This window comes from Rhizobium sp. SG741 (genome assembly GCF_012275435.1).
GTDB classification, from domain to species: domain Bacteria; phylum Pseudomonadota; class Alphaproteobacteria; order Rhizobiales; family Rhizobiaceae; genus Rhizobium; species Rhizobium lusitanum.
Map to the genome: position 1 here is coordinate 1 of NZ_JAAZQP010000019.1, position 88,461 is coordinate 88,461.

At 58.7% G+C, this 88,461-nt stretch carries 72 protein-coding genes and 2 pseudogenes; 31 read left to right on the top strand and 43 right to left on the bottom strand.

Annotated features, from left to right (window positions below; genetic code table 11):
* From FHT29_RS34805 to FHT29_RS31440, 6 genes are all read left to right on the top strand, one after another.
* A partial coding sequence (locus FHT29_RS34805) for an NAD-dependent epimerase/dehydratase family protein (RefSeq protein ID WP_246703191.1) occupies nt 1-297 on the top strand: 297 nt, incomplete at its 5' end.
* Nucleotides 298-564: 267 nt separating this feature from the next.
* A complete protein-coding gene (locus tag FHT29_RS31420; protein ID WP_168600917.1) occupies nt 565-1,380 on the top strand; it encodes a hypothetical protein in 816 nt (271 codons plus the stop codon).
* A gap of 37 nt (nt 1,381-1,417) precedes the next feature.
* Nucleotides 1,418-2,182: a hypothetical protein gene (locus FHT29_RS31425; protein ID WP_168600918.1), complete on the top strand. Its 765-nt coding sequence runs from the start codon at nt 1,418-1,420 to the stop codon at nt 2,180-2,182.
* A 43-nt stretch (nt 2,183-2,225) separates the two neighbouring features.
* Entirely contained in the window at nt 2,226-2,441 is a 216-nt protein-coding gene (locus FHT29_RS31430; RefSeq protein WP_113134393.1) for a hypothetical protein, read from the top strand.
* 241 nt (nt 2,442-2,682) lie between these two features.
* Nucleotides 2,683-3,300: a type IV toxin-antitoxin system AbiEi family antitoxin domain-containing protein gene (locus FHT29_RS31435; RefSeq protein WP_113134394.1), complete on the top strand. Its 618-nt coding sequence runs from the start codon at nt 2,683-2,685 to the stop codon at nt 3,298-3,300.
* Nucleotides 3,293-4,162, top strand: coding sequence for a nucleotidyl transferase AbiEii/AbiGii toxin family protein (locus FHT29_RS31440; protein ID WP_113134395.1), 870 nt, complete (start codon nt 3,293-3,295; stop codon nt 4,160-4,162). Before FHT29_RS31435 ends, FHT29_RS31440 begins: the two co-directional genes overlap by 8 nt.
* Before the next feature lie 213 nt (nt 4,163-4,375).
* On the opposite strand, the gene FHT29_RS31445 is transcribed toward FHT29_RS31440, so the two are convergent.
* Nucleotides 4,376-4,786 carry a hypothetical protein gene (locus FHT29_RS31445; protein ID WP_052212659.1) on the bottom strand — a complete coding sequence of 137 codons (411 nt, stop codon included), beginning with the start codon at nt 4,784-4,786 and terminating at the stop codon, nt 4,376-4,378.
* Nucleotides 4,787-5,246: 460 nt separating this feature from the next.
* Between FHT29_RS31445 and FHT29_RS31450 the strand changes: the two genes are divergently transcribed.
* The gene (locus FHT29_RS31450; RefSeq protein WP_113134396.1) at nt 5,247-6,389 is read left to right on the top strand and encodes a polysaccharide biosynthesis/export family protein; all 1,143 of its coding nucleotides are present in this window, start codon (nt 5,247-5,249) and stop codon (nt 6,387-6,389) included.
* Between the two features lie 11 nt (nt 6,390-6,400).
* On the opposite strand, the gene FHT29_RS31455 is transcribed toward FHT29_RS31450, so the two are convergent.
* The 14 genes from FHT29_RS31455 to tssA all read right to left on the bottom strand — a co-directional run bounded on the left by FHT29_RS31455 (nt 6,401) and on the right by tssA (nt 25,069).
* Complete coding sequence (locus FHT29_RS31455) at nt 6,401-7,285, bottom strand: serine/threonine-protein kinase (protein ID WP_168600919.1); 885 nt, start codon at nt 7,283-7,285, stop codon at nt 6,401-6,403.
* A gap of 23 nt (nt 7,286-7,308) precedes the next feature.
* Nucleotides 7,309-8,694: a type VI secretion system-associated protein TagF gene (tagF, locus tag FHT29_RS31460; protein WP_168600920.1), complete on the bottom strand. Its 1,386-nt coding sequence runs from the start codon at nt 8,692-8,694 to the stop codon at nt 7,309-7,311.
* 11 nt (nt 8,695-8,705) lie between these two features.
* On the bottom strand, nt 8,706-12,197 hold the full coding sequence (gene tssM / locus FHT29_RS31465; RefSeq protein WP_168600921.1) for a type VI secretion system membrane subunit TssM: 3,492 nt from the start codon (nt 12,195-12,197) through the stop codon (nt 8,706-8,708).
* Entirely contained in the window at nt 12,194-13,714 is a 1,521-nt protein-coding gene (gene tssL / locus FHT29_RS31470; RefSeq protein WP_168600922.1) for a type VI secretion system protein TssL, long form, read from the bottom strand. The genes tssM and tssL overlap by 4 nt, the downstream gene beginning before the upstream one ends.
* Nucleotides 13,711-15,051: a type VI secretion system baseplate subunit TssK gene (gene tssK, locus FHT29_RS31475; RefSeq protein ID WP_168600923.1), complete on the bottom strand. Its 1,341-nt coding sequence runs from the start codon at nt 15,049-15,051 to the stop codon at nt 13,711-13,713. The genes tssL and tssK overlap by 4 nt, the downstream gene beginning before the upstream one ends.
* On the bottom strand, nt 15,048-16,241 hold the full coding sequence (locus tag FHT29_RS31480; RefSeq protein ID WP_168600924.1) for an FHA domain-containing protein: 1,194 nt from the start codon (nt 16,239-16,241) through the stop codon (nt 15,048-15,050). The genes tssK and FHT29_RS31480 overlap by 4 nt, the downstream gene beginning before the upstream one ends.
* Nucleotides 16,231-17,256 carry a type VI secretion system baseplate subunit TssG gene (gene tssG / locus FHT29_RS31485; RefSeq protein ID WP_168600925.1) on the bottom strand — a complete coding sequence of 342 codons (1,026 nt, stop codon included), beginning with the start codon at nt 17,254-17,256 and terminating at the stop codon, nt 16,231-16,233. Before tssG ends, FHT29_RS31480 begins: the two co-directional genes overlap by 11 nt.
* A 21-nt stretch (nt 17,257-17,277) precedes the next feature.
* On the bottom strand, nt 17,278-19,059 hold the full coding sequence (gene tssF / locus FHT29_RS31490) for a type VI secretion system baseplate subunit TssF (RefSeq protein ID WP_168600926.1): 1,782 nt from the start codon (nt 19,057-19,059) through the stop codon (nt 17,278-17,280).
* Nucleotides 19,052-19,561: a type VI secretion system baseplate subunit TssE gene (tssE, locus tag FHT29_RS31495; protein WP_168600927.1), complete on the bottom strand. Its 510-nt coding sequence runs from the start codon at nt 19,559-19,561 to the stop codon at nt 19,052-19,054. The genes tssF and tssE overlap by 8 nt, the downstream gene beginning before the upstream one ends.
* Nucleotides 19,554-20,381 (bottom strand): type VI secretion system accessory protein TagJ, encoded by an 828-nt coding sequence (locus FHT29_RS31500; protein WP_168597812.1) that lies wholly within the window; start codon nt 20,379-20,381, stop codon nt 19,554-19,556. Before FHT29_RS31500 ends, tssE begins: the two co-directional genes overlap by 8 nt.
* Entirely contained in the window at nt 20,378-21,766 is a 1,389-nt protein-coding gene (gene tssC, locus FHT29_RS31505; RefSeq protein ID WP_168597813.1) for a type VI secretion system contractile sheath large subunit, read from the bottom strand. The genes FHT29_RS31500 and tssC (FHT29_RS31505) overlap by 4 nt, the downstream gene beginning before the upstream one ends.
* Before the next feature lie 64 nt (nt 21,767-21,830).
* Nucleotides 21,831-23,309 carry a type VI secretion system contractile sheath large subunit gene (tssC, locus tag FHT29_RS31510; protein WP_037199572.1) on the bottom strand — a complete coding sequence of 493 codons (1,479 nt, stop codon included), beginning with the start codon at nt 23,307-23,309 and terminating at the stop codon, nt 21,831-21,833.
* 110 nt (nt 23,310-23,419) lie between these two features.
* Complete coding sequence (tssB, locus tag FHT29_RS31515) at nt 23,420-23,932, bottom strand: type VI secretion system contractile sheath small subunit (protein ID WP_034511320.1); 513 nt, start codon at nt 23,930-23,932, stop codon at nt 23,420-23,422.
* 105 nt (nt 23,933-24,037) lie between these two features.
* On the bottom strand, nt 24,038-25,069 hold the full coding sequence (gene tssA, locus FHT29_RS31520; protein WP_168600964.1) for a type VI secretion system protein TssA: 1,032 nt from the start codon (nt 25,067-25,069) through the stop codon (nt 24,038-24,040).
* 245 nt (nt 25,070-25,314) lie between these two features.
* On the opposite strand from tssA, the gene tssH reads away from it, so the two are divergent.
* The 11 genes from tssH to FHT29_RS31575 all read left to right on the top strand — a co-directional run bounded on the left by tssH (nt 25,315) and on the right by FHT29_RS31575 (nt 39,030).
* Nucleotides 25,315-28,062: a type VI secretion system ATPase TssH gene (gene tssH / locus FHT29_RS31525; protein ID WP_168600928.1), complete on the top strand. Its 2,748-nt coding sequence runs from the start codon at nt 25,315-25,317 to the stop codon at nt 28,060-28,062.
* 63 nt (nt 28,063-28,125) lie between these two features.
* Nucleotides 28,126-28,602 carry a type VI secretion system tube protein Hcp gene (locus FHT29_RS31530; RefSeq protein ID WP_034511314.1) on the top strand — a complete coding sequence of 159 codons (477 nt, stop codon included), beginning with the start codon at nt 28,126-28,128 and terminating at the stop codon, nt 28,600-28,602.
* Nucleotides 28,603-28,719: 117 nt separating this feature from the next.
* Nucleotides 28,720-29,268 carry a hypothetical protein gene (locus FHT29_RS31535; RefSeq protein ID WP_168600929.1) on the top strand — a complete coding sequence of 183 codons (549 nt, stop codon included), beginning with the start codon at nt 28,720-28,722 and terminating at the stop codon, nt 29,266-29,268.
* A 7-nt stretch (nt 29,269-29,275) separates the two neighbouring features.
* A complete protein-coding gene (gene tssI / locus FHT29_RS31540; RefSeq protein ID WP_168600930.1) occupies nt 29,276-31,600 on the top strand; it encodes a type VI secretion system tip protein TssI/VgrG in 2,325 nt (774 codons plus the stop codon).
* Nucleotides 31,601-31,607: 7 nt separating this feature from the next.
* Nucleotides 31,608-32,669, top strand: coding sequence for a DUF2169 domain-containing protein (locus tag FHT29_RS31545; protein ID WP_168600931.1), 1,062 nt, complete (start codon nt 31,608-31,610; stop codon nt 32,667-32,669).
* Entirely contained in the window at nt 32,669-34,366 is a 1,698-nt protein-coding gene (locus FHT29_RS31550) for a PAAR-like domain-containing protein (RefSeq protein WP_168600932.1), read from the top strand. The genes FHT29_RS31545 and FHT29_RS31550 overlap by 1 nt, the downstream gene beginning before the upstream one ends.
* A gap of 12 nt (nt 34,367-34,378) precedes the next feature.
* On the top strand, nt 34,379-35,050 hold the full coding sequence (locus FHT29_RS31555) for a T6SS immunity protein Tdi1 domain-containing protein (protein ID WP_168600933.1): 672 nt from the start codon (nt 34,379-34,381) through the stop codon (nt 35,048-35,050).
* 248 nt (nt 35,051-35,298) lie between these two features.
* On the top strand, nt 35,299-36,006 hold the full coding sequence (locus tag FHT29_RS31560) for a GAD-like domain-containing protein (protein ID WP_168600934.1): 708 nt from the start codon (nt 35,299-35,301) through the stop codon (nt 36,004-36,006).
* A 773-nt stretch (nt 36,007-36,779) separates the two neighbouring features.
* Nucleotides 36,780-37,313, top strand: coding sequence for a GAD-like domain-containing protein (locus FHT29_RS31565; protein WP_168600935.1), 534 nt, complete (start codon nt 36,780-36,782; stop codon nt 37,311-37,313).
* Between the two features lie 370 nt (nt 37,314-37,683).
* On the top strand, nt 37,684-38,346 hold the full coding sequence (locus tag FHT29_RS31570; protein ID WP_168600936.1) for a GAD-like domain-containing protein: 663 nt from the start codon (nt 37,684-37,686) through the stop codon (nt 38,344-38,346).
* A gap of 12 nt (nt 38,347-38,358) precedes the next feature.
* Nucleotides 38,359-39,030, top strand: coding sequence for a T6SS immunity protein Tdi1 domain-containing protein (locus tag FHT29_RS31575; protein ID WP_168600937.1), 672 nt, complete (start codon nt 38,359-38,361; stop codon nt 39,028-39,030).
* Between the two features lie 748 nt (nt 39,031-39,778).
* On the opposite strand, the gene dhaL (FHT29_RS31580) is transcribed toward FHT29_RS31575, so the two are convergent.
* From dhaL (FHT29_RS31580) to FHT29_RS31615, 8 genes are all read right to left on the bottom strand, one after another.
* The gene (gene dhaL, locus FHT29_RS31580; RefSeq protein WP_168600938.1) at nt 39,779-40,438 is read right to left on the bottom strand and encodes a dihydroxyacetone kinase subunit DhaL; all 660 of its coding nucleotides are present in this window, start codon (nt 40,436-40,438) and stop codon (nt 39,779-39,781) included.
* Nucleotides 40,439-40,495: 57 nt separating this feature from the next.
* On the bottom strand, nt 40,496-42,592 hold the full coding sequence (locus tag FHT29_RS31585) for a bifunctional sugar-binding transcriptional regulator/dihydroxyacetone kinase subunit DhaK (RefSeq protein WP_168600939.1): 2,097 nt from the start codon (nt 42,590-42,592) through the stop codon (nt 40,496-40,498).
* A gap of 139 nt (nt 42,593-42,731) precedes the next feature.
* A complete protein-coding gene (dhaL, locus tag FHT29_RS31590) occupies nt 42,732-43,373 on the bottom strand; it encodes a dihydroxyacetone kinase subunit DhaL (protein WP_168597823.1) in 642 nt (213 codons plus the stop codon).
* A 13-nt stretch (nt 43,374-43,386) separates the two neighbouring features.
* Nucleotides 43,387-44,379, bottom strand: coding sequence for a dihydroxyacetone kinase subunit DhaK (locus FHT29_RS31595; RefSeq protein WP_168600940.1), 993 nt, complete (start codon nt 44,377-44,379; stop codon nt 43,387-43,389).
* 33 nt (nt 44,380-44,412) lie between these two features.
* Complete coding sequence (locus FHT29_RS31600) at nt 44,413-45,186, bottom strand: SDR family oxidoreductase (protein WP_168600941.1); 774 nt, start codon at nt 45,184-45,186, stop codon at nt 44,413-44,415.
* A 62-nt stretch (nt 45,187-45,248) separates the two neighbouring features.
* The gene (locus FHT29_RS31605; RefSeq protein ID WP_037199164.1) at nt 45,249-46,238 is read right to left on the bottom strand and encodes a substrate-binding domain-containing protein; all 990 of its coding nucleotides are present in this window, start codon (nt 46,236-46,238) and stop codon (nt 45,249-45,251) included.
* A gap of 85 nt (nt 46,239-46,323) precedes the next feature.
* Nucleotides 46,324-47,328, bottom strand: coding sequence for a sugar ABC transporter permease (locus tag FHT29_RS31610; protein WP_047561810.1), 1,005 nt, complete (start codon nt 47,326-47,328; stop codon nt 46,324-46,326).
* Nucleotides 47,329-47,382: 54 nt separating this feature from the next.
* Nucleotides 47,383-48,861, bottom strand: coding sequence for a sugar ABC transporter ATP-binding protein (locus FHT29_RS31615; protein WP_168600942.1), 1,479 nt, complete (start codon nt 48,859-48,861; stop codon nt 47,383-47,385).
* A 247-nt stretch (nt 48,862-49,108) separates the two neighbouring features.
* Between FHT29_RS31615 and FHT29_RS31620 the strand changes: the two genes are divergently transcribed.
* The 4 genes from FHT29_RS31620 to FHT29_RS31635 all read left to right on the top strand — a co-directional run bounded on the left by FHT29_RS31620 (nt 49,109) and on the right by FHT29_RS31635 (nt 52,993).
* Nucleotides 49,109-49,825, top strand: coding sequence for a FadR/GntR family transcriptional regulator (locus FHT29_RS31620; RefSeq protein WP_145677177.1), 717 nt, complete (start codon nt 49,109-49,111; stop codon nt 49,823-49,825).
* Nucleotides 49,826-49,889: 64 nt separating this feature from the next.
* Nucleotides 49,890-50,864, top strand: coding sequence for a mannonate dehydratase (locus FHT29_RS31625; protein ID WP_168600943.1), 975 nt, complete (start codon nt 49,890-49,892; stop codon nt 50,862-50,864).
* 38 nt (nt 50,865-50,902) lie between these two features.
* Nucleotides 50,903-51,805: a 5-dehydro-4-deoxyglucarate dehydratase gene (gene kdgD, locus FHT29_RS31630; protein WP_168600944.1), complete on the top strand. Its 903-nt coding sequence runs from the start codon at nt 50,903-50,905 to the stop codon at nt 51,803-51,805.
* Between the two features lie 66 nt (nt 51,806-51,871).
* A complete protein-coding gene (locus FHT29_RS31635; protein ID WP_168600945.1) occupies nt 51,872-52,993 on the top strand; it encodes a lactonase family protein in 1,122 nt (373 codons plus the stop codon).
* A gap of 55 nt (nt 52,994-53,048) precedes the next feature.
* Here the strand turns inward: FHT29_RS31635 and FHT29_RS31640 are convergent, their stop codons facing one another.
* On the bottom strand, nt 53,049-55,007 hold the full coding sequence (locus FHT29_RS31640) for a GGDEF and EAL domain-containing protein (RefSeq protein ID WP_246703192.1): 1,959 nt from the start codon (nt 55,005-55,007) through the stop codon (nt 53,049-53,051).
* Between the two features lie 532 nt (nt 55,008-55,539).
* Between FHT29_RS31640 and FHT29_RS31645 the strand changes: the two genes are divergently transcribed.
* On the top strand, nt 55,540-56,454 hold the full coding sequence (locus FHT29_RS31645; RefSeq protein ID WP_113084564.1) for a DMT family transporter: 915 nt from the start codon (nt 55,540-55,542) through the stop codon (nt 56,452-56,454).
* Between the two features lie 87 nt (nt 56,455-56,541).
* Here FHT29_RS31645 and FHT29_RS31650 read toward each other — a convergent pair whose 3' ends face one another.
* On the bottom strand, nt 56,542-58,125 hold the full coding sequence (locus FHT29_RS31650; RefSeq protein WP_348644913.1) for a DHA2 family efflux MFS transporter permease subunit: 1,584 nt from the start codon (nt 58,123-58,125) through the stop codon (nt 56,542-56,544).
* The gene (locus tag FHT29_RS31655) at nt 58,122-59,381 is read right to left on the bottom strand and encodes an HlyD family secretion protein (protein WP_168600947.1); all 1,260 of its coding nucleotides are present in this window, start codon (nt 59,379-59,381) and stop codon (nt 58,122-58,124) included. The genes FHT29_RS31650 and FHT29_RS31655 overlap by 4 nt, the downstream gene beginning before the upstream one ends.
* Before the next feature lie 220 nt (nt 59,382-59,601).
* Here FHT29_RS31655 and FHT29_RS31660 point away from each other — a divergent pair, with 220 nt between their 5' ends.
* On the top strand, nt 59,602-60,222 hold the full coding sequence (locus tag FHT29_RS31660; RefSeq protein WP_168600948.1) for a TetR/AcrR family transcriptional regulator: 621 nt from the start codon (nt 59,602-59,604) through the stop codon (nt 60,220-60,222).
* A gap of 154 nt (nt 60,223-60,376) precedes the next feature.
* Here FHT29_RS31660 and FHT29_RS31665 read toward each other — a convergent pair.
* The 5 genes and pseudogenes from FHT29_RS31665 to FHT29_RS31685 form a co-directional block, all read right to left on the bottom strand.
* A pseudogene (locus FHT29_RS31665) lies at nt 60,377-61,088 on the bottom strand (IS6 family transposase).
* Between the two features lie 185 nt (nt 61,089-61,273).
* A complete protein-coding gene (locus FHT29_RS31670; RefSeq protein ID WP_168600949.1) occupies nt 61,274-62,695 on the bottom strand; it encodes a diguanylate cyclase in 1,422 nt (473 codons plus the stop codon).
* A gap of 415 nt (nt 62,696-63,110) precedes the next feature.
* Nucleotides 63,111-63,827: pseudogene (locus FHT29_RS31675) on the bottom strand (IS6 family transposase).
* An 89-nt stretch (nt 63,828-63,916) separates the two neighbouring features.
* Nucleotides 63,917-66,331, bottom strand: coding sequence for a phosphoketolase family protein (locus FHT29_RS31680; RefSeq protein WP_168600950.1), 2,415 nt, complete (start codon nt 66,329-66,331; stop codon nt 63,917-63,919).
* A 70-nt stretch (nt 66,332-66,401) separates the two neighbouring features.
* On the bottom strand, nt 66,402-67,586 hold the full coding sequence (locus FHT29_RS31685; RefSeq protein WP_168600951.1) for an acetate/propionate family kinase: 1,185 nt from the start codon (nt 67,584-67,586) through the stop codon (nt 66,402-66,404).
* A 273-nt stretch (nt 67,587-67,859) separates the two neighbouring features.
* Between FHT29_RS31685 and FHT29_RS31690 the strand changes: the two genes are divergently transcribed.
* Together FHT29_RS31690 and FHT29_RS31695 are read left to right on the top strand one after the other, a co-directional pair.
* Nucleotides 67,860-68,693, top strand: coding sequence for a universal stress protein (locus FHT29_RS31690; RefSeq protein WP_112439946.1), 834 nt, complete (start codon nt 67,860-67,862; stop codon nt 68,691-68,693).
* A gap of 81 nt (nt 68,694-68,774) precedes the next feature.
* Nucleotides 68,775-69,215, top strand: a complete 441-nt coding sequence (locus tag FHT29_RS31695) for a hypothetical protein (RefSeq protein WP_168600952.1) — start codon at nt 68,775-68,777, stop codon at nt 69,213-69,215.
* A 27-nt stretch (nt 69,216-69,242) separates the two neighbouring features.
* On the opposite strand, the gene FHT29_RS31700 is transcribed toward FHT29_RS31695, so the two are convergent.
* The gene (locus tag FHT29_RS31700; RefSeq protein WP_168600953.1) at nt 69,243-69,968 is read right to left on the bottom strand and encodes a response regulator; all 726 of its coding nucleotides are present in this window, start codon (nt 69,966-69,968) and stop codon (nt 69,243-69,245) included.
* 247 nt (nt 69,969-70,215) lie between these two features.
* Here FHT29_RS31700 and FHT29_RS31705 point away from each other — a divergent pair, with 247 nt between their 5' ends.
* A complete protein-coding gene (locus FHT29_RS31705) occupies nt 70,216-70,869 on the top strand; it encodes a helix-turn-helix domain-containing protein (protein ID WP_244655222.1) in 654 nt (217 codons plus the stop codon).
* 21 nt (nt 70,870-70,890) lie between these two features.
* Nucleotides 70,891-72,810, top strand: coding sequence for a PAS domain-containing sensor histidine kinase (locus tag FHT29_RS31710; RefSeq protein ID WP_168600954.1), 1,920 nt, complete (start codon nt 70,891-70,893; stop codon nt 72,808-72,810).
* A 19-nt stretch (nt 72,811-72,829) separates the two neighbouring features.
* On the opposite strand, the gene hemN is transcribed toward FHT29_RS31710, so the two are convergent.
* The 10 genes from hemN to FHT29_RS31760 all read right to left on the bottom strand — a co-directional run bounded on the left by hemN (nt 72,830) and on the right by FHT29_RS31760 (nt 84,117).
* A complete protein-coding gene (gene hemN / locus FHT29_RS31715; RefSeq protein ID WP_168600955.1) occupies nt 72,830-74,176 on the bottom strand; it encodes an oxygen-independent coproporphyrinogen III oxidase in 1,347 nt (448 codons plus the stop codon).
* A 77-nt stretch (nt 74,177-74,253) separates the two neighbouring features.
* Nucleotides 74,254-74,367: a cytochrome bd-I oxidase subunit CydX gene (gene cydX, locus FHT29_RS31720; protein WP_037201400.1), complete on the bottom strand. Its 114-nt coding sequence runs from the start codon at nt 74,365-74,367 to the stop codon at nt 74,254-74,256.
* A gap of 18 nt (nt 74,368-74,385) precedes the next feature.
* Complete coding sequence (gene cydB / locus FHT29_RS31725) at nt 74,386-75,540, bottom strand: cytochrome d ubiquinol oxidase subunit II (RefSeq protein WP_168600956.1); 1,155 nt, start codon at nt 75,538-75,540, stop codon at nt 74,386-74,388.
* Nucleotides 75,541-75,546: 6 nt separating this feature from the next.
* Nucleotides 75,547-77,148 (bottom strand): cytochrome ubiquinol oxidase subunit I, encoded by a 1,602-nt coding sequence (locus FHT29_RS31730; RefSeq protein WP_168600957.1) that lies wholly within the window; start codon nt 77,146-77,148, stop codon nt 75,547-75,549.
* Between the two features lie 81 nt (nt 77,149-77,229).
* Nucleotides 77,230-78,918 carry a thiol reductant ABC exporter subunit CydC gene (gene cydC, locus FHT29_RS31735; protein ID WP_168600958.1) on the bottom strand — a complete coding sequence of 563 codons (1,689 nt, stop codon included), beginning with the start codon at nt 78,916-78,918 and terminating at the stop codon, nt 77,230-77,232.
* Nucleotides 78,915-80,681 (bottom strand): thiol reductant ABC exporter subunit CydD, encoded by a 1,767-nt coding sequence (cydD, locus tag FHT29_RS31740; protein ID WP_168600959.1) that lies wholly within the window; start codon nt 80,679-80,681, stop codon nt 78,915-78,917. The genes cydC and cydD overlap by 4 nt, the downstream gene beginning before the upstream one ends.
* Nucleotides 80,682-80,685: 4 nt before the next feature.
* Nucleotides 80,686-80,895, bottom strand: a complete 210-nt coding sequence (locus FHT29_RS31745; protein ID WP_047640904.1) for a hypothetical protein — start codon at nt 80,893-80,895, stop codon at nt 80,686-80,688.
* 271 nt (nt 80,896-81,166) lie between these two features.
* The gene (locus FHT29_RS31750) at nt 81,167-81,880 is read right to left on the bottom strand and encodes a CBS domain-containing protein (protein ID WP_112442906.1); all 714 of its coding nucleotides are present in this window, start codon (nt 81,878-81,880) and stop codon (nt 81,167-81,169) included.
* Between the two features lie 222 nt (nt 81,881-82,102).
* Entirely contained in the window at nt 82,103-83,416 is a 1,314-nt protein-coding gene (locus FHT29_RS31755; RefSeq protein ID WP_210255606.1) for a divalent metal cation transporter, read from the bottom strand.
* The gene (locus FHT29_RS31760; protein WP_168600960.1) at nt 83,413-84,117 is read right to left on the bottom strand and encodes a CBS domain-containing protein; all 705 of its coding nucleotides are present in this window, start codon (nt 84,115-84,117) and stop codon (nt 83,413-83,415) included. The genes FHT29_RS31755 and FHT29_RS31760 overlap by 4 nt, the downstream gene beginning before the upstream one ends.
* A gap of 121 nt (nt 84,118-84,238) precedes the next feature.
* Here FHT29_RS31760 and FHT29_RS31765 point away from each other — a divergent pair, with 121 nt between their 5' ends.
* Nucleotides 84,239-84,622, top strand: coding sequence for a hypothetical protein (locus FHT29_RS31765; RefSeq protein WP_168600961.1), 384 nt, complete (start codon nt 84,239-84,241; stop codon nt 84,620-84,622).
* Between the two features lie 50 nt (nt 84,623-84,672).
* Here the strand turns inward: FHT29_RS31765 and FHT29_RS31770 are convergent, their stop codons facing one another.
* A complete protein-coding gene (locus tag FHT29_RS31770; protein ID WP_168600962.1) occupies nt 84,673-86,610 on the bottom strand; it encodes a heavy metal translocating P-type ATPase in 1,938 nt (645 codons plus the stop codon).
* A gap of 283 nt (nt 86,611-86,893) precedes the next feature.
* Here FHT29_RS31770 and FHT29_RS31775 point away from each other — a divergent pair, with 283 nt between their 5' ends.
* Both FHT29_RS31775 and FHT29_RS31780 read left to right on the top strand, forming a co-directional pair.
* Nucleotides 86,894-87,541 (top strand): BON domain-containing protein, encoded by a 648-nt coding sequence (locus FHT29_RS31775; protein ID WP_047562087.1) that lies wholly within the window; start codon nt 86,894-86,896, stop codon nt 87,539-87,541.
* Between the two features lie 344 nt (nt 87,542-87,885).
* Nucleotides 87,886-88,314: a universal stress protein gene (locus tag FHT29_RS31780; protein ID WP_168600963.1), complete on the top strand. Its 429-nt coding sequence runs from the start codon at nt 87,886-87,888 to the stop codon at nt 88,312-88,314.
* Nucleotides 88,315-88,461 lie beyond the last annotated feature (147 nt).

Genomic DNA, 88,461 nt, shown 5'->3' on the forward strand with positions numbered 1-88,461 from the left:
GCCATCATCCATCTCGCTGCCATCGCCGCCCCGGGGGATGCGCGAAAGATGCCACAGCGGGCCTGGGATGTGAATTTCCAGGGTACGATGAATCTTGCCTATGCCGTGATGGAATATGCGCCGGAGGCCCGGTTTGTCTTCGTCGGCAGCTCTGAAGCGCTTTTGATCTATCGTCAAGCGTGTGCGCAGAGAACACTTTGTCGAGCCATAACAGGTTACATCCGGTATGCTCACCCTATTCCCATCGTCGCTGCGGAGCGTGCTATGCACGCATTACTTCAATACCTAGTTGAATGATGTCGAAAGCGAGGACCGCAACGACGCGCGAGAAGCTATTATAGCAGCAGCGAAACTCAATGGGGCCGCTTCCAAGGGCGGTCTTGCAAGCCGATGGCATCAACTTCCTAGATCTGTTGCTATCGGGTAGGGCCCATTATCGAGTAGTAATTCCAATCAGACAGAGTTTACTACGATCACTTGTGTTGCAGCTTATCCACTTGGCGATGAAAATTCGTGTCGTGCGCAACTTGGTGCTCCGCTCGCTTGACTTGCAATGAAATGTCATTGTACGAATTTCATGGTTGTGCTGTGGAGGCGCAGTTTATTCTGCAAGAGGTGGCGTTGGCCCCTTGGAATGAAGGCTTGCCGGCTGACGGGCGTTTAAGTTGGTGGGCAATATGTGGGGCGCAGTTGGAAAACAGTTCTATCTTTGGGGCGGGGCACGTCGCTGACGCACGTGCCCGCGATGGTGGTGTTTTACATTCTGATAACAACGACGAGCGCCTCGGTGATGTGGCGTCTAACGTCGAACGGACTATCACAACTAGATTTGCGCAAGACGACGATTGGGATGCGCTTGACGCCTTTGGGCGTGCGCATCATGCGAAAACCACGCTTACTGGTATTCCGTTTTCCCACCGGGAGTGCAAACTTGTGGACGCCGCAGTTAGAAATTCTCTGCCGCATCGGTGCCTTCTCATTGCCAAATGTGACGGACACGCGGCAGGTGAATATCTGCTCGGTGAACCTGAAGTTTTGACTGCGGCTCATGTGATAGAGGTCAATACAGTTTGCAGCGGCCGTTTCCGATTTGCAAAATCTTCATTAAATTGTTGCGTGGTCAAAGACGCGCAATTTTCGCGAGATCCTGATCCACCTCAGCACCGGCTAAGCTCTCAAACAAACCTATCGGCTCATCCGTGCACGATGAGGGAAGCGCGTTGGTTGGAAAGCTATATGGTGAGCATTCAACGACAGTGCCGACACGAACTGCGTACGCTGCCATTAGGGATGGAGAGATCGCCCGAAGCTCGATGGGCAGGCCTCCAGAGCGCGTTTGCCAATGCAGCACTTGCCTATCAATTCACAACACATGATTAAGTTGTATTTAATGAAGATAAGATGCAGCCTTCTGAACGTGACTGCCGTCCTGTGCTGGCTGCTTTTCTGCACCACGTCAGTGCTCGCAGAAACCGAATTCGATCGCCAATGCCACCGACTATTGCCACTTGCCGATGATTTTGCCAAGAAATGCCTGAAAGATGCTGTGCCGTTTTCTCGGATGTTTTACCCGAGCGGAGGACCAAGCGGCGAGCCGGAAGCATTTCGCGTCCTGTTCAGCGATGCCTATTCGGATTCACATTTCATATTGGGCTGCCATATCGGTGCCCGCGGAAATCTCACCTACGTCGGCCTGTACTACAAGACGTCGACAGATCCGCTGCCAGCGTTCCAATCGGATCAGATCGGTTTCGTGGACTTCGACGCCAATGCCGGCATCAGGGTCAATGGCCGCAAGCAAATCCTAATCGCCGTTCGCCAGTTCGTCACTGACTTCATTCCGCAACGATATGAAGCTCGCGTGCGCAATTGCGAAGACGGTGATTTGGAGGGAGTTCAGCCAAGCGCGGACAGCACCACCTTGGTCCGCAACCCGGACAACGACAAGGAATGGGTTTATCGATTCCGACCAGATGCAAAGGCGGAAGTCAAGCCATATGACGTTTTCTTCGGTCCCGGCGATGGTCCCAGGATCTGGCAGGTCACGGGTGATGTCGTGATCGACGCTAATGGAGCGCTGCTTATTCCGAGCGATTGGCGCCAGACGGCCTGTACAAAATGGCAGGACGTGTTTGGCGAAGAGGGAATCGTCCAGGAAACCTGCAATTTGAAGCCCAATTAAACCGCCAACTGGCTAACAAAATCCTCACGTGAAGGATAATACTATGTCGCAATCAAATTATTCTTTTATGTCGGTTACTTTGCCGGATTACAACATTGGCTTTTTAGACGGGACGGAAGTTCCTGGGCTTGGTCACGCCGCGTTCGTGGCGGTCGATAAAGATGGAAATGCCACCTATTACGAGTTTGGTCGCTACGATCCTAACAAGAATTCTCATACAATCACGACGGACCCGCTTGGCACAGCCGAGGGCAATTAGGCGATACGTCACGATATTCGAACGGCTCGCGGGTCCGAGTCCTATCAAGAGCGCTATTCGTGGTTTTTATTGGAAAGCTCGTCGGTTCAGCGAAATGACGGGACGGAGGTCAGATTTCCCTTAAGGCCAATGGGCATACCGCAAAATGGCGAGAGTGCTCGCAAACATGGGCTTTCTCGAGCCTAGCAGTTGTGATACAAAACCTTGGATAATAGATCCCAATATCCGAGTTTTTATATCAATGCCCGGCTCCGTCACTCAACGTCAAATCGCGCTAGCCGTGCTCGCTGAACGCGGCATAGCACGTCTGGCCGAACTGCGGAGGGCAGGCGTGACGGCGGCCACCATGAGCCGAATGGAACGGGATCGAGAGGTGATACGGCTTGCTCGAGGTCTCTATCAACTTCCCGATGCGGAGCTTGATGTCAACCACAGTCTGGCAGAGGCTGCTAAGCGCTCTCCAAAAGCTGTCATCTGCCTTGTTTCGGCCCTGGCCTTCCATGGGCTGACGGACCAGCTTCCAAGACAAGTATGGCTTGCCATAGGCAGCAAGGATTGGGCTCCAAAACCGGATGGGATGCCCATTCGCGTCGTGCGCTTCACGCAACCACTGCTCAGCGAAGGTGTCGAGATTCACACCATCGAGGGGGTTCCTGTAAAGATTTTCGGAGTTGCCAAGACAATTGCCGATTGCTTCCGCTATCGCAACAAGATCGGCCTATCCGTGGCAATCGAGGGGCTTCAGGAGGCTCTAAGAAAACGAAGCGCTACTCCTGGTGAGATAGCCAACCAGGCGGTGCGCGGTGGTGTTGGCACCGTGATCCGCCCATACATCGAGGCGCTGACTGTCAATGGCTAAACAAGTCAGAAACGTCGCAGCCTCGGTGCGAGCTCGCCTGTTGCAACTCGCTAAGACAAGCGGACAAAGCTTCGATTTGGTTCTGACACGCTTCGCGCTTGAACGGCTGTTGTTTAGGCTCAGCCAGTCGCCCCACGCTGATCGCTTCATTCTGAAGGGGGCAATGCTGATGATGAGTTGGTTTGACGATCCGCACCGCGGCACCCGTGATCTCGATCTCTTGGGCTTTGGAGACCCGGAACCTGATCCGATGCTGAAAACCTTTCGGGATATTCTGGCGCAACAAGCTGATGACGGCGTCTCGTTCGATGCCGAAACTCTTCGTGTGGATCGTATCCGTGAGGGAGTGGAATATGGTGGTCTTAGACTGCGGTTGGCCGCTTCGATCAGCGGCGCCCGCATCAACCTTACGGTTGACATCGGTTTCGGCGATGCACTTGTGCCCGGTGCGGAGGTGTTGAACTATCCGTCGATGCTGGATTTCCCCGCGCCTAGGCTCCGCGCCTATGCGCGAGAAACGGTTATTGCTGAGAAGTTCCAGGCGATGGTGATGCTTGGACTTGCGAACAGCCGCATGAAGGATTTCTACGACATTTGGATCCTAAGCAGGTCCTTCAATTTCAGTGATGATCGGCTAGCGCGCGCAATTGCCGCCACCTTCGAACGACGTGAGACACCGATCCCCACCGACCTACCTGATGGCCTCACAAACGCCTTTGCCAAGGACGAGCAAAAGCAGCGGCAATGGCGCGCTTTCGTTGAAGGCGTTGCACACGATCCTGGCGATCTGACGAAAATCATCCCGGAGATAGCCGCATTCCTGATGCCGCACGCTCTCGCCGCTGCGGCACTCGGCAAATGACAGGTTTGGTTAAACAATAGCAATGGCCTGGGCAGTCGAGCGAGAGGGTCGTCGGTTCTGATCCCTTCAAGCCGCTCGATTTGCGATTTCCACCGATGGCTTGTCAAGCGAACTGAAGAATTGACCCCTTCGTTAGATGATGCTCGAGTTTCAGCATGCATTCGCAAATCAAAGGTCGAGGGGTTCGACAGTCGTGTTATTTTCGAACCGGAGCTATTCGCCGACCGCGTTTACGATACGGCAAAGGTTTTTACCGACGCCGGGAGCTACTTGCCCTGGCTGCACGATAAACACCGCATCGACCCGGCTACCCTTGCCATTCTTGCGGACGACGACGCGCAAGGTCTGCGGCCGGCCGGATCCGCTCGTTTCCTGTTGCGCAGTCAGGGTGCCGAGCTTTTTTTCCACGTTCACATCGACAAAGCCTTCCGCCAGAACGGCCTGGGAAACCTTGTCGAAGGCAACGTTGGAATTGATAGAAGGGAAAACCATCCAGGTCTTGTAGGTGATGCCGGTTACCAGCGGAACGCCGCTGCTCTCGTAATGTCCTGCACAGGCATCGGCCAGCACAGGAGTTGCTGGGAGGATGGCAAGCGCAAAGGCGCAGGTAATTCTTCGGAGCATGGTTTACAGCCTCGTTGATTGTATCGAAAGACAGCCGGGTCGTTGCGTGAACAAAAATGCCATCTAACCGCGAATATGTATATCAAACGCAGCGCGTACAGATAGCGAAATCCGCATATCTGATTGTCATTTGCCGATATGAAAATGGCGTTCGCTGAATGAAACGACCTCCAAAGGGAGATCCGCACAGGTGCAATATCAGTTCGCGCGCTCGGTCACCGGCAACGCCCATGCTGGCGCTCACCGATTCGTTTTTTGCAAGCGTTTCAAGCTCAAAACCTGATCCGGCAGCTGCCACGAAGAGTGCGCTCGGAGGGCAAAAATGGCGATCGGTGGCGAATTGGACACATTGGTAAACAACCAGACTGTCATAATTCATTATTTATTAGGCTCGCATATTGCCTCCCGCCTTATGGTTGATATTTCTGCCGTGCCTATAACATCCGAAGGAGGTTCGGGAATGCGGAAATTGGCGGCGATTTTACCATTGGTTGTCCTCAGCGCCTGTGCAAGGCCGTCCGATGGACCAAGCGCCGGCAACATACGCAATGCGACGATGCCGCATACGAACGAGAGGATTCCGGTCGTTCCGCTGGCCAACGCCCCCATGGACGGACAGGTCGTTTCCCCGTCTTATGCGCCTTCTGATCAAGGGCTTGCACGGCTTCGCTCGGGCGGCTTCTCAGACGCTCGCCTTCGTCCCGGTGACGTTATCGACGTGACCGTGCTTGATACCGGCGAGGACGGATTGCTGTCCACCACCCAGAGCAAGTCACTCAATCTCGGTCGCTTCACAGTCGATTCGCGTGGTTTCGTTACCATGCCCTATGTTGGCAAGCAGCGGGTGAGCGACTCGACACCCGAGGGCCTGCAATCGCAGATCGTGACCGCACTCAAGGGCTCATCCGTCAATCCGCAGGCCGTGGTGACGGTGGTCGACAAGCCCTCCAGCGCCGTCACCGTCGACGGCAAGGTTCGCACTGCCGGACGCTTCCCGCTGACGGCGCGCAAGGAACGCGTGCTCGACGTTCTCGCCCTTGCGGGTGGAGCTTCTTCTGCGCCGAGCGACACGAATGTCACGCTTACACGCGGATCACAGCGCGCGACCGCGCCGCTGGATCGGGTTCTGCAGGACGACAAGCAGAATGTCCGTCTGCTGCCCGGCGATCGGATCTTCGTCGACGGCACATCGCAGAGCTTCACGGCGCTGGGCGCCTTCAAGAGTGTCGGCGAGTTTCCGCTGGAACCGGGCAAGACGACGCTGGCCCAGGCGCTAGCCCGCGCCGGCGGATTGCTCGATGACCGCGCCGACTCGCGGAACTTCTACCTCTTCCGCAATCAGAAGATCTACACGCAGGCCGCGGCCCCGCTGGCAAAGGGCGCCAGCGTGCCGACGGTCGTTTCGATCAAGCCTGTCATTTACGGCGTCAATCTGAAGGACGTTTCGAATTTCGTCCTGATGCAACAGTTCAAGATGCAGGACGGCGATACGCTCTACGCCAGCAATGCCGGGCTAGTCGACGCCGCCAAGCTGCTGACCGTCTACCAGAAGAGCGTGCCGACGGCCGCTGCCCCGCAACCGGGAAGCTCGTCTGCTAACTGACGGGTTCCGGGCTAGTTTTCAGTTATGAGTTGAAGAGCCGCCATGGCACTTGGCGGCCTCTTGGGCGGAGAGTGATCCATCAGATTTCTGGCGGTGCTCTTCAGCTCGACCACGGCGTCTTCCGTGTCGCTGCAATGTTCAAGAAGCATATTCATGACACAGCCGGCCGAATAAAGATCGGCACGAGGGTCGGCGGCTTCGCCTCGATAGAGTTCCGGCGCGGTGAAACCCGGCGTTGCCACCTTGGCGATATCGAGATCGCCATAGCGCGCGCCGTGTTCCAGGGCGGTGCCGAAATCGGCAATCTTCAATCGCTCGAAATCATCGTCACATAAGAGCAGATTGGCGGGAGAGATATCGCCGTGGACATAGCCGGCCGCATGTATCGCATCCAGCCCGAGAAGCAGCGACTTCATTGATTGCCTGACGTCAGCCGAAGACATGGACCCCGCCGCCAATCGTTGCGACAGTGCCGGCCCCGCCCATTCCATGATGATCGCGGGTCGTCCATCGGCCAATCGTATGGCAAGTTGAACCGCGACGAGATTGGGATGGTGGAGCGTCATGCCGATACGCGCCTCCCGCAACAGCATGGCTCTGGTTACAGCCTCGTTGACTCGATCGGCGCTGATGGTCTTCAGCGCGTGCGATGTCCCGAGATCACGGTGGCGCAGACGGCTGATCTCCGTGCGCTCATGAGAATGGATGATTGCCTCAACCAGAAATGTGCCTGCAACGAAGTTCGCTTCGCAGTTGGGTATGGATGGCATGCGCCGGTCGAGCGCATCGCGCAGGCGATCGACTAGAAGATTGCGAATGTCTGCCGGTCGCTCGACTTCGTCGTCATGGGTCAGGAGACGCAGCAACCCGGCAAAGCTCGCCGCGATTTCTCTCATATGCTTGGAATCTGGTTCCCGCGTCATGTCGCGCCGACGACGATGGCGCTAACATTCTCGCGGCAGTAGGCGATGAGCGCCTCCTGAATCAGGGCATCGGCAGCGTGGTCCACAGGAGCGTCGATCAATATCTCGGCGATGACCCGATCCGTGAGCGCGCGTGAAAGCGGGCCGCTGGCAAGCAGCAGCCGATCACCGCGTTGAAGATCGTCGATGACGATGTCCGAGGCGAACTGTTCCTTCAAGCCCAGACCTCGACCGAGCATGCGCCGCATCCCGATGTCGAGGTGATCGCGGGTGAGGAGCCGCATCATGCCGTCACGCAGCAAATAGCAGCGCGTGTCTCCTGCCCATATGGCTGCAAATCTGCCGTCGAACAATGCCGCGACGACAATGCTGGCAACGGGTGCCTCCCGCTCTCCGTTCGTCCCCTTCGCGCGCAGGATGGCGTGCGCGTGGCTGAGCTTGCTTCTCACATCCTGGACCAACGTCTGCAACGCCTCGCGCTCGGGAATGCCGGCGAGTATCTGGGTCGCGGTGCGTGCCGCCTCGATGGCACCGATGCCGTCGCCGACACCGTCGGCAATCGCGAAAATGCGCGGCTTGTCGCAAACGAGGAGGGCGTCGGCATTAAGCGACAGCCGCGTTCCCGGATGGCTGGCGTGGCTGCTTTCCATCGTCCATTCGGATTGGGGTGTCGCTACGGATTCTACCGCCTCGATCGCAACAGCCACGACCGGGCGTGCCGCCAGTTCCGAAGGCTGCGACGTCTTGAGATTTTCCGCTGTGACGAGTTTGACAAAATCCTCAACCGTCGGCGCCGCCATAGTGCGAAATCCCTTGCCGTGACGCGTCCCGGGATTGATGCGCCACCAGAGCGAAGCAGGCAGGGGCGCATCACTCGCTGTGGCGGATTGATGCGTGGTTGAGCGGTTATCGGCAAGCGGCAGGCGCAGCCGCTTTATCCCTTCGACAAAGCGCTGCATCTGGAAGTCCGACTTTGCGGAGGTTTCCGCCAGCGCTTCGGCGGCGGTGAACCAGCTGTCGTCTTCGCAGAGATCGCGGAGTTGTCCGGAAAATCTCTGCAATTGCGCTGCGATAACAAGCGGAAAGCTCCGCCCCACACGGTCGCGGCTCGGCAGAAGCACGCCGGCAACAACCCCGGGTGCCCAAATGCCGCTACCGACGACGAAGCGCCAGGCCACTGTCGCATGAAACAGCCGTCGCCATTCTGTTGCCAACGCAGCCTCGAGCGCGATCAGACCACCCCGGATCCATTGGTCGAGCTCGCCTTGCAAGCGCAAGCCAAGCGCGGAAGAGACGAAATCGCCATGCGTCGGCAATTTGCCGAAGAAGCCGATCGCGTCGGCTTGGGTCGACGATTGGGTGCGGGCGAGATGTTCGTTCATCGACCGGACCGTCAAAATTGCGCCGGGCAGCTGAAATCGGACAATGCCTGCAGCCGGAACGGGTTGAGGACGGAACCGAACTGCACATCGAATTCAGCTGTTCGGCCGCTGTCTTCGAAGCGGGCCCGGAAAAGATCCGGCCCTTCGATCGTGACTTTCGCGGCGTCGAAGAGGCGGAAGGGCGACCAGTCGCCGCCTTGCGTCATGGCCTCCTGCCAGCCTCCGGGCAGAAATGCGATCCGGGATTGGTTGTCCGCGCCCGCAGCCGGCCAGCCGATGGATTTCGATTGTATCGGCCCATGGAAATAAACGACGCGCTCGCCCTCGATCTCCATCATGACGGCATTAGCCGAATCCGACAGCGATACCGGCTTCACGTTGATGGAGATCGCAGGTTTTTCGCTGCCGGCAGGGAAGAAGGCGCGTTCGATCTTGCTGGCATTTTCGAATTGCGCGATCGCCTGGCTCGGGATGCTGTCGCCGCCGAAGGTGCCTCGCCAGCCCCAAGGCTGTGCGCTGGTATCCACGAAGGCGTCCAGCCGGTTCTTGAAGAAGGTCTGGAAGAGGCCCTGCGGTCCGAAGAGGCGAACGAAATCCGCCATGGCGATATCCTGTACGGATGTCCGGTCGAAAGGATAGCGGCCGGTGACGATGCGGGCGCAGAGATCCGCACCTTCGGTGGCCCAAAGATCGTTGATCCGTGCGCGCGCCGTCTTGACCGCAAGCGATCCGATATCGGCGGCGACCGCGACCATCCACGCGTCCGCCGGCGCCGGCAGGCCGCGCGCCTGCTGAAGCAGGTCCTGATTGGCGTTGGCAAGCTGGCCGCCGGCGTCGAAGACGCGCGAGACCTCCGCAGTCGATGTGGCGGCACGCGACAGCTGGCTATAGATATTCTGCAAAATGGGTTGAAGATTCTGGATCTGGGAGCGAGGCTTGTCGCTGCTCCCTGCCGTTCTTTCGTCCGATAAGGCGGCCTGCCTATTGTTGCTGTTCACTTCGAGGGCCGCACGTAGCGGGCCATAGGGATCAGGCGTATTGGCGACGCTGGTTGCGACCGAGGCGAGGGCGGCATCCGGAACATCGTCGAGCGAAGCGACCTCGGTTCCTGCCGTTGGGCGCAGATCCGTTGCTGTCGCGATAGATTTCAGCACCATCTCGACAGGGCTGGGATTGGCCGCCAGGATCCTCGCCGTTTCGGTTGCGTCGGCGAGACTGTTTGCCGGCCGCACCTGCAGATCGGCAAGAAGCGTCGACCATCGCTGCTGGAACGTATCGAAATAAAGCTGAAATGCCGCCTGCGCGATGGTATCCGCGGTCATTCCGGTGGGGTTGCTGTTGTCGCCGCGAACCCATTGTTCTTTAAGCGCTTCGGACGCCGCTGTTTCGACTGTTGGCAGCACGACTGTGCGATAGCCCTTGCCGGTGAAAATTCCCGGCATGCCATCGCGCAGCGCCGCTTTTGACTTTCGCTGGAAGACTTGTGCGCCGAGCGGTCCCAAAGCGTCCCCGGGGATCCATGGATCGAGCTGACGTGCCTGACGGGAATGGGTGAGAATGTCATAGGCGCGCGAGGCAAGGCTCTGTGGCCGGATGGTGTCGCGTGCCTTGGCAATCAGCGTGTTGTCGAGTTCGATCGCCGGCAGGCTGCCGGCGGCCAAGGCCTCGACATGCGTGACCAGAGCCTTCCGGGTGGCGGCGCGTCCTTCGCCTGGATAGAGCGCGGCAAACATGTCTTCCGCCTGTTGCGAGACGAAATCCTTGTCGACAGGGCCCAGCCCACCGAGCATCCCGTAGAGTTTCAAGCTGTCGAAGGTCTTCTGGACGTCGGGAGACTGCTTGAGCTCCGTTTGAAGCTCCACCAGCATGCGCGGCAGCAAGAGGGAATTCAGCGCCCGCTGATAGGCGCCGCGTTGGCGGCTGGCGATCTTGCTTTCCTGGTCGAGACCGAAACTCGTAGGCCAGATCCTTGCCTCGTCAAAGCCGCCAGTCACGGCGCGCAGATTGTCCAGAGCCGGCAGGACCCGCAGGAAATCCGCGTCGTTAACATCGCGCACCGGAATGCCGTTCGCCAGCTTCTCGTAATTGTCGATGCGCCGCTCGGCGGCGGCAATGGCGCGCGAGTTCTGGAAATAGGTTGCGGTCCAGCCGGTGAAGACGATTGCGAGCGCCAGCGCTGCCGCGCCATAGGCGATGCGCCGGATCATCGTTTGACGGCCAGACAAGCGCCTGTCACGCGCGACCAACGACGCCTCGCTGAAGATGACATCCTTGAAGAGGCGCGACAGGAAATAGCTGCGGCGCATGCGGGGCGCTTCCGCCACCGCCGTCTCCCGGCCTTGCGTGCCGGATGCGAAATAGACGCCGCGCATCAGCGGCGCTTCGATAAGGCTTGACGAGGAGCAAAGCTCGCTCAGCACTTCCTCCAACCGCTCGCCCAGAGCGGCGAGCTCAGCAGGGAAACGGAATATCCGGCCGCGAACTTCGATGTTCGGCTCCTGCTGCAGTCGTTCGATCAGCATCGCGTCGACCCGCTGCTGCAGCAGCGCGAATTCCTCCATGAAGCGTTCGGGCAGCTTTTCGCCCTTGTAGCTCTCGTCGAGACCGAAGGTCGTGCCCCAGACCTGTTCGCGGTCGGTCTTGGCAAGCCCATCGAAAAATTCGACGAAGCCGGTCAACAGATCGGCCTTGGTCAGAATGACATAGACAGGCACCCGCGCCTGCAGATATTCGTCAAGTTCGGACAGCCGCTTGCGGATGGAACGCACTTCGTCGAGCTGCGCCTCATGATCGCGGCCGAGCAAGTCGCCGATCGAGAGCGTGACGAGGGCGCCGTTGATCGGCTGCGACCGGCGGTATTTTCTCAAGAGACCGAGAAAGCCCTCCCACCCTGCCTTCGATGCGCCGTTCAGATCATCCTGGGTCGTATATCGGCCGGCCGTATCGATGAGGATCGCCTCGTCGGCGAACCACCAATTGCAGTTGCGGGTACCGCCGACGCCCTGCACGGAATTGCTTCCAAGGGCATCACCGAGCCGAAACTTCAGTCCCGAATTGCTGAGCGCCGTAGTCTTTCCGGAGCCAGGGGCGCCGAAGATGACGTACCAGGGAAGCTCGTAGATGTAGCCGAAGCGCTTCTTGCTGATGCGACGCAGCAGCAGCAGTGCTTCCTTGAGGCGGCTATGGATCTCTCCGACTTCGGCCTGCTGGCTCGCTGCATCGTCGCTGATACCATCCACGAGTGCCTTGTCGCGCTTGCGGGCGCGCAGCCTCGAGAGCAGCAGATAGGCGAGCCAAACCGCAATGACCGCGCCGATTGCGATCAGGCGGGCACTGACGGTGGCGAACGGTTTGAAGGTGCCGTAGCCGATCGTATAGCCGTAGAACCAGATGAGGACGCAGATGGCTGCGACCCAGATGAGCGATATGAAACGCTGGCCAAGAAGGCCGGCATAGACCGAGACGTAGGAGCGAAGCGTGTAAAATATGCCGAGTGGGTTCATCGGGCAGCCCCCGTCGTTGCTGCCGGCGTGGGGGACGCGTTGCCGCTCACGGGCCCGGTCGTCGACTGCGGATTGAGGGCGGCGTCACCAAGCCGTTGCGTCGGATCGGTCAGCACCAGGATTTCCGTGCGTCGATTTATTTCGCGGCCCTCCGGCGTGTCGTTGCCGGCCAGCGGATCGCTGTCGGCCCGTCCCTCCGTCAGGATCGCATCCTTACCGGTATAGGCAGCGAGGATATCGCCGACGGCGCGGGCACGGGCTTCGGAGAGATGCCAGTTCGACGGAAATTGGGTCGTGCGGATCGGAACATTGTCGGTATAGCCGACGACGACGGCGCGGAACTTCTCCGAGGCAAGCGCACCGCCGATGCGCTGGAGAAGGTCGCGGAACCGATTGCTGACTTCGGCGCTGCCGGTATCGAACAGGCCGGAATTGTTGATGCGGACCAGCAGCCGCCCGTTGGAGTTGGAAAGGGTGACGAGCTTGCGGTCGACTTCCGGCTGGAGGAAAGCCAGAAGATTGTCGAGCGGGCTCGGAGCCTGCTTGACCGCCGGCGCGGCCGTTTCGGGTTGCTTCTTTGGCGGCGGTGGAACTTCGGCGACCGTCTCCTTGGGTTTCGGCGTGTCGATCAGAACGCTCGGCGTATCGTGCGGCGGCAAGTTTGCCAGACGCTCGAAGGTCGCATCCGAAGCCCTATTGAGCGAGAGCGTGAAGAACATGTAGCCGAGCGCAAACAGCAGGGCGAGAACGGAAAGAACCGTCCATAGCGCGACTACGGTGCGCAACGGCTTGTGTCGGGCGGAAACGCCGCGCCAGTGCGGCGACAGTTCGCGCTCGAAGACGCCATATTGTCCGAGCAAAGTCTTATAGAGGCTATCGCGGATGCGTCCGAGTTCCAGCGAACCGCGCGGCGAAACGCGCGTGCGGCCTTCGAAGGCGAGCGACAGGCAGAGATATATAAGGAGCAACAAGTCCTTGTTGGTGCCCGGGCTTTGCTGGAAGTGGTCGAGGAGATCGAACACCCGGTCGCCGCCGGTGACGTCCATGTGGAAGGTGGAGACGAGACCCGAGCGCGCCCAGCCGGCGCGCACGCCCCAGCGCTTGCTCAGCACAACGTCGTCGATGGTTGCGCAGACTACATAATGGGCTGCCCGCGCCCGCTCCGGACTGATACGGGCGCTGGCGAGATCGCGCTCATAGCGCCCGACGGCCTCGATCGTCACACGCCGCAACTCGGCGATATCAGGCTGTTCGTCGGTGTTGCGGAGATTATGGGCAAGGTTCAGCAGGGGAGCGGCCGAGCGCACAATGGTCGGAACGTCCTCGCCGCCAAAACGGAAGTTGCGGATCAAGGTATCGACGGACCAGCCGCCGGGCGCCACTGCCGCCTGCTGATCGAGTTCGTCATCCAGGATATCGGCCATCTTGCGGGCGGCGTCGTTCTTCTTGGCGCCGCTTTCCGTCAGCTCGATGATGGTTGGCAACTCGTGCCATGGTGTCGATCGTGGTGTGTTCATTCTCTGAGAGCCCACAGTTCCATCTCCAGGCCAGGGAAGTCGCCGGCAAGATGCAGGGCGATCGCGCCGGAGGTATCAAGCTGTTTCCAAAGCGGATTCTTCGTATCGAGTTCGAAATAGATCGTTCCGGACCGGTAGGGCAGCTGCCGCGGCAGAACCGGCAGCGGACGGACGGGGATGCCGGGCAGTGCTACATTGACGAGTTCGGCGATCCGCTCGACAGGGCCGATCTTGATCTGCGCCGGCAGCTTGCGCCGCACGTCCTCCGCCGACATCTCGGCGCGCACGGCAAGCACGAAGCCCGCATCCTTGAGCAGCGAGCGGTCGTTGATGGTGCCGACGCGCACGTCATGCCGCCGCTCGATGAGCTCGATTGCGACCGCAGCCTGTTCCAGCACGGAGGAAAGAGAAGCGCGCAGGTCATTGAAAACAGCTGCAAATGTCGCCTTCAAATCATCGTGCCGGTAAGGCGGGAACTCGCTCGCCCGCTTGCTGTCGGTCGTGAATGTGGCGAGCTCGCCGGCAAGCTCGATGCACTGCTCGTAGAAGGCCATCGGATGCATCCTCGATGCATTCGCCGCAATGTGGCGCAACATCGGATCGGCGCGATTGAGGATGTGCAGCAGGAAATAATCGCCCACCTCGGCGGTACCACGCACCGTTGGATCGCCGATGCGCTCGGCGATCGCTTCGGCGCGGTGACGCACGATGCCGAGCAATTCGGTGATCAACTCGTTCAACCGCGCTTCGGCCGCGCAGTTGAGGCAGGGGGCGATATAATCGGGATCAAGAATGACCGCCCTGTCCGAGCGCACCTCGATTACGCGGGCAAGGCCGATCAGTTCGTAGCCGGCAAGCTCGTCACCGGTCTTCAGGTAGCGCAGGCTCAGGCGGCCGACATCGATCGGCGCCATGAAGTCGGTTTCGATATTCGAATCCGGCGCCTCGTATAGCGAGGCAGTGACGCGCACGCTGTTGCGCATCGTGCCGCCGTTCAATGCGACGTCCGCCTTGCCGGGCTGGCGCGCCGGCAGGGCGAGATAAACGATGGCATTCTTCGTGGAATCGTCCAGATCGAGCGGAGGCGGCAAGTCCGCGTCGATGGGCGCTTCGAACGGCGTTCCATCGGGCAGGATTCCGCGCAGGTTCGACAGCGCGAACTGGCCGATGGCAAGCGCGCTGCGGTCGACGCCGATTTCCGCAACGCCCCAGGGATAGGGCGACAATCCGCGCGCGGTGGTACGGACCAGCCGCTCCGTCCAGCGATCGGCCTGCTGGAAATGCTGTACGCGAAGGAACATGCCCTCGCTCCACGCCACTCGATTTTCGTTCTTCATCGGGTGTTACCCGTCCTCTCTGCAATGGTGCTGATTTCCTGTTCGTCGCGGCTATCCGCTGAGGCGCGTACTGCCTCCGCAAACAGATCGCGGACGGAAATGCTCCGGCCGTCCCGTTCGAACTGGGCGCGATAGGTCTTCCAATAGTCCCGGCTGCCATGCCACAGCACCTTGCGGGTGGTGGCATCGACATGGGCTTCGATCATACGGGGCTCGAACATGCGGCTCGCCTCACGAACGAGATTTTCTAGGCCGGCATTGAGGGCGGACTGCCTCGCGATGAGCGCTCGAAGCCGATCTGTCAGCTGCTCGGCTCGCTCGCGACTGAAGAGCGAAGTGGGCGAATGAACACGATCATCTTCGATGCCAAGGATCGACGCCTCATCGGTGAGCGTCTGCTCCAACATATCGACAAGAGCCTCAAACTGCTGGAGCTGATCGTCCGACAGCAGCAGGGCTTCGTCTTGCACCCCATAACTTGGGTCTTCCGCTCCCCGGGTATCGTTTGCCGGAACGATCGCTTTCGTCGTATCCGCGGCATCGCGACCGGAGCTGCGCGCGACCGCCACGGAGACATGCATCGCCGCGCTATGCTCCAACTGGCTGCCTAGATCGAAGTCCGCGTTCCAATCGTCAGGCAAGATCGGCTTGATGCCGTCGATATCGGGCGGACCGCTCCAGCCGACATCGACGTTGCGGCTCGACTGCTTGTCCTTTCGCGTCGATTGTGGAATTGCGGCGATCCAGTCTTCTCCGCCGCGCTGGCCGAGTATGCCGTTCGCTGTGCCGCCGCCGGGCGCGATGTCGGCGAGGATCGAGGAAATGGTCATCGTCTCGTCGCTCAGCCGCAGATCGGCGGCGGGATCGTCGATATCGCGATCGGCTTCGCCGCTGATGACGACATTGAAGGCGATGTCGCCGAAAGCGATCTTCGACTTGTCCGTCAGCCTTGCAGTTTCACCTTCCAGGATCGTGACGCCGTCGACCTGGGTGCCGTTAGCGCTCTGGTCGCGCAGCAGGAAACCGCCACGATCGCGCTCGATCACGCAATGGATCTTCGAAACCAACCGCCGCGGGTCCGATACCTGCCAGTCACTGTCCGGTGACCGGCCGAGCGTGCGTTTGCCGCGCTCGAAGAACCAGCCCTTGCTCGCACCCTCACCAGCGATCTGACGCAACTCAAGTCGCATGGGCGCCTCCTTCGGTGGGTTGCGCGTGCTTCGAGCGTGGCTCGATGATGATAGCGTCCCCGCTGTCACGATCCGCGCTGCCGACGCGTGCCCAACTGTTCCAGCCGAGTCTGGGCGGGTCACCGTCTTCGCCCAGCCGGCAGAAAGGGATGTGCTCCTTTTTGAGGACGACCTGAATATCGAAATCAAGCGCTGGGCCGACATAAAGGCGTGTCAATGCAAAGAGCGCGTCGATGTTACGGCTATCAGGGGAAAGGGAGCAGTAGTCCTTGTAGTCGACGGGTCCGATGACGACGCGAAAACTACCGCCGAAGTCATGGATCGCCGCTCCCGCCGTCGCGTTTACCCCCAGCTGCACACCGTGGGGCTTGCCCATGCGGCTGCGCTCCTCGATGGGGATGGAAAGCCAACGCCCTTTGAACAGCTCGATTGCCACGGGCAGCCCACTGAACTCATGCAGCATGGCCTGCAGATTGACCGCATTACGGGTCCGGGCCGCAAAGAAACCTGAAAATCTGAGGATGAGCTCGTCGTCGGGTCGAACCTGCTCCTTCAGTCGAGCCGTGCCGAAGCCCGCAAGCGAAAAAAGCGTCGTAACGAAGGAGTTTCCGTTTCTGTCCGGGTTCCATCGCAGCCTGCGGGCAAGGCGATACTTCTCGCTGGCATCGACGAAAAGCTCCGTCAGACGGCTGGTGAAAAGATCGAAGAAGCTTGCAAGCCCGCGGGCGCGATTGCGCTCCTCGCGCATCACAAGTTCATTGTAGCTTGGCGGCATTGCCCCGAGCGGGCCGAGCAAGCCGCCCATGCTGGCACTCAGCGACGCACCATTGCTTTTCCGCTTAAAGTCGTTGACGGCGAGCGGGGCCGGCGAAACGCCGACTGGCGAGGACACCGACAGATGATCGCCAGCCGAATGTTGGGCAACGCGGAATGCCGTCGTCGGCTCGAAACGACCGGGGTCGCGTTCGAGCAGCGATGCGAGCATGTCGCTGTCACTCGGCCGGAATTGCTCCATCGTCTTCAACCCATCCTTTCGTCAGAGCAGGGGCCGCTCGGCGGCGCGTGCCGGCCAGACGGCAATCGGTTTTGATTGTCCCTTCAATGAGATGGAGAGACGGGTGAAACTATTGATCGAGGTGTAAAGACCGAAAAACCGATCGAGAACGCTGCCAAAGAGATAGGCCGAAGGCCGGTCGATCGCCGCGGGATCGAATTCCAGCCGGATATCGGTGCCGGGAACCATGCCGCCACTGCCTAGACGGGTCATCGAGCTCTTCGCCTCGATCCGCACCAGGGCATCGGCAAGCTGTCTGGTCTCGCGGCTGTCGCGGAAAGCATAGAGCGAAAAGATGTCCTTCAGCGCGGCCCCGTCATTGTCGAAAATGGAGAGATGGTTGAGCTGCAGATGCGACATGAGCCGCCAGTTGCGGCCTTGCTGCTCGTTCATCCGCACGGAAGGGGTGGGGGCCATCAGGGCCTCGACGGCGCCCACCGCTTCGCTACCGGAGGCAAGCTGCAGATAGGGATGGCCGCCGCCGAACGGCAGTTGTTCCGGCAGTTCGCGATTGAGGCAGAGCGCGTCAATGCTGGCGATCTTGTCTACAGGCCCACTGGGGCGGTGTGCGCGATCCACGAAGGCAATTTCCATGTCCAAGGTGCCGTCATCGGCATCGAAACGGCGAGCGCATTGCCAGAACAGCGACGAGGCTCCACCCTTCAGGCTGCGGCCGAAGAAGGGCTGACAATGCTCCTCCTCGCCGGCGCGTCCGGACACGAGCACTCTGTCGATCGCATAGATCTCGCGCGTCTTCTGCCGTCTGGCGTCCGGCAGGACACGGTATTCGGTGCGCGTGCCGTCAAGCGCGATCGGCTCGCAGGTCTGGAGGAACAGATTGACCACCGGCGTCGCGTTGAGAACGAAATCGCGTGCCGAGATCGTCCGCTCCAGCTTTGCGCTGGTTTCGTCGAGATAAATGAAGATCTCCAGCGTTTCTCCTTGCCAGGCTTTCAGGCCGACAATGTCGATGAAGAGGAACTTCTGCGGCAGCGCGAAAAATTCGGTCAGCAACCGGTAGCCGGCAAAGCTTGAGGCGGGATAGGGCAGTATGGCTTCGTCCGGTTCGAATCCGACCGGCCGCAGCGCCCTGGCCGGCAGCATCACGGGGGCCCGATCATCCGCATGATGCGCAAGTGCGATGCCGAGGGTGTGGTTGACGAGAAGCTCTTGGATGGCGACCGCCTGCTGCCAGGACGAGCCGATGTGCAGCCGGAGCCGATCAAGGCCGATTTCGCTCAACGGCTTGTTGGTGTCGCGCGCGCGGATCGACAAACGCAGGCAACCGGCAGCACCGGCATGCGGCGAGGGCGGCGCGCTGATCGGATGGCCCGCCAGCGAAGCTGAGACGATCTCGATCGGCGCAACCTCGGTATCCTGGGTGGTGCGAAAGCGGCAGCTCTCGCCGCCGATCGGCTCGGCGAAGATTTCCGTGTGACGCGGAACAGTCTGAACCGAGGCAAGCGTGTTGCTCGGCGCAAAGCGCACGATGCTCATCGAGGGTAGTGGCGCCAGATAATGCGGGTAGAGCGTTTCGAGCAGGCCGTCGGTCAGTTCCGGAAACTCGTCGTCGAGTTTCTGACGCACGCGAGCGGCCGAATAGGCAAAACTCTGGATCAGCCGCTCGACATGGGGATCATCGGCGACTTCGCCCGTCAGGCGCAGACGGCCGGCGATTTTCGGAAAGGCGTCTGCGAAACGCGCAGCGCGGCGGCGGATGGCGGCGAGTTCGTCATTGTATCGCTGCAGGAAGCCGTCAGCCATTGCCGGCCTCCACAAGGAAACGCTGCGTCGACGGATCGATCGTCGATTCAAAGCTGATCGGCGGCATGCCCTCATGCACCCGGAATGTCGCCTGGATGCGCATGCGCAAGGCGCGTTCGCCGTTGCCGCGGCTCTTCAGGATGCTCACGCGCACGTCGGAAAGGCGCGTCTCGAAAAGGGCGATCCGCCGCTCGATCAGGCGGGCAAGACGGCTCTTGGCTTCATCCGTGACGAGGTTTGCCGACACCATGCCATCGACGCCGAAGGATACCAGCGCATCGCCGAGTTCCTCATAGATCGGAGGCGGTGCGGTCGGGCAGCGTCGGGTGTTGAGCAGCGCTTCCAGATCGCGGCGGATGCATTCGCGCAGCTCGCGCAATTGTTCGGCTGCCGTCAGCGGCGAGTCCTGCAATCGATCCGGGTCCTCGTCGATCAGCCGATCGATGATCGATCTGGCGACGATCCTCTCCCGGGGCCTGTAGCGTTCGAGGGGGTCAACCATGGGCGGCTCGCCTTGTCTCGTCGGCGTTGCGGGACACGGCTTCCAGCATCTCAAGGTCATGGAAGGAGACGAGGTCGTCGCCGGCCAGAAAGCACTTCTGGCCGCGGCCGGTGGTGATGCCCGTGGGCTCCTCGATCCATTCTGTTTCGCGGCCGAGCAGCAGCTTTGCCCCTGTCGTTCCGTGATAGATCGCGGGCAGGAGAACCGTCGCGATGGCGCCATCGGCAAGCTCCAGTTCGGCCACACGGAAGGCGAGATCGCGCGGGCGCGATATGGGCTCGAGGCGAACAGCGGCGATCCTGGAAAAATCGATCCAGAGATAGGCTCCCCCGGTCATGATCGCTTCGAGCGCATGCGGAATTCGGTCGTCGAGATCGCGGAAATCCGAAACCGGCTGGCCGTTCCAGCTCATCGGCCGTTCACCCCTGAGTTCCTCGAAGGATTGAAGTGCTGCTGCCGTTTCCGGAGAGCCGTCGCGATGTGCAACCGCCACCTTCAATGCCGCCTGGTCGAGCACGGTCGGGCCATTCGGGAAATCCGGAGCGGCCGCCTTATCGAACCAGGCAGACCGCGCTGCCATCGCCCGCAACTGATTGCGCAGCAAGGCAAAGCCCATCGTGTCTTCCGGAGCGAAGGTGGCAGCGAGATTGCACTGAGCATCCGCGCGCGCATAGTCGCCGGCAAGGATCAGCAGGTCGATGAAGAGATGTCTGGCGTCCTTATCGCCCGGCGCCACCTTCAAATGCGCCTTCGCCTGCTCGATCGCATTCTCGAGCGCATTTTCGCGGAGTGCTTCGGCGATCTTTGCGGAGAGAGTCATGCAGACATCCTTTGCGGCGCGTTTGCGGGACGGGAGAGCGCTTGCGTCGAGTTCGCTGCCTCCGCAATGAGATGGAAACTTGTCGACACGTCGTCGAGCTGGAAATGCGGCTGCAGCCGCACCGTGCAGGCAAACATGCCCGGCTTGCCGGGAATCTCGTCGACCGTGATGCCAGCCGAGCGCAATGGGAAGCGGATGCGCAACGGCACATCGGCATCGTCGTTGCCAAGGGTGTAGCTGGAGAGCCAGTCGTTGAGCTTGCGCTCGATCGAGACTGTGTCGGCAAGTCGGCCGATCTCGTCGCGCATGATGACCTTGAGGTAGTGCGAGAAGCGGGAGGCGCAGAGCACATATTGCAGCATGGCGGCGATGCGCGCGTTCTGCCGCGCCTGCTCGCTCGAATAATGCGGCGGCGCATGCAGCGACTGGTTGGAATTGAAGATCACCGAGGAGGAAAGATAGGTGGTTGCGACCGGCACGAGGCCGAGCTCGCAGAGTTGCTGCTCCTGAGTATTGGTCAGGCGTATTTCGACCGGCGCCTGTTGCGAAAGCCCATGACTTTCGGTCCCGAGATCATAGGGTGCCAGCTCCTGCGTGCTAAGCAAGCCGCCATCGACCGCATCCTGGGTCACACCGCGAATATCGGCGAACCATCCGGATTCGATGAAGTTGCGAATGACGATCATTGCAAAGGCAAAGGCGCCATTGCCCCACAGCAGGGTGCTGCCGTCGGCGGCAATGCTTTCGCGGAACGGAAATTGATCGTCGCGTTCACGTGCGAACGCTTCATAGGGCGAGCGCATCAGGATTCGCGGCGCGACAAGTCCCAGAAAACGCGAGTCTTCCCGCGCACGAAGCCCGTTCCAGCGAATGCGGGTGGGATCATAGGCGAGCCAGGAGAAATCCTGGACCCGGTTCAATTCGTTGAAGTGCTGCAGGCCGATCGCCTGCGGCGAAGCGGCCGCGACGAAGGGGCAAAAGGCGGAGGCGGCGGCCATGCCGATCTGGGTCAGAGCGCCGATCGTATCGCCGCCGCTTGGATCCTGGGGCGACAGTTCGTAGTCGCCGATCAACAGGCCGAAGGGCTCGCCGCCGGGCATGCCGAATTCGCGGCTGTAAACCAGCTCGAAAAGATGGCTCTGATCGAAATCGGTCGTGCGCTCAAGATGGCGCGACAGCTGTGCCCAGCTGACGCTCAGGAGCTTGATTTTCACGTCATCCGATTGCCCGGTGTGGTGCACCAGCATGGCAAGCCCGCGCCACCGCGCTTCCATCGCCTGGAACTCGGGATGGTGCAGGATAGCGTTGACCTGCCGGTTAAGGGCATCGTCGATCATGGCGATCACGCGATGCACCTGACGGGGCCAGGCGGCTCTCGATTCCATCGTCGTCGCGATCATCTTGGTTGACTGAAGGCGCGCGGCGGGATGACCGCCGCGCGGTCTCCCCCTAGTTCTTGCTCGGAATACGGGCGACCATTCGCAGCGAGGTGGTCAATTCCTCCATCTGAAGCCAGGGTCGCATCCAGGCAACGGCGTTGTAGGAGCCGGGCTTGCCCGGAACCTCCTGGACCGTCACCTTCGCATCGCGCAACGGATACTTGGCGCGCGATTCCTCGCCTGCGTCGTCGTTGGCGTTGACGTAGTTGGAGATCCAGCGATTGAGCCAGTTTTCGCAGTCCTCGGCTTCCATGAAGGAACCGATCTTGTCGCGGCCCATCACCTTGAGATAATGCGCGAAACGCGACGTCGCCATCATGTAGGGCAGGCGAGCGGAAACCGCCGCGTTGGCTGTCGCTTCCGGCTTGTCGTAGAGCTTCGGCTTATGCGTGGTCTGCGCACCGAAGAACACGGCATAGTCGGTGTTTTTGTAGTGGCAGAGCGGCAGGAAACCGAGCTTGCCGAGCTCCGCGTCACGGCGGTCGGTGATGCCGACTTCGGTCGGGCACTTGAGATCGAGGTCGCCGTCGTCGCTCGAGAAGATATGCATGGGCAGGTTCTCGACCTTGCCGCCGTTTTCGGCGCCGCGGATGGCCGTGCACCAGCCGCTCTGCGCGAAAGCGTCCGTCAGCCGCGTGCCCATCACGTAGGACGCGTTCATCCAGCAATAGGAATTGTGCTCGAGTTCGCCGGTCGTGGAATGCTCTGTCTCGTCGAAGCCGAATTCGTCGATCGGGTTGGTCTTCGGCCCGTAGGGCATGCGGGCAAGGACACGGGGAAGCGCGAGCGTGACGAAGCGCGAATCCTCGCTGTCGCGCAGGCTGCGCCACTTCGCATATTCCACCGTCTCGAAGATCTTTTCGAGATCGCGCGGACGGGCAAGCTCACGATAGTCGTCGAAGCCGAACATGCGGGGGCTTGCCGCTGAAATGAAAGGGGCAAAAGCGGCTGCGGCGATCGATGAGATGGCCTGCAGCGTCTGCACGTCGTCGAAGGAATTGTCGAATTCGTAGTCGCCGATGATCGCACCCATGGGCTCGCCGCCCGGTGTGCCGAATTCGTCTTCGTAGATCGACTTGAAGAGCCGCGACTGATCGAATTCCACGGCCTTTGCCAGATCCTTCGAGACGTCGCGTTTCGATGCGTTGAGCACGCGGATCTTCAGATTGACGCTGGTTTCGCTATTCTTGACCAGATAGTGCAGCCCGCGCCAGCTGCCCTCCAGCTTGGCGAACTCAGGCGATTGCATGATGGCCGCGAGCTGCCGGGAGATCTTGCGATCGAGTTCGGCAATGGCGTTGTTGAGGGTGACCGTCAGGTTGCGGTCGTAGGTGACAGTGCCCTTCAAGGCCTGGTCGGTCAGCGTCCTCAGGAGGTCCTGGGCGCGATCGGGTTCGGTTTGCCGGGTTGCTGAAACGATCTGCGTCAGCAGATCTTCCTCGGGCGCAAACTCGGCCTCTTTGGTCTTCAACTGGCTTTCAGCGCTCATTTTTCGATCCTTACGGAAAATGCTGCGATATCGGTGAAGCTTGTGCGCCCGCCGCTATCGGCTGCTTGAAACAGGATTGGCCGATCCGCTTCGCGGACCGCCGATTGCTATCAGCTTGCCGCCGGCTTTTCGTGGGCGCCGAGTTCGGACATCAGCTTCGAAAGATCTGCCTTGTTTTGCAGGACCTCTTCGAGCAGCCGCTCCAGCTCTTCCGAACGGTCCGCCTTGCTCATCAGGTCGCGAAGCTGGTTGCGGGCGTCGAGCAGGGCCTTCAGCGCGGGGACCTGATTGACGACGGAACCGGGTTCGAAATCCGTCATGCTCTCGAACTTCAGCGAGACGGCAATATCCGAGCCGTTGCCTTCGAGCGTGTTTTCGACCGTGATGTTCAGACCGGGGGTCATGCGGCGCATCACGTCGTCGAAATTGTCCCGGTCGATCTGAACGAACTTGCGCTCGCCGAACGGCTTCAGAGGCTGGGTCGGATTGCCTGAGAAATCGCCGAGCACGCCGACGACAAAGGGCAGTTCCTTCACGACCATGGCGCCTTCGGTCTCCACCTCGTACTTGATGTGGACCCTCGGCTTGCGCACTCGCTCTAGTTTTTCATGAACACTCGCCATAAGCTTCTCCTTCAATCCCAAGCGGCAAAATTCGCTTTTCACATGTGGCGCAACTCGATTTTGGAAAGGGCGGGTTGCAAAAAGTTGCGTGGCAGGTTGTACCGGTCACCCGCTCTTGTTGGATTTCGGCTGAATTCCGGCGGCCGTCAGCACGGCGTTTCGAGCCTGCTGCTCCGGCAGCAATTCGGCCAATAGTTCCGAGAAATCCATACGCCCACGCCGCACCATCGTCTCGATCGCCATCGAGATCGGCGAATGCGGCTCGGTGCGACGGAAGTAGCGCGCAACGGCGAACAACAGCTCGAAAGCCTCTTCGCGTGAGCCAATCGATTCGGCGCTCAAGGGCCGTGCACGCGGCTGAGCCGGTTCGTTCGTCCCTTCCGGCGGTCGCGGCACGACCTCGGCTTCGACTGGCTGTGCTTCGATGCCGGCAAGCGTGCGAAGCGCTGATGCGGCCTCAAGCAGGACATTGTGCGTGTTGGAGCTTGGTGGCGCCTTCGCTCCGCAGCGCTCGTTCAGGATGGAGACGAGCCGCTCGAAGGCGGCGATGCAGCCGTTGACATGTTCGAGATGGGCACTCATCGCCGAAGTGCCGGCTTCTATTACCGCCTGGTTCAGTTCCTCGCGTCGCCTGGTCTCGTTGGGTCGTTGCGAAAGCTGGAAATCCCAGAGCGAAAACTGGCCGAATTTCATGCCGGGCACGAGCGCTGTCAGCCTGATCGCCTGGATGATCGTGCCCTCGCCGCCGACCCCATTCAGCCCCGCCAAGGGCGCAAGACGCTCTTCTATGTCGTCCTCGCCGACCGAATGAAATTTCTCCCAATGCTTGTCTAAAAGCGACGCTATCGCCTGGTAGACATCCTTCAATCCCTCGAAACCGCGAAGACGTAGTTCTGCTTCCGCCAGCCACGCTAATACTTCGAGGTCCTTACTTTTTGAAGAAACAATCTGCAATCCAAGATTGCTGACGTCTGACCAAGCAGGTGAAAGGCTAATATTCTCACCAGGTGATATACCTCGTTCAGTAGCTCGAGCCTGGTTCCTTGCGTCTTTTATTCTATAGTATATTTCGCGTGTAGAAGTATTGATGCGTATGTTTTCTCCACATGGCGCATCTTTGTCAAATTGAGTCTCTATGTCACGAACATTGAGCAGGGGCTTAACTCCACATTTCCAACTACATCGCCTAAGCGCAAGATAGTTATGTCGATATATTTCGTTGTCAACTGTGTATATTCTGTAACGGATTTGTGACGATGCCAAATCGGAGGGCTTCGCAAAAATTAATGTTTGCGGGCTGGACACAATTGGATAACCGCCCTAGTTGTTCTCGCGGCATGGAGGATGCACTTAGTTTAGAAACCTAAGGAGGAAATTTCCACGTGTTCAACATCGATCTCAATCGTCTGATCAGAACGCTTGAGCCCGAATTGCGTGTGGGTCTTGAGGCTGCAGCGTCTCTCGCTGCGCGCGATCGGCACGCCAACGTGGATGTCGCACATTGGATACGTGCGTTGCTCGACGTATCTAAAGTTTGCTCGTTTTTTGAAGGGCTTAACGTATCTTCACACGCTCTGCGAGCCGAGCTTGATACCGCCATCGCGGAGCTGCCGCGGGACGGCGGGACAGCACTGGTGCTATCCCAACAGCTGCTTGCGCTGATGCGAGAAGCTTGGCTTGTTGCCTCGCTTCAATGTGGCCGGAACAGCATCGCCCTGGCCGACCTCCTCACCGCGCTGACCGACGATCAATCGCTGCGAATCATGGCCCGCGGCATGGCGCCTTCGCTGCGAAATCTCGACCGCAACGCGCTCGAAAAGCGGTTGAGTGCTGTATCGTCGACCGCTGGTGCAGCTTCATCGACGCAACATTCCGAGCCGGTTCCTAGTGCCGGCGAGAACGAATTTCTGCGCCTTTACACCCGTGACATGACGGCCGATGCCAAGCTTGGCCGCATAGATCCCGTCATCGGACGCGACCGCGAACTCCGTCAGGTCATCGACATCCTGATGCGACGCAGACAGAACAATCCGATCCTGGTCGGCGAGGCCGGCGTCGGCAAGACGGCGGTCGCCGAGGCGCTGGCACTTGAGATTGCCGCCGGAAGCGTGCCGGATATGCTGAAGCCGGTTCGAATTCTGCTGCTGGATCTTAGCCTGCTCCAGGCCGGCGCGGGCGTGAAGGGGGAGTTCGAACGTCGCCTGCACGGTGTCGTTGCCGCGGTGCGGGCTTCAGCGGAGCCGATCATTCTGTTCATCGACGAAGCCCATGGCCTGATCGGCGCCGGCGGTCAGGCCGGGCAGGGCGACGCCGCCAACATCCTGAAGCCGGCACTGGCGCGCGGGGAGCTGAGAACGATCGCGGCAACGACCTGGAGCGAATACAAGCGCCACATCGAGAAGGATGCGGCGCTGACTCGACGTTTCCAGGTTGTTCAGGTGCTCGAGCCCGATGAGGAGACGGCTATCCGCATGCTGCGAGGCGTCGTCGACAGCTTCAAGGCTCATCACAAGGTTCGCATTCGCGACGAGGCGCTGGCCGCCGCCGTTCGCCTTTCGGCGCGCTACATCCCTGCGCGACAATTGCCCGATAAGGCGATCAGCCTCATCGATACGGCTGCTGCTGCCGTATCCCTGGCTCGACAAACTGTCCCCGAGGCATTGAAAGGCCTGCGCTACGAGCAGGAGATGCTGGAAGCCGAGGTCGATGCGCTTTCTGCTGAGCCGCCCGCGCCCGAGCTCAACGCCCGCCTGGCCATCATCGAGAACGAGAAACGTGAAGTGATCGCCGAGATCGAGCGGCTGCAGACCAAGCTTGACGAGGAGATCCGGCTATCGAAGGAAGCCGACCGAATTGAAGCCTTGCTGAAAGATGCCGACGCGCAGCCGAGCGAAGACGGGACGCCCGTGCGTGGCGACAATGTCGCGCTTTTCCCGCCCCATGGCTCGTCCCCGGAAACCATTCGTGCGGCGCTGGCGCAGGCGGAACGCAATCTCGCCGACTTTGCCGGAGAGATGCCCCTGGTTCCCCGGATTGTCGACAAGGAAGTCATCGCCGGCATCGTCGCGCGCTGGACCGGTATTCCGGTCGGCAAGCTGCTGTCGGATCAGGTCGAGACGGTCAAGACGCTGGATGCCAGGCTCAAGGAGCGCGTCCTCGGCCAGGATGCCGCGATCGAGCGGATTTCGGCCGCCATGCGCTCCGCCCGCGCCGGACTTTCCGATCCGCGCCGCCCGCCCGCCGTCTTCCTGCTCGTCGGCATGTCGGGAACCGGAAAGACCGAAACGGCGCTTTCGCTGGCCGATCTTCTTTATGGCGGCAGCCAATATCTGACGACCATCAACATGTCGGAGTTCAAGGAAGAGCATAAGGTTTCGCTGCTGCTCGGATCGCCGCCCGGCTATGTCGGCTATGGCGAGGGCGGGGTGCTTACCGAAGCCGTGCGCCGCCGCCCCTATGGCGTCTTGCTTCTGGACGAGATCGACAAGGCCCATCCTGGCGTCCAGGAAGTGTTCTACCAGGTGTTCGACAAGGGAACGCTCCGCGACGGCGAAGGCCGCGATATCGATTTCAAGAATACCACCATCGTCATGACTGCCAATACCGGCTCGGAATTGCTGGCGGCGTTTGCCTCCGATCCGGAGACGATGCCCGAGGGCGAAGCGTTGGAAGCCCTGCTGCTTCCAGAACTGCAGAAACATTTCAAGCCCGCTTTCGTCGGCCGTACCACTGTTCTGCCCTTCCTGCCGCTGAATGGCGCGACGCTGAGCGGCATCGTCGACATCCAGATCGGTCGCATTCGCGATCGCGTCGCGGCATCGTACGGCACATCGGTTTCATTGTCGGCAGAGGCCCGAGAGGCGCTGGTCGCCCGCGCCAAGGCGAGCGAAATGGGCGCCCGCGCCATCGAGACCATGATCGGACGCGATCTTCTGCCCGAACTGTCGACCTTCTTTCTCGATGCCGTTGCGGTGGGACGCAAGGTCGCCGGCATCACCATCAGTTTTGGCGATCACCGGTTCCTCATCGAGGAAAACCCGGTGGACGACAATGAATTCGCTGGCCGCGAAACAAGCTGCACGGCGAATGAGGCAGCCCCGGACGAGAACCATGTCCGGATGCGGCATTAGACGGAAAGGTAACCCGCCTTGCAGCGACAAGGCGAATTCAATCCCAACAGGAGAGCTGAGAGCATGCCGATTTATCTGCAAATCGACGGAATTCAGGGCGATGCCACCCACGAACAGCACAAGAAGTGGATGGATATCGAAGTCATCCACTGGAACGTTTCACGCAACATGAAAACGTCGGCCGGTTCGGCAGCGAACCGCGAAGCTTCCGAGCCCACCGTTTCGGAAGTGATCCTGACCAAGGTCAGCGATTCCTCGTCGACCAAGCTGTTCCAGGAAGCATGCTCGGGCCGCACCGGCAAGCAGGCCGTGATCCATCTGGTAACGACCGGCAACCCGGGCGATACCTATATCGAATACACGCTCACCAATACGCTGATCGCCAGCTATTCGGTCGATTCCAATGGCGATCGCCCGGTCGAAACGATCAAGCTCAACTTCACCAAGATGGAAGTGAAGTACACGCCTTACGACGACTCGCAGTCGCCGCAGTCGCCGATGATCGCTTCCTACGACCTGGCAACGACCAAGGCTGCCTAACGATAGCACCGTTTTCCGGCGCGTTGCGATTAGACGCGCCGGAACCGTGTTCGATGCTAAATCGCCGCTGCGGCTGCGATTTGCACGTTTTTGACAACGTTTTTCATCGAGGTCGCCATGGTAGATTTTTCCGTTTCATCACCGGCGCTGCAAATGGAGCCGGTGAGGCAGACCGACCTTCCGCCAATGAGGCGTGCAGGCCGCGGTCCTTCCTATGATTACTTCTCCTATCCCAGTGGTACGCGCGAATTCGCCGCCCGGAACCAGGCCATGGGTGCCGCTGCATCTCTCTTTCGGATGTTTTCCGAAAAAGCCAATGAAATGTCGCTGACGCACTGGTTGCAGCGATGGCTGCGCAACAACGAAGCCAACATCATCCGGGAGATGGACACCAACCATCATTCCGTGTTCGTTGCCCAGTTCAACTATTCCGTCACCGACGGCGAGACCCGGGCCTATATGGCGCGAGGCGCCTATCTGCTCGGCACGGTCGCTTCACGCGCCGAGATCGGCAAGATCCTGACGCCGGAAGTGCTTTACGGCCCCGGCATGCACGAGACCTTGCCGAACGGCACGCTGTTTCAGATGGCCTATCTCGTCGGCGGCCGTAAGCAAGTGCTCGGTAGCGCCGGCAAGGCGGGTGCAGCGAGCTCACGGGTAGGATGACGCACAGATGAACGACCAGCCTTCGGCCAATGATTTCGTCCAGGCGACCCGAAATCTAAGGGTCGTCTCGCCGCTTGGTACGGACCAGCTCCTGCCGGAGCGGGTGACGATAACGGAAGGCGTATCCTCGCTTTTCGATATCCGGCTTTCCGTGCGCGCCAAGCGGGAAGTCATCCAGCCGGAGGATTTGATCGGCCGCCTGGTGGATATCTCCATCGAAGTCCAACAGTCCGAAGATGGCGGCGACGGCGTTCGCCGTCCCTTCAACGGTCTGGTTACCTCTCTTCAGGAGGGGCCCCCAATCACGCGCGGACTGCGCTCCTATTCAATGATCTTGAAGCCGCAAATGTGGCTGCTGTCGCAGCGCTCGGACTGCCGCATATGGATGGACAAGACCAGCATCGACATCGTCGAAACGCTGTTTTCCGAGCATGGCATTCCGGCACCAGACCTCTCCGGCGTGGTCACGACACCGCCGCCACAGCATTATTCGGTGCAATGGAGCGAGACCGATCTGGACTATCTGACCCGCCGTTTTGAAGAGGACGGCCTGTTCTACTGGTTTTCCCATGAGAATGGCAGCCACCGGCTGCATGTCGCGGATGGCGCGAACTCATGGGCCGGACCATCGCCATCAGCGCAGGGTGAGAGCAGGGTGCGTCTCGCTCAGGGGTCGACCGACCGCAACCATATCAATGAATGGATGAAGCATTACGCTTATATCCCCGGTCAACGGGCTGGCGCCGACTGGAACTTCGAAACCCCGCAGATCGTGCCGGGCACCACCACGCCTTCGCTGGTGCAGATGCCGGGGGCGATGAAGCGCGAGCTCTACGAATATCCCGCCCGCATCGCTTCTGTCTCGGAGGCCGAGCGGGCGCAGAAGCTTCGCATGCAGGCGAGCGAGGCCGACCACAATCGCGTCGTCGGGCGTTCGACATCGCGGATACTGGAGGCGGGCCGGCGGTTTACACCCTATGAGGTTGCCCATCCCGAACATGTCTACGAGGAGCACGTGATCATCCGCGCGACCCATGTCGCCGTCGATCCCTCCTACGAAACCAACATGGATCAGCCGGAATATACCAACGAGTTCGAGGCGGTGCCGTCACGCGTGCCGATGACGCCGCATCGCAAGACCGAGCGGCCGCGCATCCGAGGTACACAGGTGGCCATCGTCGCCGGTCCCGCCGGCGAAGAGATCCATCCGGACCAATATGGCCGCATCAAGCTCTGGTATCCTTGGGACAGAAAGGCAAAGAAGGATGGTTCGGACACCTGTTGGGTGCGTGTCGCCCAGACCTGGGCGGGCGGCACCTGGGGCGGCCAGGTTATTCCGCGCATCGGCATGGAAGTCATGGTCGCCTTCATCGACGGCGATCCGGACAGGCCGCTGGTGACGGGCGTGGTGCCGAACCCGAGCAATGGCGTGCCCTACGACCTGCCGGGCAACAAGACCCGCATGGTCATGCGCTCCAACACGCACAAGGGCACAGGCTTCAACGAAATGACCTTCGAGGATGATGCCGGCCGCGAGAACATGTTCTTCCATGCGCAGAAAGACCAGACGACACGCATCCGCAACGACCGCACCAAACGCGTCGACCGCCACGAAGTCGCCTCCATCGGCGGCAACCGCGCCGTCGAGGTCAGCGGCAACCAGAAGCATGAGATCGGCGGATCGGTTAATACGGTGGTCGGTGGTACAGGCCCGATGGCGGTGGCCTTGATGGGAGCGGTGCAAGGGCTTTCGGGACAGACGGCCGGGCTACTTTCCCAGGCAGGTCAGATCGCCGGCGGAGGCGGAGCCGGCCTTGCCGCATTTGCCGGTACGCTGGCATCCTCTGCCCTTGGCTTCTTAAGTGCCGGCGGCCTTGGCAGCCGTGAAGGTGTCGTCTCTGGCCCCAGTCCGCGTGCCGATGCAGGTACGGCGCTGGCGGGATCGGGAAGTGGTGTTGGAAGCGCCGCGTCGGATCTTTTCCCGTTACCGGGGATCATGAATACCATTGTCGGCTCTTTCAAGTCGGATACTGTCGGTGTCGCCCGGGTTGAACAGATCGGTGTGAGCAAGGTCACGAATGTCGGTCAGACATCGCTCGAAAAGGTCGGTAAATTCAAGAAGGTGATCGTCGGCGAAGAGTTCGTCATCGAATGCGGTGCTTCGAAGTTCATCATGCGTCAGGACGGCACGGTCATCATCCTGGGGACGCATTTCAACTTCACGGCGTCCGGACCGACACAGATCAACGGCAAGGTCGTTGATCTCAATAAGCCAGGTGGCGGCTTCACCGAAGCATCGCCGACCTCGTCGGATACGACGGCGCAGGGCTGAGGCGCTGATGTCGGTCGATAATAGTACGCCTTTTCCGGCACTCGCTTTTCGCCAGTACAACCTGGCGGGCGATCTGCTTGGCGTCGTTGTCGCCAGAGGCACGTTCAAGCTGGCGACTGGCGGTCCGCTGGTCATGGATAATGTCCAACGGCCATTGGTCATGTCGGATGCCTATGACGGCGATCCGCACCAGACGCCGCAAATGGCCTGCACGGATCTGGCACCGTTCAAGCCGGGCACGGACGTAACCTTCATCGGTTCCGCCTTTGCTCCGGACGGTGTGGCAGCTTCTTCGTGGATATGCGGCCTCAAAGTCGGTCCCGTTCAGAAACGACTGCGCGTCCACGGACCACGTTTCTGGCGTGCGAAGACCCGCAAGACCTGGCGCGGGCTGGTCGACAAGAAGAAAGAGGATGCCCTTGACGGCTGGGAGTTGACCGCGGGCGACGCCGTGACCCATGTCCCAATCGATTGGCGGTTTGCATTCGGTGGGCGGCTCGAGGACGGCGAGGCATTCGAACGGAATCCGGTGGGGGTTGGGCTTGTCAACGAGGATCAATTCCTCGAAAGACCAGAATGGCCGGCGCCGCAGATCGAGGACGCGGATGCGCCCATTCGCTCTGTGAGTGATAGGCCAGCGCCGGCGGGCCTTGGTCCGCTTTCGCCATTCTGGGAGGATCGGATCCAGAAAGCCGGTACCTATGACGACGCCTGGCTGAACGATCGGCATCCGCTGCTTCCGCGCGACTTCGATTTTTCCTTCTGGCAGGCGGCGCATCCCGACCTAGTGGCGGATCCCTGGCTACGGGGTGACGAGCCTTTCGAACTAGATCACCTTTTGCCGGGACTGGGGATGTTTCGCGGTCGTCTCCCCAACATCCGGCTTGAGGCTACGATCGATCGAGGCATGGGGCCGGCGCGGGGTCCCATGGTGCTCGACGGTGTCCACTTCGACATGCGGCCCGGTGTCGGGCGTGTTTTCCTGACGTGGCGAATTGGTTTCCCCTGGCCGGAGCGCCGCGGCCTGCCGCGTCTTGCCTTCGCAAGTTCCGTCCAAGGAGTGGCGTGATGGGCGAGAGGCAATTTCCAGACTCAATTTATGATGGGGACTTTGCCGCTCTTTATGGCCTCCCTCCCGATACCAAAATCATCGGCCCCCCGATGTCTGGCACGTTGCTTACAAAGACGCCGGACGGCAGCAGCCCCATGCTCAAATATGACGGGCCTTGGCCACCTCCCAAGAAGGAGGCGGCCAAGCCTGTGGAGCAGACACGCCCCACCGCCGCTGTTCCGCCGCCACCGGAGCTTATTCCAGATGACAGCAGTGCAATTGCGGTTTGCTTGTCGCCGGATGTCTGCAAATCGCCAACTGCACCCGTGCCATACATGGTATGGGGCAAGGCTGATGATAAACAGAACTATTCTCCGGACGTGAGATCCAATGGCGATGTCATCAAGCGTTCCGATTCACGTTTCACGGCTACATACGGGGACCAACCTGGTACGGGCCTAGGCGTGAAATCAGGCACGGTGGGAAATGTCGTAACGCCAGTCACATCGTCCAACATCGTTCGAGCAAATGGCGTTCCGGTGCAACGTCACACCGATCGTTGCACATTGAATAACGGCAACTGCCCTGGGGAGTATGTCAATGTGAAATCCACGGCGATGGATATGCCACCCGACGGTAACGATGCCCAGGACAGGAGTTGGTGGGATGCCGCGAAAGACACGGGTGGCGATTTCTGGAAGGGGATGACGGCAACATCGGGCACGGCGTCCACCGGCGAGGGAATATTCAACAAGGTTGGCGAATGGTGGAACGACCCATCTCAGATCGGCCGGGACGCTCAATCCGCCTATGATAGCATTCCGACCGGCTCGGAGATCTGGCAGGGCACGAAGAATATTGCCGGCGGCGCAGCGCATGTGGCTGGTGAGGTGTGGAACGATCCGGTTGGCAGCGCAAAGGCGACGGGCGGCTGGGCGAAGGATCAAGCCGTCGGGGCTTGGCATGGCGTTGAGGCGGGCTACGAGAAGCACGGCGTTGCCGGTGCGGTCGGTGCGGTCGCCGGCATCGCGGTTGAGATCGTCAACCCATTGAAAAAGCTGAAGATGCTCGAGAGAGCCGCCGAGGTTGCGGAAGAACTTGGCGATCTGAAAAAGGCCGAGAAACTTAGGAAAGAAGCAGGGGAAATCAGGGAAAAGGAAAAGCAGGCGGAGCGCGCGCTCGAGGCGAGGGAAGAGGGGAAGGACGGCGCGCGGAGTACGCGCGCAATTCCGGAAAAAAATGTCGAATGCTTCAAGAAGCCGGCGCATCTATCGGACGAAGAATTTGACAAGCAGCTTCAAGAACAAATGGATGCCCTCAGAAATATTGACGCTGATACGTTGCTCCAACGGCGGAAAGCTATTCGCGACGCCGGAGGGACATCACCCCTCAGAGATCTCAACGCGCAAACACAAGCGCGACGCGACTACGAAAGCGGCCGGTTGGAAGAACTGGCCCAAGACGGAATTGTCGGTCAGAAGGCAGCTGATAAGGTTGCGGAGGAGATGTCGGACCTTGCCGCAACACACCGACTCGATATTATCGCTGGGGGTGATCCGAGCGACATTTCTGGATTGGGAGATAAGGGCGTCAATTCTTCCCTCGGCTCGCAATGGAAAGGACGTCGATCACAATCTCTTGAGGATTATGCTAGTGAGATGAAAAAAAATGGCCTTGGAAAAGAGAAATTAAAGGTAAACTTGAAAAAATGCTAGGGTGACTTTGGTATGAATAAGATTCATGAAGAGATAATAGACAAATACGGTCAGGCAACTTCAAAAGTCTCGTTTACAAGTCAAGAGCATTCAGCGCTTCAGAAATTTCTCCCGGACCAAGTCGCCGATTTTTGCTTCGACATTGGCCGATCGATCTTGCGTAACGGCCTGATACAATCATGCCATCCCGACGACATGAGGGGAGTTCTTGCACTTATCTTCGGCGCTGACAAAGATTTTTCGCACAAGAATTGCCATGCTTTCGCGTACTCCGCTTTTGGCGTTATTTTCTTTTGGATGAAAGACTATGGGTACGGCAATATCAGTATTTATGAAGGGCGTTTGACACACAAGAACTTTGTCAAGGGTCAGCATGCAGGACCGATGGCAGTCAATGCGGTCTCGGTACCATTTTGGCTATCGGATCAGGCGCTGGATTTTGAAGACGACGCCGGTAAGCCCCTATTCAAGCGGGCAGCCAAGAAGCTAGGGTCTCTCGAAATTGGCGAATGTTATGGTTTCGTGCCCGCTTTAGCCCTTGGAGGAATTGCGGATATTGCTCACCTCAAGCGCCTGAAGGCGCCTGAGCATTTTGCTATCGTCGCGCAGGCCATGGAATATAATCTGATCGACGTGCAAGGATATGGACAGTCGGTCGTGGTGCGCCCGATAGGCCCGCGGTAGCCTTTTGCAGTCCTTCGGCGAAGCTAAGCAGCGACTTCGCAAGTTCTTGCGAAACGGTGTGGTGAGTAACTCGTTCTGAGTCGCGGTCGCCGGTTCGAAAGGAAATAATCCACTGCCGTACTGATTGGGGTGATAGCAAGCGATTGTCGTTTGGTTGTCGCGGGACGTCTGCAGGGCGAAAAGCTGGAAGCCTTACGAAGGTCGAACTAAAGATACGCGGCGAAAAATAACGATGGCATGGGTGTTAAATGCTTGATTCTTTTTTTGCGGACACGATTGACGAAATAGGGTCGCCACAGAGATGTATTCCACTGACGGTGGAGCAGGATGCGCGCCTTTCTAAATGCCTGCCGAGCAGCTTTATGGATTTTTTGCGCGCATATGGGCTGGGAGACTATTTCGATCGAAAGGTACAATATTGTGATCCGGCGGAATTTTCGTCCGTCCTCGCTTTGGTTTTCGGCGCGGATTCTGATTTTAGCCACAAAGATTGCTTCGTGATCGCACAGTCCGCGTTTGGTCGGCTCGTTTGCTGGTCTGAGCGACATGATCACTTCGAGATCGATCTTGTTGATCTGCGATTGACATCCAGCACGCTCGCACCAACGGAATTCATCCTGCCCCCCGGCTTTGAAAAGCGGGAACGCAGTTCGGATCCAAACATTCTCGCTCGCTCGCTACTCGTCTCAGACCGTAGAGATTACGAAGAATTCGACGCTCAAGGCGAGCCTATGTTCGATCGCTGTGTATCGTCTTACGGCTTATTGGAACGAGACGAATGCTACGGCTACTTTCCAGCGGTTGCGATAGTCGGTCTGGATAGTCCCATGCGGCGGATCGAGAACATCCGGCGTGTAAAGGCGCTTGAGCATTTCACAATCCTGGCCCAGTTGGGCACCTTCCATCTGATGAAATTAGAAAGGGGGCAATATACGGCAATACGTCCGATTGGATGATTGACGTTTGGCGCCTCGTGCCTTCCAGAAAATTCGTCATAGATGCGAGCCAATGCCTTGATATGGCGCGTTTATCTCTGGCATTTGTCGAGACGGATGAAATGGCGCTGAAGCTTCTCGGCGCCATCGGTTGGAATTGCCGAACGGCAAGAGGTCGCATAGATGTCAAACTGCTCTTGGAGACCAAGTCTTGAGCTTTTGCTCACCTCAAGCGACTGAAGGCGCCTGAGCATTTTGCTATCGTCGCGCAGATCATGGAATACAATCTGATCGACGTGCAAGGATACGGACAGTCGGTCTTCGTGCGCCCGATAGGGCCGCGGTAGCTTTCTGCAGCACCTCCATTGACGTCGAGCGAGTTCGGAAGCTCTTCCGAAGCGACGTGGCGAGCCGGTCATTCTGAGTTATGGATCAAGGACCCGAGAGGAACGGACACACCCTGGGGCTGGAGTGATTGGCAATAGGGATTTACCGGCACTGTCGAGTTTAACGGTTTTTTGGCAGCCTCAACTACCACTCGGTCACCAGCTTAGCCTTCCGTAAACGTATCCCGTTATCACGCAATATGATCACGGTCGACGTCGGCCTCCAGGGCGCTATGTCCAAGAGACACCAAACGATCTGGTGCGCGAAGTGGTGACTTAAATTTTCACGTGGGCAGTAGGTAGCTCAGAAAGGACACCCTGAACCATTCGGAGAGGCGGCGGAACGTACGCGTCGCAGCGTCAAACTGCCGAAAGATGCATGTAGAGTTGAAGAGGTGTAAATAGATCATGCCGGCAATTCATGAAAATTTTCAATATGCCTTGGATGAGTATGGTCCAGTCAGACAAATCCGGCGCGCATCGAACGCGGAATTTTCGGAGTTGCATCGAATGCTGCCGCAGGTAGTGGTCGATTTTATCAAGGAAAAGGGCTTCTGCTCTTTTCACAATGGTCTATTTACCATGTGCAATCCGGAGGAGATGCGGGCGGTCACTGCGCTGGTATTCGGTGCTGACGACGATTTTCACCATCGGGATTGCCACGTCTTCGGCTACACTGCTTTCGGTGTTCTTTATTGTTGGTCAGACAAGCTCTACAATTTTCGGATAGAGTTGCCCCTGAATGTCATTTATTGCAGAGCTCTTACAACATCGGAAAACTGGCCGCCCCAAGCGAGTGCGGAGCATATTGCGTCGGGCATGATTCCGGATGAAGAAGAGGCAGATTTCCTGGATGTTGCCGGTACTCCGATGTTTGCAGCATGCCAACACGCCTACGGCGCAAACGAGACAAGCGAATACTATGTTTCTTCCCTGCTTTAGCGATTGCTGGCGCTTTCGGCCCAGCGCAAAGCGTAGAGCACATTAGGCGAGTGAAGGCACTTGAGCATTTCACCTTCCTTGCCCAGTTACAGCGCTTCTATCTTACCAAACCTGTTTCAGGCGGGCTGCAGGCGGTGCGGCCGATTGGCTAGTTGAGCGTCGGCAGCTTACCTTTCGCCAGTGCTGCTTGATAGGTATCAGAGCTCAATATGAGATTGCTAAATCTGGTCATCCGTTGTGATTCTTCTGAAGTTTCCTTGGACCCCTCGATTCGCAGCGGAGAGATCGCGGATCACAATCGCTGGAAGACTACTTGAAATGACGCCAAGAATTTAGGCAAAAAAGAATTTCGAACTGAGGAAGTGTTGAGATGAAGCTATCGAGGGAGGCTGCAGAGTATATAGAGGATTTCGGTGCCCCCCAATTACATGTAGCTTTCTCTAAAGAGGAAATGCACCAATTAGCTGGGAAATTTCCGGAGGAGCTAATCGCATTTATGAGCGCCTTTGGTCGCGCAGTTTTTCAAGATGGACAAATCCAGATCTGCCACCCTGATGATCAGAAGTCAGTATTGACTTTGATTTTTGGTGGCGATGAGACTTTCTCCCATCAAAATTGCCATGCATACGCCTACAGCGCTTTTGGCGAGATTTTTTGTTGGCACGAGGATTACGGGCTGACGATAGTTGACATCATCGCGGGGAGCGTGACGTGTCGCTTGCTTACGAAAAACCTGTCGAGAGATGCCAATACCGATCGTACCTTCATAACGCCATTCGGTGCGGATGCAGACTTTTACGATGTGAACGATAAACCGCTTTTCAAGCGCGCCGTTAAGAAACTAGGGTCGCTCCAGATAGGGGAGTGCTATGGCTTCGTGCCCGCCTTGGCACTTGGCGGGTCTCCAGAGCTTCAATATCTGAAGCGTCTTAGGTCACCCGAGCACTTTGCCATCGTAGCGCAGACAAATGATTTTAATCTTGTCGATGTTGAGGGCTACGGTGTATCGAAAGTTGTGAGGAAAATCGGCTGAAGCAGCGTTTGTATGAATAAGATTTATGAAGATATACTGCATAAATATGGGAATCCGGTTTTGAAGATCCCGTTTACGGACCAGGAGCATTTAGCGCTCCGGAGATTTTTTCCAAACCAAGTTGCCGATTTTTGCTTCAATATTGGTCGGTCGGTTTTGCGTGACGGCCTCATTCAATCATGCCATCCCGACGATATGAGGGGAGTTCTTGCTCTTATCTTGGGCGCTGACAGAGATTTTTCGCACGACAATTGCCATGCTTTCGCATACTCCGCTTTTGGTGTCATCTTCTTCTGGATGGAAGAGTACGGGTATGGCAATATCAGTATTTATGAAGGGCGTTTGACACACAAGAACTTTGTCAAGGGTCAGCATGCAGGACCGATGGCAGTCAATGCGGTCTCGGTACCATTTTGGCTATCGGATCAGGCGCTGGATTTTGAAGACGACGCCGGTAAGCCCCTATTCAAGCGGGCAGCCAAGAAGCTAGGGTCTCTCGAAATTGGCGAATGTTATGGTTTCGTGCCCGCTTTAGCCCTTGGAGGAATTGCGGATATTGCTTACCTCAAGCGCCTGAAGGCGCCTGAGCATTTTGCTATCGTCGCGCAGGCCATGGAATATAATCTGATCGACGTGCAAGGATATGGACAGTCGGTCGCGGTGCGCCCGATAGGGCCGCGGTAGCTTTCTGCAGCACCTCTAGTGACGTCGAGCGAATTCGGAAGCTCTTCGGAAGCGACGTGGCGACTTAGTCATCTTGAGTTGCAATCACCGCCGCGAAGCGGAGCAGAAAGAATGGTGGATCTTTTCGCTGAACTGTGAACAGACCCGAATTTTGATCCCAATGTGATCCAGGATGTAACTCAGATCAGCCCACGGCAAGAATGCCGGCGGCAGGTGCTTGTAAATTTGTCCAGATGACTTTGGAGAAAACTCTTGTCGGAGCCCAATCCTCGTACAATCGCGACGTTAGATAAGCTGGATTCTGTTGAATGGTTTGTGAACGTTGGCAGTAAAGATCAGAATCACGTCGGATATGTAAACTCATGGAACGAGGCCATAAAATCTTGTTCGACGTCTGACTGGGGAAATCTTACTTTGGAAGCTGCCAATCAATTGCGGGAGCGAATCGGAGAGAAAAGTAGGGAGCGGCTAAATCAATGGAATGCAATTTTAAAAACCGTGAAGCCTTTTTCTGATGCCCTAGTGAAAGACAAGTCGGAATATATTTCGATATCACATAGGCTTCCTGATGCATTTTTGAGGTGTGTCAGATGGGATATATTCCATTTGTGTATGGAGGCTGAATATTCCGATCTGGTGGAGCCAGCATTTTTTTCCTCTCTTTCGTTATATTATTTCCGTGGGCACTTTCCGTGTGGGTTCGCCGGCGTTTTTCCACAAGGCCAGTTCATTGTATACTAAGCAAACATTAGCTGTTGTTCAGTCGCGCTTCCACAAACGCATCCCGCATTGCCTGCAAGATGATCACGGCCGAAGCCGCACCTGGATCGATATGTCCCAAAGATCGCTCGCCTAGCCGCGCCGCCCGCCCGCGGGCCGCGACCATGGAGCTTGTCGAGTTCGCGCCGGCTTCGGCGGCTTCCAGGATGGTGTTCCACATGCCGGCAACGTCGAGTTCGCGCGCCCTCGCGTTGATGGCGGCTTCGGCGGCGGGGATCCAGGCGTCGAGCATCGTCTTATCGCCACGTTGTCCCTTGCCGCGCTGCTGAATACCGGCCCTCATTTCGTCGACGATCATCGCTTGGCAGGCCGGCGAGAGCGATTCATCCGATTTCAGCGCTTGCGAAGCCCTGCGGAAACCTGTCGCGTAAAGCGGTCCGGTTGAAGCGCCGACGGCATCCAGAAAGGCCGAGGCGGCGACGGCGAAGATCTCGGAGGGTAACGCCTGCGCGAGGTCGAGCTTCGTCAGTTCGGCGTTCACGGCCATAAAGCCGAGGGACATGGTGATTCCGTGGTCGGCGTCTCCTATCGCTCCGTCCAATTCCGAGAGGTGATCCTTCCCGGCATTGATCGCGATGGATATGCGCTGAAACATGCCGCTCAGGCATCGCGCGGCTTTTTCTGACATCGTCTTCCTCCCGATCCCAGCAGTCCCTAGGGCTTGCTGGGCAACATTCTTATTCGATCATCCGACCCTCAGAGCGAAGGTATCGCATGGGTGGTACAGCAATTCCGTCAGCTCCTGATCGAGATGCAAAATGGATATGGATGCGCCGACCATGTCGAGCGACGTGCAGTAGTGTCCCACCCAGTTCGCCTCGATCTTGATGTCCTTGGCGCTCAGCCGCTGCGCGACGCGCCGGAACAGGATGTAGAGTTCCATCAGCGGCGTCGCGCCGAAGGAGTTAATCAGCACAGCGACCCGGTCGCCGGCGGCAGGCTTCATCTCGGAGAAAATACGGTCCATGACCCGGTCCGTGATCTCGTCCGCACTCATCATTCTTTCGCGGGTGACGCCGCGCTCTCCATGAATGCCCATGCCGAACTCGATATCGTCTGGCCCAATCTCGAAATTGTGGCGTCGCGTCTGCGGCAGCGAGCAGGGCTCCAGCGCAACACCCATGGTGAAGGTCCGGTCATTGGCCTTGCGCGTTATGGCCTCGCAGGCGTCGAGCGAGAGGCCCCTGTCGCAGGCCGCACCTGCAATTTTAAAGATGAAGAAATTGCCCGCAACGCCGCGGCGACCCTCCCTGTCTTCGATAGGGGACGACGCGATGTCGTCCGTCGTCAATACGGTCCGAACGTCGATCTGCTGTTCCTGCGCCATTTCCGCAGCCATCTCGAAGTTCATGACGTCGCCGGCATAATTGCCGTAGACGAAGAGCACGCCTTTTCCGCCGGAAGCCGCCTTGGCGCATTCGAGGATAGGCGTCGGCGGGGGCGACGAGAAGATATTGCCGATGGCGACGGCGTCGGCGAGACCCTTGCCGACATAGCCGAGAAAACCAGGTTCATGGCCCGTGCCGCCGCCGATGACCAGGCCGACCTTTTGCGGCCGAGGGCCGTTGCGCGCGACCAATGCCCGGTGCGATCCCTTGATCGGCGCGAGATAGGACGCATGCGCCTTGACGACACCATCCAGCATCTCGTCGACGACATCATCGGGATTGTTCAGGAACTTCTTGATATGCGTGCGATAGCTGCTGGGCAGCGCAACGCTGTTATCCACTTTCGGGCGCTGGGTTGCCTTCGGGTCGAACTCCGTCACCCCATCCGCATTCAGAATGCCGCGACCGGTGGCCGCATCGGTGATGAGCACATTGATATAGCCGCCGCGCAATGCGGCAAGAATGGCTGGCACCTTATCGAAGCCGCCAGCGACCGCGATGCGCAGCCCGATCGATTTGAGCATGTCGAGGGATATGCCGATGGTTCTGTCATCGAGCGGACCAGCGACCGGCTGGCCTTTCGGATCGATGAAGCGGCCAGCGACGACGCCGACGGCATTCTTGGCCAGATAATCCTGAAGCGAGACCGATTCGAAGAAGCCGCTCGTGTGGATCGTCGAATTCGGCCGCAACGACGATATGCCGAAGAGGGCCTTGTTGGCTTTGGAAAGGATCGAAAACTGATCTTCGATCAACGGCTCGCGCAGCAGGATATCGCGGACCTCCGTCGTCGAGACAATCGCCGGAGCCGTAATATTGATCAGCTTGCCGCCAACGGCATTCGCGAAGGCCGCGGCACAGAGCTCCGGCGTATAGGCGAAACGCGCCCGCGTGCCGCCGGTCGCCTGAACGATCGTGACATCCTGCAGGTTTGGAACATTGGACTGTTCGGCGATTGCCAGAACCGTGCGGCCCCAGGCAAGGGCGAGCGTGTCGCCGGATTTCAGCAGTCTGGCGATGGCCTGGGCGCCTGCTGTCCCGAGGCGATCGATCAACGGGCGTGTTCCATCGTCGCTCGGCACCACGAGACAGTCATGCAGCCCGAAATGGCGTTTGAGCTCCTGTGCGATGGAGAGCGAACTCAGGCGCGAGGGTTCGAGCGAGATATTGACGATGCCGCGGCTGCGTGCGTCGGCCAGGTAGCTGTTCACGGTTGCCCGCGAAATGCCCATGATCTCGGCGATATCGCCCTGGGTCTTGCCGTCTTCATAATAGAGCCAGCAGGCCCATACATAAGGATCATCGCCATAGCGCAGCGGCATAGCGTCGAGCGCGTCCGGCACGCCCGCTTTGCTTCCACCCGTTTTGCTGACCGAAGATGCCTTGCCTGTCATGATGATTCACAATTCCCTTTTTCCGCCCGAACATGAAAGCAATGACGTATGTTTGCAAATGCTTCTTCGGACGGGGGCGGCGCGCGGCCCCATGCAGGGTCATGGGATCGCGCAGCCTTGGGAGATCAAATGTCCCTATCTATTGCAGTCTCGAACGAGCGCCCAAGGAAAGCGCCTTCAGGATGATGGCGCAGGATGTTGCTCCGGCATCAAGCACGCCGAGCGAGCGCTCGCCCAACCGGCTGGCCCGGCCGATCTTGGCGACCAAGTTGAGCGTGGAGTCGCGCCCGGCCTCGGCCGCCGCTACCAAAGCATCGAGCGATTCAGCAAAGGATTTGCCGGCGGCATCCGCAGCGTCAAAGGCTTCGATTGCCGGAATTAGCGTATCCAGCAGCGTTTTGTCGCCAAGCTTTGCCGAGCCGATCGCCTGGATGCCTTCCAGGCCGGCATGCAGCATCCGGCTATAGGTGGCGCTGTCGATCGCTTCGACACCTTCCAGTTTCTCGGCGAACTCGGTGAACATGACGCCATAGAGCGGACCCATCGATCCGCCGATCTCCGTCATTAGGATCGTGCCCAGCGTGTCGAGCGAAGCGGCGAGCGAGAGGTTTTTGCCTTTCAGGCGCTCCGACGCCATGCCGAAACCCTTGGCCATGTTCACGCCGTGATCGCCATCGCCTATCTTGCCGTCGATCTCGCTCAGATAGGCGCGGTTTTCGACGATGCGGTCAGCCATCGCGAGCACGATGTCGCCCGCCGTTGCGTTGTTGAATGTCTGCATGATTGCGTTCCCCTCAGAGCAGCGTCGTGCATTGAATTTCGACATCCAGAAGCTTTTTCAGCTCCGGGTCGAGCGCCATGATGGTCAGTGTCGCGCCGACCATTTCAAGCGAGGTGAAATAGTTGCCGACATAAGTCTTGTAGATCTTCAGACCGCGCTCGGAGATCTTCGCCTCGATCGTGTCGTTCAGGATGTAGAGCTCGTTGACCGGTGTAGCCCCGAGGCCGGATACGAGGACGGCGACTTCCGTGCCAGCGGCCAGGTCGTGATCGTCGAGAACGATCTGGCACATCGTCTCGGCAATTTCAGCGGCGGTCTTCAGGGGCTCAACGCGAACGCCTGGCTCGCCATGATGGCCGATGCCCACTTCCATCGTGCCGGGCTCGATCTGGAAATTCGGATGACCGACAGCGGGCAGGGTGCAGGGACCAAGTCCGATGCCGACGGAGCGGCAGCTATCGATCGCCTTCTGAGCGGCGACGCGTACCTCTTCGAGGCTTGCGCCAGTCGCCGCCTTGGCGCCGCCGATCTTCCACATGAAGATCTCGCCGGCCACACCGCGGCGCTTCTCGCGTTCCTCCGGTGGAGCGGAGCAGACGTCATCATTTGCGACCACCGTTGCGACCTCGATACCGTCCTTGGCGGCGAGCTTGATTGCCATCTTGACGTTCATGTTGTCGCCCGCGTAGTTGCCGTAGAGGCAGATCACGCCGCTGCCCCCATTGGCTTCGCGAATGGCATCATGGAAGCTCTTGGCCGTCGGCGAAGAGAAGAGTTCGCCGACCGCGACCGCATCCAGCATGTTCTTGCCCGTGTAGCCGATAAAGGCCGGTTCATGCCCCGAGCCGCCGCCGGTGATCACCCCGACTTTTCCGGCGTGGGGAGCATTCTTGGCGATGACGACGCGTGGGTTTTCGGCCAGACGAACGATATCCGAATGCGCCTTGATGAAGCCTTTTACAGTGTCTTCAACGACTTCATCGGGGTTGTTGATGAACCGCTGCATGGTCTCTCCTGTCGAATTGTCGAGCGCTTGCGCTCAAAGAATTGTGTAGCCGCCATCGATCAGAAGATCGGCGCCGTTGATCATGTCCGCACCAGCCGAGGAGAGGAAAACAGCCGCGGCTGCAATCTCCTGCGGGTAGGCGAAACGACCGGTGGGAATGCGCTTCTTTGCGGCCTCGCCCTTCTCGCCGGCCCAGGCCTTCTTGCCGAGTTCGGTCAGGACGATGGTCGGGGAAATGGTGTTGACGCAGATGCCGTGCTTGCCCCATTCGGCCGCAAAGGTCTTGGACATGCCGATGACGCCGAACTTGGAGGCGCAGTAAGCGACGTGTTCCTCGATGGCGACCGTGCCCGCCTGCGAAGCGAGGTTGACGATCTTGCCGCCCTTACCGGCGGCAATCATGGCGCGGCCGACGGCCTGCGTTACTAGGAATGTCCCCTTGAGGTTGATGTTTATCGTTTTATCCCAATAGTCTAGCGGCAAATCCTCAGCTGGTGCGAGAAACACGACGCCGGCACTGTTGACAGCGACATCGATGCCGCCGAAATGCGAGATCACATCGCTGATGGCCTTGTTGACCGAAGCGGGATCGGAGACATCGCAGGCAAATGGTGCCGCACCGCCACCGATTTCGGCAGCCTTTGCCTTCGCTATGTCGACATTGATATCGAGAACGGCGACCTTTGCGCCCTTGGATACAAACGCTGCCGCGACTGCGGCGCCGATGCCGGAGCCGCCGCCCGTGACAAGGGCAATTTTGCCTGACAATGGGAAGTTCAAATCAATGTCGGGAGGTGTCTCGGTCATCTTGTTCAAGCCTCTAGCTGGGGATTGGGTGGGGCGAAATCTTCGCCCCACCTGCATTGATCTTACTTGCGGGTTTCAAGCAGCTTGTCGACGTTGTCAGCCGTCACCGGGGTCCAGGGGACATTGTAGTTCTTGTCCTTGCCATCGTTGAACGGCATGGCGGGATACTGCGACCAGATCTTCGATTCCGGCTTATAGTTGCCCTTCTTGGCGGCGAAGATCGCAAGATCGAGTGCGCCCTGCGCCTGTGCACTGGCATCCTGCAGGATAGAAGTCATCGTACCCTGTTTGACGGCATGGAGTGCATCGGTGATGCCGTCGATACCGGCAATGGCGAAGTCCTTGACGTTGAGCTTCGCAGCCTTGATCGCCTCGATCGCGCCGAGCGCCATCTCATCGTTCTGGCCGATGACGCCGTTGATCTGGCCGGGATGTGATGTCAGCCAGTTTTCCATCAGCGTCTGGGCTTCGGCACGCGACCAGTTGGCGGTCTGGTCTTCCAGCACCTTGACGTTCGGGCACTCGGCAAGCGCCTTCTTGTTGCCCTGGAGGCGCGAGATCTGCGCGGACTGGCCGACCGGACCTTCAAGAATGACGACATTGCCCTTGCAGCCGATCTTGTCGAGCACTGTTTTCGCTTCCATGTAGCCGGAAACGGTGTCGTCAGAGCCGACATAGGCGGTCAGCAGATCGGAGTCCACGCGGGTGTTGGAGCCAACGACCGGAATTCCGGCGTCGTGCGCGGCCTGAACGGCGGTTGCGGCGGCTTCGATATCGATCGGCGCGAAGATGATCGCGTCAAACTTCTGCGTGATCATCGTGTTCACCTGCTCCTGCTGGACGAGAGCATCATAGCGGCCATCGAAGATGGTAAGATCAACATCGCCGTTCTTGACGGCGGGATGTTCCTTGAGTGCTGCCGACCAGATCTGCATGAATTCCGCATTCAGGCCATAGGGCGCCGCGCCGATCTTCAGCTTCTTGTCCTGGGCGAGGGCCGGCGAAGCCAGAAGTGCAGTGGCCGCTGCAAGAGCAATCAGTAATTTCTTCATTATAATTCTCCTCCGTTGAAAGTCCGGCGGCCGTCGTGGCGCGCCGTTTGGTTTCCGAGTGCGCAGCACCTGGATGTCTTGGGGCTCAGCCGCCCAGATTTCGCTTTTGGTCGAGCATCACGGCGCCGACGATGAGGGCGCCCTTGAGGACCTGCTGGTAGTAGGATTGGATCCCCATCAGATCGAGGCCGTTGTTCATCACACCGATGATCAACGCGCCAATCAGAGTGCCGGTGATGCGCCCGACGCCGCCGGAAAGGCTGGTTCCGCCGATGACGACGGCGGCGATCGCATCGAGTTCGTAAGCGATACCGGCCTGGGGCAAAGCCGAGCCGGTACGTGCGGCAAGCAGCATGCCCGCCAGTCCGGAAAGGCCGCCGGAAATGACGTAGACGAGGAAGCGCAGCTTGCTGACATTGATGCCTGACGTGGTGGCGGCGTGCGGATTACCGCCAACGGCATAAATATAGCGGCCAAAGCGCGTGCGATTGAGAACCCACCATGCGACGGCAAAGACGATGGCAAGCAGGATGACGGGCATCGGAACGGACAAAACGCTGCCGGTGCCGATCCAGCGGAAATCAGGCGTTAGCGCCGGAACCGGTTTGCCGCCGCCATAGATCAGCGTCAGACCACGTGCTGCGGAGAGCATACCGAGCGTTGCGACGAAGGCGGGAACGGCGAAGCGCGAAACGATGACCCCGACCAAGGCGCCGCACGCCAGGCCGACCAGCACTCCGACGGTAAGGGCCACATAAGGCGGATAGGGCGCACCGAGAATGCCGGCCGTTGCCGAGGTCGTTGCGAAGCTCGCGCTAACGATACCGGTCAGCGCAACGACGGAGCCAACGGAAAGGTCGATACCGCGTGTGAGAATAACGAATGTCATGCCGATTGCCAGCACGCCGTTTATCGACGTCTGCAGCAGCACATTCGAAATGTTGCCAGGCGTCAGGAAATATTCGTTCGAGACCGAGAGAATAGCGGCGAGCAGCAGGAAGGCGAGGAAAATCCCGTATTCCTGGATGATCAATCGGCGCCGGTCGGAGCCGAACCAGGAATTGGACTGATTGTCTTCAGTGGCGGACATTGCAAATACCTCTTGTTGCCGGGCGCTGTTTTTGGGCTTCGTCGTCTGTCGCCTTCACGTCGACAGATGTACGAGCGTTTGCGCGTCGGCCTCCTCCCTTTTGAGAATTCCGGCAGAGCGTCCCTGGCGCATCACCAGGATGCGATCGGACATGCCGAGAACCTCGTCTATTTCGGATGAAATCATGATGACCGTGCCGCCTTCGGCGGCGAAGTCGCAGATGATGCGATAGATTTCGCGCTTGGCGCCGACATCGACGCCGCGCGTCGGCTCGTCCAGAAGCAGCACCTTCGGCTTGCGCAGGAACCACTTGCCAAGCACGACCTTCTGCTGGTTACCGCCCGAAAGGCCGGAGACGGACATGCTGTCGTGCGCGGCCTTGATGCCGAAACGCTTGATCATATCGAGGCTGGCGGCCGCTTCGGCTTGGCGATCCATCGAGAAATGCGGGCTCATTTCCGGCAGGCTCGCCAAGCAGATGTTGTTGCGCACGCTATCGGTGAGATTGAGCCCCGTCAGCTTGCGGTCTTCGGTCACGAAGGCGATGCCGTGTCGCATGGCCTCCGCTGGCTTGCGCACGGTGATCGGTTGTCCGCCGAGCTTGAGCTCGCCGCCGCTTGCCGTATCGAGGCCGAAGATGCAGTTGAAGATCTCGGTGCGGCCCGACCCCATCAGGCCGTAAATGCCAAAGATCTCGCCCTTATGTGCAACAAAGGAAATGTTGTCGATCTTGCCGTCGGCCCTAAGTCCCGAGACGTCCAGTCCGGGCACATCCGTCGGCACATTGGTCTTGATGTATTCTTCGCCGAGTTCGCGGCCGACGATCATGCGGATGAGGCCGGGTCTGTCGATATCGGCGAGCGCACCGCTGCCGACATAGGAGCCATCGCGGAAGGCCGTGTAGGAATCGGCGATCTGGAAGATTTCCGATAGCCGGTGCGAGACATAGACGATGCCTTTGCCCTCGGCCTTCAGCCGCTCGATGGTCGAGAACAGCTGCTGCGCTTCCTTCTCGCCGATGGCCGAGGTGGGCTCGTCCATGAAGATGACTTCGGCATCGTGGCTGAGCGCCTTGGCAATCTCGACCAATTGAACCTGGGCGACCGAGAGGTTCATCATGAATTGCGTGGCGCGGATATTGAACTGCAGGCGTTCGAGCAGCGCCTGTGCATTGCGGTTCATCGATTTGAAATCGATGCCGCCGAAACGGGCAGACGGCTCGCGGCCGAGATAGATGTTCTCCGCAACCGTCATGTGCGGGATCGGACTGAGCTCCTGCTCGATGATGGCGATCCCGGCGGAAAGGGCTTCCGCTGGGCTGGCGTAATCAACCTCTTTGCCGCGGCGGCGGATGGAGCCGGCGTCACGCTTGTGAATGCCCATCAGGATCTTGAGAAAGGTCGATTTGCCAGCGCCGTTACCGCCGCACAATGCGTGGACAGACCCCGGTCGCAACTGAAAGCGCCCGTCGCGCAGCGCAGCAACGCCGCCAAAGGACTTCGTCAGTCCTTCCACTTCAAGCAGGAAATCCACTTTCTCCTCCGCACTCCCGATGCCGGATCAAGGTCGGCTAACACCGATTGCCACCGCCAAGCACCAATATTGACAATATTCGGTAGGCTATCGACAAATGTCAATATGCTGATTTTGTTTTCGGGATAACGCGCTCTCCGATACCTGCTTCCCTATGGTATCCACATGTCATAATATGAATTTCTGGATTGATCCGGCCTATGGACGAAACAGATCGACTTGCCGTGACAGATTTGGGGACCAAGGAATGACGATAATCGGCCGAGGCCGGCAAAGACTGGCGCAACGGGTCATCGACCAGCTGCGCGTCCAGATCGAGACGGGCAAGCTTCAGGCGGGCGATAAGCTTCCGACGGAGCCGCAGCTGGAGGCAACATATGGCGTCAGCCGGACCGTCGTGCGCGAGGCGATTGCCGATCTGCGCTCTGCCGGGCTCGTCAGGCCTGTTCAGGGCAAGGGCGTGTTTGTTGCCGAAATGATGATACCCTCAGGATCAACGCTGACGCCTGTGGAGATCAGAAGCATCCCGGAAACGCTGGAATTGCTGGAGTTTCGCATGGCCACAGAGGGTGAGGCGGCCGCCATTGCGGCCTATCGCAGGACCGCCGAACAGGAGGCGGCAATCGCTGCGGCCAATCGGAAAATGGCTGCCCTGATAGAGCAGGGGCTCCCGACCGTCGAAGCGGATTACGAATTCCACATGGCCGTCGCCATCGCCACCAACAATCGATTCTACGTGGATGTGCTCAGGCATTTCGGTGCTCGCACCATCCCGCGCGGGCAGTTTCCGACATTGCCGGAGGCGAATGATCGCGCCTATCTGGAAAAGGTTCATGCGGAGCATGTCGAGATTTTGGCGGCGATCGCAGATCAGGATCCGGAGCGTGCGCGGCAAGCGATGCGTGCTCACATGATGGCGAGCCAGCGACGGTATCGCTTCCTTGCAGAACAGCAACCGCAATAGGGCTCGACTCCCGACAAAAGTCATATTATGTCATATGATATGAATCTCATGGGAGATACACCAGGTGTATGCAGGGACGCAGGTCGAGGCACGGGACGATGATGACTACCGGGTTTTCAGACAACTAGGGCTGAAGCATATATGCGCGGATCCGCCGGGAAGACCTGACAGTTGGACTCTGTCCGATCTCGAACGTCACCGCGACAAGATCGAAAGCTTCGGGCTGATCCTGGACATGATCCAGCTGCCTCTGCCGTCCCAGCCGATCGAAAAGGCTTCCTATCCCGATATCCTGCTTGCCGGACCCGATCGCGACCGGCAGATCGACGCGGTCTGCAAGCTGATCGAAGATATTGCGGCCGCTGACATCCCATCGGCGAAATACAATCTCAATCTCATCGGCATCCCGCGCACGCCCGAGGAGGCGGGGCGAGGCGGCTCGATGAATGCGAGCTTCCGCTGGGACAAGGCTGACCACCAGGCAACCCCCGGCCTGGCCGGCGTGCTGTCGGAAGACGAGAACTGGGAGCGGATCGACTATTTCCTGGAGCGCGTCGTTCCTGTGGCGGAAAGCAATCGCGTCCGTCTCGCCTGCCATCCGCATGATCCCTATACGCCGCCAGGTTACCGCGGCGTCACGCGCGTCCTCGGCACGGTGGAGGGCCTGAAGAAATTCGTGCTTATGCGCGAAAGCCCTTATCACGGGCTGAACTTCTGCCAGGGCTCGATCGGCGAAATGCTCGACAATCCGCGCGCGGAGATCGACGACATCATCCGTTGGTTCGGCACGCGCGGCAAAATCTTCAACGTCCACTTCCGCAACATCAGGGGCGGCAAGCTGTCCTTCATGGAAACCTTCCCGGACGAGGGCGATATGGACATGATCCGCTCGGCGCGGATCTATAAGGAGGTCGGCTATCAATACATGCTGATGCCCGACCACGTGCCGACGATCAGCGGCCGCGATCCCACAGGCGTCGCCTTCGCCTTCTGCTACGGGTACATCGCCGCTCTCGTCCAGACGCTCGAACACGCCTGAAGCATCGTCGCTCCATAGATCTGCAAAAGGATTTCACGATGAACCCGAATGAACTAAAAAAGGCAGTTGGCAGCGGTCTTCTGTCGTTCCCCGTCACGCATTTTAATCAGGATCTGACATTCGACGAAGCCAAATATCGCAGTCACGTCGAGTGGCTGGCAGGCTACGATGCAGCGGCACTTTTTGCAGCCGGTGGCACCGGCGAGTTCTTCTCCCTCAACCCTGCCGAAATCCCTCAGGTCGTTCGTGCCGCCAAGGCCGCGGCAGGCAATACGCCGATCATTTCGGGAACCGGCTACGGAACGTCGCTTGCCGTCGAAATCGCCAGGGCCGCGGAAAAAGCCGGCGCGGACGGTCTGCTGCTGCTGCCGCCCTATCTGATGTTTGCGGAGCAGGCAGGTCTGATTGCCCATGTGAAGGCCGTCTGCCGGGCCGTCGGCATCGGCGTCATTGTCTACAATCGCGACAATGCCGTGCTCAACGCCGAGAGCCTGGCGCGCCTTGCCGACGAATGTCCGAACCTCATCGGCTTCAAAGATGGCGTGGGTGACGTCGACAAGGTGATCGAGATCACGACGCTGCTCAAGGACCGCCTGGTCTATGTAGGCGGTATGCCGACCCACGAAGTCTATGCTCAGGCCTATTTCGGCGCTGGAGTGACGACCTATTCCTCCGCCGTCTTCAATTTCGTGCCCGCCTTGGCACAGCGCTTCTATGCAGCGCTGCGTGCCGGCGAGCAGACAACGGTGGACAATATCCTCAAAGGCTTCTTCTTCCCGTTGGTCACCCTGCGCAATCGCAGGAAAGGTTATGCAGTCTCGATCATCAAGGCGGGCCTGCGCGTGCTCGGCAAGGATCCAGGTCCAGTGAGACCACCTTTGACCGATCTGACGGCGGAAGAAATGACCGTGCTGGAAAAGATCGTCGCCGCAGCTGGATAATTTTTGCTAGAAGGCTCGTCAGATCGTCAAGCCGGGCCGGCAGTCAACGCTCGGGTGAGGTGACCAATGATTGAAGCTTCGTTCCGTGTAGCTACCCGGACGTTCGTCTATGTCGCCGCAACGACGGCGGGGACGATCGACATATACAGTATGGATGAAACGACAGGCGCGCTCACGCAGGTTTCGACTTTCGATGCGGGCAAGATGATCATGCCGATGACCGTCAGCCCCGACAGGAAGCATCTCTATGCCGTCATTCGCTCGCAACCATATCGGGTGCTGACGCTGGCGATCAACCCGGAAACCGGCAAGCTGACGCAGGAAGCTGTTGCTGCTTTACCCGATAGTATGGCTTACGTCTCCACTGACCCATCGGGCAGGTTGCTTTTCACCGCCTCCTATGGCGGCAACAAGATCGCGGTACTGCCTATCAGCAGAAACGGACTTGTCACCGATGGCGCGCGACAGATGGTCCTCACCGGCCGCAATGCCCATTCGATCGTCAGCGATCGGACCGGCAAATTCGTCTTCGCAACCAATCTCGGTTCCGATATCGTGCAGCAGTTCGTCCTCGATCCGGAGGCCGGCATGCTGAAGGCGAACGATCCGCCGCACGTCGTGACCAGGCCGGGAGACGGTCCGCGTCATATCATTCTGTCTCCGGACAATAAGTCCGTTTATGTCCTGACCGAATTGACCGGCCACGTCATCCACTACGCTCTCGATCCCGGCAGGGGTACGTTGAGCGAAATCGAAAGCGTGGCGTCCGTGCCTGACGACGCGGGGTTGTCTCCGGGCGCCACCCCGCCGGCTCTTCCACCATTCAATGCAATCACGCCCGCCGCAGCCCCAGTGGATGACGGCAAACCGAAGGTTTGGGCTGCCGACATCGGCATCACGCCCAACGGTAAATTCCTCTATACGACCGAGCGAACCACCAGCAAAATCGCGCTCTTCCATTTGGCCGGTGGGGATGGGACGCTGACCTATGTCACGAATTACCCGACCGAGCAGCAACCGCGTGGCATTCGCATAGATCCGTCGGGCCGATTCCTTGTGGCATCCGGTGAGAAATCCGACAAACTGTCTGTTTATGCCATCGACCAGACGAGCGGCACGCTCGGTTCCGTCGGCAGGTATCCGGTCGACGCCGGCGCGAACTGGATCGAAATCGTGACATTGCCTTGAACTCGGACAGCCGAAGAGGAGCGGTTACGCTGGCGCGTAAGGTGAGGCGGTTGGGCTATCCGGTCTGGGCAACCAGCTTGGCAATAAGGTTTCCGACCTCGGAAGCGGGAAGGGGTTTTGCAAACAAAAAGCCCTGAAACATTTCGCATCCGGCCCCCTCGAGGAATTGGGCTTGCTCCTCGGTCTCCACACCCTCGGCGACGACCTCCAATTCGAGAGTTCTGCCAAGTGACACGATGGCGGAGGTGATCGCCATGTCGCCAGCTTTCTCGGGAATGTCCGCAATGAACGACCTGTCGATCTTCAACCGGGAGAGGGGGAAGCGTCTGAGGGTACTTAGGCTCGAATATCCCGTGCCGAAATCGTCGATCGCGATGCTGACACCGAGCTCTTTCAATGCATGCATGCGCTCTATGGCCCCCTCCACATCCCGCATGATCAAGCTTTCGGTCAGTTCCAGCTCGAGCCATTGTGGATCGAGGCCGGCAGCCTGAAGCGCCGATGCAACCTGGTCTATCAGCGAATTCTCGAGAAACTGTCTGGCGGATACATTCACCGCTATACGCAATGGTGGCAGACCCTGGTCCTGCCAGGCCCGAGCTTGGCGGCAAGCCTCGCGCAAAACCATATCGCCGATCAAGACCACCAGCCCCGTTTCTTCGGCCAGCGGGATGAACGTTCCCGGCAATAGCAAGCCTTCGACAGGGTGCTGCCATCGTACGAGCGCTTCGACGCCGATCACTTGACCGCTACTGATATTCTTCTGCGGTTGATAGTGAAGCACGAACTCGTTCCGCTCCACCGCCCGCCGCAGCTCCTCAATACGGCTCAGCTTGCTGCGGGCTTCTTCCCCCATTGCGGGCGTGAACAGCTGAATACCGTTGCGACCGGATTCCTTCACGCGATAAAGCGCCATATCGGCGTTTGCGAATAGCTCCGACGCGGTATCGCCGTGCTTTCTGGAGCACGCTACGCCGATGCTGCAACTGACTCGAATTTCGACGCCATCGATGGTCAGCGGCTCGGATATGCCTTCGAGAATAGCCTTGAGCCTTTCATGGAAAGGGTCCTGGTTCTCTTCAAGAACAATGATGAACTCATCGCCGCCGATCCTCGACACGATGCCGCTGCTTTTAATTTGTGCCGATATCCTCTGGGCAACCACCTTGAGCAACTCGTCCCCGGCGGCATGTCCAAGGCTGTCATTCACCAGCTTGAAATTATCAAGATCGACAAAGGCTACGGCCAGGGATTTTCCCGCCTGCGATGCTTTTTCCAGGAGAACGACGACCTTTCGATTAAGGAGCGTGCGATTTGGCAACCCGGTCAGCGCATCATGCTCGGCAAGATAGGCGATGTGAGCGATGTCACGATGCCGATCGATGGCGATGCCGACGGTTTGAGCGATGCCTGCGAGGAATTCCACGAGGCCGCTTTCGTCATTCTCGGTCTTCGATGCTGTCAATGTCCCGTGCTTGCCTCCATCTCGCGAGAAGATGGGAAACTCAATCACTTCATCCGCCAGGGTCTCGCGTTGCTGGCCGTCCAGAATGAAGCTGACCCGTCTTCCGTTGAGGAGGCGCTCAAGCAGGGCTTGGGCATCCTTGAGAAACGAACCGAGGTCGACGCCTCGCGCAACGTCATGGAGAAGCTTCGTTTGCGCGCTCATCAACTCCTCTGCGCGCTTGCGGGCCGAGATATCGCGGGAGGCTCCGACGACGCCGATGATATTGCCATTCCGGTCCCGCAACGGCACACGCGACATCATCAGCCAGCCTTCGCCCTTCAGCCGTCGTTCCTCCACGCCGAGATCGGGTTCACCCGTCTCCATGACCCGCCGTTCGACTTCGTCAATCTTATGAGCGTCGGCCACCGGGTGAATTTCGGCATCGGTAAGTCCGATCAATTCGTCGACATGCGTGAAGCCGTTGTTGAGGACGATCGCACGGTTGGCAAAGAGGAAACGGCCGTCTCTGTCCTTGGCGTAGATGAAGTCGGGCACGTAGTTGATCATCGCCTCGAGCCATTCGTATCGCTCGGTGAGCGACAGAAGCTGAGCTTGGAGCAATTCGAGCGAGACGCGGGGCTGCCGGTCGGCGTCGTTCTGATCTTCTATGGTTGACTTTGACGGATTTCCCGGCTGCTGCGTCATCACTGCTCTCTTGCTTGGCTAACGAATAATATCGGCAACGGGTTATGCAACCATAAAAACACAGGATTGCATTTTGGTCGTTGGAGGCGAGGGCATAGATCTCAACTTGCGACCAACCAAGCGCATTTCTTCCCGCATGATCGGATAAACGATCGAACTGGTCGGCCTCTGCCGCTCTTGTCACCCTTCTTCGCCTTGCGAAGCACCAAGTGCTCATCAAGGCAAAAGGTAACAGGCGTCACCTGATCCCGCAAACAGATGGTCTGCGCCTCAAAATGGCTGATCGGGATATAGGCAGCGAGCCAGGCGACCCGCTCGCGGCCGCCTTGCGGGGTAGGGGCAAAAGCGGCTACAGCCATGCGAAAGAAACATGAGAATCGTCGGGAGAAGCATCATGGATGTTCGCAAAGCCGGCACGGACGGCAATCTCGTGCTTGCCGGCGTGCTTTTGATGCTTCTCGGCGATTTTCTGTTTTCACTGAACGATGCCATGGGCAAGTGGTTGGTCGCGAGCTTTTCCGTCGGCCAAGTTCTGGTGATACGCTCGCTCGGCTCCTTCATCATTCTCGCGCCCATGATTGCGCGGCAGGGAAGCGATGCACTGTTCCGCATCGAGCGGCCGCCGCTGCAGCTTCTGCGCATAGTGATGACGACCACCGACGTTGGTCTCTTCTATGCGGCTGTCGCCTATCTGCCGCTTGCAGATGTCATGACCTTCTACATGGCCGGTCCTATCTATGTCGCCGCGATCTCGCATTTCTTCCTTGGCGAGAGGATCGGTTGGCGGCGGTGGCTGGCCGTCTTCGTCGGTTTTGCCGGCGTACTGATCGCGCTTAAACCTTCGACGGCAATGTTCTCCTGGCCGTCGCTTTTCGGCCTTTGCGGCAGCCTCGCGTTCGCGATGACGCTCGTGCTTGGCCGGCGGCTGCGGCAGACGAACGATGCGACGCTCGTCGCCTGGCAGACCGTCGGCGCACTTGTCGCCGGACTGGTACTCAGCATCGGCAACTGGCGTTCCGCCTCGACGCTCGATTTTGCGGCCATGTTGGCGCTCGGCGTCGTCGCCGGCAGCGCCCATATGCTGATAACGCGATCGTTGAAACTTGCGCCCGCGTCGCTGCTCGCACCTCTGCAATATACGCTGCTTATCTGGGCGATAGCGCTCGGTTTCTTCTTCTTCGGTGACATTCCAGATATCCAGGTCTTCCTCGGAGCCGCCATCATCGTGCTTGCCGGTCTTTTCATCTTCCACCGGAAGAATCTGACCGACACTATTCCCAAGGAAGCTGTCGCACCGGACGGGCATTGAGGCGGTGGCTTTCTCCGTCTCCTAAATGCTCCTCTGAAGAACCGGAACACATCTGAACAAAGTTGGGGCTGCTGGTTTCGAAAGGCTCTAATGTCCCATGGATGCCTTTTTGCCGAGTGTTACGTTGCGCAGGGTAAGGGCCAGCGGAATTGCGGCCAGGGAAATCAGCGTCAAAACCCAGAACGCATCGATGTAAGCCAGGAACGAAGCCTGGCTTTGCACCTGCTCGTTGATCCAGGCAAGCGCCTGCTGATTTGCCGCCACCAGGGAACTACCCTGACCGGTGAAGTAATTCGTCACCTGATTGAGCGTATCCTGATAGGCCCCGTTCGAAGGTATGACATGCTCGACCATACGGCTCTGGTGAAACTGCTCCCGATGGGTAATGATGTTCGATATCAGCGACACGCCAATCGATCCGCCGGTGTTGCGCGCGGCATTCAGCAGCGCCGATGCCTGGTCCGTCTTGCTGGAGGGAATGCCGTCATAAGAGGCCGTGGTAATCGGCAGGAATATGAAGGGCAGGCCAATTCCTTGCAACATGCGCGCCTCGGCAAGATACCAGAAGCCGATGCCACTGTAGGCGCTGGTCACCTGATACATGGAAAAGGCAACAAAGCCGGCACCCACCGCTATCAGATATTTCGGCTGCACTTTTGACGACAGAACGCCGACGACGAACATCATGATCATCGTCACAAGGCCGCCGGGAGACAGCATCAAGCCAGCCCAAGTTGCCGTATAGCCGAGATTTGCTTGAACCAACTGCGGCAGATATTGAGTTGTCGCCAGAAGCAGCGCGCCCGTCGCCATCATCACCAGGAAGCAGGTGCCGAACTGCCGGCTAACGAGCATCCTGATATCAACGGCTGGATTCTTGTGCTTCAGTTCCCAGGGGACCATTAAAACAAAGGCCAAAGCGCAGATCGCGGCGGCCATGATGATGAAGTTCGATCCAAACCAATCGTCTTCAAGGCCACGATCAAGCATCAGCTCCAGCGCTCCGAGAAAGGTCGCAACAAGGCCGAAGCCGATCCAGTCGAAGCCAATCTTTTCCTTCCGCAGCCGCACGCGCTCCTCGGCGCTGCCTTCGGGCTCCTTGATCAGCATGGCAACGGCTGCAAGCGTCAGAATGCCGACCGGCCCGTTGATCAGGAAGCACCAGTGCCAGGAAAAATTATCGGAAAGCCAGCCGCCCAGGGTCGGTCCGACCACAGGAGCAACAACAACCGCCACCCCGAAAAGGGCAAAGCCTTGCCCGCGTTTTTCGGGCGGAAAGCTGTCGGCTAGAATGGACTGCGCGACAGGCACCATCCCGCCGCCGCCGATGCCTTGCAATATCCGGGCTAAGAGCAGGAATTGCAGGTTGGGTGCAAAGCCACACATGACCGAACTGATTGTAAACAACGCCAGGCAGCCAAGGAAAAAGGTCTTACGTCCCAGAATGCGCACGAGATAGCTCGTCGCCGTCACGATCACCGCATTGGAGACGAGATAGGTGGTGACAACCCAGGATGCCTCGTCCTGACTGACGCCGAGGCCACCGGAAATGTAATTCAGTGCGACATTGGCGATCGTCGTATCAAGCACTTCCATGAAGCTGGCGAGTGCTACGACAATGGCGATGATCCAAGGGGTTGCCGATGGTTTGGCAACAGCGTTCGTGCTCACAGCAGGCTCCTCAAGCTTTCCCACAGGGATAGGCTTGCATCGGTCCGCACGGTTGGTACGACCGACATGCCCGGTCCCAGCGCCACATCGCTGGGCACATCGTCAAGCACGATTTTCACCGGCACTCGCTGTACGATTTTTACATAGTTGCCAGTGGCATTTTCCGCCGGGAGCAGCGAAAAAGCGGTCCCCGATCCCGGCTGTACGCTTGCGATATGGCCATCGAGTAAGCGTCCCCCATAGGCGTCGATGGTCAGCTTGACAGGCTGGCCCGGACGCATATGGTCGAGCTGCGTTTCTTTGAAATTGGCCGTCACCCAAAGCTTGTCCGGCACGAACATGGCGAGATTCGACCCCGTCTGGACATATTGGCCATCGCCAGCCGAAAGCTGCACGACCCGTCCGGGCTGCGCCGCCGTTATGGTCGTATAGGAGAGATTTAGCTTTGCCTGGTCGAGCTGTGCTTGATCCTGTTTTTGGGTGGCCTGGGCGCTGGCGATCTGAGAATCATAGGCAGCAAGCTGGCGCTGCGCGGCGGTCAAAGAGGCTTCGTCCGTATTCAGGGCAGCCTCTTGCTGATGCAATTGCGACTGATATTGCTGTGCTTCCTGAATGGTGCCGGAACCGCTCTTCATCAGCGTTTCGTAGCGGTCATATTGCTGCTGGGCAAAGACGAGGTTGGCCTTGGCCTGCTCAATCTGAGCCTTGGCCTGTTCCACATTCGCCTCCTGGACCTGCTTCTGCGCTTCGGTATTCTGGATATTGGCCTCTGCGGCGGCAACCTGCGCCTGCGCCTGTTCCAGAGATGTCTGGTAATCGCGGTCATCGATCCGGGCGATCACTTCGCCTGCCGTCACATGCTGGTTATCGGTAACCGCAACGGAAGAAATGTAACCGGCAACTCTGGAGGTGACGGCATATTGACGGGCGGCGATAAAGGCATCGTCCGTGCTTTCGTAGTGCGAGCCATTATCCCAATAGACATAGGTTGCAGCCGCCGCCACAGCCAGCGCGGTCCCGCCGATCAAGAGCATCGTCGTGCGTCGCGAGCGCCCACTTTTGGCTTTCTCCTCATCGGAATTGTCCGGAGGCTGTCGTTCATCCTCACGTATGCGGGCTTGGTCGCTAGTGTGCGGCGCTTCCGCCTGCTCCTGTTTTGCCGTGATGTTATCCTGCTCATTGTCTGCCGCCGCGCTACCTTTTTTAGGCTCCAGCACGATCAGCTTTCCAAAGGTCTCATCCTGAGGCGCGCTCATGTTCTACCTCTCTGCTCGATGCATTAATTTGAAACGAAACGTTTCATTTAAATATTGACTTAGAACTGATCGGGATGTTAGTCAAGAGGCGGAGAGGGCAGGGACCCCGATCCATGCCAATCAAAAATCGGTGAGGCCCGTTTTGGCGAGAGAAACGACAAAACTAAAAAATATAGAGCCGAAGGCAGGCATGCCCCGGCGCGGGCGGCCGCCGCGAGAAATGGCTGGAGAAGTCGAAGACAGGATCTTGCAGGCCGCTCTTCAGGTTTTCGTCGCCCGCGGTTACGAAGGGGCCAGCATTGACGAAATCGCCGAGGTGGCCAGGGCCGGGAAGCCGAGCATCTATACGCGTTTCACCAACAAGGAAACCTTGTTCAGAGAGGTGGTTTTGCGCTGGGTGCAGAAGTCCGGCGAGATGGCTGCCTCTGCCACTTCGGGCAATATTCAGGAACGTTTCCAGACTGCGGGTGTCCTGATCGTGCAGCGCGCTATCAAGGACGAGACCGTAGGGCTCATGCGTAGCGTGATGGGAGAGGCAACGCGCCATCCGGAGCTGGCTACCACCATCCACTATGCCATCCGTGCGCATGGGACGGCCACGGTGATGAAGCTCGTCGCAGAACTGGCGGAGGCCGAGGAAATCAGATCTCTCCCGGCCTTTGCACCAGACAATCTTCCGGCGACGACCCGCCGCTTCATCGACTTGGTCTTGCTGCCGATGATGATGTCCTCGCTGTTTCATGCCGACCTGACGCCGGTCAAGACGGAGATGGAAAATCATGCGCGCGAAGCGGCATCATTTTTCCTGCGCGGTTGCGGCTACTGTCCGACCGGCGCCTGAGGTGAAGGCGGACCGACCGGCACGATAGCGCCGCGCCAGAGAATCCTCTTAGCGACAAATGATGTATCCGTTAGCCGATAAGGCGCGGTCTGGTGTCCGGGCGGCACCGTAAAGTTAACGGACACGGGTCAAGAATGTCTGGTGTGGCTTTCGCTTATGCGGTTTGCAGGCGTGCGATTTCGTGCCACATCTGCATGGCTTCGGTTCTCAATTAGCGGTGATGATCTGATGAGATCTCGTGGCGTGGAATGTGAAAAAGGTTGGCGACAGGGTAATGAATTGAAACGAAACGCTGGAGATGTCGGGCTGAGTTGAAGCCCTTCATGATCCGCTCTCGCCGCCGGGTCGGTTGATGGGAATTCTCCGCCCGGTTGTTCAGGCCTTTGTGCGAGCGATGCTCGACGCCGGGCATGATATCGCGCTTTGCCGCCCTATAGGATCGCAGCTTGTCGGTGATCATGACGCGCGGAGAGTGCCCCTTTCCTTTCATAAGCTTTGGCATAAGACGTTTGGCGGCCTTGGTATTTCGGCGGCTCTGCACCAGCACGTCAAGAACAAAACCGTCCTGATCGACGGCGCGCCAAAGCCAGTGTTTCTTGCCGCCAATGGAGATGACAACCTCATCGAGGTACCATTTATCGCCGAGCCTGCCTGCGGATCGCCTCCGGATATCATTGGCGAAATGTCTGCTGAACTTCTCCGCCCACAGCCTCACGGTCTGGTGAGAGACGTTGATGCCACGCGCTGCCAGCAAATCCTCGACCATGCGTGAGCGGGAAACGGAAATACAGCCACACGGCGTGGGCAATCACGTCTGCAGGAAATCGATGGCGGCGATAAAGGCGATCACGAGTGACTTGGGTCATGCTGAAAGGTCGCACAGGTCGATCGCCGACAGGGTTAACTTTACGGTGCCGTTCGCTAAATTGAATTTGGGGCGCCACCGCCGAATGGTACAAGGGCAAAATCCTGCAAAATCTCAACAGACAGAAACTAAGGTTGTTGGCCGCTGCCGAGACTAATAACTCCACCTCTTTATGTCCGGACCGCTTCAACTGCTGCGACCAACCCGTCGTAGCCGAGCAGGCGGGATCGAAGCCGAAATCACGCCTCCGCGTCCAAGAGACTTAGCCTGATAAAGGGCGGCATCGGCATATCGTAAGGCCGCGTCACAGTCTGCTCCCGCAGAATTAACCTCGCTCAACCCAAACGACGCCCCGACGGTTGCTTCGCAGTTGAGCAGCTGCATTGGACTTGCCAGGGATTGCGACAATTTTTGGCAAGCCACTTCGGCGTCCAGGACCGAGATGCCCGGCATGAATATGGCGAATTCATCACCACCCAGCCGGAAGAGCCGGTCGATCGGACGAGTCCCCGAACGTAGGCGATCCGCGACAGTTTTAAGCACCTCGTCGCCTGCGGCGTGGCCATGCACATCGTTGACGGCTTTGAAGCCGTCGAGGTCTAGGCAAGCAACGACGAATGGCCCCTCTCGAGAGAGCGCCGCGAAGTTATCTTGAAGTGCCGAGCGGTTGAAAAGACCGGTCAGGAAATCATGTGTCGCTGCGTGGCGCATCTGCTGTTCTTGTCCGACAAGATTGCTAGCCGCCGTCTGAGATATGCGAACGAAAGCCGCAGCACCCACCATAAGAACGCCGACAACCGCGATTATGAGCGGAAGCGACTGATGAACGAGGTCTGCAGCGGGCGTCGGCGGCCGCCATGACAACACTTCGACTTCGCCCTCGGGGCTGACGGCGATCTCAGCGCGAGCCCTGTCGGCGGTGACCGCGGCAAGTGGCGTGATCCTTGGGTCGTCCAAGAGGAAGCGCTTGCCGAAGAATTCCTGAAGCGTGCCCCCGATCGGCATCGCCGTGACCAGGATCGGAGCGCGCGAGGCCAGTGGCCGTGCCGTTCCAAAGTCCGGTTGGAAAAGGCTTGCCGTCAGAAGGACAGCCTCATCACCGATTGCCTCTATATGGCTGATTGCAATGGGCGCTGGGATACCGGCCTTTTCTGGACGATGTTGCTCCTGCTCGCGGACTTGTGCCACCAACTTACCCGCATCTCGGACGAATGCATCGGTTCCCCTGGCGAAGAAAGGAAGATCCTTTACGGTATCGTCCGTGCGCGTATAGATGACCGCATTGTCTCGATCGAGAACCATCATTGAGCGCGTGCGGGAAGTGCCTATCAGCGATGCGCCGATGTTGCGGTCTGCCCAATCGCGATCGAAGCTATTGTCTAACTTGGCAATGGCTTCGTCCCATATGGTCCAGGCGGTCAGCGAGAACTCTACGTCGCCGATCCACATTGCAACATTTCGCTCGACCAAGGTCTCCTGTTGACTGCGAGCATTGGCGTCAACGGTCTCCACGCCGTAGTAGGGGATCGCTGCAAGCCCGGTGATAAGCAGCGCCAGTCCCGCAAGGACCGGCGCGACGAGCTTCAGCTGGATAAATCGCGCCGCCAAGCGGTGGTTTCCTTCGGATCTCGGAGCTAAACTTGAGACAGCGATATAAAGGAATGATTACGATCGGATTATCGATTCCGACGTGATCACAGTGAACTTGCGGGAAGTGACTTGCGTAAGCATATTATAGTTTACCATTCGCTATCCTGATTGCTCAGAACGCTCAGTCAATTTGAGGACTGGGTGCTCCAGTATCTCAAAAATCTAGCTGTAGGCGGCGTGTAATTGAATTGTGCACGCCTTTCAGGGAATAGTTTCGTTCCATTGATATCAGTGCACAGCGAAGTTCGCTCTACCAAAGAGTTAGCTCATCTGCGTAGGGTGCCGTTGATTCAACTCCTTCAAGAGCGGAATACTTCCACCGGCATCGTAAACTTAACACGACGAAGACAAGATCTTGGATTGGCGCTTTGCCTCAGACTGCATGAAGGCACGCGATTTGACACCACGCTTTCATGGCTGCGGCCCGCAGTTCGCGATGGTGGACGGATGGAATGTCGTTGCGGGGAATATGAAAGAGGTTGGCGATCGGGTCATGTATGGAAACGAAGCGTTGAAGATGGCTTGCTGACTTGAAGCGCTTCATGATCCTTTCCCGTCGTCGGATCGGCTGATGGGAGTTTTCTGCCCGATTGTTCAAGCCTTTGTGCGAGCGATGTTCGACGCCGGGCATGACCCGGCGCTTCGCCGCACCGTAGGACCGGAGTTTGTCGGTGATTATCACACGTGGCGGGCGGCCTTGCCCTTTCAGAAGCTTTCGCATCAAACGCTTTGCAGCCTTGGTATTTCGGCGACTCTGCACCAGAACGTCGAGCACAAAACCGTTCTGGTCGACGGCGCGCCAGAGCCATAGTTTCTGGCCGGCGATAGTGATGACGACCTCATCGAGGTGCTATTTGTCGCCGAGCCTGCCGGCTGATGGCTTCCGAATATGATTGGCGAAATGCCTGCCGAATTTCTCAGCCCAAAGCCTCACGGTCTGGTGAGAGACGATGACCCCACAGGCCGCCAGCATATCCTCGACCATGCGCAGACTGAGCGGGAAGCGGAAATAGAGCCAGACCGCATGGGCAATCACCTCTGCAGGAAATCGATGGCGACGGTAGAGCGGATCACGGGGAAATCTGGTCATGCCACCAGATCCCACATTCTGACCAATGTTCGATTAACTTTACGGTGCCCTCCGGTGCCCGTGCCGCTCCCTTGGTAAAAGGCATCACTTCATGACAAGCGATCCCCATCGCCGTTATAGGGCCATTTCCAATTGCTGATTTCCGGCATGTCCTCACCGTATTGGCGAATGTAGCGACCATGTTCTTCGAGCTTGTCGCGGAAAAGCTTGATCACATCCTGTGCTTTTTCCTTGAGACCCGGCACGCGCTCGATCGCTTCGATGGCCAGATGATAGCGATCCAGCTCGTTGAGAACGGTCATGTCAAAGGGGGTCGTCGTCGTGCCTTCCTCGATGAAACCGCGGACATGGAAGTTGCGGTGGTTGGTGCGCCGGTAGGTCAGGCGATGGATCAGGTAGGGATAGCCGTGATAGGCGAAGATGACCGGCCTGTCCGGTGTGAACAAGCCGTCGAAGACCTCATCGGCGAGACCATGCGGATGCTGCTGCTTCGATTGCAGCGCCATCAGGTCGACTACGTTGACAACGCGGATCGACAGCGCGGGAATATTCTGGCGGAGAAGATCGACGGCAGCGAGCGTCTCCATGGTAGGGACATCGCCCGCGCAGGCCATGACGACATCCGGTTCGACCGCGCTCTGTTCGTTGCAGGCCCAATCCCAAATGCCGATGCCGGCTTCGCAATGCTTGACCGCTTCATCCATCGACAGCCATTGCAGCTCTGGTTGTTTGCCGGCGACGATGACATTGATGCGGTCGTATGTTTTCAGGCAATGGTCGCCGGTCCATAGCAGCGTATTGGCATCCGGCGGCAGGTAGATGCGCACTGTGTCGGCTCTCTTGTTGGCAACAACATCGATGAACCCAGGATCCTGATGGCTGAAGCCATTATGGTCCTGTCGCCAGACATGCGAGGTCAAAAGGTAGTTCAGCGAGGAAACCGGCTTTCGCCATGGCAGTTCGCGCGACACTTTCAGCCATTTGGCGTGCTGGTTGAACATCGAATCAACGATGTGAATGAAGGCTTCATAGCAGGAGAACAGACCGTGGCGACCAGTCAGCAGATAGCCTTCGAGCCATCCCTGGCATAGATGTTCGCTGAGTACTTCCATGACCCGGCCGTCTCGGGCAAGACTGACGTCATAGGGCTTTATCTCCTCCATCCAGACACGGTTTGTCACTTCAAAGACGCTGCCGAGGCGGTTGGATTCGGTTTCGTCTGGACCAAAGATGCGGAAATTGGCGTGATCGGCATTGAGGGTGAGGATATCGCGCAGATAATGCCCGAGAATCTCTGTCGATTGAGCCATTGTTCTGCCTCGCTCCGAGACGGCAACCGCATAGTCGCGAATATCGGGTACGACGAGCTCACGGCGCAGCGAGCCGCCATTGGCATGAGGATTGGCACCCATGCGGCGTTCGCCTGCCGGTGCCAGCGCACGTAATTCCTCTTTCAAGCGCCCGTCGGTGTCGAACAGATCCTCAGGGTCGTAGCTGCGCATCCAATCTTCCAGGATCTTTCGATGGCTGGGGTTCTCGCGGCAATTGGAAACCGGCACCTGATGCGCCCGCCAGAAACCCTCGACCTTCTTGCCGTCGACTTCCTTCGGTCCTGTCCAGCCCTTCGGGCTTCTGAGCACGATCATCGGCCAGCGCGGGCAGAAATTGCCCGGAGCGCCGGTGCGCGCTTCGGCCTGGATGGCGCGGATGCGGTCGAAGACCTGTTCGAAGGTCGCAGCCATCGCCTGATGCATCTGGTGCGGATCGGAACCTTCGACGAAGAAAGGTTCGTAGCCGTAGCCGATGAAGAGATGACGCAGGTCCTCGTCTGTGTCGCGGCCAAGGATGGTCGGATTGGCGATCTTGTAGCCATTGAGATGCAGGATCGGCAGCACCGCGCCGTCGCGGGCCGGGTTGAGAAACTTGTTGGAGTGCCAGCTTGCGGCAAGCGGACCGGTTTCCGCTTCGCCATCGCCGACGACACAGGCGGCGATCAGATCGGGATTGTCGAAGACGGCGCCATAGGCATGCACCAGCGCATAGCCGAGTTCGCCGCCCTCATGGATCGATCCCGGTGTTTCAGGCGCCGCATGACTTGGAATGCCGCCGGGAAAGGAGAATTGACGGAACAGCTTGCGCATGCCGTCCGTATCCGTCGAAATATCCGGGTAGATCTCGCTGTAGGTGCCTTCGAGATAGGTGTTGGCGACCATGCCGGGGCCGCCATGGCCGGGGCCGCAAATATAGATCATATTAAGATCGCGTTTTCGGATGACCCGGTTGAGATGGGCGTAGATGAAGTTGAGCCCTGGGGTCGTGCCCCAGTGGCCGAGCAGGCGCGGCTTGATATGCTCGACCGTCAGCGGTTCGCGCAGCAGCGGATTGTCGAGCAGGTAGATCTGGCCGACCGAGAGGTAATTGGCCGCACGCCAATAGCGGTCGATGAGGTCGAGTTCGGCGGCGGCGAGCGGATGTGTAAAAGTCGCGGCTGGCTGGTTTTCCATGTGGTTGCTCCGATTCAATATGGTCGTTCGTTAGGCTATCGCGAACGGCGCGATGGGCTGTTGATCTGGATCACTTGCTTGCCAGAACCGACAGGGCTTCATTGGCGATGATCTGCTCCTCGTCCGTTGCGATGACGAAGGTCGCGACAGAGCTTGCCGAAGTGCTGATGATGGACGCGCTGGTGGTATTCGCTTCGCCGTCGAGGGCGACGCCCAACCATCGCAGGCGGTCGCAGATCGCGGCACGGATTTCCGGCTGATGCTCGCCAATCCCGGCGGTGAAAACGATGCCGTCCAGACCGCCAAGCGTTGCCGTCATGCGGCCGATTTCGCCAGCAATCCGCAAGGAAAACAGATCAATCGCTTCTCGCGCCTCAGGACGCTCGTCTTTCAGCAAATCGCGCGTATCACCGCTGATGCTCGATACGCCGAGCAGACCGGAGCGATGATAGAGCATGTCCTCTAGATTCCGCAGGGTCCTGGCCTTCGGCCCAAGAAGATGGAGCAACACGCCGGGATCGAGTGCGCCGCAACGCGTTGCCATCGGTATCCCGTCGAGCGTTGAAAACCCCATGCTGCAATCGCGGCTTTCACCGCCATCGAGGGCGCAGAGGCTGGCACCGTTGCCGAGATGGGCAACGATCACCTTGCTGGCAGCAACATCCGGAACGCGCCGGCGTAACTCCCCTGCAATGAAGGCATAGGAGAGACCATGAAAACCATAACGTTTGATCCCCTGATCGTGTAGGGCTCGCGGCAGAGCAAATCGGCGCACAAGATCACTTTGGGTTGCATGAAAGGCCGTATCGAAGGACGCGGTCTGGACGAGCGTCGGTCGCAGATGTTTGACGGCGCGGATCACACGGAGCGCCTGTGGTTGATGCAAAGGGGCAAGGGCGACCAACTTATCCAGTTCGCCGATGTTGCCTTCGTCGAGACGAACAGGTCCTGTGAACTGATCTCCACCGTGAACCACGCGATGACCCACGGCGCGCACCGCTGCCATATCGAAATGCATGCCAAGCACTTCGAATGCTTCTGCAATGACATCGCGCAGATCTTCGCCTCCTTCGGCGTGCAAGCGAAGGTCAAAGACGGCAGGTCCTTCAGTCAGATGAAAGGTGAGGGGCCTTCTGCTGAAATCCACAAGGCCCTTGCCGATACGACGCGCGCCTTGCGCATCCCACTCAAACAGACCGATCTTCAGTGATGAAGAGCCTGTATTGAATGTGAGAAGCAGGTTGGTATCCGGCATAATGTTTCCTTCGGTTCAGGAGCCGGCGTTTCCCACGAAATGCCGGAGATGATCGGCTTTGGCGGAACATCTCGACCGGCTTTGCCTGGAGTGTGTCGCCTGAGGATCAGCATCGTCTCTACGGCAGGACGGGGTCATTGGCTTTGACCCAAATCAAGCTGTTCAATGCTCGCGATTTCTCCTTGATCTTCAATCTTGACCAAGATCAACGCGGACTTCGTTCTGTTGCTTAAACTCACACCGATCCAACAAGTTCAAACAGGAGGTGTGACCATGCAAGCCAAGACCATTTTGAGTATCATCGGCGTCAATCAAAACGACGATGATCTACACTCCGCGATCGAATTGTGCCGGGAGTCGAAGGCGCATCTCTCGGTGCTGGTGACAGCACTTGCTGCTCCACCGATCGGCGGCTACGGCGAAGTGACCTCGACAGCCTGGATCGAGGAGCGCGAGCGCGAGACGGAACAGCTCAGCCTAAAGGTGGCTGCTGCCAAGACGATACTGCAATCGGACGACATTTCGTTTGATGTGGCCAGTATCTTTACGGAATACGGGTGGGCGGAAAATGAAATCGGAGAACGGGCGCGTTATGTCGATCTGACGTTGATCGGCGGCGGCCTTCTGGCCCAGGACGATATGAGGCGCGAAATTTTGAACGGCGCACTGTTTCAGTCGCCGGCCCCGATCCTCGTCGTACCCAAAGGACACGCGGCCTCACTGCGCCCAAAAACGGTGTTGATTGCCTGGGATTCGCGTAACGAAGCAAGTCAGGCCGTCCGCGCTGCGATGGAGCAGCTGACCGCAGCCGACAATGTGAGCGTTGCGATTGTCGATCCCCATGCATCGACCCACAGTAGCGGCGAAGAACCGGGCGCGGATGTCGCTGCTTTCCTGGCGCGGCATGGAGTTCGGGTATCAGTCAATGTTTTAGCTAGCGGTGGCCGAGCCGTCGCCGACGTCCTGCGACAGCATGCGACAGATATCGGCGCCGATCTAATCGTCATGGGTGCCTACGGACATTCACGCGTGCGTGAGTGGATTTTTGGAGGGGTAACGCGCTCCATGCTGGAACAGACAGCTGTTCCCCTGATGATGACACGTTGACATCCAATCGTTGTGCGGTCGCTTCGATATGGCGTGGCCGCTTGCTTTCATTCTTAGAAGGGACTTAGAAGGGGGAGAGGGATGGCTGGCATCTATGTTATTGCCGCGCTGCGGCCGGATCAGATTGTGCGGGCCTATCCTCTCATCCAGGCTGCAGTCCCAACCGTTGGTATGGTGGCGTGGCAGCGGATGGCATCAGATGCCATCCGCCGCGAGGAAATCCTCGTCGCGGTCAACCTTCGAGGCTACATTCAAGGCCTGAGCATCTATAGGCACAGCGATCATCCCGTCGTCGGTCCGTTGCTTGATGTCATCTTTCTGATCGTCACAAGTGCTGCCGATGAACGTGGCCTTGCGAGAACCCTGTTTGCCAGCATTCGTTCGCGAGCCAAGGAACTGAGGTGCGCGCAGATTCGATTCTGGAACCAGAATGCAGGGAATTGGGAGCAAATGCACGATGAGGAGCAGTTCCAGCGGCTGGATCATGGCCTGATGATGTTGTCTGGCGACAAAGATCCTTGAACCTTCCTCTACTGCATCTCAGGTCGCTTACACCTTGCCGGTGAAGACGTAGCCAACACCGCGTACCGATTTGATCAGCTGTGGATGTGTGGGATCCGTTTCGATTTTCTTGCGCAATCGCGCAATCTGGGCATCGATCGTCCGGTCGTAGACTTCCAGATTCCGGCCACGCGTCAGCTCCATCAGAAACTCACGGTTGAGCACTCGTCCAGCGTGGCGTGCAAATACAACCAGTATATCGAATTCACCGGTGGTCAATTCGATTTCGTTCCTGTCCGCCGAAAGAAGTTGGCGCTTGCTGATGTCGAGCTGCCAGCCTTCGAAACGGATGACGTCGCCCGCATCGCCCTCCGGATTTTTTATCGCCGGTTGGCGACGGCGAAGGATAGCTTTCAGGCGAGCATGCACTTCCCGAAGATGGAAGGGCTTGGCGATATAATCGTCAGCTCCGACCTCAATCCCGACGATCCTGTCGACCACATCATCGCGGCCCGTCAGCATCATGATTGGAACATCCGATTGTCCACGAATTTCGCGAGCAAGGTCCAATCCGTCGTCCCCGCCGGGGAGAACCCAGTCGAGCAAAATGATATCGAAATTCTGCTGCCTCAGGTTGGCTCGCATTTCTGAGCCGTTCGAAGCCGCGCTTACGACATATCCCTCGTCCTCGAAATACCGTGTCAGCATCTGTCGGATGCGCGCATCGTCATCTACGACCAGAACATGTTCGCGTCGCTGTTGATCCGAGGCCATTGCAAAGGTTCCAGTTGAAGGGGTTTCGACCCTGTGACAATCCGTTACAAAATTGCACCATCTCTAACACGCACGGCATTCGGCTGTCACTCGGAACACGTCAATCTACCCGGCATCAGAACAACTTTTGAGAGGGATCGTCATGTTGTCGGCAAATCACGCAGAACAGGCTCTGAATTATAGCGACGTTGTCGTTGCTTTTGATAAAGAGCCGGCGTGTCTTCAGGCGTTGTTCTGGAAACAACCAATGGAACAGCTCGATGCCGGTAGAACGTTGTTTTTTGAAGGTGACCAGGCAAAGCACCTTTTTGAGCTGGTCGAGGGTGTTTTGCGTATTTTCAAGATCATGGCGGATGGCAGACGTGTCATCACCGGCTTTCTGTATCCAGGCGATCTTGTCGGTGTGTCGCTCAGAAACCATTATCTCTATAGCGCTGAAGCCGTGACGCCAACCAGGCTGCGCCGCTTCTCCCGCAAGGCCTTCGAGGAAACAGTCAATGGCTCGCCAGAGTTGAGGCCGCAGCTTCTTGCACGTCTTTGCGACGAAATGGCGGCGGCGCAAGATCAAATGGTGCTGTTATCGTGCAAGAATGCCGAAGAGCGGCTTTGCAGCTTCTTGCTGCAACAGCTTCAGCGTAAGCGTGAGCAGGACTGCTCGAGCAACGTCGTCGATCTTCCGATGACCCGCCTCGATATCGCCGATTATCTCGGCCTTACGATCGAAACAGTCTCCAGGACCATGACGAAGCTGACAAACAAGGGTATCGTCGGTCCTGCGGGCCGCCATTCGGTCTGCATTATAAAGGTAAGTACACTTGCACATCTGGCAGGAGAGGGCGATGAATACCACGGCAGTAGTTCGTCCGTCATTTCCTTGGACAATGCGCGGCGACGCCACTAACGAATTGCAAATGGAACAACTATGAACGACCAGCCGTCACAACTTCGGGTCGCCGAAAGCAGATTGGACGAGATCACCCAGATTCTCGATAGTGCAAATATTGTGGTTCACGGGTTCGACGGCGTCATCAGCAGATGGACTACGGGATGCGAGCGGCTTTACGGGTGGACCCGACAGGAAGCAATCGGCCGAGTGGTTCATGACTTGCTGTCAACGATCTTCCCCGAACCGCTCAATACCATACGCGACAAGATCGTTCAGCAGGCTGACTGGCAGGGAGAACTCATTCATCACCACAAGGACGGCAGGCCCATTGTTGTGACCAGCCGGTGGGTTGCGGCGTCCACCGTCGATCCGGCACGGCAGGTGATTGTCCAGACAAACAACGACATAAGCGACCTCAAGCAGATTCAAGCAGATCTGGCAGAGCGGGAAGCGCACCTCCGCTCGATCCTTGCCACGGTGCCCGAATCAATGATCGTCATTGACGAAGCGGGATCGATTGCATCCTTCAGCGCCGCGGCGGAGAAACTGTTTGGGTATGCCGCCGAAGAAGTCTACGGCGAAAATGTTCGTATGCTGATGCCCTCACCGGATCGTGAGGCACATGACGGCTATCTCTCACACTATCTGAGGACCGGCGAGCGGCGCATCATTGGTTATGGTCGTGTCGTCAGCGGGCGACGCAAAGACGGTACGGTCTTTCCAATGGAACTGTCGGTCGGTGAGGCGATCACCAACGGCAAGCGCATCTTTACCGGCTTTGTACGTGATCTGACGAGCCGTCACAAGATCGAAGAAGAACTGCGGCAGTCGCAAAAGATGGAAGCCGTCGGCCAATTGACGGGCGGGCTGGCACATGACTTCAACAATCTGCTCACCGTCATCAGCGGCAACCTGGAAATGATCGAAGCAAGGCTGCAGGATACAAAGCTACTCTCGCTGGTTTCTGAAGCGCAAGCAGCAGCCGAGGATGGCGCGAAGCTCACGGCTCAACTCCTCGCCTTTGGTCGCCGCCAGCCGCTCAACCCGAAGCTTATGGATGTCGGCAAGTTCATATCCAGCTTCTCTGATCTATTGCGGCGTACGCTGGGGGAAGCGATCGAATTGCGAACCGTTGTTACCGGTTCCGTGAATGAAGCGCTTGTTGACGGCTCGCAACTGCAGAATGCTCTTCTCAATCTGGCAATCAATGCACGCGATGCGATGCCGCGCGGTGGCCTCCTGACGATCGAGATTTCACGCCTTCGGCTCGATGCCGATTATGCGCGGATGTATCCCGAAGTCCGGAGCGGCGAATATGTGCTGATCGCGGTGACCGATACCGGCGTTGGTATGTCGAGCGAGACGAAGAAGCGAGCGTTCGAGCCATTCTTTACGACAAAGGGAATGGGCGCCGGCACCGGGCTTGGCCTCAGCATGGTCTATGGTTTTGCCAAGCAATCGGGAGGACTCGTCCAACTCTATAGTGAGATCGACCAAGGGACGAGCATTCGCATCTTTCTGCCGGCGCAGAAGGCGCCAGCGGGAATCGAACCGGATCGCGTCGATGAGGACAAGAAACCCAATATTCCAAGAGGCTTCGAACGCATCCTCGTCGTCGAAGACGACGAGCGCGTTCGCCGCGTCACAGTCTCCCGGCTTCTCGATGCCGGCTACAGGGTCATCGAGGCGACCAACGGAACCGAGGCACTTGCGCTCTTTCAGGAGAACCCGGACATCGCTCTGCTCTTCACCGATGTCGTGATGCCGGGCGGCATGGCTGGTGACGAACTGGCACACAAGGTCCGAACATTGCGGCCCGAAATCAAAGTCCTGTTCACTTCAGGGTATGCCGAGCCCACGATCGCCGGTCGCGAATTAGCGGAAGCCGGCAGCTGGTTGAAAAAGCCTTATACCGCCCGCGAGCTTGCTGTCCGTCTGCGTGAACTTCTCGATTAATCTGTCTCTTTCAAAGGCGTCAAACGGCTGTGCTGTGGCGCGCCTTGTTGGTCGGCAGATAGCGATCGAAGCGGGAAGCAATCGTGCGAACAAAGGGTCTCGCTGCCGATTTCACCAGGAATAGATCGCCGTCAAAGTCGATCATGTCTTTCTCCTCGGCGGTGATCGCTGCGGCTTCGATTTGCAAATGGTCGACCTGGCTTCCGAAGGTTCGCCTCAGATCGGCGATGGAGAAGGAAAAATTGCACATTAGGCTCTCAATCAGTTTGCCTATGATCCGGTCCGAGGGCGAAAGGGCAAAGCCGCGACTGGTCGCTAGCGCGCCTGCTCTGACTCGGCGGATATAATCGCCAACAGAGACCGCATTCTGGACGTAGCCTTGCGGCAGGTTTCCGATGGAAGATGCTCCGAGCCCGATCAGCGTCTCAGCTTCGTCCGTCGTGTATCCCTGAAAGTTGCGTCGCATCTTTCCCGTAGCCGCCGCCGCCGAAAGATTGTCGTTCTCGTCGGCGAAATGATCGATACCGAGCGGGATGTAGCCGGCTTCCGCCAATTGAGCAGCACCAAAGCTTGCCATGTCGAACCGCTCGGCCAGACCAGGAAGGGTATTTTGATCGATGAGGCTCTGGTGTTTTTTCATCCAGGGAACATGCGCATAGCCGAAGAGCGCAATACGGTTCGGCCGCATCGACACGGCAAGATCGATAGTTCGACGCAGCGTCTCCGTCGTTTGAAGCGGCAGGCCGTAGAGAATATCGAGATTGATCGAGCCCACGCCCACGTCGCGCAATGCTTCCACGACCACGCGCGTCTGTTCGAAGCTTTGCAGCCGATTGATTGCCCTTTGAACGTCGGAATCGAAATCTTGAACGCCAAGGCTCGCCCGCGTCATGCCGAAACGATGCCAGGCTTCGAGTTTGTCGGGCGTCGCATTGCGCGGGTCGATCTCGACGCTGATCTCACAATCAGGATCGATGTCGAAAGCACTATCGAGTTTCCTACGAAGACTGTCGATGTCGTCAGGCTCGATCACGGTGGGCGAGCCGCCACCGAAATGGATAGCGCTCACATGCCGCCGGCCCGGAAGGGCCTTCGCTGCGAGCGCTATCTCCGCCCCTAGTGCGTCCAGATAATCGGCGATGGGATCGTAGCGCCGTACCTGCTTGGTATGGCAGCCACAAAACCAACAGAGCCGGTCGCAAAAGGGCACATGCAGGTAAAGCGAAACGGGTTTGTGCGGATCCGTTTCGCCAAGCCATCTGGCGTAGCTCACATGGTCAATGCCGTCGTGGAAATGCGGCGCCGTGGGATAACTGGTGTAGCGCGGTACGGGTTGAGCGTAACGAATAAGCGAACTGGTGCGCACGGGAAAAACGTCTTTCAATAGATCTGGGGAGTGATTGGTCGGCACGCGGCCGGGTACTGTGCCCGGCCGCGTGCGCCTTATCCGTGCTTGTTGTTCGTCGCTTGATCGTCGACGAGTTCATACCACATGGCATTGAGGACAGCGAAAGCGGCGGCCAGAGGAAAGCCGAGAAGCCAGGCGAAGTACCACATGCGGAATCTCCTTGAAGGTTAGTAGGCGTGACCGCCCTTGTCGTTGACCGTCTTCTCGTCGACCTTGCCCCACAGCACCCGATAGACCCAGGCAGTGTAGAAAAGGATGATCGGCAGGAAGATGCCCGTGACGACGAGCATGATGAACAGGGTCAGGTGACTGGACGAAGCATCCCAGACCGTCAGGCTGGAGCGCGGATCGAGCGACGACGGCAGGAGGAAGGGAAACATCGACAGACCCACCGTCGAGATGATGCCGAAGATGGCGAGCTTGCTGAACAGCAGTGGAGCAAGTTCACGCCGGGCCAGCATGGCAAGCAGGGCGGCGGCCGCGCCGACGAAACCGAGAACCGGCGCGATCATCATCCACGGATGCGTACCGTAGTTGACAAGCCACGCCCCTGGACTGTGCTCGACGGTCTTGAGCAGCGGATTGGAAGGGCCGGCCGCATCGATGGCGCTGGAAATGCGATAGCCGTCGATCCCCGCCCAGAGAAACAGGCCGCCCAGCGCAAAGAGAACGATCACGGCCACAGCCGCCAGACTGCCATAGCGGCGAGCACGCTCCGCAATGACACCGTCCGTCTTGACCTGAAGCCAGGCCGCACCATGCATGGTGAGCATGGCGACCGAGAGAAGGCCGCAGAGCAGCGCATAGGGGTTCAGAAGTGCGAAGAACGACCCTTCGTAGTAGATGCGCATGTCGTCATCGAAGCGGAAGGGCACGCCCTGCAGCACATTGCCGACCGCCACGCCGAAGATCAGCGAGGGAACGAAGCCGCCGATGAACAGCGCCCAGTCCCAACCGGCCTTCCAGCGGGCGCTTTCGCGCTTCGACCGGTATTTGAAGGCGACCGGCCGCAGGATCAACGCAAACAGGATCGCGAACATGGCAAGATAGAAGCCGGAGAAGGACACCGCATAGAGCGGCGGCCAGGCGGCGAAGATGGCGCCGCCGCCGAGGATCAGCCAGACCTGGTTGCCTTCCCAGGTCGGGCCGATCGAGTTGATGGCAATGCGCCGCTCCGTATCCGTCCTGGCGACGAAGGGAAGAAGCGTGCCGACGCCGAGGTCGAAACCGTCGGTCACGGCAAAGCCGATCAGCAAGACGCCGAGGAGCAGCCACCAGATGATGCGCAGGGTCTCGTAGTCGATTAATTCATGAAGGATCATGGCAGGTCACTCCGCAGCCGGAACGAGGTTTTCGGAAATCAACTTGGCCTCCGGCACGTCGTCCGCTTCCGGACCCTTGCGAATGCCCTTCACCATCAGGCTCATTTCGACGACGATCAGCGCAGTGTAGAGCGCCGCGAAGCCGAGGATGGTCAGAAGCACGGTGCCGGCGCCGAGATTGGAGACGGCAGCAGCCGTCGGCAGCACGCCTTCGATGATCCATGGCTGGCGGCCGAATTCGGCAACCACCCAGCCCAGTTCGATGGCGACCCAGGGCAGCGGGATGGCGAAGACGGCAATCCGCAGCAGGAGCGGATAGCGGTCGAGCTTGCGCCGGGCCGACAGCCAGAAGAACACCGTCATCAGCAGGATGAAGAACATGCCGAGACCGACCATGATGCGGAAGGACCAGAACAGCGTCGGCACATGCGGAATGGTGTCACGAGCCGCCTGTGCGATCTGCGCGTCAGTCGCCTGCCGGGGATCGTCGACATAGCGCTTGAGCAGCAGCGCATAGCCGAGCTGATGACCGATATCCGCGAAGGAGGAACGTGCCTGCTCGGCGGCCGGGTCCTGTACTGCCGTACCGGCGGCCACCGGCTTTGCCGCGCGGATCTTCATCAGCGCGTCATAGGCCTTGATGCCGTCGCGGATGCGGGTCTCCGCTTGCTTCTCGAGCGTGTCGATGCCGGAGATCTCCGTCGTCAGCGACCGCGTGCCGATCAGGCCCATGACCCAGGGAATATGCACGGCATAATGGGTCTCGCGCGCCTCCTGGTCCGGAAAACCGAAGGCGGTGAAGGCAGCCGGCGCCGGCTCGGTCGTCCACATGCCCTCGATCGCCGCGAGCTTCATCTTCTGATGTTCGGTCGTCAGATAACCGCTCTCGTCGCCAAGGACGACGACCGACAGCGCCGAGGCGAGACCGAAGGATGCCGCGACCGTCATCGAGCGCTTGGCGATCTCGATATGCCGGCCTTTCAGCATGTACCAGGCCGAGACGCCAAGCACGAAGACCGACGCACAGACGTAGCCCGCCGAAACGGTGTGGACGAATTTCGCCTGGGCGACCGGATTGAAGACGACATCGAAGAAGCTGGTGATCTCCATGCGCATGGTCTGCGGATTGAGCGCCGAACCCACAGGGTTCTGCATCCAGCCATTGGCGATCAGGATCCACAGTGCCGAGAAGTTCGAGCCGAGCGCGACAGCCCAGGTGGCCACCAGATGGCCGACCTTCGACAGCTTGTCCCAGCCGAAGAAGAACAGGCCGACAAAGGTCGCCTCCAGAAAGAAGGCCATCAGGCCCTCGATCGCCAGCGGTGCCCCGAAAATATCGCCGACATAATAGCTGTAATAGCTCCAGTTCATGCCGAACTGGAATTCCATGACGATGCCTGTGGCGACACCGAGCACGAAATTGATGCCGAAGAGCGTTCCCCAGAACTTCGTCATCTGCCGCCAGATCTGCCGGCCGGTCATGACATAGGTCGTTTCCATGATGGCAAGCAGCACGGACAAGCCGAGTGTCAGCGGCACGAACAAGAAGTGATACAGCGCCGTCATGGCAAACTGCAGACGCGATAGCGCCACGATATCAAGGTCCATAGTCTTTCTCCAACGCCTCAAAGGGTGGTTGATGCACCTTAGCCTCGAACGGCCTCGGTTATGATTGATCGATCAGACGTCTCAGTCCTGCCTCAGCCGGGCGAGCGCTGCGTCGAATTTGGGTTCTCCTCGCCGCGCGGTCGCGACGATGCGGCCGTTGTCGAGAACGACGATCCGGTCGGCGATCTCTGCTTCACGGCGAATATGGGTGGCGATTACGAGCGACCGGCCGCAACCGTGACCGGCAAGGCGCCGCATGACATCCCGTCCGGTTTCGCGGTCGAGACCTTCGGTCGGCTCATCGAGCAGCCAGAGTTTGGCGCCGCGCAGGAACAGACGGGCAAGCGCCAGGCGACGGGATTGTCCGCCGGACAGACCAAGGCCGCCTTCACCCAGGCAGGTGTCGATGCCTTTCCGCAGGGCCAGTGCATCTTCAAGGAGGCCGGCATCCGCAAGCGCGGTGTAGAGCATCTCGTCGTTTGCATCCGGAGCAGCAAGACGCAAGTTATCTCGCAGACTGTCTTGGAACAGCTCCGTGCGCTGGGTCAGCATCGCGGCCGTTACGGTTTCGACCGTGCCTCTTTCGGTGGCGAGTTCGCCGGCGAGAATGGCAAAGAGGGTTGATTTTCCGGCTCCGCTCGGGCCGATCACTGCGAGATGCTCGCCCAATGCCAGAGAAAGCGTGATATCCTCAAGCGAAGCCATCGCCGCTCCGTCATATCGGGCGGAGACACCGGAGACCCGGACGGCCAGGCCTTCTGGCGGCATCAGATGTGCAGGGGGGTGAGCAGTCTGTACCAGGCGAGGTGAAAGGCGGCGGGCGGCAAGCACGGTACGGCCGAGTTCCAGCGCCCCACGGCGCAGTGCTGCAAAGGGTTCGAGCGCCGCGAGGGCAATCAGTAGGCCGAGTGCGGCAACCGGTGCACCGATAATGCCGCGTTCGGCCAGCGAGGTGACTATCAGCAAACTGCCGGACAGCAGCGCTGCGGAGGCAAGGCCAAACCCCACTGTTACTCCGCTTTCGATCCGGTTCAGTCTGTCGTCTGCCTCGCGCAGGCGGCGATCGGCGGCAGCGATCGCTGAGCATTGGGCCTGCAATCTCCCGGCCATGACGAGTTCGGTCTGTCCGGCGACGAGATCGACAGCGCGCGAGCGCAGCGCCTCGATCGCATGTGCGCGCCGCCGCGCCGGTTTTAGTGCCAAGCGTCCCGCAATGATTGGAATGCAGAAACCGGCAGCGAGCAACCACAGGCCGGCGAGCAGACCGAACGGAACCGACAGAAGCATCAGCGCGATGCTAACCGCCAGGCCCGAGACGATAGCGACAGCGGCCGGCACCAGGACACGCAAATAGAGGGAATCGAGCGCATCGATATCCGCCGTCAACCGAAAAAGCAGCTTGGCTGGCCTGCGCATCAACATCGTTGCCGCATTGGGTTCCGCCCAACCGCGAAAAAGATTTTCGCGCAGCGCGGCAAGGACGCCGAGCGTCGCATCATGGGTGGTCAGCCGTTCGCCATAGCGCGCAGCGGTGCGAAGGATCGCCAGTAGCCTGATGCCCGCCGATGGAGCAAAGACATCGAAGGTGATGGCTGTCGCCGTCAGGCCAGCGAGCGACGCTGCCGTGATGAACCAGCCCGAGAGCCCGAGCAGTGCGATGCCGGCGAATACGGTCAGGGCTGACAAGAGTGCGCCGAGAAGCAATGCGCGCCCGCGCGCTGCCAGGAAAAGGCGAAAGACGGGATAGAGGGCGGAGAATGCCGATGTCATGCCGCTTTCTCCCGGGCCGATGCGTCAATATGGATGATCCGGTCCATCCTTGCGGCCAGAGCCGGATCATGGGTGGCAACAACAAGCGTCCGTCCATGCGCAACGGCCAACAATGCGTCGGTGACATCGCGCGCGGTTTCTGCGTCGAGATGAGCGGTCGGCTCGTCCGCGAGGATGATGTCGGCATGCGGGGTCGCGGCAGCGCGGGCAATCGCCAGCCGTACGGCCTCGCCTCCGGACAGCCCCGCCCCACCTTCGCCGATCGGCGCCCCGCCGCGCTGAATTGCGATCCGCCGGAGAGAGGCAAGATCGATTGCTTGTTGTACGTCATATGGACTGACTTCGGGGCGGCCGAGCGTGACGTTGCTGTTCATCGTGCCGGCAAAAATATGCGGCCGTTGCCCGATCCAGGCCATCCGGGCGCGCAGTGTCGCGGCGGACGTGTCATCAAGCCGCTCTGCGCCGACATGGATCGTACCGCTCTGTGGAGGGGCCAGACCCGCGATCAACGACAGCATCGTTGTCTTGCCCGCACCGCTTGCTCCCAGGAGCGCCACGTGTTCGCCAGCTGCGATTGCAAGGCTGAGATCATCAAAAACAGGCGCAAGGTCGGGACGATGCCGGAAACAAAGGCCACGGATGTTGATTGTCGGCAATGGACGATCTCGGCCGGTTTCCATCGCCTTCTCGTCGCGCCAACCCGACATAACCATACCAGTACCGGACAGTGCGTCGAGCGCCTCCAGCGCCGCTTCTCCCGCCGCCCGGTCGTGCCAGACTGCCGACAGTTCGCGCAACGGCTCGAAGAAGCTCGGAGCCAGCAAGAGAATGAATAGGCCCTGGGTCAGGCTCAACCGGCCGGACCATGTGCCGACATCGATCGCGCCGAGCAGGCTGAAGCCGACATATACGGCCACTGCGGCAACGCCCAGCGCGGCGAAAAGCTCCAGTACCGCGGAGGATAGAAAGGCAATTTTGAGCACCGCCATGGTTCTTATTCTGAGCTGTTCGGCATCGGCCCGTAGCCGCAAGGCGGTACGGTCGACTGCGCCGAGTGCGCGAATGGTGGCAAGCCCGCGCAGCCGGTCGAGCAGAAAGGCATTGAGCCCGCCGGTCTCAGTCAGTTGTTTCTCGCTCGCCGCCTTGGCGCGCCAACCGATCAGGGCCATGAACACCGGGATCAAAGGCGCCGTAAAGAGCAGAATAAATGCGGCTATCCAGGAAACCGGCGCAACGCAGATAAGAATGACAAGTGGTACCGCACTCGCCTTCAGCTTTGCGGGACGGAAGCGGGCAAGGTAGGGCACGATGGTTTCGGCCTGCTCGGCGATGAGACTGGCGGCAAATCCGGATGCGGCACGGTTACTGTCCAATGGTGAGCGGGCGGCAAGGGCTGTCGCTGCAATGTCCCGCCGAAGGGTTAGTTCGATGCGCGCTGCTTTAAAGGCCAAACGTCCGCCGAGCGCATCCAGCCCAGCGCGGAGTGCGCCAAGAAGAAAGATGAGCAGGGCGGGTATCGCCATGGCGGGTATGCTATGTCTGTCGGCGATCACACCTATCCCGCTGGCAAGCAAGGCAGCCTGGGGAATCCAGAGAAGGGCTGACAGGGTCTGCACGAGCGCAGCGAGTGACAGCTTGGCGGGAACTATCCTTCGCGATGGGACCTCCGTAGATCCCGATCGGGTCGAGACTTTGGCGACCTCGGTATCAGGCTCTTGTCCGGCTTCCGGTATTGCTCCTAGGTCGAAGAAAGCGCTGGTCATCACCTTACCCCTTGTCGGTGGGTGTGTTGTTCGTGCGCCTCCGGCTGAGCGAAACCATGGGTTTGTTCAGCTCCTCGACAAGTCCGAAATGAGGAATGAAGGATTGAACGAAAGGCGGAGGCATCGCGGTGATTGCCATTGCTGCCTTGCCTTCCGCCGGTTCAGAAGACCGGGCATTTCGTTCGAAAGCTTTGGCGAATGTGATGTCACTCATGCGTCGGTCCAGGCCGTTTGCGTATTGGTCTTGACGTTTTCTAGTTTGCCTGAGCGGACCTCGCTTTGACTTAGGTCAACCTCGAGAATTATGGGAGAGATAGGCCTTGCCACGCGCGCCCACCATTGCCGCAGGATCCCAGTCGTCATGAACAAATAGGTTCTGGTCGCACTAGGCGCCCGAATAGCGACTAAACGGTCGGGACGGGGTCGAGCCAATCGATCGCCACCCGCCCCGCCGTCCTCCCTTACGCCGATAGAGATTGCGCTGTTCAGACTGTTTCAGTCGGCGCCGGCATTGCAACGCCAAGATAGGGGTCGATCCATGCGATCTGATCGGTAACAGACTTGACGCCTGGCACGTTCTCCGCCGCAACCTTGGCAGCCAGTCGTTCTCGTTCGTCGAAGATACTACCGGATAGTTCGACAACGCCGTTCTGAACGCTCACCTTTATGAAGCCATTCTGGCTCCAGCTCTGATGCGACAGTTCCGCAATGACCGCCTCGGCGATCTGATCGTCGCTGGCCTGCGCCTTCTCCTTTGGCAGCATGTTGGCCAATGCCCGTAACAGATCCGATCGGCAGACGATGCCGATCACTTTGCCTTGTACGACGACGGGCAATCGCTTGATCCCATGCTTCTCCATCAGACCGACGGCATCGGTGAGCGCGGCTTTGGGGGCAATAGTGACAACGTCCGACGTCATCACTTCTCCAACGCTACGGCCATGCGAAAGAACATACTCATCAGCAAGCTTGCCGGGGCTGGTCAGAAACTCGAGCAGCCAGGATCGCTTGCGCTCAGTCTGCAATTCCCCGCGGCGAAGGAAATCGCCTTCGCTGACAATGCCGACAAGCTGTCCGCCGGCATCGACGACCGGAAGACCGCTGACGTGACGGTCGAGCATAATTGTGGCCGCGTCCACGACAGATGTCTTGGGGCTTACGGTGATAGCTGGCGCGTTCATGATTTCTTGAATGAGCATGGTCGTCTCCGGGCGATGATTTGGCTTGTGGTTGCCGATAGGGGTGGCATGTTCCATGCCGAGAAAGTTATGGCGTGCAGCATGGCTATGCTTTGATCGACATCAAATGAGCAGGATTAGTTGAGGTCATTGGCAAGCTTTGTTTGCGCGACAACCGACCGCTTGCTTGAAAGCAGTGCGGCAACTTCAAATGACCACAGCGGGAGAATGGCGGGGCGGCCGCTATGAGACGAACATCATTACGGCTGCGACCGCCATCAATGCGACCGTGGCCCAGCCGATGCATGCTGCCAATATCCCTATCGTGTATGGACCCATGACCTTTGGGTTTGCCGCCAACAACAGAATGACGGCAATCAGGGGAACCGCCAGCAGCCCATTTATGACGGCGCTCCAGAACAGTGCGCTCATCGGATTGATCGGCGAATACTGTATGACCAGAGCCAAAAGCACACTTATGGCGATCACACCGTAAAAGCCTCGGGCATCGTTAGGAGTGCGCTCCAGTCCGAATTTCCAACCCATGGCCTCTGCAAGTGCATAACCGGCGGAACCTGCGAGAACAGGCACGCCGATGAGGCCGACACCTAAAATTCCGAGCGCGAAGATAAGGGCGGCAAACGGTCCAGCCAGTGGCCGCAGCGCACTTGCCGCTTGCGCGGCGGTGTCGATCTGCGTGATGCCGGCGACATTCAGCGTCACGGCGGTTGCCAGTATGATGAAAAAAGCCGTGAGGTTGGAGTAGAGCATGCCGCTCCAGGTATCCCAGCCAATCCGTCGGAGCTCTTTGGGGGCTGACGTATTGTCTTTGGACAACGCCGTCGCATTGGGTTGCGCGTTCATGTCCTCCACCTCCTCTGACGCTTGCCAGAAGAAAAGATAGGGGCTGATTGTAGTCCCGAAGACGCCGACGACCACAGCGGCGTAGGCTGGTGTCGGGGTGATGGTCGGCCAGATCGTTCTCAAGGCGACCTCCTGCCAGTCGATATGGACGGTGAAAAGGACGGCCGCATAGGCAAGGAGCGAAACTGTCAGCCACTTCAGGAACGCGACGTAGCGGTGGTATGGGATGAAGACCTGAAGCGCGAGCGTCCCGAAGACGAAGAACATCGTCATCAGATGGCGGTTGAAGCCTGTGACCAACTCCGCGACTTCACCCATGGCCGCAACATCTGCGGCAATATTCAGAATATTGGCGATCATAAGCGAGAACACCACGGCATAGAGCACGAAGGGCGGGAAGGTTTCCTTTATGTTTGCCGCCAAGCCCCGCCCGGTCACACGCCCGATCCGCGCGCAAGTCGCCTGGACAACAGCCATCATCGGAAACGACACCGGCATGGTCCAAAGCATGTTCAGGCCAAACTGCGCGCCTGCCTGGGAGTAAGTCGCGATGCCGCTCGGGTCATCATCGGCAACGCCGGTAATGAGACCCGGCCCGACGCTGGCGAGCGGGTGCTCGCGCAGGCGAGCCAGCCGACCCGATATGCGCGAACGCCACGAGGTTTGTTGAACAGTGGTGAGTTCCTGTGTCATCGGCCATCGTCGGGCGTGGCTGAGAAGCCGACAACGTTCGAAGGCGAGAGTATTGTCCGATCAACATATCCGCCGACACCTCGAATGTTCTCCACAAGTATCCGGATCGCCTGACGTTGGATATCGGAATCGAGGTTTCCGCGCACCTCCACCTGTCCGTCTTTAACGGTGACGTCGACCCTGTCGCTCCCGATCCCAAGATCCGTTACCAACCGGGTTCTGATGGCGAGCCTCACGGCATCGTCACCAATGGCGACGTTTTGAACAGGCGCGTCAATGATCACGTTGAGCAGATCGCTCCGACTGACGATACCGACAAGGCGATGCTCATTGATGACCGGAACTCGTTTTATCTTGTGAGATAACATCAGGCCGCCAATCCGCCCGACATCCGTATCCGGGGCGACGCTTATAACGTCGTGGCTCATGGCCTCGCCGACCGACCAGCCGTACATTTGAATATAAGTGTTCAAACCATGCTGATCGTCACGTTTCAGGGTGCCATTCACAGCCGACGCGCAATTATTGCCAAAGCGTCGCATGAGATCCCCTTCGGTCAGCATGCCACACACCTTGCCATCGTCATCTATTATCGGCAAGCCGCTGATATCATTGGCGCGCATCAGCAATGCCGCATTTCGAACGTTCATTGTCGGCGGTGCCGTGATGACGCTCCGTGTCATGATGTCCTTCGCTTGCATTGCTCTCATCCCTGGTTGCTATGAATATTCCTGTTACAGTCGTGCTTATGGAAGCTGTAGCGCGGCGAAATGAACATCAGGCGTTCCCCGAGCCGCTCGATCTTCCGAGCGATCAGCAGGCATGTTTTCGGGTTTTCTCCAGATCGATCGCTTGTTCTTGTGCGCAAGCCAGCAAACCTTCCGCATATTTCTCGGCGGACTCAGTGTCGGTTCCGCACAATCTGGCATCATGGCATTTTCGATCGATGGCGTGCCGCATCGCTTTCATGAGATTGCCTCTCTCGCCGACGTCATGAAGGCGTATCAGCCGAGTGAGCGCCGTCAGCGCGATGAGTTCGAGGATCATCATGCGGCCTTCTACATCGCCGAGGGAGGGGATGGCTCTAGAAGCTGCACCGCCGAGGCTATCGCGCTTGGCTCTGAGCATTGGCTTATTCCTTCATGGGTTGTTTGCATGAAACAGTTTGCCAACAATCGTTGCAGCGGCATTGATCGGTATCAATGATGCAAGGAATCTTCCGGCCACGCGAAAGTGTTAGTCAGGCGATTTATCTCTTAGGACAACTGTGTATTGGAGGCTGGTCTTGCCTCGGCATTCCTGCGGTGCCTAGATGAACCATCCTCCAATTCAGACGATAATCCCAAAACGCGCAACGCATTCAAGATGACCGCGACGTCGATGGCTTCCTGCAGCAGAGCCCCATGCAGCGGCGGCAGATATCCAAACGCTGCGGCGATCATGCCGGCGACCGAGAGACCAAGCCCCACCATAACGCTTTCGCGCGCGATCGTAACGGTCCGGCGTGCGACGACCAGCGCATTTGCCAGAGGATCGAGCCGATCCACGAGTAGGACGACGGATGCCGCCTCCGAAGACGCTGCTGCTCCGCGTGCGCCTAAGGCAACACCCACGTCCGCGGCCGCCAGCGCCGGAGCATCGTTGACACCATCCCCCACCATCATGACCGGGCCGAAGCTTCTCGCGGCAACGACGGCGTCAACTTTCGAAGCGGGCGTCTGTTCGCCGAGCACCCGTTCAATGCCAAGTATGCTGCCGACATGCGAGGCAACATCCAAACGATCACCGGAAGCAAGAATGATTTTCTCGATTCCAGCGCTGCGCAATCGCTGCAGAACGCCCACCGCTTCCGCACGCACCGGATCGGCCATGATGATACTTCCCGCGACCATGCCGTCGATCGCGACCGTCACAACAACCTCGCCGGCGCGATGATGGCCTTCAACAGCGTGGAATGGGCGCTCAGAGCTTCGACTTTTCACAAACCGGTCGCCGCCGACCACAACTCGGCGTCCGTCGACCGTTCCTTCGAGCCCGGTTCCACCGATCTCTTCGACGTCGGTCGGCGGCGAGAGTGTCAGATGGCGCGCCTGCGCTTCTGCAATCAGCGCGGCCGCCATGACATGACTCGAGGCTTGATCAACCGAAGCGGCAAGACGCAACAACTCGTCCTTGTCGATCCAGTCGCTACAGCGAATGGCCACGATTTGTGCCTTACCGTGTGTGAGCGTGCCGGTCTTGTCGAGCACGGCAACCCGCACTCGGCTGAGAGCTTCAAGAGCGCCACCGTCTTTTACCAGGCAGCCGATCGAGGCGCAGCGCGAGATGCCCGACATAAGCGCGACCGGGACCGCCAGGATAAGCGGACATGGCGTCGCTATGACCAGTACCGCCAAGGCGCGCCGCGGATCGTCGGACAACAGCCAAGACGACGACGCTATCGTCACCGCCATGAGCAGAAACACCAGGCCATAGCGGTCGGCGAGGCGTGTCATGGGCGCTTTGCTGTTCCGCGCCGTCTCGACGAGGCGCACGACCGCAGCGTAGGTGCTCTCAGACGCGGGGCGCAGTGCCTCGAGGGTAAACACAGGACCTATCGATGCGCTCCCGCTTAGAACCTCTTCGCCGGTCAGATGATCGACGGGCAGCGCCTCGCCCGTCAACGCTGACTCATCGAGGACAGCTCGGGGAGACAGGAGAATGCCATCAACGGGTAGAACTTCTCCTTGGCGAATCATGATGCGATCGCCTGCGCCGATCGCCTCGATCTGGATCAGTTCCAATTGGTCGCCAGAATAACGAAATGCAGTTCGTGCCACTCGTCCGACAAGGGCCGCCATTTCACGAGCTGCGCGGCCGGATGCATATCCTTCCAACATCTGTCCGCCCGCATACATCAGGGCTACGACATTGGCGGCCAGATACTCACCAAAGAAGAGCGCGAATGCCATTGACAGAGCGGCCAAGATATCGAGCCCAAAATCGCCGCGGCGCAAGGAACGGAAAGCCTGCAGCAACAATGTAGCCAGGATCGGCAAGGTAGCGAAAGTCCAGATAAGAGAGGCAAGCGCAACACTGTCGATCGATAGAAGGATCAAGCCTGCGAGAAGCCCAGATGCTGCGATCAGCAACAACAATGCCCCTTCGATCTTCAGCGAGGATGCGAGAATGCTGATCACTCCGACGAATGGCATGTTTTGCTCCGGTGCTGCCTGTAGCCGATATGCGGCTCAACCAATCGGCTCATTGAAACCGGATTCCTCGGAACAGACATTGATCCGTCGCAATGTGGCCGGCTCCCCGACATCGCAATTTCACCGAAGGCGGCAGTCGTTCGTGTGTCGCCGCCTCTCTGCCAAGTATCGAACTTCTTTTTTGATCGCCTTTCGCGTGTCACGGCTGGTTGACCTTGATCAATGAAGCGATCCTCGCGCGGCCCTATGCTTCTTCAGTCAATAGAGTTTTAAGGAGGTGGCCATGGACGACATCGCTCTCAGACAGAATATTCTGGATGAACTGGAATTCGAGCCGAGAGTGGATGCGGCCGATATTGGTGTCGTCGCACGCGACGGCATCGTCACTCTCACCGGACATGTTGGCACATATGCGGAAAAGGATGCTGCCGAGAAGGCCGTGAGACGCGTCAAAGGCGTCCGCGCCATAGCCCAGGAAATGGACGTTCGGATCTTGGGTCCAAGGCGCACCGATGACGACGACATTGCCCGTCGCGCTGTCAAAATGGTGGACTGGAATATCTCCATTCCAAAGCAAATGGTGCAGATCCGCGTATGCAAGGGCGTCGTCACGCTTACCGGCAAGGTGGAATGGCAGTACCAAAAGAATGCTGCCGCTGCCGCTGTCAGGGATCTCGCCGGAGTCGTCGGCGTCTCCAATCTCATAGATGTCGTTCCCGGCATCAGCGCCGACGACGTCAAGAGGCGCATTGAAAATGCGCTGGAACGCGACGCGGAATTAGAGGCCCAGGCAATCCGGGTCGATGTTTCCGATGGCAAAGTCACCTTGAAGGGCAACGTCAGGACCTTGTCCGAGCGTCGTGCGGCGGAACGTGCCGCATGGTCGGCTCCCGGCGTCCACACGCTCGATGATCAGCTGTCCATCAGCTGATCCGCCTTCGACATTAAGAGAGGATGCAAAAACATGAGCACGGATTGCACACGAACGGGGGAAGCTCTGCTTGCAGGTGCAGGATATCCCCTCCCGCACCACCAGGACTGCGACTTTCGCCTCGACCGAGCAGACAGCGACGAATGGGAGATTGCGGTCCTGTCGCCTTGCGCCCAAGCGTGGGTTCGCGACGAACTGTGCTATCCTTTGGGCCAATCTCTGGGCGGCAGCTTCAAGGTGGACATACTGAGTGCGGACCGGTTTCTGAAGCAGGCGCGCGCGCGAGGATTTCGAACCGAATTTGTCGGCACGGGCGGTAAGGATCTCTTTTGAGAGGTGGGGGCATGTATAAGACAATCGTCTGTGCCATTGGTCCTGGATCGAAGGAGAGGGCCGAGCATCTCCTGCGTACCGCCCACGCGCTTCTCGATGCCGATGGCACCCTGCATCTCGCTCACTCCGTCGAGCGTTTTCCGTCCCTTGGGACGCAAGGACCGGATGATCGGGCTGTCTCTATCATCAGCGAGGCGGAAGAAAAGCTCTCGCAGCTTTGCAGGAAGCTTCCAATGCCGGCGCCTGTCCATGTTTCCACCGGCCGTGCCGCCGATGCGGTCCTGGCGATTGCCGCCGCCGTGAAGGCCGATCTGATTGTCGTGGCCGCTCACGAGCCCGACATTCTCGATCATGTCTTTGGATCGACGGTCGATCACATTGTCCACCATGCAAAATGCTCCGTTCACATCGATCGGATTCCCCCGGCGCCGAGACAATAAATATCCAATCTATTCAGATGCTGGACTGCGTCGTCGCATTGGCCGTTCGATCGTATCCATCCGAGGTGGGCCGCAGGACTTAATGGGGCTCGCGTGGTAACGTCGGGTTCATGGAGATCGATGAGGACAAGATCGACGATGCCGTCT

Excerpts from the sequence above, each read along its gene's own strand:
- tssI (WP_168600930.1), top strand. The coding sequence starts at position 29,276 with ATGAACGACCAGCCTTCGGCCAATGATTTCGTCCAGGCGACCCGAAAT.
- FHT29_RS31500 (WP_168597812.1), bottom strand. The coding sequence starts at position 20,381 with ATGACTCTCTCCGCAAAGATCGCCGAAGCACTCCGCGAAAATGCGCTC.
- FHT29_RS31445 (WP_052212659.1), bottom strand. The coding sequence starts at position 4,786 with ATGCTCCGAAGAATTACCTGCGCCTTTGCGCTTGCCATCCTCCCAGCA.
- cydC (WP_168600958.1), bottom strand. The coding sequence starts at position 78,918 with ATGACATCGGCATTCTCCGCCCTCTATCCCGTCTTTCGCCTTTTCCTG.
- tssG (WP_168600925.1), bottom strand. The coding sequence starts at position 17,256 with ATGGAGCAATTCCGGCCGAGTGACAGCGACATGCTCGCATCGCTGCTC.
- FHT29_RS31605 (WP_037199164.1), bottom strand. The coding sequence starts at position 46,238 with ATGAAGAAATTACTGATTGCTCTTGCAGCGGCCACTGCACTTCTGGCT.
- FHT29_RS31655 (WP_168600947.1), bottom strand. The coding sequence starts at position 59,381 with ATGAGCGCGCCTCAGGATGAGACCTTTGGAAAGCTGATCGTGCTGGAG.
- FHT29_RS31700 (WP_168600953.1), bottom strand. The coding sequence starts at position 69,968 with ATGGCCTCGGATCAACAGCGACGCGAACATGTTCTGGTCGTAGATGAC.
- FHT29_RS31705 (WP_244655222.1), top strand. The coding sequence starts at position 70,216 with ATGGAACAGCTCGATGCCGGTAGAACGTTGTTTTTTGAAGGTGACCAG.
- FHT29_RS31620 (WP_145677177.1), top strand. The coding sequence starts at position 49,109 with ATGACGATAATCGGCCGAGGCCGGCAAAGACTGGCGCAACGGGTCATC.
- FHT29_RS31555 (WP_168600933.1), top strand. The coding sequence starts at position 34,379 with ATGAATAAGATTCATGAAGAGATAATAGACAAATACGGTCAGGCAACT.
- tssC (WP_168597813.1), bottom strand. The coding sequence starts at position 21,766 with ATGGAATCGAGAGCCGCCTGGCCCCGTCAGGTGCATCGCGTGATCGCC.
- FHT29_RS31435 (WP_113134394.1), top strand. The coding sequence starts at position 2,683 with ATGCCCGGCTCCGTCACTCAACGTCAAATCGCGCTAGCCGTGCTCGCT.
- FHT29_RS31585 (WP_168600939.1), bottom strand. The coding sequence starts at position 42,592 with ATGACAGGCAAGGCATCTTCGGTCAGCAAAACGGGTGGAAGCAAAGCG.
- tssK (WP_168600923.1), bottom strand. The coding sequence starts at position 15,051 with ATGAAGAACGAAAATCGAGTGGCGTGGAGCGAGGGCATGTTCCTTCGC.
- FHT29_RS31440 (WP_113134395.1), top strand. The coding sequence starts at position 3,293 with ATGGCTAAACAAGTCAGAAACGTCGCAGCCTCGGTGCGAGCTCGCCTG.
- FHT29_RS31660 (WP_168600948.1), top strand. The coding sequence starts at position 59,602 with ATGGCTGGAGAAGTCGAAGACAGGATCTTGCAGGCCGCTCTTCAGGTT.
- FHT29_RS31770 (WP_168600962.1), bottom strand. The coding sequence starts at position 86,610 with ATGCCATTCGTCGGAGTGATCAGCATTCTCGCATCCTCGCTGAAGATC.
- FHT29_RS31690 (WP_112439946.1), top strand. The coding sequence starts at position 67,860 with ATGCAAGCCAAGACCATTTTGAGTATCATCGGCGTCAATCAAAACGAC.
- FHT29_RS31640 (WP_246703192.1), bottom strand. The coding sequence starts at position 55,007 with ATGATCAACTACGTGCCCGACTTCATCTACGCCAAGGACAGAGACGGC.
- FHT29_RS31575 (WP_168600937.1), top strand. The coding sequence starts at position 38,359 with ATGAATAAGATTTATGAAGATATACTGCATAAATATGGGAATCCGGTT.
- FHT29_RS31710 (WP_168600954.1), top strand. The coding sequence starts at position 70,891 with ATGAACGACCAGCCGTCACAACTTCGGGTCGCCGAAAGCAGATTGGAC.
- FHT29_RS31610 (WP_047561810.1), bottom strand. The coding sequence starts at position 47,328 with ATGTCCGCCACTGAAGACAATCAGTCCAATTCCTGGTTCGGCTCCGAC.
- tssB (WP_034511320.1), bottom strand. The coding sequence starts at position 23,932 with ATGGCGAGTGTTCATGAAAAACTAGAGCGAGTGCGCAAGCCGAGGGTC.
- tagF (WP_168600920.1), bottom strand. The coding sequence starts at position 8,694 with ATGAACGAACATCTCGCCCGCACCCAATCGTCGACCCAAGCCGACGCG.
- FHT29_RS31645 (WP_113084564.1), top strand. The coding sequence starts at position 55,540 with ATGGATGTTCGCAAAGCCGGCACGGACGGCAATCTCGTGCTTGCCGGC.
- FHT29_RS31755 (WP_210255606.1), bottom strand. The coding sequence starts at position 83,416 with ATGACACAGGAACTCACCACTGTTCAACAAACCTCGTGGCGTTCGCGC.
- tssL (WP_168600922.1), bottom strand. The coding sequence starts at position 13,714 with ATGAACACACCACGATCGACACCATGGCACGAGTTGCCAACCATCATC.
- FHT29_RS31530 (WP_034511314.1), top strand. The coding sequence starts at position 28,126 with ATGCCGATTTATCTGCAAATCGACGGAATTCAGGGCGATGCCACCCAC.
- dhaL (WP_168597823.1), bottom strand. The coding sequence starts at position 43,373 with ATGCAGACATTCAACAACGCAACGGCGGGCGACATCGTGCTCGCGATG.
- cydD (WP_168600959.1), bottom strand. The coding sequence starts at position 80,681 with ATGACCAGCGCTTTCTTCGACCTAGGAGCAATACCGGAAGCCGGACAA.
- FHT29_RS31745 (WP_047640904.1), bottom strand. The coding sequence starts at position 80,895 with ATGAGTGACATCACATTCGCCAAAGCTTTCGAACGAAATGCCCGGTCT.
- FHT29_RS31450 (WP_113134396.1), top strand. The coding sequence starts at position 5,247 with ATGCGGAAATTGGCGGCGATTTTACCATTGGTTGTCCTCAGCGCCTGT.
- FHT29_RS31750 (WP_112442906.1), bottom strand. The coding sequence starts at position 81,880 with ATGCTCATTCAAGAAATCATGAACGCGCCAGCTATCACCGTAAGCCCC.
- FHT29_RS31680 (WP_168600950.1), bottom strand. The coding sequence starts at position 66,331 with ATGGAAAACCAGCCAGCCGCGACTTTTACACATCCGCTCGCCGCCGCC.
- FHT29_RS31685 (WP_168600951.1), bottom strand. The coding sequence starts at position 67,586 with ATGCCGGATACCAACCTGCTTCTCACATTCAATACAGGCTCTTCATCA.
- cydX (WP_037201400.1), bottom strand. The coding sequence starts at position 74,367 with ATGTGGTACTTCGCCTGGCTTCTCGGCTTTCCTCTGGCCGCCGCTTTC.
- dhaL (WP_168600938.1), bottom strand. The coding sequence starts at position 40,438 with ATGTCAGAAAAAGCCGCGCGATGCCTGAGCGGCATGTTTCAGCGCATA.
- FHT29_RS31780 (WP_168600963.1), top strand. The coding sequence starts at position 87,886 with ATGTATAAGACAATCGTCTGTGCCATTGGTCCTGGATCGAAGGAGAGG.
- FHT29_RS31430 (WP_113134393.1), top strand. The coding sequence starts at position 2,226 with ATGTCGCAATCAAATTATTCTTTTATGTCGGTTACTTTGCCGGATTAC.
- FHT29_RS31775 (WP_047562087.1), top strand. The coding sequence starts at position 86,894 with ATGGACGACATCGCTCTCAGACAGAATATTCTGGATGAACTGGAATTC.
- FHT29_RS31550 (WP_168600932.1), top strand. The coding sequence starts at position 32,669 with ATGGGCGAGAGGCAATTTCCAGACTCAATTTATGATGGGGACTTTGCC.
- cydB (WP_168600956.1), bottom strand. The coding sequence starts at position 75,540 with ATGATCCTTCATGAATTAATCGACTACGAGACCCTGCGCATCATCTGG.
- FHT29_RS31570 (WP_168600936.1), top strand. The coding sequence starts at position 37,684 with ATGAAGCTATCGAGGGAGGCTGCAGAGTATATAGAGGATTTCGGTGCC.
- tssF (WP_168600926.1), bottom strand. The coding sequence starts at position 19,059 with ATGGCTGACGGCTTCCTGCAGCGATACAATGACGAACTCGCCGCCATC.
- FHT29_RS31560 (WP_168600934.1), top strand. The coding sequence starts at position 35,299 with ATGCTTGATTCTTTTTTTGCGGACACGATTGACGAAATAGGGTCGCCA.
- FHT29_RS31695 (WP_168600952.1), top strand. The coding sequence starts at position 68,775 with ATGGCTGGCATCTATGTTATTGCCGCGCTGCGGCCGGATCAGATTGTG.
- FHT29_RS31760 (WP_168600960.1), bottom strand. The coding sequence starts at position 84,117 with ATGCAAGCGAAGGACATCATGACACGGAGCGTCATCACGGCACCGCCG.
- tssE (WP_168600927.1), bottom strand. The coding sequence starts at position 19,561 with ATGGTTGACCCCCTCGAACGCTACAGGCCCCGGGAGAGGATCGTCGCC.
- FHT29_RS31535 (WP_168600929.1), top strand. The coding sequence starts at position 28,720 with ATGGTAGATTTTTCCGTTTCATCACCGGCGCTGCAAATGGAGCCGGTG.
- FHT29_RS31730 (WP_168600957.1), bottom strand. The coding sequence starts at position 77,148 with ATGGACCTTGATATCGTGGCGCTATCGCGTCTGCAGTTTGCCATGACG.
- FHT29_RS31595 (WP_168600940.1), bottom strand. The coding sequence starts at position 44,379 with ATGCAGCGGTTCATCAACAACCCCGATGAAGTCGTTGAAGACACTGTA.
- tssM (WP_168600921.1), bottom strand. The coding sequence starts at position 12,197 with ATGAACCCACTCGGCATATTTTACACGCTTCGCTCCTACGTCTCGGTC.
- FHT29_RS31565 (WP_168600935.1), top strand. The coding sequence starts at position 36,780 with ATGCCGGCAATTCATGAAAATTTTCAATATGCCTTGGATGAGTATGGT.
- FHT29_RS31545 (WP_168600931.1), top strand. The coding sequence starts at position 31,608 with ATGTCGGTCGATAATAGTACGCCTTTTCCGGCACTCGCTTTTCGCCAG.
- kdgD (WP_168600944.1), top strand. The coding sequence starts at position 50,903 with ATGAACCCGAATGAACTAAAAAAGGCAGTTGGCAGCGGTCTTCTGTCG.
- FHT29_RS31480 (WP_168600924.1), bottom strand. The coding sequence starts at position 16,241 with ATGCGACTTGAGTTGCGTCAGATCGCTGGTGAGGGTGCGAGCAAGGGC.
- FHT29_RS31600 (WP_168600941.1), bottom strand. The coding sequence starts at position 45,186 with ATGACCGAGACACCTCCCGACATTGATTTGAACTTCCCATTGTCAGGC.
- FHT29_RS31765 (WP_168600961.1), top strand. The coding sequence starts at position 84,239 with ATGTTTTCGGGTTTTCTCCAGATCGATCGCTTGTTCTTGTGCGCAAGC.
- FHT29_RS31635 (WP_168600945.1), top strand. The coding sequence starts at position 51,872 with ATGATTGAAGCTTCGTTCCGTGTAGCTACCCGGACGTTCGTCTATGTC.
- FHT29_RS31455 (WP_168600919.1), bottom strand. The coding sequence starts at position 7,285 with ATGAGAGAAATCGCGGCGAGCTTTGCCGGGTTGCTGCGTCTCCTGACC.
- tssC (WP_037199572.1), bottom strand. The coding sequence starts at position 23,309 with ATGAGCGCTGAAAGCCAGTTGAAGACCAAAGAGGCCGAGTTTGCGCCC.